Genomic DNA, 115,343 nt, shown 5'->3' with positions numbered 1-115,343 from the left:
ATAATTGGCGTTTATTTTGTTTTTGTACCTGGCATTTCAATTGAGAGTGATATTTTTGGTTTGTTTTTATTATTGCTGTCTGCCATTTCATGGGCTGTTTCGAATATACTTGTAAAAAAATATTTTGCTAAACATAATAAGTTTGTATTAACTACATGGCAAATGTTGTTTGGGTCAGTTGGCTTGGTAGCTCTTTCTTTCTGGTTTGAGAATCCGCTAGGGTTATCTTTAAATTATATAGAGTGGGGAATATTACTTTATACCAGTATATTTGCTTCTGTTGTGGCATTTACTCTTTGGTTTTCTATTCTGCCATCACTCAATGTAATGTCTTCGACCATGCCATCTCTGTTAATCCCATTTTTTGTTATTATGTTTGATTCTATATTTTTAGAACAATCAGTAACCGTGTCTGTGGCGATGGGGCTGATTCTTATCGCATTGAGTTGCATTTTAACCGCTCTTCGTAAATAGGGGTAGTGACCGGATAGCTGCCATAACCGCCTTTTAGCGTTTTCTTGCACCGGTCAGTGCAGTATGGATGATTTCAAACGATATTAATAGAGGTAAGGCATTATGTTCTCGATAGGCATTTTAGCGTTCTACAACGAGAATTTATTGAAAATTCTGAAAAACTCACTCTCACCAATATTACGTCGTTTATGAACAATCATGAGAGGATAAAAACAAAGTTAAATAGCCTAAGTCCGGCGTAATACCGAACTTAGGCCATGTTAACCACCGGGTAAACTGTCCAATAATTGGAGTTCACTTTAATTTGGCAGTCTTTAATTTCCTAATCATATCCTTCTTTATATTTTATTAAGTTGAAAGTTAAAATCTCTCTTAGGTATCAAGATGTTATTTGTCGCCAGGATAATACATATATTCAAGTCCTGTAAAATAGGACAAGAGTCTACTGAATAATCCAGGCATGGATTATTTATTATTATTTTAGACAAAGACTTTCCGGTTGATGCGATAGAAGATAATCGCCTCTCTCTTATTGAGTCTTTATTTTTTCAAAAAGAGGATCTCAATTATTTACCAAAAACAGATTCTACTCTTGATATGAAACAATATTGTAGTAAACCTTCTACTAATCGTTCATTCAAGTTGTTTAAGGTAAAGTGAAAGTCTCTTTATTGTGTACTACTAAAGAAATTGGTAGTACCTAATTTTATTTTTCCCTGGTGTTGGACATATTTTTTTGACGGGAATAGCCGTCGTTTCACTGGTGGTAAAGCTTGTGCAACCCGCAGTGCAGTTCGGAATAGTATTCGCTTGATTATCGAGCTATTAGTTGTATTTAGGGTGGCGCGTAACGAAATTTCAACGGCTTCATTAGCATATATGCGCATCTGTTGTTCATAATCTGAGATCGCCTTAATTAAGTCTTCATGCCCGGATGCGACACGAGTAAGCTCCTGCGTGAGTAAAAGTGAATCTCGAAGTGCTGTATTTGCCCCCATTCCCATCACTGGCGGCATATTATGAATGGCATCTCCAAGTAATGTGACAGAGCTGGATCGCCAGGGTAAGAGATGGACCATACTGCGTATGGGCAGCATAGATATGTTTTCCATATCACTCTGTTTAATCAGGGTATACAGAGTTTGATCCCATGAAGTAACACGGGAGCGTATCAGCGCACACAGAGATTCAGCAGAAAAATCAGTAATAGTATCTGGGTAGCTGTTTGTTGCCGCTGCGTAGGCCCATACGATAAAATTATCATTTTCTGTCGAAGTGGTCTTTACTCGGGAATTGACCGGAGCACACCATTGAGAGATAAACATCCCATCGGAGCTTTTAGGCACGATATTGTTGGGGGACCCATCCTGCATATATGAGGGCAACAAGGTTGCAAGAGTCGGGGTAAGGCGCGAACGACCAATGGTGAGAGTGGCACCAGTATCCAGCCTTTCTATGGCAGGTAGGTACTGCTTGCGTACTTTTGAATTGCTACCATCTGCACCGATAAGAACATCAACATCTTCGTGACTTCCATCTGTAAAAAAAAGCTTGATGCTATTGTTTTTAATGTGTTCATAGCGCTCGAAGGTTTTGTTCCATTGAATTGTATCTGAGAGTCCCTCGTGTAGTATTTCAATAAGATCAGATCTGTTGATTAACATTCGATTTTCGGAAGTGATCTGTCCATCCTTCTGACGGATATCGCTCTGGGCCGAGAGAAGAAGATGTAGATGCTCATCATAGAATCTTATCTGTCCACCAACAGATTTTGAGATTTTTTTAAATGCCTGCCAGTTGGTATCCGGGAGGCATTCCTGCATTGCTTGTTGGCCGAATGTGTCGATATAAATTCCATAGCCGGAAGGTATGGATAATGTGGAAGAGCTACGTTCATAGACCTTCACTTTTATGCCGTTTTTGCGCAGGCCATGAGCCAGGCATGCTCCACCAATTCCTGAACCAATTATTCCAACGTTCATTTATTTTTTCTCCGTAAGTAGTACGATGTGATTCTGAAAGAATCGTGGTGACTGTAGCTGGCTGGGACCGTCTGATCTCAGACATCAGTCGTGTTACTGCTATAGTTTTATGCTATAGTTTTAATAATAGTATACCGTACCGTTCGGTACCAATAAAAATCAGGTTTTTTTACATGACAAATACGCCTAAAGCCCAAACAGATCACAAAAGAACCCGTTCGTACTCTAGAATTTCAGGAGAACGCGTTAACGAGCTGTTGAAAGTCGCTGCTCAAGTATTTGCAGAACGGGGTTTTGATGGTGCCAGTGTCAATGAGATGGCAAAACGTGCTAATGCTTCGAAAGGGACTTATTATAGCCGATTCCCTTCTAAAGAAGAGCTGTTAGTGGCCGTTATCAGGCAGAGAATACAAGATGTTGAAGTTGGTCTGGATAAGGCCATGAATCCCGAACCGGATATTGGGAAAGCGTTAACAATTTTTGCAGAGGAAATGTCCACAGTAATCCTTTCTGAAACAATGATCGAAAACTATCGGGTGGTAACTTTGGAGTCCCAACGTTTTCCACAATTGGGCAAGATTTATTATGAAAAAGGGGTGAAACAAATCGTAGATTTTTTAGTCGAATATCTGGTTCGAAAGGTGCAAGAAGGGAAATTGAATATAGTAAACCCGGAAATCTCCGCAGAGGTGTTTATCGATAGCATCATTGGTACGCCAAGGCTTAAGGCTACTTTAGGCATTGGTTTACTCACTCAGGAGGAGAAATCTCAGCGAATTGCTATCGCTGTTCAGTCATTTCTCGCTGCATATAGTATTGCCTCATGATAGTTACATTACCGTAACCGGAAAGTTATTGCGGGAATGGAGTTAATTAAGGACCTGCCCGTTATCAGGCAGGTCTCTTTGCGGAATTGGGCCAGAATAACAGTAACGCGGTTTGAATGTCGTGAAATAGACGCTTCGGCGTCTTTTTCGTTCTTTTGTGCTTAGTTTACTTGCGATTATTTATTGTATTTCCTTTGTAGGTAAATAGTTTACAATGTATTAACTTATTGTTTTTCTTTGATTAGAGTCTGAATTTATCATAATCAAAATTGATTTTTGAAGATGTTCGGAATATGGGTATGTTGATATGGTAAAAAGAGCGATAAGGCTACTGCGCATTTCGGTTATTTGCAGTGCATTGATGGTAGCTGGATATGCTTTAGCTAATCATCAGAGTAGGCTGGTTGAAGATGATATTCAAAATCTGTCAAAAATACAGGCCGAAAAGATATCTGAGACGATAACCCCTGAACAAGCACCAATTCAAACTGCTGCAATTTCAGAAATAGAACGTCGTGAAATGCTTCGAAGCTGGTTACCAGCACAAGTTAAGCCTGTTTTCTTTGAGCGATTGGTTAGTTTGTACGCCGTTAACCAGATGCAACCTTTATGGCAGAATAAAGCCGCCGCTCAGCATCTTAAACAACAACTTTCAGAACTTGCATTGGCGGGCTTTCAACCGCAATTTGGTCAATGGCTGACTGAACTCAATGATTCCCAATTGAGTCATATGGGACGGGATATCATCTTATCGGATGCTATGCTAGGTTATTTACAGTTTGTTTCAAATGTCGGTCAGCAGGGGCAAAGCTGGCTCTATCGTACTACGCCATACAAAATTGTTTTACCTTCACCAGTAGTTATAGATCAGTGGCAGCAAGCTATTGCAGATCGCAATGTAGCAACTTATGTTGCAGCGTTAGCACCACAGCATCCACAATATGGAAATATGCGCAAGGAGATGATGAAACAATTGGCTGATAGTAAAATGTGGCCACAACTTTCTGACAAAAGCGTATTAAGGCCAGGGCAGAGTAGCCCTGATGTTACAGCTTTAAAAGAAATACTTATTCGCACCGGTATGTTGAGTGAACTGATAACCAAATCAGATAATACCTACAACCCTGAATTGGTCGCTGCGGTAAGAAGTTTTCAGCAATGGCAGGGATTGGCACCAGATGGTGTGATTGGTAAACGCACAAGGGATTGGCTGAATACTTCACCTCAAGATAGAGCTGGATTGGTGGCGCTTAATATCCAGCGTCTGCGGATTATCCCGGGTCATGTATCCACTGGGATTATGGTCAATATTCCTGATTATTCATTACAGTATTATCTTAATGATCAGGAAGTGCTGAACTCGAAAGTTATTGTTGGTCGCCCAAGCCGTAAAACACCCATTATGAGTAATGCACTGAATAATGTGGTGATTAATCCGCCCTGGAGTGTACCAACCAGTCTGGCAAGAAAAGATATTGCACCACGAGGGGTTAATGATCCCGGATATTTCCAGCGCCGTGGCTATGTTATCTTTTCAAGCTGGCGTGCTGATGCCAGTGTCATTGACCCGTACACAATTGATTGGAATGTGATTACACCGGCTAATTTTCCTTATCGCATATGGCAAGCCCCGGGGGCGGCTAACTCACTAGGCCGCTATAAGTTCAATATGCCAAATTCTGATGCTATCTATTTGCATGATACGCCAAATCATAGTTTATTTGACAAAGATATTAGGGCGATTAGTTCTGGTTGTGTCCGGGTTAATAAAGCTTCGGAATTGGCCAGCATGTTACTGGGAGATGCTGGTTGGAACCAAAATAGAGTGAGTAATACCCTGAAACAGGGCAATACGGCTTATGTTAATATCCCGCAGCGTATTCCGGTTTATTTGTATTATTTGACTGCCTGGGTAGATGAGCTGGGAGTAGCACAGTACCGCACAGATATTTATGATTACGACAACAGTGTGAGACAAGGTTCCCAGTTTTTGTCAAAGTTATTACCTTTACAAAACTAAATGCAACTAATTTTCACTATCATCGGTCATAGTAACCGGTGTTTGGCTGCTAGTTGGCTTATTTTTTTCCATAATCTGGGTAGATATTTCTTCATGGATATAATCGATTATAACCGCCGCAAGTGGCTTAGTGTGGGGGTGGCTGCTTTAGGCTTGAGTGTGTTGCCGGGGCCGGTTTTTGCTACTTTGACGACTCCCCGCCCACGAATTTTACGTTTTGACAACTTACATACTGGCGAAACGATCAAGGCTGAATTTTTCGATGGTCATCGTTATAACAAAGAAGAATTGGCTCGTCTGAATCATCTGTTTCGTGATTATCGCCAAAATAAAGTTAAGACTATCGATACTAAATTATTTGACCAAATTTATTTACTGCAAATGATGCTGGGTGTTAATAAGCCTGTACAGCTTATTTCTGGTTACCGCTCACTGGTGACCAATAATCAGTTGCGCAAGCAAAGCAAAGGTGTTGCTAAACAGAGTTACCATACCCGTGGGAGGGCGATGGATTTTCATATTGAAGGTATTGAGCTTAGTCGTATCCGTAAAGCTGCTTTGAAAATGAAAGCCGGAGGTGTGGGATACTATCCAAACAGTAATTTTGTTCATATTGATACAGGTCCCGTTAGGACGTGGTAATCTGGTGAGTAACTATTTTGTTTTGACTATGGAGTAAATGAAATAATGAAATACCAAGTTATTCCTGTTACTGCTTTTATGCAAAATTGTACCCTTATTTGGAATGAAGAGACTAAGGAAGCGGCAATTGTTGATCCGGGCGGTGAGGCAGCAAAGCTGATCGCTGAGATAGAGAATCTCGGTTTGAAATTGACCCAGATTTTACTGACTCATGGTCATTTTGACCATGTTGGTGCAACAGTAGAAGTCGCTAAGTATTTTAATGTACCAGTTTATGGGCCACAGCAGGAAGATGCTTTCTGGATCGAAGGCTTACAGGCTCAAAGCCGGATGTTTGGCATTGAAGAATGCCCATCATTTGAGCCTGATCGCTGGTTGAATGAAGGTGATGAATTACGAGTTGGTGGGGTCGATTTGTCCGTATTGCACTGTCCGGGGCATACACCTGGGCATGTGGTATTTGTGAATCATACCGATAAACTGATTTATATGGGAGATGTACTGTTCAAAGGCGGAGTTGGGCGTAGCGATTTTCCACGCGGTAATCACCAGCAGTTAATCAACTCAATTAAAGATAAACTTCTGCCACTTGGTGATGATTATAAATTTATTCCGGGGCACGGACCAATGTCTACATTAGGCTATGAACGGCAGACCAATCCGTTTTTACAAGACGAAGTACCAAGTTGGTGATGGAACAACGGTATCTATATTAAATAAGAGTTGGTTTGAATAGCTGTCTAGTGGTGACATTGCATCTTCTGAGTGATAAAAACCGCTGAATTTCAGCGGTTTTTATAGCAAGGCAAATATTGACTCAGAGGACCGCAACAATGGCTTCACATAGCGGAGCCATATTCTCTAGTGTCAGGCCAGCGACGTTAATACGGCCGGAACTGACCGCATATATACCAAATTCCTCACGCAGGCGCTCTACTTGTTCTTTTGTCAAACCACTGAATGAGAACATACCATTCTGGTTGATAATGAAGCTGAAATCTTGGTTTGCACCTTTTTCTTGTAAGGTGTTTACGAACAGTTGACGCATACGCTGGATACGTTCGCGCATGGTAGTCAGTTCTTGTTCCCAGACAGCTTTCAATTCTTCATTTGACAAAATAGTGGCGACAATAGACGCACCATGAGCTGGTGGGTTGGAATAGTTAGAACGGATAATCGCTTTAGCTTGGCTGAAAGCTTTTTCTGCCGTATCGCTGTCTTTGGCAACAATAGTACAAGCGCCAACACGCTCATTGTACAGGCCAAAGTTTTTGGAGTAGGAGCTGGCAACAATCAGTTCATTATGATTTCTGGTAAAAATGCGTAAACCTTCTGCATCTTCATTCAGGCCCTTGGCGAATCCCTGATAAGCGAAATCAAAAATAGGTAACCAGCCTTTTTCCGCAGATATTTCTGCCAGTTGAGTCCACTGTGCTGGGGTTGGATCAATACCTGTCGGGTTGTGGCAGCAGCCGTGGAACAGAACGATATCACCTGCCTGAACTTCAGACAGGCTTGCCAGCATGTCTTCGAAATTCAGGGCGTGCTTTTCAGCGTCATAGTATTGATATTCGTAAACTTCCAGGCCAGCGGCAGAAAAAACATTTTTATGGTTTGGCCAGGTTGGATTGCTAATCCAGACTCGTTTAGCATTAGTCTGTTTGGCAACAAAATCTGCGGCAATACGTAAAGCACCTGTACCGCCTGGGCTTTGTGCAGTACGGGCGCGTTTATCTGTTACGATAGGGCTATCTTTACCAAACAGCAATTCCTGAGTGACACGACCAAATTCAGCTAAGCCGCTAATCGGCAGGTAATTCTTGGTCGTCTCGTTTTCTAGCAGGTATTGCTCTGCTTTTTTGACACTGGTCAGAACAGGGGTTTCTCCTGTTTCATCTTTATAGACACCAATACCAAGGTTGATTTTATTTGTACGAGGATCAGAACGAAAACTATCGGCTAAGCCAAGAATAGGGTCGGCAGGCGCTGCGGTGATTTTCTCAAACATGTTTGTGATTCCAAAGCTCTGAGTTAAGCCTAAAAGGGTAGTCAGGTTAACGCCGCCGAAACAGTTTGCCAACTATTTGTAGCAAAAAGAAGATAATCTTGTGAAGCAGTTTGCGGAGTGAAAAAAAGTTTAAATAACAGTAACAAAAGATAGGTATAAAAAAAGCAGCACTTGAAGCGCTGCTTTATTTCAATTATGTCTAACTTGTTCAGTTAAACATATTCATCAATGGTAATTAGAACTGGTAAACCATACCTACACCAACAACGTTGTCAGTGCTGATACCAAATGATCTGGTGAAGTCATTTTTATCCAGCAGGTTGATTTTGTAATCAACATAGGTAGTCATGTTTTTGTTCAGGTTGTAGAAAGTGCCGACAGAGATATATTTAACGAGATCGTGGCTGCCGGATTCTTTCTCATAACCACGAACGTCGCCGAACAGGCTCTTACCTTTAGACTGGACGTATGCCAGAGATGGGCGCAGGCCGAAATCGAACTGATACTGAGCTGTTAATTCGATGTTCTGAGTTTTGTTGGCGATATTTTCCTGATTGTCTCCATCGGCATCTTTTCCACCAAAGCGAGTCATGTTACGGGTTTCACCGTACATGGCAGCCAGGTAGATATTATTGGCATCGTATTTAGCACCGATGTTCCATGCTTCAGCGCGTTCACCTAAAGCAGTAGATCCCTCAGGTTTGCCTGTATCTTGATCAATACTAAAGGCGGTTTTTTGTGCAGTAGTACGAGCAGAGTTAGAGTATGCACCACCTACGCTGATACCGTAACCTGCGTCATAAATTGCAGCGAAACCGTAGCCATCACCATTGTCTTTACGTTCGATACGATTATTACTGGTGTTTTCACTGTTCTCACCCTGATATTGCAGAGCGAAGTTTAGACCATCAACCAGACCGAAGAAATCAGTATTACGGTAAGTTAACAGACCAGTAGAACGGCCAGTCATGAAGTTGTCAGTCTGAGCCATGGAGTCACCACCAAATACTGGCAACACGTCGGTCCAGGAGTTGACATCATACACAACACCGTAGTTACGGCCATAGTTCAGTGAACCGTAGTCGGAGAACTTCAGGCCAGCGAAAGCCAGACGAGTTTTAGTTTCTTCGTCAACAGCTTCTGCACGGTTACCTTTGATATTGTATTCCCAACGACCAAAACCGGTCAGTTGGTCATTGACTTGAGTTTCACCTTTGAAACCCAGACGAGCAAAGGAGTTGTCGCCATCTTCACCGCTGTTATTGTTAGCGAATTGGTGACGAACATCAACTTTACCGTACAGGTCCAGTTTGTTACCGTCTTTGTTATAAATTTCAGCTGCATTTGCTGCGCCAGCAGCCAACAGAGCTGGGATTACCACTGCAAGAACATTGCGTTTCATCATTATTATTACCCTCATTGGTGTTATATTCGGACACCTGCCACTGCTATAAATAATTCTTTAAAAATCTATGGAACTATTTGTGAGAGTTTAGTGTCGTCTTTTTCGCTGTCAAGTGTTTCATTGGTTGTTATTTTTATCCACTCACAAAGTGCTATAAAAAAAAGAATTTAGTAATAATGTGAAACAAAGTGTTTCAAAATGTAAATGATGGGTTATTTTTTGAACGCTGGTTGGTCCAGCTGTTCAAAAGAGCAGAAAATGAATAGGAGTCAGTGAAGGGAAAAAGTATCTGTTGATCTTAGTAAAAAAGGTAAAACAAAGTGTTAATTTTTCATGAAATTTTTTATACGTAATTTGCTGATATTTTTATCTGCACATTGCCTCAGTCGCCGTACTATTTTTAATCAATGGTGTGATTATTATTATTCCTTGAAAAAAAGAATGGCGTTCACTTTAAATGAACGCCATAACGTATTAATTGGGTTTTCCGTAGGTCTGTTTGATTTTATTTCTGCTAATTAGAACTGATATACCAAGCCTACACCAACAGCATTTTGGGTATTAACTTCGAAATAGTTGGTATATTTGTTGTCTTTTACTAAATTGATCTTGTAATCAATGTAGGCAGACATATTTTTGTTAAAGTTGTAATAAGAACCAATGGAAATGTATTTTACCCAGTCCTGATTTGTAAAAAAATTTGTTCCCTTGGATTGAACATATGCTAGGGATGGACGCAGACCTGAATCAAACTGATATTGAGCGGTTAATTCGATGTTACGGGTTTTTGCAGAGACGATATCTTGGTAGCCGAAAGAGGTCATATTGTGGGTTTCACCGTACATAGCAGCCAGATAGATGTTGTTGGCATCGTATTTAGCACCAACGTTCCATGCTTCGGCTCTTTCACCGCGAGCGACAGACGTCACTAATCTTTCATGTATGATAGGACGGTCAGCGTTGGAATAGGCACCACCCACGCTGATACCATATCCCAGATCGTAAGTTACAGATAAGCCAAAACCGTCACCGTTACTACCACCATTAGGTTTGATGACATCACCTCGCTTGCGAAGTGAATTACGACCATTTTTGTTGTCTTCATCGTTCTTACCTTGATATTGCAGAGCGAAGTTCAGACCATCAACCAAGCCGAAGAAGTTAGTATTACGGTAAGTCAGAACACCAGTCGCACGATTAGTCATGTAAGTGTCGGCCTGAGACATGGAGTCACCACCGAATACTGGCAATACATCGGTCCAGGCGTTGACATCATAGAGAACACCGTAGTTACGACCGTAGTCCAAAGAACCGTATTCAGCAAACTTCAAACCAGCGAAGCCCAGGCGGGTTTTGTTACCTTTAGCTCCGTCTGCTTCTGAGTTGTTAGCTTGAATTTCGTATTCCCAGCGACCAAAACCTGTCAATTGGTTATTGATTTGGGTTTCACCTCTGAAACCCAGACGAACATAGCTTGCATCACCATCTTCACTCTGGCTAGGATCACTATCTGATTTTTGGAAGGCTTTAGAAAATTGATGACGTGCATCAGCTTTACCATACAAATCCAGTTTGTTTCCGTCTTTATTATAAATTTCAGTGGCATTTGTTGCGCCCGCAGTTAACAGTGCTGGGATTACCACTGCAAGAATACTACCCTTCATTAATTGTTACCTTCTATTAATTTCCGTCATTGGTGTGATTCGGACATTTGTTACTTCAAGAAATAATTCCTTTAAGAAAATCTTTGGAACTATTTATGAGAACATGGTGCTGTCCGTGTTGGGGCAGAGTTTTCCATTGGTAGAGGGCTTTATCCACTAATAAAGTGATACAAAGAGATGATTTTTGTAATAAAGTGAAAATAATATATGTGAAAATGTAAATATGGAGAGATTTATGATCGCCAACGGGATAAAAAAACAAAAAAGCCAGCAAAAGCTGGCTTTTTTATATAAGAATTTTTAATGTTATATTGGCGAGTTTATCAGAAGCTGGCACTTCTCGGTGTGCGTGGGAATGGGATGACATCACGTACATTTGGGACACCGGTCACATAAGCGACCAAACGTTCAAAGCCAAGACCAAACCCGGAGTGAGGTACGGTACCATAGCGACGTAGATCACGGTACCACCAATAATCTTCTTTATTCAGCTCCATCTCTTCCATGCGCTTATCCAGCATATCCAAACGTTCTTCACGTTGTGAACCGCCGATAATCTCGCCAATGCCCGGTGCAAGTACATCCATTGCCGCGACAGTTTTGCCGTCGTCGTTCATGCGCATATAGAAGGCTTTAATATCTTTTGGATAGTTTTTCACAACAACGGGAGCCTGGAAGTGTTTTTCTGCCAGATAACGCTCATGTTCTGAAGAAAGGTCAACCCCCCAGAATACAGGGTTCTCAAATTTTTGGTCGCAGTTTTGCAGAATTTCAACTGCGTCGGTGTAATCAATCTGAGCAAAATCGGCATTGATGAATTTTTCCAGACGGGTGATGACGTCTTTATCTACACGTTCAGCAAAGAATTGCAGATCATCGGCGCGTTCTTCTAATGCGGCTTTGAAAACATATTTCAGCATGTTTTCAGCTAGTGATGCCGCATCATTGAGATCAGCAAAAGCAACTTCTGGTTCAATCATCCAAAATTCTGCCAGATGGCGGCTGGTGTTTGAGTTTTCAGCCCGGAAAGTCGGACCGAATGTGTAGACTTTGCTTAATGCACAGGCATATGCTTCGCCGTTCAATTGGCCTGATACCGTCAAGAAAGCTTCGCGGCCAAAGAAATCTTCGTTGAAATCCACTTCACCTTTGTCAGTTAAAGGCAAATTTTGCAGATCCAGTGTGGAGACTCGGAACATTTCACCAGCGCCCTCTGTGTCAGCCGCCGTGATCAATGGAGTAGAAACCCAAAAATAACCGTTTTCATGGAAGAAACGGTGCAATGCTTGTGCAAGGGTATGACGCATACGGGCAACAGCACCAATCAGGTTGGTACGTGGGCGCAGGTGAGCCACTTCGCGCAGGTATTCAATGCTATGGCGTTTAGCTGCCATCGGATAAGTGTCAGGATCTTCAACCTTGCCAATAACCACAACTTTTGTCGCTTGTAGTTCAAAATTCTGCCCTTGACCCAGAGAAGCCACAACGGTCCCTGTCACTTCTACCGAACAGCCAGTAGTTAAATACAGAACTTCATCCTGATAATTGGGCAAATTATTATTAACGACGGCCTGTAATGGATTAAAGCAGGAACCGTCATAGACGGCGAGGAAAGAGATACCAGCTTTAGAATCTCTCCTTGTACGTATCCAGCCGCGAACGGTGACTTCACTATCAACCGCAACCCGACCTTGCAGTACGTCGACTACAGGCGCTACGTTCATAAATTTCTCTCTTCTTTATATATATACAATTCAGGTTTGTGAAAATGAATATACCCGTTAAGGGGCAACTTGTTCTATGTTACTTGCCATATTTCAGGAAACAAGAGGAAATCACTAATTTAAACGGTGAAATAGAGGGAAAAAGGTCTTTTTAAGATGTGCCGCTACTTTTCTGCTAGCGGCACGGATGTATTTTCAAATAAAAATTGTGTTAACAAGCTTGTTTGATCTGGGGTATATCAAAAGCAGCCCGTAGCCTGTTAACAAATTCATTATCCTCACAAATGGTTTTTCCGGGGCTGTCTGAAAGTTTTGCTACCGGTTTGCCATTACACTCGATAAGTTTGATGACGATATTCAGCGGATTAACCCCCGGAATATTGCAGGTCAGCCGTGTACCGATACCAAAAATCAGGTTGATTCGGTTGTGAAAATGACGATAGAGCGTCAGCGCTTTCTGGAAATCCAAGCTATCAGAAAATACCAAGGTTTTTGTTATCGGGTCGATACCTAGCTTTTGATAGTGAGCAATGGCTTTTTCACCCCATTGAACTGGATCTCCCGAATCATGGCGCAAACCCTGATAGCTGTTGGCAAGCTGGGCGTCAAAATCCCGCAGGAAAGCGTCCATGGTAATGCAATCCGTCAGGGCAATACCTAATTGGTTGGGATATTCATTTAGCCAATTTTGTAATGCTTCCCGCTGACTGTTTGCCAATTCAGGGCTGATTTGTTGATGAGCCTGAAACCACTCATGTGCTTGCGTACCAACCGGAGTGAGTCCAAGTTGTTGTGCAAGTTGATAGTTGCTAGTGCCAATCAGGTAAGGGAAATGCTGTTGCAGTTCACTGACAATGGCATGCTGAACACTGTGTGAAAAGCGGCGGCGTGTGCCGAAATCCATCAGTTTAAAACCGGAGAGATCGATTCCTTCCTCTTTGGCATCTTGATAGAACAATTTAATCAATTTGCGAAGCTGGTTGGTTGCATTTTCAGCAGCGTTATTCAGTGCGTGATGGCGGTGGACCAACTCACTGATCAATGCCAGTAAGGGGACTTCCCACATAATGACTTCATGCCATAATCCTGAAATACGGATGGCTAATTGACCGGCACCTGTAACAGAGATATTGACTTGTTGTGGATTAAACCGAAAAGTTTTTAACCAGTTTAGATAATCAGCTTTGAAAAAAGGCAGATTGGCAAGATAATTAAATTCAGCATCGGTTAATGCCAGATTAGCCATCATGTTAACCTGATGGCGTAATTCTTCGGCATATTCACCTAGCAGTTCATCACCACGACAGCGGAATTCTGCAACTACAGGAATGTCGTTGTAGCGGTGGTACACTGCTTGTTGCATATGAAGCTTATAAGCGTCAGTATCAAGCAGTGATTTAATAATCAGGGTAGCGTCTAGGGTCATGGCGCGTTATGCATCCTCACGGAGCGTATTCATATCAGCTAAATCGATAAAGTTGGAAGAGTATACCGAGATTATTTTGTTATTGAAGTCACATAACATCATAAAGTTCACCAAAAGATCGAAGCTAAAAGGGGCTGTTAGTTAAATGTTATCATGTTATTTGATCATTGCGTGATAACAAGCACCAAAGAGCAAACATATTCTTTACATAATATCATACTCGTGCTGAATGAATGTTTAACGCCAAAAGGTGCGTTATTTTGCTCTTGAAATTCAACCTATTTCTGTGGCAGCGTAAGATTTAGTATTGAATTAATTCCATAAATATGAACCAAAAGGTTTCTTATGACACAACAGCGACAAGCTAAGTATCGCCGGGATTACCGCGCTCCCGACTATACGATTACTGATATTGAACTCGATTTTAATCTTGATGCCGATAGCACAGAAGTTACCGCAATAAGCCAGGTAAAACGTCTGAGTTATGAAACAACGTCATTAGTGCTAGATGGAGAAGACTTAACACTGAAAAGTCTGCATGTAAATGGTCAACCGTGGGAACATTACCGTGAGCAGGAGAGTGTTCTGATCATTGAGCAGCTACCAGCTCAGTTCACGCTGAAAATTGTGAATACCATCCATCCGTCGAAAAATACGGCTCTTGAAGGCTTGTATGTTTCTGGTGATGCACTTTGTACCCAATGTGAAGCAGAGGGTTTCCGTCACATTACCTATTATCTTGATCGCCCTGATGTGTTGGCGCGTTTTACAACTCGTATCACCGCCGATAAATCTAAATATCCGTATCTGCTTTCAAATGGTAACCGGGTTGAGCAGGGAGAAACTGATGATGGGCGTCATTGGGTGAAGTGGCAGGACCCATTCCCAAAACCAGGTTATTTGTTTGCTTTGGTTGCTGGGGATTTTGATGTTCTGCGCGATACTTTTACGACCCGTAGCGATCGCGAAGTTGCATTGGAGCTGTTTGTTGATCGCGGTAACTTTGACCGGGCTGATTGGGCAATGACTTCCCTGAAAAATGCCATGAGATGGGATGAAACCCGCTTTGGTCTTGAGTATGATCTTGATATTTATATGATTGTTGCAGTGGATTTTTTCAATATGGGCGCAATGGAGAATAAAGGGCTAAATGTCTTTAACTCCAAATATGTATTGGCAAAATCTGAAACTGCGACTGATAAAGATTACCTTAACATAGAAGCAGTGATCGGCCATGAATATTTCCATAACTGGACAGGTAACCGTATTACTTGTCGTGATTGGTTTCAGCTTAGCCTGAAAGAAGGACTGACTGTCTTCCGTGATCAGGAATTCAGCTCTGATCTCGGCTCACGCTCTGTTAATCGTATCGATAATGTGCGCGTTATGCGTTCAGCGCAATTTGTTGAAGATGGTAGCCCAATGGCTCACCCCATTCGTCCCGATAAAGTGATTGAGATGAATAACTTCTATACGCTGACTGTGTATGAAAAGGGGGCAGAAGTTATTCGCATGATTCACACCTTGCTGGGTGAAGAACAATTTCAGGCAGGGATGCAGCTTTATATTCATCGTCATGACGGTAGTGCTGCAACATGTGATGATTTTGTTCAGGCAATGGAAGATGCATCAAATGTGGATCTGTCACTTTTCCGCCGCTGGTATAGCCAATCTGGTACACCAGTGCTGACAGTCCGTGATGAATACGATGCAGAAAAACAGCAGTACAAGTTGCATGTCAGTCAGATGACACCACCTACAGCTGATCAAAAAGAGAAACAACCTCTGCATATTCCGTTGGATATTGAACTCTATGACAGTAAAGGCCGTGTGCTTCCACTGTATTATAATGGTCAGCCAGTACACCATGTGCTGAATGTAACCAATGCAGAGCAGACGTTTGTATTTGATAATGTGCCGTCATTGCCAGTCCCTTCTTTATTACGTGAATTCTCAGCGCCGGTGAAGCTAGATTACCCATTTAGTGATGAGCAATTGGTATTCCTGATGAAGTATGCCCGTAATGAATTTTCGCGCTGGGATGCTGCTCAGTCGTTGATGGCAAACTATATCAAGCTGAATGTTATTCGTTACCAGCAGAAGCTGCCGATTGAACTGCCAATGCATGTGGTAGATGCTTTCCGTACAGTGTTATTAGATAAGGATATTGATCCTGCTTTGGCTGCTCTGATTCTGGTTTTGCCATCAGAAAGTGAGATAGCGGAATTGTTTACGATTATTGATCCAAAAGCAATTCATGAAGTTCTGGATGCAACTACCCGTACTTTGGCTCAGGAAATGGCTGATGAGTTTGCGGCAGTTTATAACGCCATCAATATTGGTGCATATCGTGTCGATCACCAAGATATAGCCAAGCGCTCTCTGCGTAATATTTGTTTATATTATCTGGCTTTTGGTCATCAAGCTCAGGCTGATAAGCTGGTATCAAATCAATATCACCAGTCTGACAATATGACTGATGCACTCGCTGCGTTATTTGCTGCGGTAGTAGCGGAATTGCCTTCCTGTGATCAACTGATGGCGGAATTTGATGAGCGCTGGCATCAAGATGGTTTGGTTATGGATAAATGGTTTGGCTTACAGGCAAGTAGCCCGTCAGCAGATGTTCTGGTTAATGTGCGCAATCTTCTGAATCATCGATCATTTAGCATAGGGAATCCAAACCGAGTGCGTGCGCTGGTTGGAACATTTATTCACAACCCGGTGGCATTCCATGCTGAAGATGGTAGTGGCTATCAATTCTTGTTGGAAATTTTGACTGATCTTAACAGTCGTAACCCGCAGGTTGCTTCCCGTTTAATTGAACCGTTGATGCGCTTGAAGCGTTATGACGATAAACGTAAAGATATGATGCGTAGTGTGTTGGAACAGTTAAAAGGGTTGGAAAATCTGTCTGGTGATTTGTTTGAGAAAATTACCAAGGCGTTAGAAAGCTGATCACTGTTTATCGGGCTAATGGTTATTTAGCCCGATATTCTTTCAGCTTTATTTTCTGGATAATAAGTTCCTTGCAATTATTTACTTTCGGATCAGCTTTTATTAAGGTGTTCAGCGCTTAATAAAAATTTTATCACCTTAGTGAAATCTAATTACCTACTAGGTTGCACAGTGATTTTCATACAGATATTCCCTATTTATCGGTGCAAAATAGATGTGATGCCAATTGAAGGTTGATGTGCAATTATTTGAAAATTCAATTTGGAATTGAAAACAGAGCTAAAGATAAGCAGAGGTTTGTTGCCCTCATAGAGAGAGGGCTATTGTAGTAAAAAAGGTAACAGTTATTCGTAATTTCTACCGCCCAATAGGCTTGTTTTGTATTTACACTCTTTATCGTCGTCATTCCAATTTCGATAGCCATTTTTACTTGATAGATCTTTAATGATTACATTCAATTCATGTGGATATATGTCATAATCGTGACCAACTTCAGGAATAAAAAAGCTTGACATGTATCCGCTCGGAGACCTGTAAGTGTGTTCTTGGGAAGTAATACTCATATGTTGATTTGCTTTAATAATATACTCAAGAGCGTCTGCACCTTGCATGTGCAGTGACGGAGGAGTCATACCTGGTATTTTTTTATTGTATGTTGATTTAATGCCAATAAAGTTAATACCAGCCGTTAGAGTCCTGAGGTCAACAAGCTTAAAACATTCCCCCGATTTTTCGTAAGTTTCCAATGTCAGTGGTGGGAGGTAATTTCTGACTCTAATTCTGGCATAATCAGTACCTGAATAATCTTCCATAGGCTTTGTTAAACTAATTGCACAGCCTGAAAGTAAAGAGATGGAGATAACAAGGATTAATTTTTTCATATGATTCAAAGTCACAGTTTATTTAAGATTTCCTTCTATTACAATAGAAGATAAAATAATCTCCATTTTTTTATCATTATATGAAGCATTATTCAATAGCGAAATGAATCTGTACTAATTTAAAATGATCTTACTTAACTCTTGTAGGGGGAAAGTTTTAAATATTGGATAATCATACCTTTATTAAAGGTGGAAAAACTCCGTATGTACTTTAGCAAGATGCTTTTGATACTTTGGGATTTTATAAAAATTTCGCAGGTTTTTTTAACCTTTCGATGCGTTTTTAATCTTGGGGAAGAAAGTAGGGTAACACACTGAAATAGCAGTTAATTTTTGTATCCTTAATGGTATGTTTTTACTATTTAAAGGCAGCTAAACGACAGTTTTAGTCACGGATGGAAAAAATTTGCTTCTGGTGAGCATATTTCTGTAGCCTCAACCCACGCTATTCGGTTAATCTCTTGACAGGATTTCTTGGAGATTAGCAATGAGCATTGTGTCGTTCAAGAATTTCTAAGTGTTACATGAATGTGTATAGAAACGTATTAGTTTTGTTTTTATAACTTAGTGTTTATGAATTAATTAACAGGTTGAGGATGATGTGCTACCCACTAATCAGGAAGGCGTTGTTTCAGTTTGATCCGGAACGAGCGCACGAGTTAACTTTCCGCCAGCTCAAACGTATTACCGGTACTCCTTTCGAATTTCTTATCCATCAGTCAGTTGCTACAAAACCTGTTACCTGCATGGGCCTGTCATTTAAAAATCCCCTTGGTCTGGCGGCAGGTCTTGATAAAGATGGCGATTGTATTGATGCATTTGGTGCAATGGGATTTGGCTTTATTGAAATTGGTACTGTGACTCCACGTGCTCAGGCAGGAAATGATAAACCAAGATTGTTTCGTATCGTTGAAGCAGAAGGGTTAATTAACCGTATGGGCTTCAATAACCTCGGTGTTGATAACCTAGTGGAAAATGTCAAAAAAACGAAATATGGTGGGGTTATTGGGATCAATATTGGCAAAAATAAGGATACGCCAGTAGATCATGGGAAAGATGATTATTTAATCTGTATGGATAAAGTTTATCCTTATGCTGGCTATGTTACGATTAATATCTCGTCACCGAACACGCCGGGTTTAAGAACATTACAATACGGCGAAGCGCTGGATGATTTACTCTCTGCGATTAAAGATAAACAAAGTGAGCTTCAACAAAAATATCAAAAATATGTCCCGGTTGCGGTAAAAATCGCACCGGATCTTTCTGAAGCGGAGTTGGTGCAAATTGCAGATAGTTTGATTCGTCATAATATCGATGGTGTTGTTGCAACGAATACAACATTAGACAAGAAATTAGTTGAAGGACTTAACTATTGCCAACAAGCTGGTGGATTAAGTGGGCGACCGGTTCAATTACGTAGTACAGAAATTATTCGTCGATTATCGCAAGAATTAAAAGGTGAGATTCCTATTATTGGTGTTGGCGGAATAGATTCACTGACTGCGGCTAGAGAAAAAATAGCAGCCGGGGCTTCTTTAATACAGATTTTCTCAGGGTTTATCTATCATGGGCCAAAATTAATCAAAGATATCGTCAATCATATCTGAATTTTTCTGGTAATTTATCATTGGGGGTTTATTTTTGCCCCCAACTCGTCTATATTCGCTCTGATTACCTAAATTTTATCTGTATCTTCGCATGTCTTTTAATTATGACAGGACTTATTTCACTGAATAGCAGGCAAGTTATTTACAATCTGTTTAGAGATGTAAGCTTTTTGGCATAAAAGGATAACCCATGAAAATTAAACCTGATGACCAATGGCGCTGGTATTTTGATGCTGACCATGACCGTGTAATGCTTGATCTGTCTAATGGTATGGTTTTTCGTTCCTGTTTTCCTGCAAAGATGCTGACACCCTATGCAATGGGAGAAGTGTCGTTTTCTGTAGAAGATGCGACGCTTTATTATTGTTTTGAAGAACAGGCACGCCGAATTAATATTTCAGATGAATTCAGGGCTGAATTAATTCTTAATGCGTTAGTGGCTTTTCGCTTTATTAAGCCACAAATGCCAAGAAGCTGGTATTTTTCTCGTTTTGCTATGATGGAAAAGCCTGTACACGGGGAGTTGATCCAGGTACGGCTTCTGGACTGTGGAACCGATGCTATATTTTTGGTAGCAGAAGCCGGGGATAGTGCGAGCCTTTGCTTGCTAGCTCAACCGCAATTAACGTTATCTGATCGGGTAATGAATTTTTGCGATCCAATTAAGATTATGAATGACAGATTGATGCCATTTGTGGAACCTGTTTGTATGCCAATTTATGGCGCTGCGGTATGATTGGAGTTTAAGATCTAGTTGTTCTATTCTCTTTCTAAGAGCAAAGTCGCTTTTTTCTTGTGTCCTAAAATCATCTGTTAGCTATCATCACAGAAACTTACCTGTTATACCCAATGGATTTCAAGATGGATCGCGACGGCAAGGGCGGCGAATCCCCGGGAGCATAGATAACTATGTCATAGATAACACTGTGACCGGGGTGAGAGAGTGCAGCCAACAAAGAGGCAACTTGAAAGATAACGGGTATATATGTAATAGCTACAGTTCACTCATTTGAAGCAGGCGTGGGAAATATATTAAGAATCATTTTAATAGCTCCCCCTCTGGATAACATGAGTCTCAAGATGAGGAGGAGAGATAATATATTAAGGAGTTAATTAGCGCGGTTTCGTTCGAGGATTAATTGTTCTGCGTGATTGGATATTGCTGCCAATGCGTCGTGACTGGCGTAATCGTCTTGGACGATTTGGGCGCGTTGTTTAAACAAATTTGTACTTAGCATATTTTCCACTGCTTGCTTAAGCTGAGATTCAGCAGGTTGTGCTGTATCCAGATTAATACCGCATCCAGCCCATACGACGCGAAACGCTGTCTCTTGTTTACCTTCTCCTGTATCGGCAATGAGCAATGGTGTACCGTGGTTGAGGGCGTAATTAATGGTTCCGTAACCCCCGTTGGATACTAGTAATGAAGCTTTCGGTAGCCAGTACTCAAATGAGATAAATTCTTCGATGCGTGCGTTGTCAGGTATGTTCTCTCGCAGTATTTCTGCCGATCTGCCACCGGTGGTCGCCAATACACGTACAGGTAATGTGGTCAGTGCTCGCAATGTAGGGAAAATTAACTGGTTTAGATCGGTATTGGACATGGTGCCTTGAGTGACTATAACTAGTGGACGTGGATCATCTTCTTCCCATAATTGAGGTGATTCTATTTTCGGTGCGGGGTTGGGGAGTGGGCCAATAAAATGGACTGTATCAGGCAATCCTTCTCGTGGGTATTCAAACGCCAGGGTTGAAAGTTGCAAAAAGCGATCAGAGCTGAAGATGACTTCATCGTTGAAAAATCTGGTTAACGTAGTGCATCCTGACTGAGCTAATGCGTCATTAAAGCGATCCTGTACTTCGGTTATTAGTTGTCGGGCTTCCTCATCCACGAGTTGTTCATGGGTCAATTCTGATGGTAATAATGCGGGTGGGATACGTGGTCCCCAGAAAATGGAGTCTTTCGAAGAGTAAGCCAGAGGCGTTATGCCAATGATGATCACTGGAAGGCGATGAGCTTTTCCTTTTTGCAGCAGTGGCAATATGCCATAAAAGCAGTTCTCGGCTATAAGTAATTCTGCTTGCTGTTCATGGATGATTTGTTGTAATTGTCGGTCGAGGAATGGGATTGGACTACAGAAGAAATCTTTAAACGCTAGCGCCATTTGCAGATTTCCTGGCGGAAGGTGCGCTCGGTCAGGAAAACGTTGCTTTAAGTGACGGTAATCAAAGTCTATTTTTTCATCAAAAGGGATAAATTCTGCGTTTAAATTTTCCACATGTTGGCGAAATAACGCGCCAGTGAATACAGTTACCTGATGTCCTTGTGCTATCAGTGATTGAGTTACCTTTAACATCGGATAGACATGCCCGGGTGTGGCGACCGCTGCAATGACAATACGTGCCATAACTTACTCCTTATACTGTTTTGATTTAATTACGTTAACTCCTGACTCAAAGTGTGATTATTTTATGACTACTGTCATAAATTCATTGTAGTTATAATAATTAATTATGACAATAATCACTTAGGTTTATTTTTTTATGAGGTTATTAAATATGTTGATTTCCCCGCCTTTTAGCCTGTGTTAGCGCCAAAATGGAGAGGAAGGATGAAGTATCTAGGGCTTAGTTAATGCGGCTTTGTTCAAGAATTAATTGTTCTACGTGATGGGATATTGCTGTTAATGCATCATGTCTTGTGTAATCTTTTTGGACAATTTGTGCACGTTGTTTAAACAAGTCTGTATTTAACATATTTTCCACTGTTTGCTTCAGTTGAGATTCAGTGGGGTGTGCTGTCTCTAGGTTAATTCCGCATCCAGCCCATACGACACGAAAGGCCGCTTCCTGCTTACCTTCTCCTGCATCTGCAATGAGTAATGGTGTACCATGGCTAAGAGCGTAATTAATGGTTCCGTAACCCCCGTTGGATATCAGTAGTGAAGCTTGTGGCAGCCAATGCTCAAATGAAATAAATTCTTCAACGCGTGCATTTTCAGGTATGTTCTTACTCAGTGTTTCTACAGATCTACCACCGGTGGTTGCCAATATACGCACTGGTAATGTAGCTAATGCGTGTAATGTGGGGAGAATCAACTGATTTAAATCAATATTAGAAATAGTACCCTGAGTGACTATAATCAATGGGCGTGGATCATCTTCTTCCCATAACTGAGGTGATGCTACTGTCGGTGCAGGGTTAGGAAGCGGCCCAATAAAATGGACTGTATCAGGCAATCCTTCTCGTGGGTATTCAAATGCCAGGGTTGAGAGTTGTAAAAAGCGATCAGCACCAAAAATTATTTCATCATTGAAAGGTCTGGTTAACGCAGAGCCGCCTGACTGAACTAATGCATCATTGAAACTATCCTGCACTTCGGCTATTAGCTGTTGATTGGTTTCATCTACGAGTTGTTCATGTGTCAATTCTGGTGGTAATACTGCGGGCGGGATACGTGGTCCCCAGAAAACCGAATCTTTCGAAGAGTAAGCCAAAGGCGTTATGCCAACAACTATTACTGGAAGACGATGGGCTTTTTCTTTTTGCAGCAGAGGTAATATGCCGTAAAAGCAGTTTTCGGCTATAAGCAATTCCGCTTGTTGTTCACGAATGATTTGTCGCAGTTGACGATCGAGAAGTGGGATTGGGGCGGAGAAAAAGTTCTTGAATGCGAGTGCCATTTGTACATTTCCCGGAGGAAGCTGAGCACGGTTAGGGAAATGTTGTTCTAAATGACGGTAGTCAAAGTCTATTTGTTCATCAAAAGGGGCAAATTGTGCGTTTAAAGCTTCGACTTGTTGGCGAAATAACGCACCGGTGAGCATTGTTACCTGATGTCCTTGTGCTATCAGTGATTCAGCAATCTTTAACATCGGATAGATATGCCCGGGTGTTGCGACCGCTGCAATGACAATACGTGCCATGATTTGCTCCTTAATATTGTTTTGATTGAATTGCGCTAGCTCCTGACTCAGAGTGTAATCATTTTATGACGACTGTCACAAATTCATTATAGTAATAAATAATTCATTATAGTGATAATCAATATTATTGACTTTTATGTGAAATTATTACATGTGCTGATTTCTTGATTTTCTCCACTTTTAGTTAGTTGTCTGTGTTAGTACCAAAATGGAGATGGAGGACAAAAATTGACGATTAAGAAATGGGATTGGGGTAGCGAATATGTTCTTTAGTGCCTGATTGCTTCTACTTGTTAACGAAGTATCACGCTGGTGAAGGTATGGTGTCCCTGTGAGATAAATTGGTTCGGCAACCTTTTAACATAGGATAGAGCGGCTCAAGGCTTGTGGTGGCTGCAATTCATGTAATTATCCGCGTGCCAATTCATGGCACTGCGGTTTTATTTGAATTTAAGATCTATTCTGTGTATTACTTTTAAGAATAAGATTATTCTTTGGGATACAGCAGCAAGCTAGAATATAACCATCATTTTTAATTGCGGTGGCTTTTAAAGGAGAAACCTCTCCTTTCACTAAAGAGATTTTACAGCATCCACATATACCCGCCCGACATGAGTAAGGCACTCTTATTCCTTGTTGTTCCAGTTGTTCTAAAATGATTTGTTGATTATTACCTGTAAAGGTTTGCCCATTATATTCAATAGTTACAATTTGATTATTTGTTTTTGGTGCATCGATGTTGTCAACTTTTTCACTATTGCCATATTTACGGGGATCTTTTTTAGCTAATATAGTTACATTATCCCCGACGCGAATAATACCACTTGAACGGGCAATGAGGTTCTGACCAAAATCGATATCACCGTTTTCTGCGGTACGGAATGATTGCAAGGTTGCTAAGGGTTCTCCGTTTGGATTTTTAATTCCTTTATCAATGCTGACAGTTGTTAGAATACAGCGGCTACATGGTTTAGGTAAGTCAAAAATAACATCCCCAATCTGGATTGATTGCCAACTGTCTTCTGCAAATGCCTCTGCACCGGTAATAACAATATTTGGGCGAAATTGTTCTAATCTAATACTAGCGGGGCAACGTTGTTGTAATAAATGAAATGAAGCTTCATTAATAAGCAAAAATGGATAACCATCAGCAAATGATAATGGAACTTCAGGGTGTTTTTTTACCCTGCGAGTTAATTCATGGCTTAACCAGCGTAATTGCACTGGAGTGTCAAAAAAACCACTTAGCCATTGGTTAATGGCTTCCGGGGCAATGAGTGCTGTAAAATGATTTCCCCATACTTCAGTAGGTTGCTGCTCTGGCTGGAAATCGCTATAGAGCACTGTGGCATTTTCGCCGTTAGGTGCATGCAGATAAATACCGTTGTTTAAAATAGCAGGAGTGAACAGCAGCATCTGGGGATACTTACGAGCAGTAATAAAAGTCCCGTCTGTAGTCGTGATCATAAAATTGCGGTCAAATATAAGGCCGCTTTCACGAACTAATGCATGGGAAAGTTGCAAACCACGCATAGACTTTACCGGGTGAGTGTACAGGCGAGACAAAGTTATCATCCATTAATCTCCATGAAACATTTTTTCAGCGTGAGCAACTTTATGACATGTCACCCGGATTAGCTATAATGCGTAACAATTTTCTTTTTGGTGATACACAATATGAACTCTCTGTTTGCCAGTACGGCGCGTGGATTAGAAGAACTTTTAAAGAACGAACTGGAAATGCTGGGTGCGCAATCATGCAAAATTGTGCAGGGAGGAGTTCATTTTCAAGGTGACGATAGAGTGATGTATAAAAGTCTGATGTGGAGCAGGCTGGCATCACGTATTTTGCTACCACTAAACGAATTTAATGTTTATAGCGACTTAGATCTCTATCTTGGGGTTCAGTCTGTTGATTGGAGCCAGATTTTCTCTGTAGACAGCACTTTCTCCGTGCATTTCAGTGGCACGAATGAAGAGATTCGGAATACTCAATATGGCGCACTCAAAGTTAAAGATGCCATTGTCGATAGCTTTATTCGTAAGTTGGATCAGCGTCCAAATGTGGCAAAGCAACAGCCTGATATTCGCATTAATGTTTTCTTGAATAAAGAGAAAGCCAGTGTTGCTCTAGATTTGAGTGGTGAAGGTTTGCATATTCGTGGTTATCGAGATCTTGCTGGTCAGGCTCCGTTGAAAGAAAACTTGGCCGCAGCGATTATCGTGCGTTCAGGTTGGCAGGTTGGTACTCCGATGGTCGATCCCATGTGTGGTTCGGGCACGTTATTGATTGAAGCCGCAATGATGGCGGCTGATCGTGCTCCGGGGTTATATCGCAATAACTGGGGTTTTGCGGCTTGGTTGAAGCATGATAAAGAAATTTGGACTGAGGTAACGGCAGAAGCACAAGTTCGTTTCCGTAAAGGTCTTCAGGAAACAACTGCTCGTTTCTTTGGTTCTGATATTGATCGCAGAGTGCTGGATATGGCGCGGTCAAATGCCCGCAGAGCAGGGGTTGCAGCATTGATAACTTTCCAGCAAGGTGATGCCAGCCGTTTGGAAAACCCGTTACCCGAAGGTTCTGCCGGAACCGTATTAAGTAATCCACCATATGGCGAACGTCTGGAAAGTGAGCCAGCATTGATTGCATTGCACAGTTTATTTGGACGGGTGATGAGAAGTCGTTTTCCTGGTTGGCGTCTGTCTCTGTTTAGTGCCTCACCTGAATTGTTAAGCTGTCTGCAATTACGGGCTGAACGTGAGTTTAAAGCCAAAAATGGTCCACTGGATTGTGTACAGAAAAACTATCAATTATCAGATAAACCGCACTCATCAGAGATAGATATAGCGGGAGATTATGCCAATCGCCTTCGCAAAAATGAAAAGAAATTAACTAAATGGGCAAAACAACAAGGGATTGATTGCTATCGTCTGTATGATGCCGATTTACCCGAATATAACGTTGCTGTTGACTATTATGCGGATAAAGTGGTGATTCAGGAATATGCTCCACCAAAAAGTGTTGATGCTAATAAGGCGCGTCAGCGTTTGTTTGATGTTATCAGTGCAACGATGCAGGTTCTTGGGCTTTCATCAAATCAATTAGTGCTCAAGACCCGTCAGCGTCAGAAAGGCAAGAGCCAGTATGAAAAGATGGCAGAAAAACAAGAATTCTTTCTGGTAAATGAGTATGACGCAAAATTTTGGGTCAACTTAATTGATTATTTGGACACCGGCCTGTTCCTTGACCATCGTATTGCCCGGAAAATGTTAGGTGAAATGAGTGAAGGGAAAGATTTTCTGAATCTATTTGCCTATACCGGATCAGCGACTGTGCATGCTGGGTTAGGAGGTGCTCGTTCAACAACAACGGTAGATATGTCCCGTACTTATCTTGAGTGGGCTGAACGGAATTTACAGGTTAATGAGTTGACAGGTCGTCAGCACCGTTTAATTCAGGCTGATTGTCTCGCATGGCTGGCTCAGACCTGCGAACAATTTGATTTGATTTTTATTGATCCGCCAACTTTCTCCAATTCTAAACGGATGGAAGATACGTTTGATGTACAACGCGACCATATCATGTTGATGAAGCAGCTTAAACGCCTGTTACGTCGTGGTGGAACGTTGATGTTTTCCAATAATAAACGCGGTTTTAAAATGGATTTTTCTGAGCTGGAAAAAATTGGCTTGGTGGCAGAAGAAATCACCAGCAAAACCCAGTCGCAGGATTTTGCCCGTAACCGTCAGATTCATAACTGCTGGCTATTACGTCATGCTGGTGAGGAAAAATAATTATTATGTCATTAATCAATTTATCTGGTGCTTGGTTGTCATTCAGTGATGCGCCATTACTTGATAATGCAGAATTGCATATAGAAAAAAATGAAAGGGTTTGTCTGGTTGGCCGTAATGGCGCAGGAAAATCCACTTTGTTGCGGGTATTAGCAAAAGAACAATCACTGGATGATGGTCAGGTTATTTATGAGCAGGATCTGGTTGTTGCCCGATTACAGCAAGACCCCCCTCGTGACGTGGAAGGGACGGTTTTTGATTTTGTCGCCGAAGGTGTTCAGGAGCAAGCCAAATATATTAAAGCGTTCCATCAGGTTTCCCACATAGTGGAGCAGGACCCAAGTGAGAAAAATCTCAGCCGTCTGGCAGAATTGCAGGAGGTGTTGGATATCCGTGGGTTATGGTCGTTGGACAGCCGTATTAATGACGTATTGAAACAGCTCTCCTTACCTGCGGAAGAGAAGCTCTCTTCTCTTTCTGGCGGCTGGTTGCGTAAAGCTGCATTGGGAAGGGCACTGGTCAGTTCACCAAAAGTTTTGTTTCTTGATGAACCAACTAACCATCTGGATATTGATACGATTGAGTGGCTGGAAAATTTCTTGAAAGATTTTCAGGGCAGTATTGTTTTCATTTCCCATGATCGTTCATTTATTCGCAGTATGGCAACCCGTATTGTTGATTTAGATCGCGGTAAATTGGTTTCATGGCCGGGTAATTACGATGAGTTTCTTGAGGGCAAAGAAGAAGCGCTGCGTGTGGAAGAAATGCAGAATGCTGAATTTGATCGCAAGCTAGCGCAGGAAGAAGTATGGATTCGCCAGGGGATTAAAGCGCGTCGTACCCGTAATGAAGGGCGCGTTAGAGCATTGAAAGCATTACGTGTTGAACGTTCTCAACGCCGTGAGGTGATGGGAACAGCCAAAATACAGATGGAAGAAGTAAGCCGTTCCGGCAAAATTGTGTTCGAGCTGGAAAATGTTAATTATCAGATTGGCAACAGGAAATTAGTCGATAATTTCAGTGCTCAGATTCAGCGTGGCGATAAAATTGCACTTGTGGGACCAAATGGTTGCGGTAAAACAACTTTATTGAAACTAATGTTAGGTGATCAGCAACCTGATAGTGGCCGAGTTCGTTGTGGTACTAAATTAGAGATTGCCTATTTTGATCAGCATCGTGCGGCGCTTGATCCTGAAAAAACGGTGATGGACAACTTGGCCGAAGGTAAACAGGAAGTGATGGTAAATGGCCGTCCCCGTCATGTTTTGGGTTATTTACAAGATTTTCTGTTCCATCCCAAACGGGCAATGACACCGGTTAAAGCGCTTTCTGGTGGTGAAAGGAACCGGTTGTTACTGGCGCGTCTATTTCTGAAACCCAGCAATTTGCTAGTGCTTGATGAGCCAACCAACGACCTGGATGTGGAAACACTGGAGTTGCTGGAGGAGCTGGTAGATAGTTATAACGGTACTGTATTACTGGTCAGCCATGATCGTCAATTTGTTGATAATTCAGTGACAGAATGTTGGATTTTTGAAGGTAATGGTGTGATTAATAACTATGTTGGTGGTTATTATGATGCTCAGCAACAGCGTGAGCAGACTGTATCGTTACGCCAACAAGGTGAAAAAAAACCGCGAACAGAAATCAAAATAGAGAAAGCTAAGGAGTCACTAAAGCGTTCAGGTAATAAAATGAGTTATCATTTGTTACGTGAACTAGAACAACTTCCGTCATTGCTGGAGAAATTGGAAGAAGAGATTGAGCAATTACAATCTCAAGTGAGTGATACTGAATTTTTTAATCAACCTCATGTAGTGACTCAAAAAGTACTAACTGAACTGTCTGAGAAAGAGCAAGCATTAGAAACTGCTTTTGAGCGCTGGCAGGAATTGGAAACATTGAAAAACGGTTGATAGTCATCATTATTTACAGAATCATGTCGTGGGATTCCTCTAAGTGTGATTCTGTGAATATTTCCGATTTCCCCTGATAGGAGAAAAACCTTGTGTTCCAATAACCATCATCATGAAATGGTATTGTGTCCTCAATGTGACTTGCTGGTGGCACTACCCGAATGGGAGCAAGGAACGAAGGCGGTTTGTCCTCGTTGTAAAACGATATTAATCGCATGGTGGAAGGAGCCTAAACACCAACCAACAGGTTATGCAATCAGCGCATTATTCATGCTATTAATTGCTTGTCTGTTTCCGCTTGTCAGCATGAGTGTGACAGGAATTGACAGCGAAATTACTTTATCTCAAATCCCACAGACGATGTTCAATGAAGATTATGCCAGCATAGGAATCTTCTTCCTGTTTTGTGTTCAACTGGTACCTACATTTTGTATGATAGCGATTATCTTGCTGTGCCAGGACGTTGCTATGTCTCAGAAAATAAGGATCTGGCTGGCCAGAATTCTGTTTCAGATGAAAAACTGGTGTATGGTTGAAATTTTTCTGGTAGGAGTATTAGTCAGCTTCGTCAAATTGATAGCTTATGGTGATATCGGGTTGGGTTTGAGTTTTTTGCCATATTGTCTGTTCTGTTTGCTTCAGGTAAGAGCGTTTCAGTGCTTGGATCGTCATTGGTTATGGAACCAGATTGGGGCTGCGCCTAAGGTAGATATATCGTTGCAGGCAGGGAAGTCAGGTTTGGTACAGGGGGTGCGGCTATGTCAGTGTTGTACAGCTATTTTACCGGTAGACCAGCTGATATGTTCACGTTGCCATACTCGTGGACATGCTCGTCGACGTAACAGCTTGCAATGGACAATGGCGCTGCTAGTTACTGCTTTAATGCTTTATATTCCCGCGAATGTCTTGCCAATGATGGTGACAGAATCGCTTGGAAATCAGAGTGATTCCACTATCATGGCTGGGGTGATATTACTGTGGAGTATAGGTTCATATCCTGTAGCTTTAGTCATTTTTATTGCCAGTATTATGGTGCCATCACTGAAAATGTTGGCAATTGGTTGGTTGTGTTGGGATGCTAAAGGCCACGGTAAGCGCGATTCCGCTCGAATGCATTTTATTTATGAAATTGTGGAATTTGTCGGACGCTGGTCAATGATTGATGTATTTGTTATCGCAATATTGTCATCATTGGTGCGTATGGGAAAACTGATGAGTATTTACCCTGCTATGGGGGCGATTATTTTTTCTTTAGTTGTGATCCTTACTATGTTTGCGGCAATGACATTTGATCCGCGTTTAATTTGGGATAGAGCCAACGTTAAACATTCGTTATAAGGCAATGAAGGAGTGTCAAGGTGACGGATAAAGTTGAAGACCAGAGTCAGGCTAAAATCGACAAAATTAAAAGTTGGTCACCAGTCTGGATTGTGCCGATTGTGACAGTGCTTATTGGTGCTTGGGTATTGTTTTACCATTTTAGCCACCAAGGACCGGAAGTAACGTTGATTACCTCCAACGCAGAAGGGATTGAAGCCGGCAAAACTAAAATTAAAAGCCGCAGCGTGGACATTGGTGTGGTTGAGAGGGTTATGCTAAGTGATAACCTTAGCCAGGTTATTATCAAGGCTCGTTTGCATGATGGAATGGAAAACCTATTGCGTAGTGACAGCGCTTTTTGGGTAGTGAAACCGCAGATTGGTCGTGATGGAATATCTGGTCTTGGTACTCTCCTCTCTGGAGCTTTTATTGAGCTTCAACCGGGCACACTTGGCGATGAAGAAGATAAATTTTATTTGCTGGCCTCACCTCCATTGGCCTCACCTGATGCAAAAGGTATCCGTGTAATCTTGAGCAGTGATAAAGCGGGTCAACTCAATCCGGGTGATCCGGTGCTGTTTCGTGGCTATCGAGTTGGCTCTGTTGAAACCGGTGAATTTGAACCGAAATCCCACTTGATGCGTTATCAATTGTTTATTAATGCACCTTATGATGGCTTATTGACAACTAATGTTCGTTTCTGGAAAGACAGTGGTATCACTGTTGATCTGTCTTCTCAGGGGGTGCGCGTTGAAATGGCTTCATTATCAACACTGTTTGGTGGTGGTGTCAGTTTTGATGTACCTAAAGGCTGGGAATTGGGCGAGCCAGTTAAAGAAAAAATTACTTACAAACTCTTCGATAACCAAAAAAGTATTCAGGATTCTTTATATACCGAACATAAAGATTATCTGTTGCTCTTTTCTGATTCAGTTCGTGGATTACAGCCGGGGGCGCCAGTAGAGTTCCGTGGCATTCGCATGGGGACTGTGGCAAAAGTGCCATTCTATTCAGAGGAGATGAAACAGCGATTAGATAATGATTTTCGCATTCCGGTCCTTATCTCTATTGAACCAGGACGCTTTGAAAAAGAGCTGGGTGAAGGATTTGATGTTGAGAAAGAGCTAAATAGTATAACTAAACGTGGCCTGCGTGCTTCGCTTAAATCAGGAAACTTGCTGACTGGAGCGTTATTTATTGATTTGGATTTCTACCCGAATGAAAAAGGGTGGACTGGTCCGCATGAAATTTCCGGTTATCAATTATTACCAACAATCAGTGGTGGTCTTGCTCAAATTCAACATAAGGTCATTTCAGCGCTGGACAAAATTAATAGCATGCCAGTTGAGCCAATGTTTAATCAGGCTACCCGAACGCTGGAAGAAAGTCAGAAAGCAATTAGAAAAGCGCAGCAAGCCCTTGATGAATTAAATAAGGTACTGGCTAATTCTGAAACCAAAGATCTGCCAAAAGATATACAGAAAACATTGCAGGAATTTAACCGCAGTATGCAAGGTTTTCAGCCGGGTTCACCCGTTTATAACAAGATGTTAGATAATATGCAGCGACTGGATCAAGTATTGAGTGAGTTGCGGCCTGTTTTGAGAACACTAAATAATAAGAGCAACGCGTTAGTTTTTGAAGCTAAGCCAATTGACGATCCTGAACCGAAGAAGGCTAAAAAATGATGAAAAGATGGGCGTTAATTTTAGTGATTTTTATTTCGGCTTGTAGCAATCAGCCGGAAAAAACTTATTACCAATTGCCGGTAGTAGCAATCGCACCACAGAATAGTGCTGTTATACAGCATGATCACCAGTTGTGGGTACAACGGATTATACTGTCCGATTATCTGGCATCCTCCGGTGTGGTATATCAAAGCAGTGATGTTAGTTATGTCAGTGCGGTGAATCATTTGTGGGCAGGCCCGCTGGAGCAGCAGCTACAGCAAGTGCTGGTAGCTGAATTAACTATGGCATTACCCCAGCGTTTGGTTTCTGCCCAACCATTGGTTAGTAAACCGGAGACTTTAGATGTGAGAATCACTGGTTTTCATGGCCGTTATGACGGTAAGGTGATTTTACAAGGTTATTGGACTTTAACCCGTCAGGGGCGTGTCGTTAAATGGCCTTTTAATCTAGAGCTGAAACAGGAAGAAGATGGTTACGATGATTTAGTTCGCACACTGGCAAAAGGATGGAGTCGGTTGGCACAAGCTATTGCCAGTCAATTAGCTTCCCAGACATAACCTTTGTCATTCTCCGATCGTAAAGCCCTTTATGCTCGGAGAAGATAAATATTATCAGCAATATAAAAATTTCTCTTTATTATTAGCCTGTTATCGATTCTTTTGTGCGGATTATAACAAATATTACATTAATATGAATTTCTTGACTTGATTTTCAAAACTTATAGGGGTATTTCTAAATTGTGGTTGGATGAAGGACAACCACTGTTTTCTTTCTACTGATATAGCTTATGAGGTAAGTAAAGCATGAAGAGACAGAAACGGGATCGTTTAGCACGTGCGTTATCGAAAGGGTATCATGCAGGCATTTTAGGACGTCCAAGGGAGCATTGCCCCTATTATTCATTAGATGCCCGTTCTCATTGGTTAGGAGGATGGCGACAGGCGATGGAAGATAGAGCGACAATGGCTTAGTCTGGCAAACTGAGGCCACAGTTAAGTAAGCAAAACCTCTTCTTTTTATCAATGTTATACTAGCCTAAATTTGATCTGACAGTGACTGATTGTTTATACATAATACAGATATCTGTCAGATTAAATCTTATTGATATTCTTTCTGCTTAGATTTCTCTTTGGCTGTGACTAAAATAAAAATGCCCATATCGCATAAAATAAATTTTTCCCGGCGCTAATGGGTTTGCCAATATCTATTTATTAAAGCATCGTGTATTGAAGGTCTTGATTGCACTGTGTAATAAACCAGTAAGCATGAGCAATGTCAGGGTTCAGATTTTTTAATGTTATTGTGTGCCTTATGAGATTTTATTTGCGAATTCGATAAGATGTGAATCAATGGCCGCCAGTGATACATCCTATTTAACCATATTCTATGGCGGCCATTAAGTAATCTATTTACGAGGGGTGACGTAATTCAGTAATGGCAGTAAGCTGGGTTTGATAAACATTCATGATGTAATTCAACCCAAAAGAGGCGGCTATATTCCTCAATCCCAGCGATTGATATGGTTACAACTTCATGACTTGTATAGGCGGTTTGAAGCAATGATAATAACGTCGACCCACCATTAATAGTACATACCCACCTAAATCCTTGTGAGTGAGTAGGTGTCGCTATTTTTCCATAGCAATCTCCATTAGTATTAGGTGCTTTTAGCATTTCGACGGTACCGTCAACCCTATCTAGTTTTGCGATAGCAGTTGGTGTAAGAGTCAACGCTACGATTATAAGCGCTATTTTTCTGATGTTCATATAAATTACCCTTGGTTGTGTTTGTTAATAATAATTATAAATCGTAAATTTTATTAATATTTATACCTGTTATCAGTATGCTCTTGTGAGCTTATCTGATATGCCAAGTCAATTTGAGCATAGCACAATTTGTCAATTGCATGCTAATTAGCCAGCGATAAACCAAGTGCTTACTATTGCAGGCTGCTCAGGTGTGGTTTTGTGTTATTTCTAGCCGAGGTGGGCTTGATTTGATTTTTTTGTTCTATGTGGATCTCAGAGTTTCATGCTCTGAAATATAGCCGGAATTGCCTTTGAGTGAGCAAAAATAACACCAAGTATTTTTTCAAGATTACTGTGTCACGTGACGTCGAGCTTTTACTGTTTTACTGAAGTAGGTGAAAAGCAATTAGCTAGTCACCTTTCTTTTTGATATCACTGATTATGTGTCAGAAAGTACTGGTATCTTTAAACAAGCCTACTTTTAGATCTGTTGCGGTATAGATAACTTTGCCATCTACCAACACTTCACCATCGGCCATACCCATAATTAATTTGCGGTTAATAACACGTTTAAAATTGATACGGTAAGTAACTTTTTTAGCTGTTGGTAATACCTGACCGGTGAATTTAACTTCACCAACACCAAGCGCACGGCCTTTGCCTTCGCCACCTAACCATCCAAGGAAGAATCCAACTAATTGCCACATGGCATCAAGACCAAGACAGCCTGGCATCACCGGGTCGTTAATAAAATGGCAGTCGAAAAACCATAAATCAGGGTTAATGTCTAGTTCAGCTTCCACATACCCTTTACCGTAGGTTCCACCGTTTTCTGTCATTTCAATGATGCGATCCATCATTAACATATTGCCAGATGGTAATGGTGGCCCATTTTCTCCGAATAACTCACTTAGCCCAGATGCGATAAGATCTTCTTTTGTGTAGGATTTACGTTGATCAATCATATTCTTAGATAGCCTTATATTTAATGTAAGGTAAATAATAGAGTACACTTGTACGCTGGACAACTCCGATCAGACATTTTGGATTAATCCAGCCAGCGAAGAAACCACGGGGATTTAGGCCGTTCCTGATTATTCGCTTGTGTTATACGCTCCTGTATCATAGCTAACAAGTGTGTTTCTTGTTGATCATAATAAGGGATACCTGTCAGTAAAGGCAGCGCTTCAGAAACATGTTTTACTGACCACACGTGAAATTTTTGCGCTTTTACTGCGTCTACGACTGCTTGGTTAAGACATAAGTGGCGGACATTCGCCGCTGGCAGAATGACACCTTGATGACCAGTTAGCCCACTGCGGTGGCATACTTCAAAGAAACCTTCGATTTTTTCGTTAATACCACCAATTGGCTGAACATAACCAAATTGATCCACCGCACCGGTGACGGCCAGTTGTTGATCGATGGGTTGCTGGGAAAGAGCACTTATCAGTGCACATAATTCAGCAAGTGAAGCACTGTCACCGTCAACTTCGCTATAGGATTGTTCAAATACAATAGACGCGGAGAAGGGTTGAGGTTGATCAAGCTTTAATTCGGAAATTAGGAAGGCTTGCATAATCATCATGCCTTTCGCATGGATATTGCCGCCTAATTCTACTTTGCGTTCGACATCAATAAATTCTCCATCTCCCACATGGGCCACACAAGTGATACGAGATGGTTCTCCTATTGGATCAGGGTGACCAGGATACTCCAGCACGGATAATCCGTTAATCTGACCAATGACCATTCCCTGAGTACGGATCAGAATTTGACCTTGCTGAATCTCATCTAAGCTACGTTCAGACAAATAGTTATGACGCCAGAGGCGATTTTCCACCGCTTGTTTGATCGATTGAGCTGTAATTTGGTTTTTTTGCTGATAGAGTGCCGCAGCTGTCAGTTGTTGTTGTAGCCAGAGAATATCCAAAGGCAGGCGGTGTTTATCTTCTGCATAACGGGTTGCTTGTTGGATAAACTCAGGCCAGGCATCATGACTCAGTGGTGGCAATTGCCACTGTTGAATAAGCCCATTGATATAGCTGCACCACAGGCTTAGATCCTGTTCATTATGCAATGGCATATCCAGCTCAAATTCACCATACAGAGCGCTTTTTGCTAATTCAGGCTCTGTAACCTGAAACTCTTCAAGGCTGAGGCGATCTCCAACCAAAATCAAACGTAGATTTAGTGGAATGGAGGGGATGGGTAATGGTAAGGATTTGTTATTATCCTGAGATAACCATTCAAAGTGTTGCTGAATAATCATCTGTTTCAGGCGAACCCACATTAATGGTTGGGTCAACAAGGTGCGTAACGGAAGGATAAGTACGCCACCATTTACTTGATGAACTAAACCGGGTTGTAGATGGATTTCTCCATGGTGAGAGTGGACGCAGCCAAATAATTGTTCTGCCTCTATCCATTCACGATAGGCTACTCGCAATTTAGGTGTGAAATGGCCTTCTGTTGATGATTGCCAGCTAATTTTTTGTTGTTCTATCTGATAGTCGCCGCCAATTTGGGGAATTTCTTTGGGGAGTAATAGATGGATAGATCCAGCTAATTCTGACAAATAAGTATCACATTCCTCAGCTTTCAACAGCATAAAAGGCTGGCGGGAATTCATCCGGCAGAAAAGCTTCAAGCCACTATGCAGCCGTGACTGAACGACTTCCATACTGGCAGGAGCCTGTTGGGACGCAGAATGAAAAAACGCATTATAGGGAGTGTTATCCGGCAGTAATGCCTGCCAGTCTAGTTTGTTATTGGTCAAAGTGATCGCTATATATTGTAAAGTAGGAAAGCGCCGATTATACAAGATTAAGATATATACCCAATAGATTTCAATATGCATCGAGACGGCAAGGGAGCGAATTCCCGGGAGCATAGATAGCTATGTCATAGATAACTATGTCATAGATAACTCAGTGACCGGGGTGAGTGAGTGCAGCCAACAAAGAGGCAACTTGAAAGATAACAGGTATAAACCAACATGTTTGAATGTTTGCTATTACAGGCGTTTTATGTAAAGCATCATTGTGAACAAAAAACAGGCAATGATCAATTTAGCCATAAGCAATTTACTAGAATAGTTGCTATGCTTATTTTTAAGTTACGCCGTCACTGAGAAATAAGATGAAATATCAACAATTGGAAAATCTGGAATGTGGCTGGAAATGGGCTTATCTGATAAAGAAACATCAGGAAGGTGAGCTAATTACCAAATATATTGAAAACAGCGCAGTTTGTGAAGCAGTTGATATGCTAATCAAGCTTGAGAGTGAACCGGTAAAGGTACTTACATGGATTGAACAGCATATGAATCCTGATTTATTCAACCGTATGAAACAAACAATCCGCGCTCGGCGTAAACGGCATTTTAATGCAGAACATCAGCATACTCGCAAGAAATCTATCGATTTAGATTTTCCTGTATGGCATCGCTTATCTGCACTTTCTCAACGGCGGGGTAATACACTGTCCGAAACTATCATACAACTCATAGAAGATGCTGAACGTAAGGAAAAATATGAAAATCAGATGTCTAGTCTGAAGCACGATTTAGAGGCTATTTTGGGTAAGAGTGAGTAATCTCAGCTATTGTGGATTGGTATCACAATAAAACTCGTAATATAAGTTGATATAAGATTTCAATGGATGGAAAAGAAAACCCCATTTTCAACGGGGTTTCCCTATCTTTTGATTACATTAGTAATCAATAAAGACTGTTACTGAGCAGCTTGTGCTTGAGTAACAACTTCTTTAGTGCCTTGGATTTCGATCTCTACGCGACGATCTGGAGCCAAGCAACTGATTAAGTTAGGTTTGCGAATTTTATCACAAGTAGAACCCGTTACTGGATTTGCTTTACCGTGGCCTTCTGCACTGATACTGCCCGCAGGGATGCCTTGAGTTACCAGATAGTTAACTACGCTCTGAGCACGTTCTTGCGATAGTTTCTGGTTGTATGCGTCTTTACCAATACGGTCAGTATAGCCAAGAACTAGCACCTTACCCTGAGTTGGGTCGATGTTCGCTAATTCAGTATATAGCTGGTTCAGAGTCTGTTTGCCTTCCGCTTTCAGCTCAGAGCTGGCGAATTCGAACAGAACGTCAGAGCGCAGAGTAAAACGTTTGTTTTCAACAACCGGAGCTGGAGCAGGGGTTGGAGCAACAACCGGAGCTGGAGCAATAATTGGAGCAGCTGCTTCATCTTGGCCGAAGCGGTAAGAAACACCTACGCTCAACAAGCCGTTGTCAGGACGTGCACCTACTGTACCTGCATCACCGATATTGTTAACCCACTGGTAGTCCAGGCGAGTAGCCCAGTTTTTGGTCAGAGCATACTCAACACCAATTGCTACCAATGGAGAAACACCGGTATCATGGTTTTTCAGATGAGTGTTGGTAGCGCCGTAGGTTGCTTTGGAATCTGCACGCCAAACCATACCACCCAAACGAGTATAGACATCCAGATCATCCATAATTGGATAACTTAGTTTAGTCGCTAGTTGGAAACCATGAGCTTTGAAGGCACCATTGTTTACGCTACCTTTGTAAGGCATGCGGCCTAACCAATCATAACCTATTTCGAAGCCGAGATATGGATTGGTTTGATAGCCCAAATAAGCACCTGCGCCTAGCTGGTTTTTGTGCGTAGGGCCATTACCGATTGCATTGGTATAATCGTTACCGTAGAAGTTTACGTCATGGTATTGAGACCAGCCCAATTTACCACCAGTATACCAAGTGTTGTCTTTTGGAGCTGCTTGCGCTGCAGTTGTGAAAGCGGCCACTGCCACTGCTACCGCGATAGCTGTCTTTTTCATTTTAACGCCTCGTTATTATCATCACCCAATAGGCAATTGGCTTTGGGAGCCTTTTTACTTACTGCCTATCCCAATTGGCTATTTATACCTGTTATCTTTCAAGTTGCCTCTTTGTTGGCTGCACTCACTCATCCCGGTCACAGAGTTATCTATGACATAGTTATCTATGCTCCCGGGGATTTGTTCCCTTGCCGTCGCGATACATCTTGAAATCTATTGGGTATACATTTGCCATTCTTTGTAATTATTCAGGAACGAACTTGAGTAGTACTCGAACTTCAACTTCTCGTACTGCATGTACGCCCTGATATTCTGCGTGCTGTACATGTTCACTATTTATCCATACATTCACAAAAACGGCACGCATTAATTACTTATTACTTACATCTACTGAGATAGGCTATTAGCCATATTGATTAAAAAACTCAGTTTAAGAATACTGCACTTTCGTCAAACCAGTTAACCAAACAATACAAGGGTACTAAGCACAGTAATCTTTAATGGTGTAAAGTCTACAACGAAGTTAAAAAGTTACAAGTGGGTATTGATTAATAGCGCAAAAAAATTAAAAGGTAATGTATAATTTAAAAAAAACTTTACTATTCTTTACAACTAATCCTATATTAATTAATTGATTTTAATTGTGATCAGTGTTTTTTGGTCAAAATTGGTTATTTTGTGCTATGGATATTGAGATAATTCTTGGTTTTGGTCAATGATAGTAAATGGAATGAATTTTTAGTAAATTTGATTGTAGTTCAGTACAGTTGGTTCCTTTATTCACATTTTGTGGGCGCATAATAAAGCCCAATGCGTTACCTTTTCGCGCCGCAGACTGCAATTTTACCGTATCTCTTTCTGATAACTTAGGTAACCAGCCAAGTACTACGCTGTAATTACCACTCGCTAGTGCTCTTTCCATTGCATCTACAGTTGTAATGGAGTTGATGTGATTTAATTGAACAATTTTATCTAAAGGTAATCCAGAGTTAATTAACCATTGGCGGCTTAGTTTCTTGTGTGGACTCACCCATAGCAGCCAGCGAGACTCATTCCCTGATTCACGTAATAGAGGTAGCAATATATGGTTAATGACAGATTGGTTATCACTATAAATCAATTCACTCACTATACCACCACCTCCCACTGAATTATCTTGTGTAGGGGAAGAGCGTGATGGCTGCCTTTCTGTTGACAGATGTTTAGAAGAGTAAACCCAAGATGATTGAATGCCCATAATGAACCTCGCCACAAGATGCTGTATGAACATACAGTATCTTTATGTTAGTCTAAGATCAAGTCTATTTTTTCAAAGGGCTTCGCAAATATTGATTATAAATCGCTTTAAGTTCATTTAATCATTGGCAGAAAAAATTGGATTGCGTATGTTTTTAATTACTTGTTCCTCTTATCTATTTTACTGATAGCTGGGACAAATCTATGGATAAGAGACTTATTTGCACTAAACTCATGGAGCGATCTGTATGTTTTTGTCTGAGGTACGTTTTACTCAACTCAAAAATGGTTTTTCTTCGTTTGGAAGATTGACAAGGAAACCGCAGTTTGGCGGCTACAGCCTGCTGGCTGACGGGGTTATGTTCGCTATTATTGCTGATGGAGAATTATATTTACGGGGAAATAGTCATGCTGAAGTATTGTTCAAAGCCAGAGGAATGAAAAACTATATTTATTCGAAAAGAGGAATACCTGTAACTTTGCGTTATTACCAGGTTGGTGAATCACTTTGGCAAGATCAAGCATTGTTGTCTCAATATACACATTTAGCCTATCACTACTCATTGATTGAAGTGGTGGGTAAAAAGAAAATACCAGCGCGCTTAAAGGATTTACCTAATCTTGGAATGTCTCTTGAGCGTCAGTTATGGAAAGTAGGAATATGTAAAGTTGAAGATTTACGGTTGTTAGGTGCGAAAGCCAGTTATTTAAAACTGCATCAATATAAAAGAAAATTTAATGTTAGTTTGTTACTTGCTCTGGCTGGTGCAATTGAAGGATGTCATTCAGCCGTTTTACCGGTACAAATTCGTAATGACTTATTACGCTGGCACAAGGAGTTGTCCTGTTAGATTTTTATCGTGAACAGTTAAATGAACGGGGCAGCTAACTGCCCCAGTATATTAATGGGGTTCTAACTGGTTAATTTGTTTAATATGGTTAACAATTTCAGGTAGCAACTCTATTAATAAACTTGTTTGTTGCAATACTAATTGCTCTTTACTGTTTCCTTCTACCAAGGCTTGTTCAATTTTTTTCACTATATTGACAGGTATTTGTTTAATTCTTTCATCATCTATTGATGCTAGTTTTAATGCTGTATCAACATAACAAATAACGTCGTTAAGAATATCTAGAATAACTTTGTTATCCAATTTATCCCGGTGCGCTCCCAGCGTGGAGATATAACTCAACATTGTGTGATTTAGGCACAGTAGTCGGAATGCTTCTTCTTGGGAGGTTTGATAACTTTTCGGCTCGGCAGACATGTTTGAAATAACTGATGCTAGTTCTGCATCACTATTGTGGGCATCACGGCGGGCAATTCGATAGCTCAATCCATTGTCTTTTCCCTGATTATATTGGACTAAAATGGCATCAAGATAGCGGCAATTAGTACTCATTGTCCGGCTGATTACTTGTGATAATTGGCGGAATTTCCAGTCTGGCCAGATGAAACTCACTGCTAACCAGGCGATACCACAACCAATAAATGTATCAAAAATTCTTGGTAATGCGACGTCAAAACCTTCACCTAACAAATTAAAACACAATAATACCAGCAGCGTGATAAATAAGGTTGCGTGTGCATACTGGATATTACGAAAGGCAAAGAACAGTACACCAGAGATGATCATCAGTACCAATTGCCCTTCAATAGATGGTACGAAGTAGAGGATTGGTAAGCCGATTAATACCCCGGCAACAGTTCCTATTATTCTCAGAGCCAAACGGCGGCGGGTAGCGCTGTAATTAGGTTGGCAAACGAACAAACTGGTTAGTAAAATCCAATATCCACGTTGTAAATCCAGCAACTGAATCATAGCGTAGCTACTGCACAGTAAAACAGACATACGGATTGCATGACGGAATAGGGCTGATTGTGGAGTCAGGTGACGGCTGATCCTTAGACAGATATCGCGCACACCAGTTAGTGGTTCATCAGATAGTTGAGTTTCATCTTTTCTTTCTTTAGTCAGATTGTCCTGCCCGGATCTAATACCGGCTAGTTGTGCATCGATCGCACGCAAGTTTTTCAGTAGATTGTATAACGCGGTGATCTTGAGGCTATGTTTTTGTTGTTCCCCCAATTGTTGCAGCGAACTTTCCAGATAGTTGAAAGCACGTTCAACACGTGGATTGTGCTGATATTGCCTGTGCCAAAGAATTGACTGAGCAACGTGTTCACATGCACGGGCTTGCATGGAAAGAAGACGTTGAAACCGGAACAGGACATCACTGTAACGGAAAGCATTCCGTAGGCTCTGGTACCTTACATGAGCTGAACTCGCTCGTTCATGAATGTCCTGTGCGACAAAATAATAATGTAGCGTGTGACGAGTTCCACGTTGACTACGCTCTCCCTTCAGACGGGTTAATAAAGAGGCTTTGGTTTGATTTAGCGTATTTACCAAAGTACTGTTTGCCATTGCTACGTTAACGACAGATTGCTGGTATCCCTCTTCTATATCGGGATCAAACAAGTTGGCTTTGGCATTAAGATAAGCTGAAAGTTGCTGATAACAACGCGCTAGGTTGTCTTGTAACGGGCGAATAGGAAACAGTAAGTAGTCGGCGAGTGTTAGTAGGTGATACCAGATTGCTCCTGTCAGGAGTAATAGTGGTTGTTGATACCATAGTGGAAAAATAGATGTACCCAACATGGTATAAATGGCAATCAGTAACGCACCAAATGCAATGGTTGCGTAGCGTTGCCCGAGCGCACCCAGTAAGATAAAACTACAAGTAGATAACGCCAGTCCGACGGTGAAAAGCCAAGGGTAAGGAAATAGCAATTCGATAGAGATTGACGCGATAAAGAAAGAAATTAGCGTGATCATTAGATTGCGTAAACGGCCAATCAGACGATCATCGAGGTCGGCCAGTGCTGCGGCAACAACACCTAAAGTCAGTGGTATGGTTATCTTAGGTTCTTTATCTAGAAACCAAGGTACTAGCGTTGTTCCAGTTAGGGCTATTAGGATACGGGTATAATAAAGAAGATGACTGTTATAAAGAAAACGGCGCAGACCGGAGAAAACAGTTAGCACAAAATACCTCTGAGGTAATGATAACGGCCATAAATGACCATTAGGATATAAGGTTTATTAGTGATAAAAAACCCTTATAAGGCATAGTTCAACTATTTTTCAGGTATAGCGTTACGATCATGGAACTTAAAGCAACACAAATTGGCCGGCGTCTTGCTCAGCATCCCTATAACCGGGTGCGATTGCTGAATGCAGGTATTGAAGTCAGTGGAGAAAAGCATCAATACCTTATCCCATTTAATCAGTTAATTGATATTCAGTGCAAACGGGGTATTGTCTGGGGTGAGCTGGAATTTGAATTGCTTGATGGACAAGCGGTTCGCCTTCATGGCACTGAATGGCAGCAAACACAGCGTTTTTATCATTATCTACTCGGTGAATGGCAAAAATGGAGCCAGGAAATGAGTGTTGTTAGTGCTAATGTACTGGCAGATCAGGTTAATGAAGTTAATAAAATTGGTCAGCTGGATCGCTGGTTTAAAAAAGCTGATTTGTCCCAATTGCAACAGCGGATTCAGGCCGCATTTCAGGCTTTACCACTGCCATTACAACGTCTGGAACAATTTGATAATTGCCGAGAAAATTATCAAATTTGTCTACATTGGGTTGAGAATGGCGAAAAATCTGTTGAAAAGATTAACCAGCAATGGACAGAGCGTATGCTGGAGCAATATCGTGATTTTTTTCAGCGGGTAGAAACCTCTTCTTTAAGCCTTCCTCAGAGCTTAGCTGTTGTTAATGGTGAAAATTCAGTGCTGGTGCTTGCTGGTGCTGGTAGCGGAAAAACAGCTGTGTTAGTGGCGAGGGTAGGATGGTTATTACTTCGCCAACAGGCGATTCCCGAACAGATATTACTGTTAGCGTTTGATAACCAGGGAGTTGATGAGATGAATGAACGAATTCATACTCGTCTTGGTGTGAAAGATATCGAAGCGAAAACATTTTATGCTTTGGCACTGCATATTATTCAGCAGGGAAGTAATAAAGTGCTTAAAATTAGCACATTGGAAACTGACGGGCAAAAGAGAAGAGATTTTCTGGTTAAACACTGGCAGCAACAATGCAGAGAGAAGAAAGCACAAGCTAAAGGTTGGCGGGAATGGCTGACAGAGGAGCTGAAATGGGAAATACCGGAAGGTGAATTTTGGTGTGATGAACAGCTTGTTAGCCGATTGTCAGGCAGGCTTGAATGTTGGCTGGAATTAATGCGTATGCACGGTGGTAGTCAAAAGGCGATGATAGAACAGGCTCAGGGAGAGTATCTGGAACTGTTTCAAAAATGTGTTCGCTTGATGGGGCCTTTATTAAAAGCGTGGAAATCTGAATTAAAAACAGAATGTGCTGTTGATTACTCAGGGTTGATTCATCAGGCAGTTCATATTTTGGAGAAAGGACGATTTATTAGCCCGTGGAAGCATATTCTGGTCGATGAGTTTCAGGATATTTCGCCATTAAAGGCGAAATTGCTTACCGCATTGCGGGCGCAAAATAGCCAAAGTTATTTGTTTGCTGTAGGGGATGACTGGCAGGCAATTTACCGTTTCAGTGGGGTGAAGTTGATATTACCCACTGCTTTTGCTGATTATTTTGGTAAAGGGGCTGAATGTGTATTGGATACTTCTTATCGGTTTAATGATCGGATTGGTGAGATTGCTAACACCTTTGTACAACAAAACCCAAATCAGTTAAACAAGCCACTAAATAGTTTGACTAAAGGTAACAAAAAATCAGTTGTAATCCTGCCAGAAGATCAACTTGAACCTTTGCTGAATAAAATGAGTTGCTATGTCACAGAGCAGGAAACGGTTTTGTTGTTAGCCCGCTATCACCACTTGAAACCTGAATTGCTGAAAAAATCAACGACCCGCTGGCCTAAGCTTAAAATAGAATTTATGACTATTCATGCTTCGAAAGGGAAACAAGCGGATTATGTGATTATTCTTGGGTTACATCAGGGGAATGACGGTTTTCCTGCACTTGAAAGGGAATCGGTGGTGGAACGGGTTTTATTGCCACAGTTGGAAAATTTTCCTGATGCAGAGGAGCGACGTCTTTTATATGTTGCATTAACACGGGCGAAGAAGCAGGTGTGGTTGATGCAGGATAAGAAAAATCCATCTGTGTTTGTGCGTCAATTAGAACGGTTGGGGGGGCTTGCTCAGCGTAAGCCTTAAGGTATCTTTTGAAGAGAACATATTGCTCAACCATAAATATTATAAAGATTTATTTCAGACGTTCATTCAGATAGTGTTGATAATCAGGGACCTGAATATCTACTGACTGAGAAAACAATGGGGAATTAACAATAAAATCCGCAGTTGTCAGATTTGTTGCTACTGGGATATTCCATACTGTAGCAAGGCGCAGCAGTGCTTTTACATCAGGATCATGAGGAACGGCATTAAGTGGGTCCCAGAAAAATATTAGTACATCAATTTTTCCTTCTGAAATTAGGGAGCCAATTTGTTGATCTCCGCCCATTGGTCCGCTAAGCATACTGGTGACTGACAATCCCGTTTCATTCTGGATCAGATTACCGGTTGTGCCGGTAGCATATAAATTATGTTTCTGAAGTAAATGCTGATGATTTTTGGACCAGACCAGCAGAGACGTTTTGCAGTGGTCGTGTGCAACAAGCGCTATATTTTTAGAGGCTGCTAGTGTACGGGTTGCCAATTTCATGTTGGTACCTTTGATAATCGTTATTTTCGATCATAGTAAATTGATAACAATGTTTATCATATACACTGTAATAAATAAACAAAGTAAAAATACTGAATTTGTAAGGAATGATACGATGAATGATCAACGAATTGTGGACATATTAAAACAAGTGAAAACTATCGCACTGGTAGGTGCTAGTGAAAAAACTGATCGTCCGAGCTATAAAGTTATGGCTTATTTATTGGAGCAAGGATACGAAGTTATTCCTGTTAGCCCGAAACTTGCTGGGCAGACACTGCTTGGGCAACACGTTTATGGACAGTTGGCAGATATTGCTCGACCTATTGATATGGTAGATGTATTCCGTAATGCTGAAGCTGCTTATGGTGTAGTTCAGGAAGCGATAGATATCAAAGCAAAAGTGCTCTGGTTGCAATTGGGTGTTATTAACGAACAAGCGAAAGAATTGGCAGAAAAAGCAGGTATGGATATTGTGATGGATCGCTGCCCGAAAATTGAAATCCCAAGATTGGGGCTGGAAAAGTAATATTCTCCAGTTTGCTACTGTTTAGTTTCCCATCAATGAGTGAACGGAGCTTGGCGCTAATGTCTAAGTTGCCCAAACTTAAGAGGTTGGGTGGGAAACATCACTAGGTTCCAAGTATATATGACTTATTCCTGACAAATATTTACAGGGTCCCGGAATCATCCGTCTCTGGATATCTTATATACCCAATAGATTTCAAGATGCATCGCGACGGCAAGGGAGCGAATCCCCGGGAGCATAGATAACTATGTGACCGGGGTGAGTGAGTGCAGCCAACAAAGAAGCAACTTGAAAGATAACAGGTATAAACTCCATTTTTCACATTATATTACAATATATTAAGGAAAATTTAGCTATTTCTGCGACAGCTAAAAGCTACCAAATATTGCTATAAGATATGGTGTTTCTACTGCACCCTAATTTTGACCCTTTTTTATCGCCAAATAATAACCTATTGATTTTTAATTAAAATAAAGTATCTCTTATAAAAAGGGTTTTTTCACTTTTTATGATTATACTCTTTAACAGTCAATGGATTAGAGTTAATATGCAACAAGTTCACTGCCGTACAGGCAGCTTAGAAATTAAATTGACTGAATTTGCCGCCGGGATTAAAGTTCACTGCCGTACAGGCAGCTTAGAAACAGATACGGCGCGATTTGATTGACTTGGGGATGTTCACTGCCGTACAGGCAGCTTAGAAAGCCCCCGGATATTGAAGCGAGATAAACACTTAGTTCACTGCCGTACAGGCAGCTTAGAAAAACAGCAACATCATCACGCAAAGTATCGATTTGTTCACTGCCGTACAGGCAGCTTAGAAAGTATTGGAACGCTGGTGTATCGCGTATGAGTTGTTCACTGCCGTACAGGCAGCTTAGAAATATGCACTCAGAACAACACGAAAAGCAACAACGTTCACTGCCGTACAGGCAGCTTAGAAAAACGCCACCGTCTCCACCAAACCGAGGTTTTTGTTCACTGCCGTACAGGCAGCTTAGAAATTTTGAGGCAAGCTAAGGACCTGGCATAACTTGTTCACTGCCGTACAGGCAGCTTAGAAACCCAAAATTAGTGTTGCGGTTCCCATATCAACGTTCACTGCCGTACAGGCAGCTTAGAAAAACCGGACTGGATCGCTAAGCCGTCTTCACCTGTTCACTGCCGTACAGGCAGCTTAGAAAGACAAATAAAAAATTGTCACTCGCTTACAACGGTTCACTGCCGTACAGGCAGCTTAGAAAGCCGGACTGGTTTGCCGAAAACAATTTGAATTGTTCACTGCCGTACAGGCAGCTTAGAAAGTTTCATCGTGTTCAAATTTCACCGGATACCGGTTCACTGCCGTACAGGCAGCTTAGAAAATTGCTAAATCATTAGCACCTTGTTCCCATGCGTTCACTGCCGTACAGGCAGCTTAGAAAGCAAGCACAAGCGGGAAATGGGATGGTTGCCGGTTCACTGCCGTACAGGCAGCTTAGAAACGGATGAGCCATAACACTCTCACGCATAATTTGTTCACTGCCGTACAGGCAGCTTAGAAATCCGTGCTGACGACTGCTGATGAATTACAGCGGTTCACTGCCGTACAGGCAGCTTAGAAAGTACCAAGTAATTGATAAGATTGAATCAATGCGTTCACTGCCGTACAGGCAGCTTAGAAAAGTTAGGATGGTCCGTATAGATGGAGAGTCTTGTTCACTGCCGTACAGGCAGCTTAGAAAAAACCCACACTGAATGAAACGGCACTGTCTTTGTTCACTGCCGTACAGGCAGCTTAGAAACATATGCATCATAATTAAATTTATCCATTGCTGTTCACTGCCGTACAGGCAGCTTAGAAAATCCGGTCGTGCCGTCTGCTACCCCTCCCCAAGTTCACTGCCGTACAGGCAGCTTAGAAGATGGTGAAACACGACGAATATTAGAGATGGAAATCCGTAAGACATTATGGATATGCATCATATTTTTGTGGCAATGGCAACATCTATTACTGAAGTTGGTAGGGATCATGATTATGATTGGAACATTGCTGAACTGGGTTCAACGCGCTCGTTGATACAACTTGTCGAATGTATTTAAAGCAATAGGCAAAAAGAGGCACAGATGCTTAGGTGGTACAAGTAGTTTAAAAACACAATAAAGGTTAGTTAATTGCGTAGTCGTGGAGCCAGTAACTGATTGCGGATGGATTCTGCTAGCTCGTCCAGAGAAGGTTGTTCTGGATGGTCATCTGATGTTTCGTAGGCTAATTGCGCTTCGGCTAAATAAGTATGTACGGGTTGGCCGTCGTCATCTTCCATCACAACATGATACCAAGGAGCAGAACGCAAAGCAGCATTGGATGCAATGTCATCCTCTTGAGGTTGTTCCAGAGAATATTCCACATCAATGTCTACGATCACTCCCAAATACCCCAGAAGCTTGTGACGTACTTGTTGGCCGATACCGAATTTGCTGGCGATAATCATAGTCACCTCCAAAGAGATTTTGTTTTGACACTGATATAGGGGCAATAAGGTGAATTACAAGAGCATACCCGGTAGTTGAAGTCATTTTTTGCTTTAATTGCGAGTGTGGCTCTATCTATTATTTCAGGTTAGCTGTAGTAAATATAAAACACAACCAAGAATAGTGTGCTTAACTACATATGTGAGCGATACCGCAAGGTGACAGGGTAGATAGGAACTAATTATGATTAAATATGGGTTAATAATTTATGTTTATGGTCGGGTTCAAGGGGTTGGATTTCGCTATCAGACTTTTCGTTGGGCGAAATCTAATAAACTGACCGGCTATGTCTGTAATTTGCATGATGGTAGTGTCAAAATTGTAGCTTATGGTGATGTTGAACAACTGAATAAATTAACCCACTGGTTGGAACAAGGGGGACCACCAGGAGCGCGAATAGATAGTTTTTCGTCTCAGCCCTGTGCAGTGGAGGATATTGCAGATTTTAGCGTCCACCACTGAATTAGGTTATTAATCAGATGCATTTTACCGGTTTTGGCAGCCCTGCAATTTTAGTTGCCTGCTTTGCCGGACCTTTGGGAAATAAGTGGTAAAGATAGCGGCTGTTGCCTTTTTCTTCACCATACTTTTGTGCGATTGCTTTTACCAGCATACGGATAGCTGGGGATGTATTAAATTCATCATAAAATTCCCTAACAAAACGAATGACTTCCCAGTGTTGTTCAGTCAAAGCGATTGCTTCCTGCTCGGCGAGAAGTAAAGCTATTGCTTCCTGCCAGTCACTGCTATTTTTCAGATAACCCTGCGCATCGGTTTCGATCTCACGACCGTCGAATACCAACATAATTATTTCACCATCAAAGAAAGACAGTAGTAATCTAGCAAAAATCACCTTTATGCCCAAGAATGGCATGCACATATGCGGATAAAATAAGCCAACAGCAGTGGAAAAGAATAAATTTACGGCAATCGAACAGGAGGAGGCTTTACATCGGTCTCGGTGGTGTTTATAGTGCACGCCATTGCGGAGGGGTGGCCGAGCGGCTTAAGGCAGCGGTCTTGAAAACCGCCGATGGGAAACCATCCGAGAGTTCGAATCTCTCCTCCTCCGCCAATCACACTCCTAACAACATCTACTAAAGTTTCCCAAACCCAGTTGAATCAAGTCTTAGCGCAAAATCTCAATATCCCAAAGTCTACTACTGTCTTCCTAAATCTCTACAATTTTTCTATACAACATTGGTGATTTATGAAGCTGACGGATCTGGCTATCAAATGAGCCAAACTCTACCGAAAAAATGAAAATGCGCCGTACTCATATAGTGCCATTATCAAAGCAAGTTATCGATTTATTGAAGCAAATTCAGCCTATCAGCGGCAGTTATCAGTATGTTTTCCCAAACCGGACAGATTACAGAAAGCATATAGCTGATATGGCAATCAATACCATGATCTGCCGTATGGGATATTCAGGGTGAGCGACAGGCCACGGCTTCCGACACACCATGAATACCATCTTGCACAATCAAGACTACAACACAGCGTGGGTTGAGAAACAACTTGCTCACGTCGATAAAAACAGCATTCGAGGTACTTACAACCACGTTCAATATCTGGATGGTCGTCGGGAAATGCTGCAATGATATGCGGATTATATGGAAATACTGGAACAAGGCGAAAATGTGTTGACCGGAAAATTTGGCAAAAGAGCGTAAAGATATCGTGATTTTTTAAGAAAAGTAACATAAAAAGCAACGCCCCAGTGTGCTGTAACACATCTGAGGCGTCTAACCAACAACCGTTATATGAGGTAACGATGTTGGCTGATATACAGCATACCCGAACTCACCCTAAATTTACATCTTCAGATAAAACAGACGAACAAAAGCCGCTCGATTTGATCCAGTCTGTGAAAAAATCTGCCATGTATCACTGGGAAAATTTGTTGCCTGCTTGTGGCATCGATATCCCAGAAAAGGGTAAACATGGCTCTTGTCCTGTCTGTGGTGGTACTGACTGTTTCCACTTTATCGACGATCACCACCACGGCAATTGGCATTGTCGCCAATGTAATGCTCCGAACTATGGCGATGGACTGGATTTAGTGGCAAAGAAAAAAGGGATTACGATTTTTGACGCTGCGAAAGTTGTTGCAGATGCGCTGGCATTACCTTTGCCAGAATCCAAGCCAGCCAAAACGCCGACTAAGAGCGCTAAACCGATTGCTGAAAGCATTGCGGCACTGGTTGCCACTGCTGTTACGGGTGAATCTCAATATCTGGTGAAAAAGGGGCTGCAATGCTCCAATCAGCGGTTGTTAAAAGACGGTTCGTTATTGCTGGTGACTCAAACGCTGGGCGGCACAATTACGGGCGCACAGATCATCAAACCGAACGGTGAAAAACACCTTGTTTCCGGCTCGCAGAAAAAAGGCAGTTTTATCCCGATCACTGAGATTACCGGAACGCCAGATACAATAATTATTACCGAAGGTTACGCTACAGCTTTAACTGTCAGTCAACTACATAAAGGCGTGGTACTGGCAGCGATTGATGAAAGTAACCTATTGATTGTTGCCGAGCAGGTTAGAGCGCAGTATCCAAACTCCAGAATCATCATTGCCGCCGATAACGACTGGCACGAACCGGAAGAACAAGACAAAAACGGCAGGCTGAAAAAGAATATCAGCAAGGTTGCAGCAGAGAAGACCGCCAAAGCGATTAACGGATGGGTAACGCTACCGCCTACGGAATCAAAAGCTGACTGGGATGATTATCGCCAGCAACACGGCGTGGAAATAACACAACAAGCCTTTACTCAGGGGCTTTATCAACCGACATCAATCAAGAAAAAAGCAGCCATTCAGCTTAATAGTGATGCCGAGTCTGCAAAATTGACGCTATGCCAGATGGGAGCCAGCCAGCGCGGGGAAGTATTGCTGGCACGTTATAACGGTGATCTGGCACTAGATAGTGCTTCGGAAACGGTTCATCACTATGACGGTATTATCTGGCGTCCGGTCAGTGACCGTGATTTAAGGCGGGAAATGGTCGCCGCCTTTATGGAAGAGAAACTACCGTATTCGCCACATGGTATCAGCTCTGCCGTGGATGCCCTGAAATTACAGCTTCCCATGATGCAGCCACCCAAACACCACTTAATCGGATTTAGTAACGGGGTATTTGATCTGAAAGTTTGCCAGTTCCGGCCTCACCGTAAAAATGATTGGCTATTGCTTGTCAATGACGTTGAATTCAATTCCCCTGTTTCGGGGGAAACCCTGCAAGATCACGCGCCACAATTCTGGCGCTGGCTCAATCAGGCAACAGCCAACTGTGAAAACAAAGCATATAGAGTACTAGCGGCGCTGTTTATGGTGCTGGCGAACCGTTATGACTGGCAACTTTTTCTGGGAGTCACTGGTGCCGGAGGCAGTGGCAAAAGTATCTTTGCCGAAATCTGTTCAATGCTGGCAGGTAAAGGCAATACCGTTTCCGCAAGTATGGCAGCACTGGAAAACCCACGGGAACGGGCATTGATTGTCGGCTATTCGCTGATCATCTTGCCAGACCAAACTCGTTATGTGGGCGATGGCTCAGGCATCAAGGCGATTACAGGCGGCGATGAAGTTGCTATCGATCCGAAGCACAAACAACCCTATTCAACCCGCATTCCTGCGGTGGTGCTGGCAGTGAACAATAATGCTATGAGTTTCAGTGATCGCAGTGGTGGAGTATCGCGGCGTCGCGTGATTTTTAATTTTTCTGAAGTTGTACCGGAAAATGAGCGTGATCCGCTCCTGAGGGATAAAATCGCAGTAGAATTGCCTGTGATTATCCGGCATCTGCTGCATCGGTTTGCTGATCCACAATCAGCAAGACGTTTACTGACAGAGCAACAGAAATCTGCGGAGGCGCTGGATATCAAACGCGGCACAGATCCACTGGTCGATTTTTGCGGTTATCTTATTGCTTCCCATGAAGCTGACGGCCTATTAATTGGCAATGCGGAAATTATGCCGTTCAATCCCCATAAGTACCTTTATCATACCTATCTTGCTTATATGAAAGGCAATAATCTGAATAAGCCTGTTTCTGTGACTCGCTTCGGCATGGATATGCCAGGCGCACTGGCAGAGTACAGCCAGCAATATTTACGCAAGAAAAGCAAACAGGGCATTCGCAGCAATCTGAGCCTGAATCTTGATATTGTTATCGAATGGATGCCGAAACTGACAAGGAATAGCCAGCCAGAAGAATAATTTTTTAAAGAAATATAAAAAGTGTTCACCACTGTTCCCCTTTTTTCTGGTTGGAGGTGAACGGTTGGGTGAAGAGTTTAATTTCAACTCATCACCCTCTAACAATATGAATTTAAATAAAATTATTCAAAAGTGAACAGGGTGAACAGTTTTATCCATAATTCTTTAATAGGGAGGGGGTAGGTAAAAATGATTTCTTTGGCAGGTGCTCTTTCAGCTCTCCGTGTTACTGGGTTAATTTATTAGCCCGGTAACTCGGAGAAGACAAACGTAGCGCGTCAGTGTGGGTTTGAGCTACTACATCTAAATCATTGGTAATTACCTTTACTGATTCTGGATAAAAACGAGCTAGTTGTACCAATGTGATTACCAAATAAGACTCGATCTGACACTATTGATGAGCTAAATGAAATCTAGCCAGATAGGCAGCTTTGGGCTAAATATAGTCATTCACATCCTGGTGTTAATCAATGGAGTGCAGGGCTTACTTCTTTGAGCACTGAGCTTCTAATTTAATTAGTTATTCGTAGATAAGTATCTGTTGTTGTGCGACACTTTTCATCTTTAGATTTACTCATGTCTAATCAGGCTGGCTATGAGATGAAAGAATGACAAAAATTGAACAGTTACAACGGTTGGTTGACCGCTACGAAGGAGACCTAGCTCTACATCGCTCTCCAACTTACAATGAAACTCAACTTAGAACTGATTTTCTCGATCAGTTATTCGTCATTCTTGGTTGGGACATTACAAACTCTAGTGGCAAACCCACGAATGAGCGGGAAGTTTTGGTAGAAGAAGGACTAAAAGTAAAAGCAGGTGAAAACACTAAAAAACCTGATTACACTTTCCGTCTTTTCTCTGAACGAAAATTCTTTGTAGAAGCTAAAAAACCAAGTGTTCATGTAGAAACAGATCCAGAACCAGCGAAGCAATTAAGGCGTTATGGCTTTACCGCTAAATTGAAGATTTCCGTATTATCTAACTTTGAATATACCGCTATCTATGACTGCTCAAATCAAGTGAAAGAGGCTGACACTGCCACAAATTCACGGATTAAGCTTTATCACTACACTGAGCTTGTAGACAACTTAGAAGAGATTCTTTTCCTTATCGGCCGGGAAAGTGTATATACAGGGCAATTTGATGATGAGTGGTCTGACATTGAAAGCAAAATTTTACGATTTAGTGTTGATGATCTGTTCTTGGGACAAATTAACCAGTGGCGTTTGATGCTGGCTGATGAGTTTTTGAAGATAAAGCCAAAGTTAAATGAAGAAGAGCTTAACGACCTTACTCAGAGCTACATAAACAGTATTGTATTTCTAAGAGTCTGTGAAGACCGTGATTTAGAAGAGTATGAAACTCTTTACCATTATGCAGAAGAAAAAGACTTTCAATCATTAACTACAAAGCTGAAACAATCAGATAAAAAGTATAACTCTGGTTTATTCTATTTGAGCCATATTGATGAACTGATTCATAATGAAGAATCTTGTATTTGGACGATTATCGAACAGCTATACTTTCCACAGAGCACCTATTCATTCTCTGTTTTTTCATCTGATATCTTAGGCAACATCTATGAGATATTTCTGAGTGAACGAATCAAAATAAACTCTGATGGTGAAGTAGATATTCAACCAAAAGAAGAGTATCTCAATAGAGATGTCGTTACCACACCGAACCACATTGTAAAAGAAATTGCTCGCAATACTGTTGTTGAATATTGTAAAGGCAAGACTGATGAACAGATCTTAAATTCCAAATTTGCTGATATAGCTTGTGGCTCTGGAGCATTCCTTCTAGAAGTATTTCAAACGATTCAAGATATTCTAATAGATTACTATCTTGACAATGATCAGTCTAAGTTGCAGCAGCTTGCGCCGCATAGCTATAAGCTAACGTTAGAAACTAAAAAGGAGATATTAACCCGTTGTATCTATGGTGTAGATAAGGATTTTAATGCGATTAATGCGTGTTCTTTCGGGCTTCTTCTTAAGCTTCTTGAAAGTGAATCAAAAGACACAATCGGAATCAAGAAACCTATCTTACCAAGAACGGATAGAAATATTCTTTTTGGTAATAGTCTGATTGATCTATCAGACAACGTTAAGCAAACTGATTTGTTAAAAGTGAATCCGTTTGATGTAGAGCATAGATTTGATGTGATTGTTGGAAATCCACCTTATATGGCTACTGAGCACATGAAACAGCTCACCCCAGCAGAACTGATAATCTACAAGAAGAAATTCAAATCAGCATATAAGCAATTTGATAAATATTTTTTGTTTGTTGAACGTTCTATGCAGCTACTGAAAGAAGGTGGTCATCTTGGCTACATACTACCTTCAAAATTCATCAAGGTTGGGGCTGGTCAGAACCTTAGAAAATTTTTAGCAGATAATAAGTATCTTTGTAAGCTGATCTCATTCGGTTCAAATCAAGTTTTCAAAGATAAGACAACCTATACATGCCTGTTATTTTTAACTAAATCACAGCAAGATAAATTTTCATTTTACGAAGTTAAGGATTTCAAAAAGTGGTTAACTCGTGAAGACAAGTCATTACTTTCAAACACCTATGAAGTTGATAAGCTTGATTCTGACACTTGGATTCTTGAAAAAGAAACAAATGATATTTTGTCCAAAATGTATAGTAGATCTAAGACATTAGAAGAGATTTTAGGTAGAAAGACCATTGAGAATGGTATTCAGACAAGTGCAAACGCTCATTACATTCATAATGAGATAAAGACTGAGAACGGTTATATATTCTTTGAGTATGATGGCAATCAGTATCAGGTGGAGAAAGAGCTTACACGTCCTTACTTTGAAACTGTTCGCAATGGTGAAGATCACTTCTACACATACAAAGACGTTGAACCAAACGCTTTTGTTATCTACCCATACAAGAAGGTAGGAGAAAAAGTTTTTTTCATTGAATATGAGGAGTTGCAGCAAGATTTCCCTAAAATGTTTGAGTTCTTACAGATTGTAAAAGAGCACTTAAACAACGAAAAGCGTTCTATCATGCCTGTACCTACTACACCTAATGAATGGTATAGATACGGTCGAGCGCAAGCACTGGAAAATTGCGACGTAGCACAGAAAATAATTGTTGGTGTTTTATCTAATGGCTTTAAGTATTCAATAGATAATCATAGGACTTTTGTTTCATCTGGAGGAACGGCCGGTTATAGCATCATAAACGTGCCTGATACATGTATGTATTCCATTTATTACATACAAGCAATTCTAACTTCAAGACATTTGGAATGGTTCGCCTCTGTATATGGTGAAGTGTTTAGAGGTGGTTTTATTGCTCGCGGGACTAAGATCCAGAAACGAATGCCAATTCCTACTATCGATTTCTCTAAATCAGAAGAGGTTAAAAAGCACAAAGCGATTACTGATCTTCAGAAGAACTTGAACAAGCTCTATACTGATATTTCAAAAGCTGATGCACGTTCAAAAATAACTTTGGAGCGAAAATTCGGTAATGATTTTAAGAAAATGGATGGACTGATTAAGGACTTGTTCGGGCTTGGTGACTTGGACTGTAAGATCCCTTCGGTTGAAGATTTATATAAATCTCTATGATAGAAAGGTGGAGATTTTAACCCTCCACCTACTACTCTTGACCTACAAAATAGTTCGATACATTCAGATAACTACTTACGTAACCGCCTATCTCTTAATTTACGCCAAATACTCATTAGATCTTCTGTATCTTGTTCAGTTAGTCCCAATTTTGAAAAAATTGAAACGCCTTGCAATTTCATAGCTTCTTCAACTTTTCCATCTTTTACAAGTTGGTTAAGGGTTGCTAGATCGTGCTCATACCCTTCAATCACAGGGATGTAGATTTTTTCGATTTCAGATGGGACAAGTTCTAATACCCCACCACCATAATAGCGTCCTTCTAACTCAGCAGTTATTGCAGTCAGTGGATTCAAGAAACTACAAACAAGGTTTTCTGCGCTCGTAAAGGTCGATCTGACACGGTAAGCTGTGTCAGTAGTATAAGCTTCAATTTCATTTAAAATTAGGCGTGGAGCTTCATGGCAGCGTTTTAGCATACCTATTTCAGTGCTATAAACAGAAGGAACTTTATACCATGGCTTACGAATACGGCACTTATAACGCTCATGATACTTTTCAGCTTCTCCCAATTGGATATAGTCTTTTACCGTTGTTGATAGCTGTTCAAATTCATCTGCTATGTATAAGAAGTTTGTTGGCAAACCTTGTTCTTGATTCGTTTGGTGTTGCTGAATGTCATACAAAATACCAGGGCAGTGCTGGCTGCGCCCAAACATAGGGTGAGAGTATTTCTCTAACTTGAAATGATTAACCGTTTTATTATCAACTAAGAAGAACTTGTTGGCTCCCGTTACTATACCAACATCGACCTCTGCAATGTCTTTGAATTTGTGAACAGCATCATGGCTAATCAGTTTTTGGATAAGTGCTAACTCGCTTTTTTGTAAAGTCGCTCGTGTCCACTTGCCTTTTACAGTTTCGCCATTAATGCCTAATGTATTTATAAATAGCTCTTCTGGACTATCTTCAAGAAAATCGAGACCATTTACACCTACGATCCCTACACCTTCTGATGGTGTTGACGGATCTTCTTTTTTTTCAGCTAATATAATTACCGCACCTTGAAGTGTATCTTCGAACCAAATTTCTTTGGGATCGATAATGACAATTTTTGAACAAATTCTTCCCATGTAGCTACGCAAAGACTGAGCGTGCATCACATGAATTATTTCTGATGGAATGACCATAGCCATTCGTCCACCTGCTTTGAGCATGGCAAGTGATGAAAGTAGGAACGGAACCCATGCGTTAGTGTGCTTAGTAAATTTCTGCTCCAACTGTTTAAAAACAAGCTCTGCTTGTTCTTGAAAAGATTTTTCTAAAAATTGATATCTGATAAACGGAGGATTACCAATTACAGCATCAAATTGAACTTTTCCTTCTTTGATTTGCTTATTAGCCCAAACAAGAAAATCCCCTTCGGCAACAGTTGCATTCTGAAATTTAAGCGATTCACAACGTTCTAAAGCTTTTTGCGCTTCGATATCAAAAAGCTCAAAACATGAAAGGGTTAAGGCTTTATCACAGTCATTATTATGTAACGCCTGAACAAACACACCATCACCGCAACTTGGTTCTAAAACTGCTTCTGGCTGTTTTCCTAATGCCCATTTAGCTACGTAATCCGCCAAGTGTTGAGGAGTGTAGTATCCCCCTCGAAGTTTTTGTGTTGTTTGATCTGCTTTAAATTTCATTATCTGCCTTTGAAAAAATTTTAATCAATTCAGTCTTTTTTTCTTCGATATGTTGTTGAGCTTTATCTATAAACCAGTCTTTAAGTGTTTGTTGATCAAGTGCAAGTATCGAGTAAAGCGATTTCTTTAGCTCAGGATCGACTTCAAGAACGATACGACCTGATTCACCTTTTGCCATGAGTAAGTCACTTAACTTATGTAATATTGGTTATTTATATTATATAAGTAGCATAAAGAGTTAAAGATGAATTGTCCGTTTTAGTGGGGATAACTACACAAACTGCCAAAACTAGTAATATAATGAAATTATATTTAATATATTAAATTCCAATTAACCCGTAACATAAGCTGTTGACCCTTCTCACCACAGCCGCTAATATCCCACTTACACTAATGATCCATCGTCTGTCAGGATCGCCTTCGGGTGGCGAAACAAAACTCTCGTAGCCTGAAAGAGAGAGCAAGAATTGCGGTACATCTGCCCACCTTTGGAAGCAGATATTGCCAAGACACCTAAACCCTCGTCTGGCAATGAAGGTCTCTTAAACTAATAGGTAACCCAAAAGGATATCTTTTATCTTGTTACCGAAGTGTATTGAACGTGGGTTCATACACTGGCATTTCAAATCAACATAACTCCTATTTATCTTCAATGAATAACAGGATAGCTTTTGCGCATCCGTTCATACTTTTATCTATCTCTGTTTGAATTATTCAACAGACCATTTTTCTACAGCTAACCCATTAACATGACTACCGTTTGACATTTAACCTTACGGAGTTTTGCTGTGCCTGATGGCACTTCAACGCTTGCACAGCTTTTGTTGACCGTTCGCGGAACTCAAGGCGTCACTTTTGGCGGGTTACCGCTGAAAGTGACGCCGCAGCAAAAGAGCAACTCAACCCTGACAGGCTCTGGCCTGCTTCACCATGCAGTGAATCTGACACTGCATTTTATAGATTGAAAAAGGAGAATTTGACGATATCGAGGCTGGCTTTTAGCCGGTGGGGATGACCTGTTCGTACAGGCGGCAGTACTGAGTACTCAACCGATACTCCGCAATACCTCAACTTGCGTTCACTCTGGCGCACAGATATCGATCAAGGATAGGGCAGGTATTTTCTGTTTTGTCCAAACTGTCGCGCGCCAGAGATCGCATGTTGTTAGGTATAAGTAAGGAAATTGATGAATTGGCTGATTGAAGAATTAAGCATTCGGATCGCTGTCTGTTATGTCGCGCGGGTTTATAGCTGTTAAACTTAGTCGTCCAGTTATTGATTCAGATAAAGCAATCAGTTAAAGTTCCCCCGCCATTGGCACAATCCAATGGTAAGGTTTAGCAGCCTTAAAGAGTAACCCCGCTGGTAGGAATTTCTACCAGTGGTGCTTGCTATCACCTTTTCAATGGTGATTCAGGCAGGGGAGGCTTCGGCCTCGCCGGTTGAGTGTTTCCGGTAATGTGAACCTTGCTTGAATCGCCACCATCAATGTTAATTAGTGGAAGGGGTAGCAGGAATGAATAACAACGTTCGAAATGACTGGCATCAAGCCGACATTTATTGCTGCATTGCGTAAACGTGGTACAACCTTAGCGGCTCTCTCTCGTGAAGCAGGACTTAGTTCATCAACATTATCAAATGCGCTCAGCAGGCAGTGGCCTAAAGGCGAATGGATAATTGCTAACTATCTTGAAATCCATCCTTCTGAAATTTGGCCTAGCCGCTATTTTGATAACCATGGTCGATTAATTGAGCGAAAAGTTCACAATAAACCACAAGAATAATCCGCTTTAATTTGTGATCTAGTTCGTAAAAATGATAAATGTTTATATGAAGTCCTGAGCATGAAATGGAAGTCAAATTTGACCATTTCCAAATCTCATGGTTTTTTTGTTTTAACACGATGATTAAACAGTTATAAACCTCATTTCCACGTAAAAACTACCATGGGTGATGTAACAAAATAATGTGGGGGTACTATTGGGGGGATGTGACTTTTTTAATAAAATTAACTTATTAAATATTAATATGTTAGCATGCCAGTATTGCGCTCTCCGCGCCTTAGCAGCTTCAATTTTGAATTGAAGCTGCCTAGTTGTTTCCGTGGCTTCTGTATCTGCCTTTTGAGTGCATATTTCTATATCTATCTCTTTTGAATAGAATTTATATACACACTTAAAATTGTCATTTGTGTTTGTATCATCTTAATGAAGGACTTGCCTATTAATCCCAATAAGGATCAGATGTTAACACAATAAATTCAATTTCTGCGTGTTCATTATTGCTGAGATTGATAGCATCAACTTTATAATAGTAAATAAGGTTTGGAGGTGCTGGAAGCTTTCTGGTTTCTCCAGGCGGGATATCTATAGAAATATATTGATTATAATTTCCAGATGGAGGTGCCCAGTAATTTACAAGTCTAACTGGTGCCGGGCCATTGTTTTTTATAATTGCATCATTGTGTATAAAAGGGACTAATATATTACCTTTATTATAAATCTCAAATATCTGATTAGGGTTTATGTATATCATTGCCATTTTATTGTTTCCTTATTGTTACGGTTACTTAACTGCCTATATAGCAGGTGATTTATTGATGAGATTCAACTTAACACTTATCTCAAACGGTTAAATATTGAATTTTATCAGTGATGTAAAAGGAATAAGGTAAGCATAACGTTGGTAAGCAGAATTTCTGCTTTATAGAAAAAATGGTAAATAAAACAGCTCTAATTGGGATGTAAAATTAAGATGGAGATATTAAATGATATTTGTAATCAGGGTGTAAATTTGGTCATAAAAAGATTGTATAATTGAATGTAAAAAATGTGGAATAGTAAAAATCGTAATAAATTATTTAAAGGAATTCGAGTTTTATTTGTAGGGCAATAATATTACATCCATTACTTTCATCCAGAGTTATTTAATTCTATTTTTATATGGTAATTATACAAGAAGAGAATGAAATATGATGTATTCAGTTAAAAGTGGCTAATATCATACGTTGGTAAATATACTTAAAAATATTAGGTCAGCATATTCTAAATAGAGTGAGAATAAAATTTATCTTATTTGATGGTTCTATCATGGCTGAACGTTTTGCGATCAATTCTTTCACTTACTGCATAGACATTAGAACGGGCGATTTAAGTGAGTGATGGTATTTTTACTAAACCCTATTTTTACCCTTTTTTTGAGGTGAATTATAACTAATTGATTTTATAGTAAAATTAATTATCTCTTATAAAAAGGGTTTTTCACTTTTTAACAGTTATGCTCTTTGAAAATTAGCAGGTTAAAGTTAATATGTAACAGGTGCACTGCCGTACAGGCAGCTTAGAAAGAACAGTTTTATCCATAATTCTTTAATAGGGAGGTGCACTGCCGTACAGGCAGCTTAGAAACGGTGGGCTATTTCAGATCGTGTATGGCAATGGATGCACTGCCGTACAGGCAGCTTAGAAATGACTCCAATTGTTTAGATAAGAAGCTCCGAAGTGCACTGCCGTACAGGCAGCTTAGAAAAAATACCATTTTGAATATTTCCGTCTTCTAAGGTGCACTGCCGTACAGGCAGCTGAGAGTATAATCACTCTCGTTCGGTAAAAGCCTTATATTGTAGGTTGGTAAAGAATTGTAAATTATTATGATTTGCATGTGCGATATTTTACCTTGTATAAAATTTATGCATAATGTTTTCCATAAGTTAAATTAACTATTCAGGTAATTCTTAATTATGGATAACAGCTTTTCTCCAAGTGACCTCAAAACGATTTTGCATTCCAAACGCTCTAATATTTATTACCTGCAATATTGCAGAATATTAGTTAATGGTGGCCGTGTTGAATATGTCACTGATGAGGGAAAACAATCACTATATTGGAATATTCCAATTGCAAATACCACGGTAATTATGTTGGGAACGGGGACTTCTATTACTCAGGCGGCAATGCGTGAATTTGCTAAGGCAGGGGTTTTGGTCGGTTTTTGTGGTGGTGGAGGTTCACCACTGTTTGCGGCTAATGAGGTTGAAGTTGATGTATCTTGGCTGACACCACAAAGTGAATATCGTCCTACTGAATATTTGCAAGATTGGGTGAGTTTTTGGTTCGATGACGAAAAACGATTAGCGGCAGCGATTGCTTTTCAAAAAATTCGCATTGCACAAATCCGTGAACATTGGCTAAGTAGTCGAATGTTGCGAGACAACTCTTTTATGTTTAATCGTGAGAGTTTATTGTCATTACTTACACGTTATGAGCAGAATCTTGCAAATTGTCGTGATAATAAAGACTTAATGGCACAAGAAGCTGTGATGACTAAAGCGTTATACAAACTGGCGGCAAATGCAGTGAGTTATGGAGATTTTGTCCGAGCAAAACGCGGCGGCGGTGTCGATTTGGCAAACCGTTTTCTCGATCATGGGAATTATCTGGCTTACGGATTGGCAGCGGTTGCAACTTGGGTCATTGGTTTACCACATGGTCTGGCGGTGTTACATGGTAAAACCCGTCGTGGTGGTTTGGTTTTTGATGTTGCTGATCTGATTAAAGATGCGTTGGTATTGCCACAAGCATTTATTGCGGCAATGGCTGGAGAAGATGAACAGGAATTTCGTCAACGCTGCATCAGTGGATTTCAAAAAGCTGATGCTTTGGACACCATGATTGAGGCACTACAAACAACTGCACAACAATTGAGTCAGGTGGCACGATGAATATTCTTTTAGTCTCTCAATGCAACAAACGTGCGCTAACAGAAACCCGCCGAATTTTGGATCAATTTGCTGAACGTAAAGGTGATCGCACCTGGCAAACGGCTATCACACTGGAAGGTTTAAATACTTTACGTAAGCTATTGCGTAAAACGGCACGTCGTAATACTGCGGTTGCTTGCCATTGGATAAAAAGTGGTGGTCAAACTGAGCTGTTATGGATAGTCGGGAATTTGCGACGCTTTAACTCACAGGGGGTTGTACCCACTAATATGACACAACGTGATGTGCTGAAAAGTCAGGATGAAAATCATTGGCATTGTGTAGAAGCTATCAGCTTATTGGCAGCGATTGCCGGGTTATTTCATGATTTTGGTAAAGCTAATACGTTATTCCAGCAAGGTTTACAGGGTAATGGGCGGTTTCAACCATACCGACATGAATGGGTGTCTTTGCGGCTGTTTCAGGCATTTGTTGCGGAACAAGATGATAGGGAGTGGATGACTTCGTTGAGTCAGATTGAGCCTAGTGATGAGGATAAGATTCTTTCCCGTTTGGTTAAGGATGATATCGATAAAAAATATACAAACCCTTTTACTAATTTACCGCCATTGGCAACCACTGTCGCTTGGCTAATTCTCTCTCATCATCGTCTTCCTGTTTATCCTAGTTATGACGATCGATATGTACTCAGACCACAATTAAAAGATATTGATAGTTGGCTGATTAACCATTTAGAACCGTCATGGAACTCAGTCAATATGGATAATGAGGACTGGAGTGATCAGGATAAGTGTGATGTCTGGACATTCCCAAATGGTACACCTATCCGTAGTCAGACTTGGCGTCAGAAAGCACAAAAATTTGCGCAAAGAGCGCTGCAATCAACGTCATTATTGCAATATGGCAATCTGAATCAGCGTTTCACCAGTCATATGTCTCGACTGGTTTTAATGCTGGCCGATCATCATTATTCATCGTTACCTGCAACTTTGGGTTGGCAGGATGTTAACTATGGGGTATTTGCCAATACTGATAGAACCACCGGTAAGTGCAAGCAGCGATTAGATGAACATAACATTGGTGTTGGGCAAAATGCTTTATTACTAGGGAGAAGTTTGCCACATATTCGTAAAACGCTACCTGCGATTACCCGGCATAAAGGATTTAAACAACGCAGCAAAGATGAAAAATATCGTTGGCAGGATCAGGCGTTCGATGTTGCGTGTGCTTTACGTGAGCGTTCAGCAGAACAGGGCTTTTTTGGCATTAATATGGCTTCTACTGGTTGTGGTAAAACTTTCGCTAATGCGCGCATCATGTATGGATTAGCTGATGAAAAACAAGGATGCCGTTTTTCTATCGCTTTAGGGTTAAGAACGTTAACGTTACAAACCGGTGATGCATTACGTAAAAGACTGCATTTAGAAGAAGATGATTTAGCGGTACTGATTGGTTCGCAGGCAGTGAAGGAGTTACATCAATTTCGTCAAAAGGCGCTTGAGCCTGATGTGGGTAGTATATCTGCGGAAGAGTTATTTGCGGAGCATCAATATGTCAGTTATGACGGTAGTTTAGATGATGGGCGTCTGAGTCATTGGCTACGTAAAGATAATAAACTTAATAAGCTGCTTAGCGCACCTGTACTGGTGGCGACCATCGACCATTTAATTCCCGCTACTGAAGGAATTCGTGGTGGAAAGCAAATTGCACCCATGCTGAGGTTACTCACTTCTGATTTGGTGTTGGATGAGCCAGATGATTTTGATATTAACGATTTGTCGGCTTTATGTAGGTTAGTTAATTGGGCAGGGTTATTAGGTTCGCGGGTATTGCTTTCATCTGCCACATTACCGCCTGCGTTGATTCAGGCATTGTTCAATGCTTATCGTGCTGGACGTCAAGATTATCAATTAGCATGTGGTCAACCAAATGCCCTGATGAATATCTGTTGTGCTTGGTTTGATGAATATAATGTGGCGCAATTGGATGTTACTAATGCGCAACAGTTTAAAGATCAGCATGATACCTTTGTCGTCAAGCGCGTGGGTTGCTTGGAAAAAAAGGTGCCATTACGTAAAGCAGAGTTGGTGCCTGTAACGGCTGAAAAGCATAAAGCTGAGGTTGTAATCCAGGCTATAGCAAAGGTAATGCATCGTTCTATGTTGAAACTACGTAGGGGGCATCATCAAATTCATCCGTCGGGCAAAACTGTTTCTATTGGCTTAATCCGTATGGCAAATATTGCTCCATTGGTTGCTGTAGCACAGCGGTTATTACAAATGCCATCCCCTGAAAATGTGCGCATCCATCATTGTGTCTATCACAGCCAGCATCCTTTGGCGATACGTTCTCATCTTGAACATCGGCTGGATTCTACATTAACGCGTTACGATGAAAAGGCGTTGTGGCAGGTGGCAGAAATCCGTAAGGCGTTGGAGGAGATGCCGGAAAAGCATCATATTTTCGTAGTGGTGGCAACGTCCGTTGCAGAGGTTGGTAGGGATCACGATTATGATTGGAGCATTGCTGAACCGAGTTCAATGCGCTCGCTGATACAACTTGCCGGACGTATTCAACGCCATCGGCAAAAAGAGTCAAAGATACCTAATCTGCATATTCTGATGAAAAACTATAAAGCACTTAAAGCGACTGATTTAGAACATCCAGTTTATTGTCGGCCAGGATTTGAGTCGAAAGATTACCTCCTTGCCAGTCATGATTTACATGAATTATTGGAGCCTGATCAATATGAACTAATTAATGCATTACCTAGGATTAGGGAACGAGATGACGCAGGGGAACGTTCACCTTTTCAGAACTTAGTTGATCTTGAACATCAACGTTTGTGGGATGAACTTCAAGGTGATTCTGATAATGAACATGGTTATTGCTCAGCACTTTGGTGGCGTAAACAAGCCTCATGGTGTGCGGAACTCCAACGTCATAAACCGTTTCGTCAATCAGAGCCTGACGAATTACATTATTTGTGGCTTGAGGAAGAGGGTGAAGAAGCGCAGTTTATGGCGCTGGACAGCGGCCAGGCAGGAATAAAAGAAAGTGGGGCGTTTGACTATGTGCCAGAATTAGAGTTCGCACCAGGTGTGAGTATCTGGATTGAACTTGATACTGAGACGATTTACCAGAATTTGTCTGATACTTATGAAATGGAGTTAAAAAATGTAAGCCAGCATTTTGGTGAGATTCGTCTTAGGAAAAAAGATGACGGAGAAGCATGGTGTTACCACCCATTTTTAGGGGTGTTTAGAGAAGTTAGCTGAACAATATGCGGTGTTTTTAGGTAAAGACCGTAGTGATTGTCGTTCGATTCGTTTGCACTAAGCGAATCGAACGATATTTACGAGACTACAAATATGTATGCACTTTCTGCCAATGAAGCTAAAACTCACTTTGGTGATATGCTGCTAAGAGCGCAGCGAGATTAACAAGAACGGCAAACCGGTTGCTGTTGTTCTATCGATGGATGAATATGAAAACATTGAAGCGCTTAAGATTCAGCTTTTGAAATCCAGAGCAATCCAAGCCAAAGCTGATATTGAAGCAGGTAACCTAGTTGATGGTAAATCGTTTTTTGATGAACTAGAGCAGGTAAGTACGACTAATGCCGATCCTTTATCGTTTAACACCGGATGCCCAAAGAGATCTGATCGAAATCCACCAATTTACCATGAAACAATGGGGGACAGCTCAATCACAAAAATATCTGTTGGAACTACGGAGAATCATTCGTCTGCTCGCTAATACTCCTTCCTTGGGCAAGTTTAGGACTGATATTAGACTGGATATTTTGAGCTTTCCCTATGTCAGCCATGTCATTTATTACGTAGTGCATGAGCAGCAATTAGTTGTGTTCGGTGTGTTGCACAAACGTATGGTGTCGTTGAACCTCCTAGCCGAGTGAGAAGTGATTTAATGTAATTGATTTTTTTGAATAGAAATTAAAGATGGAAAACACTAATTTCATTCTTCAATTGGACTCTTCCAAAGGTAAGCATCAATTCTTCAACTTATGCTATTGAAAAATGCGGTACATTATTATGTCTATATTGCTGGGCAAAATGGAGTCCTTGTTCCTTGGTTCGTAAAGTAATAATTCACCTAGACGACATTGGAGTAGAGCCAATAATCGTGCGGTAATGAGAATCATCTTTTTTATGTTAAGAACGGACTGACAGTGGAATGCACTCAATGTAGCAGATATTGCTTCTTCTTCAAGTTCTACTCATCGGTATTTTGATTTAAATTAACCCTATTTCTATGTTTATTAAATAGTATTTTTTTTGTAAAAAATTGTAAATATGGTTGATTTTATAACCTTATATTTCTGTATAGTACAAAAAGAGATCAATTTGGCTTTGGTCCATCATGAAAGAGAAGATGTATCAGGGGGGAAAGGCTTTTGGTATGTGTAATGTTTTTTGTAATTTGGTTAAGTTGTGCAAATGTTTTTGATAATGAGTTGAATATGATACGTACTCAGAAAGTATATATATCTTGTAGTTATAAGGGGGGGACTTATAAGAATACTGGTAGTTTGTAATGGGTGTATATTGGCAGTGCACTGAAATGCACTGCCTGTGCTGCCTGTGCGGCAGTTGGTTTTTGCCTTAGGGTAATAGACATAGAAATATTTCTAAGCTGCCTGTATGGCAGTGCCTACGCCTAGAATCATAAATGTTTAAAGGATTAAATTCCATATAAAATTGCGGGTTACCCTTCAAAAGTACTTAAAAGAGGGAGACTTTTTTAAAATAAATTGAACATTTAAAGAGATAAACTATCTAATGGATGTGTCATTGATGGTGAGATGTTTTATAGGCGTATTCGTTCATCTTGAATTTACAGAAGAAACAAGTTTAATTCTATGACTTGATTGATACCCTATTTTTTCATTACTACAGCAATAATTTTGAGTGAAAATAGGATGTTTTTTTGTGGAATATAGGAGATAAAATCCTAGTAAGGGGAATGGATGAAATAAATTTAAATACGTCGATTGGGGAGATTGAGTATTTATTAGTTGATGATGTACAAAATCATGCTTTCGCGCTAAATTTAGCGAGCACCCAGATTATCATTTTGGTAAGGTAGGTAAAAGCCTATGAATGAAAATGGATTGAGTCGATTTATTGTCGATTATATTGAAAGTTGTAAACAGTCAAAGCTACAGTCAAAGCTGGCGACCTTTGATAAAAAGGCGGAAAAGAAACTGGCGAAGCTAACCACTATGGAGGATATTACGCTAGTTAAGCAAGAGCTAGCTGAACAGCGCAAGGAACAGGAAGAGCGGTATAGAGTTAGAAATTGGTTGGACGATGCCGCAAACCGGGCAAAAAAAATCAGTCGAGCGACACATGCTCCGAAATATACTCATAGTGATGTAAAAGGAAGCAGTGTTTTTTCAGTATTGCCAAATGCAAGAGAAAATACTAAGTATCTTTCTACTTCTGCCTTGCATAAACCAGCAATCGACATAGTAGCGAATGCGCAAGATCTTGATGTCGCAAAATTGCTGCAAACAGAATACCAAGAAGATTCATTGATGGAGTGCTTGAATAGGGAAGATTATTCGGCATTGGCTGAACTGGCGGAAAATGAACAGCAACTTGAACAGTGGGTAAGTGGATTTCGGCAAGCTCTGTCAGATGAAATGCTTTCCTCACATAAACTAGCAAAACAGCTTTATTTCCCGGTAAATAGTGAGTGTGACGAATATCATTTATTAAGTCCGCTATTTTCTTCATCTTTGGCAGACGCTATGCATCAGCGTATTATTGAAGCCCGCTTTGGTGAATTATCTAAAGAAATTAATAAGGCAAAGAAAGAAGAACGTTGGCATCCTGAAACTAGAGTAATTTATCCTAATACGGCTGTATGGAATATTGGTGGTACAAAGCCACAAAATATTTCTTACCTTAATAACGTACGAGGTGGACGAGTTTGGCTTTTATCTTGTGCTTCACCCAATTGGCTAAGTATTACCAAACCTCCTATGGGGCATAGATCCATTTTTGAACGGCGTAGTGAGTTTGTCTCATTAGTTCGTGAAATTATCGGAAAGATGCAGCAATATTTATTTGTTGTTCAACACATTGAAAATAATGAAAAAATCAGAGAGCATCGCCAGGGATTTGTCGATCAAATTATTGATATTTTATTTAACTATATTGCTGGTATACAAAATTTGTTTGAAATTAAAGGCTGGAGTGCCAGTGATGATTGTGAGTTAAAACGAGCTCAACAGCTTTGGCTTGATCCTTATCGCTGTCAACTGGATAAAGAATTCCGATCTGAACGTGAAAGAGGTGACTGGAAAAAAGAAATAGCTGCAGATTTTAGTTACTGGTTGAACCAGAGTTTAAAGCATGAGCGGTTAGAAATGGAATTATCTGAACGTAATGAGTGGGCCTCTGTGTTTAAAAAACGCCTACGTGAATTTGAGGATGAATTGCCAGAGGTACCGTTATGAGCTATTTAATTGTTTTACGTCACATTCGAGTAGAGAATGCTAATGCGATTACTGGCTTAACCTATGGTTTTCCGGCAATTACCCATTTTCTTGGCTTTACTCATGCACTTTCACGTAAGTTGCAACAAAGTCATAATTTAAAATTGGAAAATTGTGGCGTTATTTGTCATAACCACCAACTGCATGCGTATCAATCTGATCCGATTAGGGATAAAGTCTTTGCTTTAACCCGCAATCCATTAACCAGAGAAGAAAAGACCGCTTCTTTTAATGAAGAAGGCCGAATGCATATGACGGTTTCTTTATTAATAGAATGTTCTGGTGAAATTGCTGGTGATACAGAGGCTAAAGAATTGGAACAATATTTACTAGAAATATGTCCAACTCAGCGACTAGCAGGCGGTACTATCACTGAAATTGCTAAAGTGGATGTTATTGCTTTTCCGCAAGAAGAACAAGAAACCCGTAAGTTAATGCGGCGTTTATTGCCGGGGTTTGCCTTGTTAGATCGCTCTGAATTGTTAGCTAAACACTACAAAGAATTAAAACGGGATAATCCTCAGGTAGAAATGATTGATGCCTGGCTTGATTTCTCTACTATTAAAATGCGGGCTATTCCTACGCAAGAGGATAAGCAACCTGAAATTGGAGATCCGGCATATTGGGAATATGTTCCAAAACCGGATTCTGGATATTTAGTTCCTCTAATGACAGGTTATCAGGCAATATCGCCGCTATATCCCGCCGGGAAAGTAGATAAAACCCGTGATCCTAATACGCCATTTTGTTTTGTTGAAGCAATCTACGGGGTAGGTGAATGGAAAAGCCCGCACCGTATTAACGATATTCGCCAGTTACTCTGGTGTTATGACTATCAAGAGGGTGTCTACAGGTGTGGTAATCAACAGACTGTTGCCCGTCAATCCAAACCTAATAAGAAAGTAAGAATAATCGACTGATTAATTTAAAGAAGGATATCTACATGTCTAAATCAACTATTAAAACAGCTTCTGTACTGGCGTTTGAACGTAAACTGTCTAATTCTGATGCTTTAATGTTTGCTGGAAACTGGAAACAAATTGACGGTGAATGGCAACCTATTGCTATTCAGGAAAAAGCTGTCCGAGGGACGATTTCTAACCGCTTGAAAAACGCTTTAACTAGCGATCCGGCCAAATTGGATGCGGAGATTCAAAAAGCAAACCTACAACGTGTTGATGTTGCTGCATTGCCTTTTGATTTTGATACCTTAAAAGTCAGTTTCACATTACGGGTCTTAGGCAATCTTTCCACACCATCAGTATGTAATGATCAGGATTATCAGGTTGCACTAGCAAACATAATCAACCGCTATATCGCTGAACATGGCTTCAAAACTCTCGCAGCACGTTATGCAGAAAACCTGGCTAATGGCCGGTTTTTATGGCGTAACCGGGTTGGTGCCGAAGAAATTAAAGTTCGTGTAAAGGGTAAGGGTAGCAAATGGTGGGAGTTTAACAGCGAAGATTACAGTTTACGTGAATTTAGTCAGGTAGAAAGTGATTTAGCTGAACTGGCTGCTGAAATTGAGGAAGGGTTATCCGGTAACGGATCGACATTCTTCAACGTTGAGGCTTTTGTTCGTTTGGGTCATGGGCAGGAAATTTTCCCTTCTCAAGAGTTGGTTCTCGACAGTAACAGTAAAAAAAGCAAAGTGCTGTATCAGGTGAATGGAATTGCTGCATTACATTCGCAGAAAGTGGGTAATGCGCTTCGCACTATTGATACTTGGTATCCAGATGCATTTGAACTAGGGCTTGGCCCAATTGCTGTTGAACCCTATGGTTCTGTAACCAGTCGCGGTAAAGCTTATCGTCAGCCTAAAGCAAAAATGGATTTTTATACGTTGTTGGATAACTGGGTTGTCAAAGGAAAAGCACCAGAAGAAGTAGAGCAACAACACTATGTTATGGCGATTTTAATCCGAGGTGGTGTTTTCGGTGAAAAAGGTGAATAAGGGGATCAAATGGATTATTACTTTGAAATCCGTGTTCTTCCTGATCCTGAATTTAGCCAGCAAGACCTTATGGAAGCGTTATTTGCTAAACTGCATCGGGCTTTGGGGCAAGTAGGTAACGGGCGTATTGGGGTCAGTTTTCCTTGTGCGAGAAAAACACTGGGGGATACGCTAAGGATTCACGGTTCAAGCGAAGCATTGAATGATTTGCAGTCTTTATCTTGGTTAAAAGGACTCCGGGATTATGCTGAGGTGATTGATATCAAGCTGGTACCTAAGGATGCTCGATATCGTCGTGTTAGCCGAGTGCAGGTAAAAAGCAATGTTGATAGGATTCGCCGTCGTTCGATTAAAAAAGGGTGGTTAACGGAGGAACAAGCTCGGCAGTGTATTCCAATAAGCAAAGAGCAACGTACTCATTTACCTTTTTTGCGTCTTAAGAGTTTGTCATCAAGACAAACCTTTTCATTGTTTATCGAACAAGGACCAATAGAAGATAAACCGACACTGGGAGTTTTTAGCTCTTATGGATTAAGTGCATCAGCTACTATTCCTTGGTTTTGACCCTTTTTTAGCGGTTAATCATAATTTATTTAAGGGATTAGCCGCTACCAATAAGAAGGGTTTTTTCCACTTTTTGTAACTATGCTATTTAATAATCAGTCGGTAAGAATTAATTATTAATGTTCACTGCTGCATAGGCAGCCAGAAGAAAAGAGTTTTGCTTTAATGGCAGAACTCTTTTTTCTCTCTTATAACCTTCAATATCAATAATGAGTGTTGAGGTTATTATCTTAGGAAATAATTGAAGTATTGAGGATGATATGCCCGTAGGAAAATAATGTAGCTTTTCCTAATAAATGTACTCGATCTCCATGCAATTCACACACAATGTTTCCACTGCGTTTTGACAATTGGCGTGCATACAATCTCTGTTTATTTAAACGGTCGCTCCAAAATGGGGCTAATACACAATGTGATGAGCCGGTTACTGGATCTTCTGATACGCCTTTAGCGGGTGCAAAATATCGGGAAACAAAGTCAATTTGTTGTTCACCTGGTGCTGTTATAGCAACTCCCGGTAGAGGCAGAGTCGCTATTTTGTTAAAATCAGGTTTTGTATTTAGAACTTGTTCTGCGGTTTCGAGTAAACAAATATAACGATTATGAGAGACAAAAAGCTCAGATATTTTCTGGCCTAGGGCATTTTCTATATTTGTTTGTAGAGTGGATTCTTTTTTGTATGTTGCTTTGGGTAAATCAAGTGTATAAGTACCGTTGTCATGATAAACGGCAATATCACCTGAGCGAGTCTGAAATACGATGGGATTATCAGTAATGGATAAATGTTCAATCATGACGAAAGCTGTCGCTAATGTTGCGTGCCCACATAAATCAACTTCAACTTTTGGTGTAAACCAACGTAAATGATTACCAACAAGAAAAGCAGTTTCGGAGAGATTGACTTCCATGGCAATAGATAATAGTGCCTCATTTGAAAGCCAATTATCCAATATAACAACAGCGGCTGGATTGCCGGAAAATAGGTGATCTGTGAATGCATCAACATGATAGATGGGTAGTGAAGTCATTTAATTCTCTCTTAAAATAGAATTATCTATAGGGTCATGAAAAGGGATCAATGTTTTTAATTTTTATTCAAAAATTACCCGCTATTTTATACAACTATATGTAATTGGAAAGAGAGTAAGCTGCACAGTTTTAAAATATTTAGTTGGTTTACCGAAACATTGGGTATCGTTGTGTTAACCAGATATGGGACCCTATTTTGACCCTTTTTTTGTGGTTTGTTATAACTTGTTGATTTATCTATAATATTATTTGGTGCTTATAAAAAGGGTTTTTCTGCTTTTTGTCATTATGTTCTTTAATAATCAGTAAATTAAAGTTAGTATCTAACAGTTCACTGCCGCACAGGCAGCTTAGAAACAATCGTGGCACCGACAATTAAAACCGCCAGGGTTCACTGCCGCACAGGCAGCTTAGAAATGGTATAGTCATTGGACTCCTGTGAGTTCTGGGTTCACTGCCGCACAGGCAGCTTAGAAAGATTCGCCCAATCTGATTAATTATCATTACATGTTCACTGCCGCACAGGCAGCTTAGAAATGTAAAATTCGTAACGAAAAGCTTTTTCATAAAGTTCACTGCCGCACAGGCAGCTTAGAAAATACGCTGGAAATCTCTGACGCATTGATAGCCGTTCACTGCCGCACAGGCAGCTTAGAAAACACTAAAAGAGCTAGCATCTAACGTATAAAAGTTCACTGCCGCACAGGCAGCTTAGAAATAATCTATTACGATAGAAGAAGATATCATTAATGTTCACTGCCGCACAGGCAGCTTAGAAAACAATTAAATTCTCTCTGCAATTAACTCACTAGTTCACTGCCGCACAGGCAGCTTAGAAACTGTTTAAGCTGCCACAACGCATACAAGCAGAGTTCACTGCCGCACAGGCAGCTTAGAAATACAGCAGAGGAAGATGATTGGGATAAAAGGCGTTCACTGCCGCACAGGCAGCTTAGAAAATTAAGGTTTTCGCTATTTGAACGGTCTTCCTGTTCACTGCCGCACAGGCAGCTTAGAAATAGAATCTTTGTTGCTGGCGTCTTTGCAATAGGTTCACTGCCGCACAGGCAGCTTAGAAACTCGCTAAACCAAAAACAGCTGTAATCAGAACGTTCACTGCCGCACAGGCAGCTTAGAAAGTTTTCGGGAAGCTGGATGCTGTTTGTTGTTTGTTCACTGCCGCACAGGCAGCTTAGAAAGTGCGTAGTACCACCTAAACCTTGGGTCTCTAGTTCACTGCCGCACAGGCAGCTTAGAAATGACTCTCAAGCGTGGCGAACTGACGACATGAGTTCACTGCCGCACAGGCAGCTTAGAAAAAAAGCAAATACTTTACCTTTATACTCTAATAGTTCACTGCCGCACAGGCAGCTTAGAAAATGCCATTAATATACATATCAACCCTCACTGACGTTCACTGCCGCACAGGCAGCTTAGAAAGTTTCTTTGCAGCGCGGGTGAATGATGATTTTGTTCACTGCCGCACAGGCAGCTTAGAAATTACGCCAAAGTAATTGGTGTTACAGCGACACGTTCACTGCCGCACAGGCAGCTTAGAAAAGTAACAATCGCATACCTGAAAACTTCTCCGCGTTCACTGCCGCACAGGCAGCTTAGAAAAGAGAATTCCCTCCGCAAAGGATGGTGTAACTGTTCACTGCCGTACAGGCAGCAGCGCACTCGATTGAATGCGCTAAATGCTTCCGTCTAAATATGCATCATTTCTTGTGCTTCTGAGCATATTCTTCACTATTAACCCATTGATGATCCTTTTCCCAAGTAAATAACCAATTACGGGTTGGTCCTGCCATGACATTGAGATAGTAGTTGTCGTAACCGGCAATGGTTGCTACCGGATGATAGCCTTTGGGAACCATGACCACATCTTTGTTGTAAACAGCCATTGATTCATCCAGTGAACGGTCGTCGGTATAGATGCGTTGTATACAGAATCCCTGAGGTGGGTTTAAACGATGATAATAGGTTTCTTCCAGATAGGTTTCCTGTGGTTGATTATCCGTATCGTGTTTATGGCTGGGATAGGAGCTGGTACAACCTTCATCGGTAAAGACTTCAACCACCAACAAGCTATCAGCCGGTTTGTTATCCGGTAGGATGTTGTGAACATAGCGCTGGTTATAGCCATTTCCACGTTGTTCTGCATCAATATCCTGTGGTGTAATCAGGCGAGTTGGATAGCTTCCTTTTCCCGGTGCTTGGCATACAGCCAGTTCGAGAGCGGTATCAGCAATAATTTCAACAGATTCCCCCGCAGTGATGTAAACGGCATAAGGTTTTGTGCGTTCAAATGGTTCCATGCGATCGCCAATATGCTCAAATTGCTGATGTGGCGTAGTCACTGTGGCTTTGCCTGCCACTAAAACCAGACAGGTTTCATTTTCTGATGCAGGTAATGTGATTTTTTCATTTAAGGCTAATTCATAAACATCAAAGTGGACATATTGCCAGTTTGCCGATTCTGGCGTGATATGTTGAGTTCGTTTATTCTGATCCGGTGCATGATATTTCGATAATAATCTGGACATGTTACTTACCTCAGCATTGCTTTTGCATGAATCAAATAAGTGACTAATTAAAGTAACCCTGCGTTTCTGGCAAGTTGATGTAAATTGTTGTAACCCATCGTTGCGTAGGTTAATGGGGGAGCCACCGCAGGATCTTGTTCTGCTTCAACCACTAGCCAGCCGTGATAATAATGCTTTTTCAGTACCTGAAAAATTGCGGCATAATCAATGCAACCATCCCCCGGTACGGTGAATACACCACTCAGCACAGCATCAAGGAAACTGGTTTTACGGTTTTTTACATCGTTAAGTACATCAGGTCGGATGTCTTTACAGTGAACATGATTAATGCGTTTTGCACAGCGTTCTGCGATAGCCAGAGGGTCAGCGCCAGCAAATGTCAGATGACCCGTATCCAGTAACAATCCAACTTCATCACCGGTATTTTTCATCAGATGATCAATATCTTCCGCAGTTTCAATGACGGTTCCCATGTGGTGGTGATAGGCAATCCGAATGCCTTGTTCTTGAGTATAACGAGCGAATTCAGTCAATTTTTCACCGTATTCTTGCCAGCGATCAGCCGGAAATTGAGGACGAAGATGAACAGGTTTGTTCTGATCGCCGTGAATACAATTTGTCACTTCAGCCAATACCATGATGTTGGCTCCGAGTTCACGCAGCAGGGTCAGGTGAGATTGTACCGCTTTAATCTCTTCTGCGACTGAACGGGTAAGTAATTCGCTGGAGTACCAGCCAGATACCAGTTTTAGATCGTGTGCGGCAAGAATTGGACCTAATATGCTGGCTTGGCGAGGGAATTTATTGCCCAGTTCAAAACCAGTAAACCCAGCCTGACGGCCTTCAGTTAAGCAGGTTTCCAGTGGGGTTTCTGCGCCAAGAGTAGGCAAGTCATCATTGGTCCAGGTTAGAGGGTTGATACCAAGTTGAACAGTCATTATGAATCTCCAGTAAGATGAAATAATTTTGCTATATTTTTATCTACGCTGACGCCACAGGCTAATCAGGTTGTGATAGTTAATTTTTATTTTTTGGATCAAACTGTCATCATCAATCTCGTTTTTTAGCCACTGGAGGGATGGTTGACCGAACAAGGTTCTTCCAACGGCAAAACCTTTGACGATAGATTTCCCGGCGGCGGCATTAAAGCCAGTTTCCAATTCTTCTTGTGGGGCATCAAGACCAAGAATAACTACCCCACGGCAATATGGGTCCCGTTGTTGGATTAGATAGTTAATACTGTCCCAGCTATCGGCACTAAGGGGAGGAAGTTTCCACCAATCCGGTTTAACACCGAGGTTATAAAAGCGTTTCAGTGCACGGATATAGTATTCATCTGAATGTTCCATTTTTGCCGGTAAGATAATTTCCAGTAAGAGTTCATGACCCGATTTACAGCATGCAGCATAAATTTTTTGAACTTTTTTCTCTTGTTTCAGACGAAGGGTGTGAGCGTCTTCCGGGTGAAAAATAACCAGGCATTTGACGATATGCTCTAGCGGCCAGTCAATAAGTTGGGAACCGATGTTGCCATGTTCCAGACAGAGCGGGCGGGAGCCTGGTAGCTCAATTGGGCGGCCTATCCACCAACCCTGACCTGTGATTTCATTCAAAACATCTTGACCAAAAGTGCTGTCACATAACAGACCTGCTTTCCCTTGTAATCCAGCTTCTATGGCAACTTCCTGACTGGCATGCAGTAAAAGTTGTTTTAATAATGAAATACGCTTGATACTGGCATTTGCTTGACGAGCCATTTCGATAAATTGGATTCGGTGATCAAATGCCATCACGCACAATTCATCCCATTGCTTTTTACGGGCGCCAATACGGTGAAGGTGATTAAGTATTTCATCTAAATCAGGGCGTAGTAGCTGATTGGCTCGTGACAAATAGTTATCAAGCTCTGTTTTATCTGGCATTGCTGGGGCACACCCATGACGGGAGACGACTAATGCACCACAGGCATTGGCGTAGGTACAAGCTTTTTCCCAACCTTCGTTATTAAGATAGCCGCGCAACAGGCCAGACATAAAAGCATCTCCGGCACCGAGGACATTAAATACATCGACACGAACTCCTTGTATGGTAATGCCATCATCCAAATCATCAGGGATTTTAGCGGTAAACACAGAGCATCCCAGAGGTCCACGTTTACAAACTAATGTAGCTGCAGTCAGTTTACGGATATTGCGTAGTGCTTCGATGGTATTTGTTGAGCCACCCGCAATGTGAAATTCTTCTTCTGTTCCAACAATCAGGTCAAACAGAGATAACACTTCCTGTAACTGAGCTGTCACCGGTTCCGATTCGATATAACGGGTTTCACCATCTCCCAGAGCAGTCAGCCCCCAAAGGACAGGACGATAATCAATATCAATAACTGTTTTGACATCATTACGGCGAGCGTAATTAAGGGCGGTCAATACGGCATCACGGGTATTTGGGTGAGAAAGATGTGTGCCGGTGATTGCTAAACAACGGGCTGATGCAATGTATTTTTCACTGAAATCATCACGGGTAATTGCCATATCGGCGCAATTATCACGATAGAAGATCAGTGGAAAAGTTGTTTTATCTTTGATTCCCAGTAGTACTAATGCGGTAAGACGTGCTTTATCAGTGATTAGATGGCTGGTATCACAGCCAACACTTTGTAACTCTTCCCTAAGAAAACGTCCCATATGTTCATCACCGACTCTGGCTAGCATGGAAGATTTAAGCCCCTGACGGGCAGTACCATAGGCAACGTTACCGGAAGAGCCACCAAGATATTTTGCAAAACTTCCCATGTCTTCCAGACGTGCTCCAATTTGCTGACCATAAAGGTCAACGGCGATTCGCCCCATGCAGATGACATCAAATTTTTTTGGCTGCTCCATTGAACAATTCCTTATTAAGTACAATATCAAGTGTTGCTATGATGAGCTTCGATAGTGGAGGGTTGATAAAAATAATTAATTTATTTCAGTGACATTCACCCAACGTTGTTCTTTATAAGAACGAGCAATGGCGTCCAGAATGCGTGAAACTTTCCAGCCTTCGGTGAAATCCGGCCAGATCTCTTTATTGCTGGCGATACCATTAAGCAAATCTCTGATTTCCACCGTTTTTTGATCATTGAAACCGATGCCGTGACCGGTACCGTTACAAAATGGTGCGTAGTCAGGATGTTCTGGGCCAATAAGAATAGTTTTAAATCCTTGACGGTTTGCTGGTTCATCGTGGCGGTAAAGTTTTAATTCAGCCATTCTTTCTTGGGTGAAACTTAAAGTGCCTTTTGTGCCTGTGATGATGTAGCTCAAGCCCATTTTGCGGCCACAGGCAACACGTGAAGTCTCAATAATACCCATTGCTCCGCCGCCGAAACGTACCATGGCATGCGCTTGATCTTCGTTTTCTACGGCAACCATGACGCTGGAGCCTATTTTTTCCGGGCGCTCTTTGATGACAATTTCCATGTCTGCGCAAACAGTTTGAATATCACCAACCAGATATTGCGCCATGTTAATGATATGTGCAGCAAGATCACCCAATGCACCTAATCCCGCTTTATCTTTGAAACAGTGCCAGTGAATAGGGCTGAGTGGATCAGCCATATAGTCTTCGTTATGAGTGCCATAGAAGTGAATGATTTCACCAATTTCACCATTTGAAATGATCTCTTTAGCCAGTTGTGACGTGGGGTTTTTCACATAGTTAAACCCTACCAGGGTCTTTACTCCGGCTTTTTGGGCTGCTTCAACCATAAGTTTTGCGTCAGTTGAATTTAGTGCCAGTGGTTTTTCGCAATAAACGTGCTTACCGTGTTTGATTGCTTCGAGGGCCATCTCTTTGTGAAGAAAATTTGGTGAACAGATGTCAACAACATCAATATTAGGATCTGCGACTAGTTCACGCCAATTATCGGTAAAACGTCGGAAGCCTAATGCTTTAGACTGTTTTGCTGCCAGTTCAGCAGAAACTTCTGCTACCATGTCACGAACTAACTTGCCTTTCATTGGGAAAACAGTGGCAGCTTGTGCATATGCAATTGCATGCGTTCGCCCGATGTAACCAGTACCGATTAAGCCGATATGAATCTCTTTCATAGCTGTGTTTCTCCGAATGAAAGCTGGCAAGCTGTCTATTGTTTACTGTAAGTTTGTGTGTGTTGTCAGTTGACCCTGGTTGTTGTCATATTCCCGTTATACGAAACATTTATTTCATTTTCAATTTAATTTGGATTTTTAATTTCGCATTGTGATCTGGTAAGGATTTTTGGGTTAACATGATGTTAAATAGAGATAATGTTCTCATGGTATATTCATTATTTAGTAGTAAAGGTAAATTAAATGGGATATTGAAACTTTTGTTCCATTCATGTTCTGGTATATAGTGTGGGCCTTAATGGTGGGAATAAATCACATAATTAATCTCTTCCCTATTGTTGTAGGGAAGAGATTTTTCTATTGCTTTACTTCCTGAGCAAGGATTTACCCATTTTATAGAACACATAAAACAACACTAATGCGGCAAACAAATAATAAATAATCATGATTACTTGGGGGACATGATGTGCGAGAAATACATACATAGAAATTGAACTCAATATAATTAACCATGCAACAGGTTTCACTATAGACCACGGTGTAATATCCACCTGCTCGGTATAAACATCTTCAAATGGTTTGGCTGGAAAGAAGTAGCCAATAGCCAGCATGAAAATAATATTGAGAACAAACAGAATACCGACCAGATGAAAGAAATGCAGATCAATTTTTAAAATGAAGTTGCAGATAATATAAGCGGACATACCGAATAGTAGGCCGAGTTTAGCGGCGATAGGGGGCACACGTTTAGTCATCAGACCAACTAATACTACACTGAGAATCGGTGCATTAAAAATCCCCTGTAATTGTTGAATGAGATAGAACAGGCCATCTGGCGCATTAGCGACTAATGGAGCAACAATCATGGTTGTTAAAGTTAACCCAATCCCCAGATATTTACCAACAGTCACTGTTTGAGCTTCAGTTGCGTTTTTATTAATTCGTTGTCTGTAGATATTGACGGTAAAAAGTGTCATAGATGAATTAAGTCCTCCACTGAATGTAGAGAATACTGCACCGACAACGACAGCCGCAAAGAAACCAACTAATATTTCAGGCAGAACCAGATGTACCAGTTCGGGATAGGCGTTATCGGGGTTATCTATTTGCCCTTTGAAAATATGGAAGGCAATAATGCCTGGCAGAATAATAATAGAGGGAATGATTAACTTAAAGAAAGCACACAGCATGACACCTTTTTGTCCTTCTGCCAGGTTTTTTGCACCAAGGGCTTTTTGAACAATAGATTGATTGGTACACCAGAAAAACATATTGGAAATAATCAAGCCAGTAAATAATGTGGAGAAAGGAACCAGCGAATCTTCACTGCCGATAGAGTTAAATTTATCGGGATTAGCTTGATAAACCTCAACTAATCCTTGCCAGGCATTGCCACTGCCGACGTAGAGCAGAGCAAAAATTGTCACCATTAATCCACCAACGATTAAACCAACTCCGTTAATGGTATCTGCCACTGCAATGGCTTTGATACCACCAAATATGGCATAAATAGCGCCTAATCCACCGACACCCCAAACCATAATCCACAAAGCTGTGGCTTTATTGACACTAAATACCTCAGAAACCTGGAACAGACTTTCCAGCGCAATCGCGCCGGTATACAGCACAATGGGTAGTAATGAAATAACATACATTGCCAGAAATAGAATTGAGGTAATAAATAAGGTATTTTTGTCAAACCGACGTTCAAGATATTCCGGTATGGTTGAAATGCCAAGTTTGAGGTACTTCGGTAGGAAATAAATAGCAAATAAGACGATTGTCATGGCTGCAATAACTTCCCAAGCCATGACGATAAACCCGGTTCGGAATGCCAAGCCATTTAAACCGACTAAATGTTCTGTCGATAGGTTCATCAGCAGCATAGAGCTACCAATATAAACTCCTGTCAGGGAACGGCCACCAAGAAAATAACCTTCAGCAGATTCTGTCAGGCGGGCATTATGTGTTTTGTAATAAGCAAAACCTGCTACTAATAAGGTGAAACCGGTAAATGAGAGAAAAGCTAACATATTATCCTCCATGCCTGATTGACTGTTTTTAGGCAGTAATATGCTGACGGGAAAAAAGGTTTTTCCCGTTTTTATGGTGAAAATAAATGTGAGTCAGTTATTCAGGTGTGGTCCTGTTTTATAATCTGACTTCTTGGCCGGAGTGCAGGGATTCGAGCGCTTTATCTGCCAGATAAAGTGCTTGTTTGCCATCAGAGCCATTGCATTCTGGTATAGCCCGGTCAGCCATGACATCGACAAAATGATCCCATTCAGCAATATATGCTTCTCGATAACGTTGCAGGAAGAAATGCTCTGGCTTGGCCGTTAAACAACCCGTGTTTTCCCAAAGTTCAACACTGTTTTCTTTGATGTTACCAGCACGGAGTAAGCCTTTTTCACCATGCAGTTCAATCCGCTGATCATAGCCATAACCGGAACGTCGACTATTGGTAATGGCTGCTATTACGCCTGATGGAAATTTCATAACAATAAAGGCGGTATCGATATCATCGGCCTGCCCAATTGCGGGGTCAATTAAGTTACTGCCTTGTGCATAGATCGAATATGGCTCTTCACCGATAATAAAACGTGCCATATCGAAATCATGGATTGTCATATCTCGGAACATACCACCAGAGACTTTGACATATTCAACAGATGGAGGAGAAGGATCACGGGAAGTAATCAGCAGAGATTCAGCTTTTCCTATCGTGCCAGCATCAAATAGGGTTTTTATTCGACGAAATTGAGGATCGTAACGGCGGTTAAAGCCAACAAATAGCGGGACCTGATATTGTTTAATCGTCTCAAGGCAATGATGAACACGTTCAATATCCAGGTGAATGGGTTTTTCACAGAAAATTTTTTTGTGATGCTTTGCTGCGATTTCAATTAGGTTTGCATGAGTGTCTGTTGCTGAAGCAATAAGAACACCCTCTATTTTGGGGTCAGACATGGCCTGTTCAATAGTCTGTATTTTTGTCTGATATTTCTGTGCTAAAAGTTCTGCACTTTTCTTATGCGGATCGATAACGGAATAAAGGCAGGTTTCTTTATGGTTAGCGATATTTGCCGCATGTACTTGTCCAATCCGTCCGGCGCCAAATAATGCAATGTTGAACATAAATGCTCCTTGATACCTGGGTAATCTGCTTTGGGTATACTTAAAAATATATCAATTAGAATATTTATTTCAATTTTACAATGATTGGAAATTATATTTTTGCGTGACGGATAGCATTTTATTAATGATAATATTAAATTTGTGTTAAATAGATCACGTAAAGTGAGGGGGGTAGTAGATGGATTGATAAAAATTTCCTTTTAAAACAAATTATAACGTGTATTTTGTTAAGTAATTGCTATGTTTGGCGATAGGGGGTAAAGGAAAAGAAAAGGTGATTTTTTTCGAAATAAAAATTTCAAAATGACATTAGGCATGTGATTAGATAAGGAAAAATAACCTGCCACGCATCTGGGTGAAAGAAGGCGGTTTATTCTGACACAATTTAACGTGTTGGCAGGATTTGTTTGCGGTCTGTAGCCTGTCAAATGACAGGCTACCAACTTTTAGTATTGACGTATTTTGGTTGAAACCATCTCCTTTATCTTCTCTGAAGCGGATTCTATAGTGGGATTTTTGGCTACTTGCGCTGTTCCTATTCGCCACCATGATTCATAGTCATGTGTCATGGTCTTAGGTAGAACTTTGATATCTATTAACACTGGTACAGTTTGTTTTCTGGCTTCCTGTAATGCATAAAGCAATTGCTGTTCATCGTGAACTCGGTAACTTTTGCAGCCGTAGCTTTCTGCATTTTTGGCAAAATCAACTTTAATCAGTTTTCCATCCATGCACCCATTTTTGGGGTTTCGATAACGGTTTTCTGTTGCAAAACTGCCCATTCCTTGACTCATTTGTAAGTTATTGATACAGCCGAATCCAGCATTATCAAATAGCAATACCGTGATCTTAATGTTTTCCTGTACTGCGGTTTGCAGCTCTGAATGAAGCATCATATAAGAACCATCACCTACCATGGCATAAACGGGTTGGTCTGGGCCTGCTATTTTGGCGCCAACAGCTGCCGCTATCTCATAGCCCATGCAGGAATAGCCATACTCAAGATGATAGGTGTCTGGTTGTTTGGGCTGCCATACTCGCTGTAAATCACCGGGAAGGGAACCTGCTGAGCCGACAATAATAGCTTCCGGTTCAAGATGTCTGTCCAGCAATCCTAGTACTCTGGTTTGTGTCAACTGGGTTTGTAATGTCTGGCTGTATTCTTCCAATTTATCATCAAGATGGCCGGAAATTTCTGGAATGAAGCCTTGCTGATACTGAATTTCGAACAAGCGGTTTAATTCTTTTCGCCATGCTTCCCGTACCTGAGAAATTTCATTCTGATAACCACTGCGATAACTCAGCTGAGTAAGTTTCTCTGCAATGGCGTTTAATCCTTCACGGGCATCTGCTACGACGGGGACAGCATCTAGTTTATAGGCGTCGAATTCCGTTACGTTGATGGTGAGGAATTCTACATCCGGGTTTTGAAATAGGGATTTGGATGCAGTAGTGAAATCAGTAAACCGGGTACCGATGCCAATAATCAAATCGGCTTCTTTGGCTATCAGGTTTGCCGCAAGACAGCCTGTTGTGCCTAAACCACCGCAATTGAGTGGATGATCGGCAACTACAGCACTTTTTCCTGCTTGTGTTTCAGCAAAAGGGATATTGAAGTTTTCGGCGAACTGACGGAAAGCCTTGTGTGCTTCTGAATAGCGCACACCACCACCGCAGATTAACAGTGGTTTTTTCTTACGGCTAATGAGTGCTACGGCATTGTTGATCATGGCAGAGGAAGCAGGGCGGCGTTCAATGCGATGAATCCGTTTTTGAAAGAAGTAGTCAGGAAAATCCCAAATCTCACCTTGAACATCTTGTGGTAGACAAATTGTGACAGCGCCTGTATCGGCAGGATTTGTCAGAACCCGTATCGCATTAATCATAGCGCTCATTAACTGCTCTGGCCTGGAGATGCGGTCCCAGTAACGGGAAACCGGACGGAAACAGTCATTAGTGCTGATAGTGTAGTCATAGAACTGTTCAACCTGTTGTAAAACCGGATCAGGCTGGCGACAGGCGAATGTATCGCCGGGTAGTAATAATAGAGGAATACGATTGGCGGTTGCGGTTGCCGCGGCTGTTACCATGTTGGCGGAACCAGGGCCAACCGATGAGGTAACAGCAAAAATCTGTTTACGTTTTTTCTGCTTGGCAAAACCTGTTGCAATATGGGCCATGCCTTGCTCATTACATCCCTGATAAACGGTTAAATGGCCGGGATCTTGTTCCAGTGCCTGCCCCAATCCGACAACATTACCGTGACCGAAAATGGTAAAAACGCCTCTGATGAATGGATATTGTCCATCATCTGTTTCCACATATTGCTGATTCAGGAATTTCACCAATGCCTGAGCGGTTGTCATTGTTAACTTGCTCATTTACAGAACTCCAATTTATTCCATAGTTGGCATCACAAAACTGCTGGAATGATGTTCTAATCGGATACTTGCCGGCCAGCGGCTGGTGACTGTTTTCATGCGGGTGTAGAAGCGAACACCATCATTGCCGTGAACGTTAAGTGGACCAAAAATCGAGCGTTTCCAGCCACCAAAACTGTGGAATGCCATGGGTACTGGAATGGGGATATTGATGCCTACCATACCCGCTTGTACGTCTTCGCTGAACTGGCGAGCGGTTTCTCCATCGCGGGTGAATATAGCGGTACCATTACCATATTGATGTCCGTTAATTAATGTTAACGCGGTGGCATAATCGGGTACACGAACAATTGCCAGTACTGGGCCGAAGATCTCTTCTTGATAGATTTTCATATCTGGTGTGACGTTATCAAACAGCGTCGGGCCAATAAAATAGCCGTTTTCATAGCCGGGAATGTTGAGTTGACGGCCATCAATTAACAAGTTAGCCCCTTGTTGTTCGCCATTAGCGATATAGTCACAGATTTTAGTTCTATGCTGGGCGGAGATAACGGGTCCCATATCATGTTCTTTGCTTGCCACAATACCGGGACCGACAGACATTTTGTTGATCTGTTGACGTAATTTTTCAATTAGCGCATCAGCCGTTTCATCCCCAACCGCCAATACAACAGACAATGCCATGCAACGTTCACCAGCGGCTCCAAAAGCGGCACCTGTAATAGCGTTACTCGCCATATCAAGATCGGCATCTGGCATCAGAATACAGTGGTTTTTTGCACCACCTAGCGCCTGGCAGCGTTTCCCATGAGCAGAGGCGGTTGTATAGATATATTCAGCGACAGGAGTCGAACCAACAAAGCTGACGGCTTGTACTCTTGGGTCCGTAAGTAATACATCGACGGCTTCTTTATCGCCGTTGACAACATTAAATACGCCGTTGGGTAAACCGGCTTGTTGAAGCAGTAGCGCTAATTCAATAGCAAGAGAAGGATTTTTTTCTGATGGTTTTAGTACAAAAGTGTTTCCTGTAGCCAGTGCGATAGGAAACATCCACATAGGAACCATGGCTGGAAAGTTAAAAGGGGTAATTCCGGCGCAAACACCTAAAGGCTGCATTAATGAATGGCTATCCACACCCGTTCCGGTATTAGCGGAATGCTCACCTTTTTGCAAATGAGGAATGCCACAGGCAAATTCAACAACCTCCAAACCACGTGTTAATTCACCGATAGCATCTGAATAGATTTTTCCGTGCTCTTCTGTAATCAAGCGTGCCAGTTTGCCTATATTAGCTTCCAGTAATGTTTTGAACTGGAACATCACACGAGCCCGTTTGAGAGGTGAAACTTTAAACCATTCGCTGTAAGCCCGATGGGCAATTTCAATCGCTTGTTCAACCTCAGAGGCGGTACTAAGTGCTACCTGGCGAATTTGTTCACCTGTAGCTGGATTAAAAATAGGAGAAAAACGGGAACTATGACTGGGAATGAGTTGCCCGTTAACGTAATTCTTTATTTGTTCCATGCTGAGTCTCTCTCGTGAATTTTGATGTTTGTACTGAATCGAAAACGTTAGTCATAGATATATGAAATATTTGTTTCGCTTTCAATTTAATTTAGAATAAAAGGTGATTAATGTGATCGGGGTAAAGTTCTTATGAATTACAGGTAATTGAATGAATAATTAGGTACTAATCAATAAGGTAATAATAATAATTCGTTACATTTAATGGATTATTTATTTCATTTTTAACTATGAAAATGCAATACAATTCAACTTATAATGTAAAACTATTACAATTGCTGACAATAAATTTTATGGGGGATTTATGTCTGTAGCATCGAATCTGAATGAATTTCAAGAGCAAGTCCGTTCCCGCTATGGTGAATTAAGTAAACGCTTACAACAAGTGGCTCGATATGTGCTGGATAATACCAATAGTGTGGCTTTTGATACTGTTGCTGTGATAGCCAGAGAAGCTGATGTTCCTCCATCAACATTAATTCGTTTTGCTAATGCGTTTGATTTCAGTGGCTTTAATGAAATGAAACAGCTATTTCGTATGCATATGGTGGAAGAGACGGCTAGTTATGCAGACAGAGCCAGACTATTCAGAGAACTGGATGGCGAACAGGAGCCGCCAGAAGATCCTCAACATATTTTGCAGGAGTTTGCTCGTTCTAATGTACAGGCTATGCAACAGCTGGCTGCCAGAACTGCCCCCGAAGATTTAAAGCACGCAGTAGATTTATTGGCTCAGGCTAAGAGTATCTACATCATTGGGCTGCGTCGCTCTTTCAGTGTGGCGGCTTATCTTACTTATGCTCTAAGTCATCTGGAATGCCGTCCCTTGCTGGTGGATGGCTTGGGAGGAATGTTCAGGGAACAGATTAACTTAATTGGGGAAGAGGATGTTGTCGTTTCAATCAGTTTCACTCCTTATGCAGAAGAGACACTGATGATCAGTGAGAGAGCGGCGAAAGCAGGGGCAAAACAGATTGTGATTACTGATAGCCAGATTAGTCCTCTTGCCAGTTTCAGTGATGTCTGTTTTGTGGTTAAAGAAGCGCAGGTGGACGCATTTCGTTCTCAGTCAGCTACTCTGTGTTTGGTGCAATCTTTGGCGGTTGCTCTGGCTTATCGGCAAGGAAGTGCTATTTAATCGTGAGATAACTCTCTTGTATTCCTGATAAACAAATAACCCGCGGATTCAGCGGGTTAGTTTTTTATTAAACTAACGGAAAGTGCACAATTTAAATAGAGTTTAAACCTGATATTGATAACTGATTTGTTATGTGTAAATGTTATTGATTCCTATTGACAATAATTATTTAATAGTTATTCGAAGTTATGGTTTTAAAGAGGGATCATATGATGATTAAAGGATCGCGTTACATTTTTGTCATTTTATCTGCAATTTCTTTCCAGGTATTTGCCTTAAATTTTGACTACAAAAGTGATATTCCGGCTGACAATAAGCCATCAGCAGACTATTTGAAGAAACGGGAAAATCTCCAATCCAAGCATTGGAATGTCAATGAACTCATTGCGGATAATGAAGCCGCAGAAAAGCTAGAGCAGGAAAAACAAGAAGGATATGAAAAGAAATATACTGCAAATTGGCAAGAGAGCTGGAGATTTAATGATGAAGCTAATAAGAGAATTAATCGGGAAATTGAACGGGAGATTAAAATCAAAGAGAATGGTGGCATGACGAGAAGTAACTTTTTTGATAGAGAATGAGCACTACCCAAAGAGATCTCATAGTAAATTGAGTGATCTGTCGGAAGAAACCGGCAGTTTGTCGATAATTGTTGGCAGCCTTTCGAAAGAATTTCCTCTGCTGTTATGTGAATATATACCCAATGGATTTCAAGATGGATCGCGACGGCAAGGGAGCGAATCCCCAGGAGCATAGCTAACTATGTGACTGGGGTGAGTGCAGCCAACAAAGAGGCAACTTGAAAGATAATGGGTATAGTGATTTCACATTGAGGAGAGGAGTATATGGAACAGATCGAATGGGCTGACTTTGAGAAAGTTGATATGCGAGTTGGCACAATTGTTTCGGTAGAATTGAATCCTAAAGCCAGCAAACCTGCCTATAAATTACACATTGATCTTGGTGAGTTAGGTGTTAAAAGTTCAAGCGCCCAGATAACGGTGCATTACACGCCTGAGCAATTGATTGGCCGTCAAGTTCTTTGTGTATGTAATTTTCCGCCAAAGCGGATCGCAGGTGTCAAATCAGAGGTATTGTTAACAGGCGGTATGGATGAAAATGGTGCAGTGGTGATCGCAGAATTTACTCTTCCTGTCCCAAATGGTCATAAGTTATTGTAACCTGTGCTATTTTATTGCCGAATAAATAGAGTGTATTTTAATTATCGGCGATAAACATGGCTCCTCAATTACCTTCATTACATTTGCGTCAGTATTCAACTGAAACTATCAGCCATAGCCATCACGGACTATGGCAGTTTGTTTTTGGTTATAACGGGCAATTGGAATTAAATATAGGAGGGGAGCAAGGAGTTGTTAACTCCCGGAATGTTGTTGTAATCCCCCCTGATACTAAGCATAGTTTTTTCGCCAGCGGTGAAAATCAGCAATTAGTACTGGAATTACCTTCGGCGCAGTTTGGACCATTACAGCATGGTGATTCTTTTTGGCAACCGTTACCTGAGTCTGCATTGGCTCTTATTAAATGGTTGCATGATTACCCACAACCTTCAGCCAGCCATGCCGATGTTGCCCGTTTGCTATTGGCTCAGTTACCGCAAATAAGTTCATCTTCAGCGCTGATAGTAAAACTGAATCAGGGGCTTTCTGGGCGTTTACATGAGAAAATGACCGTGATGGATATGGCCGATATTTGCACGGTATCTGTCAGCACTTTGCATCGAAAACTTTTTATCGCAACGGGAATGAGTCCAATGGCTTATTTGAAAACATGCCGGATGAAACTCGCTTATAATTTATTGGTCAACAGTTATAATTCTTTGGCTGATATCGCATTTTTGTCCGGCTATGCTTCCCAGTCTGCTTTTACCTTTGCATTTAATCAGCATTATGGTTGTACGCCTGCTCGATTACGCAAGACAAAATGATATTTCCAGATATTGAAATATATAAAGCCATCTTATGAGCAGATGGCTTTATTGTAAGTTTAATATTTACTGGGCTTTTGCCTCTGATTTGTCAGCATTATTAAGCAGGCGACGTATTGGCACGATTAATACCATCAGCACAACTGCACAGATGACCAGAGCCAGAGATACGCGGGAGAATAGATCGGGCAGGTTGTCCAGTTGGTCAGCGCGGACCTGTCCACCAATTAGACCCGCAGCCAGATTACCCAGTGCACTTGCACAGAACCACAGGCCCATCACTTGACCACGCATACGGGATGGTGCCAGCAGAGTCATAGTTGCAAGCCCAATAGGGCTGAGGCACAGTTCTCCGAGTGTCATCAATAAAATACTTGCGACCAGCCAGAGTGGAGAAACGGTTTCACCTGTTGCTAGTACATTCTGTGCAGCCAGAATCATTAGACCAAAACCACCGGCACCAAACAAAATACCAATAATAAATTTACTGATGCTACTCAGGTTGACATTATTTTTGGCTAACATAGGCCAGAACCAACTGAATACTGGGGCTAGCAGAATAATAAATAGTGAGTTAATTGACTGGAACCATACTGTTGGGATCTCAAATCCCATCACAATCCGGTCTGTATAATCATTGGCAAACAGGTTGAATGAAGTCGGCTTCTGTTCAAATGCAGACCAGAAGAATGCAGCAGATACCAGTAGAATAAAACAAACCAGTAAACGGGAACGATCACTACTGCTCAAACCGGCAAACAGGAACAGATAGATAAAGTAAAGCGTTACACAGGATGAGATCATATAGACCATCGTACTGGCTACAGCTACCGGATTGAATGGAATTACACCAAGGATTAGCAAAGTAATAATAGCAATCATAGCGATAACAGCAGTAAAGACCCATTTACCAACGTTTTTGCGTTTAACCGTGGGGTAATCCCAGCTTGAGTCCAAACCACTCTCTTTATCATAGCTGCGCATTGAGGGAATTGCGTAGAAACGGAATATCAACAGAGCAACCAACATGCCCAGTCCACCGATACCAAAACCCCAGTGCCAGCCATAGTCACGAATCAGCCAGCCTGTAATCAGTGGAGAGATAAACGAACCTATATTAATCCCCATATAGAATAAGGAAAAACCGCCATCACGACGCGGGTCATCTTTTTTGTACAGAGTCCCGACCATGACTGTGATACAGGTCTTAAACAGCCCGGTACCTAATACGATCAGCAGTAGACCAATAAAAAACAGGTGATGGTTTAGGAAGGCGGAAAGGGCGATAGATAAGTGTCCTAATGCAATAATAATAGAACCGTACCAGACTGCCCGACGTTGACCTAACCAGTTGTCCGCCAGCCAACCGCCGGGCAGTGAAGTTAGATAAACACTCCCGGCAAAAATACCGACGATAGCAGATGCCTGTTCACGGGGAATACCCATCCCACCATCATAAATGGTTGCTGCCATAAACAAGATCAAAAGTGGGCGAATGCCGTAGAAAGAGAAACGTTCCCACATTTCGGTAAAGAACAAGGAACTTAATGGATAAGGATGCCCGAAGAAGGTTCGGTTTTTTGTATTGTTAATAGAGGATTGCATCTAAGTTTTCCTAATAATACTACACTCCAGGAGTGTGGTGTATGAGACAAATAAAGCTTTTAAAAAGCTCTTTCAGATTTAGGTCTGGAGCAAAAAAAAGCCGCATTCTTATTAAATGACGTCCTGTCTTATTAATATATATTTAACATATTTTCCGGCCAATTTTATTGGTAGACAGGATGTCTCGTACTTTATATTTCATTTTTCAGAGAAAAATCCGATAGAAATCTCATTTTTTACCATTGGTTGATTAAAACAAGGGGCGGACTATTGACTTGCCTATATTTATATCTGGGGGATTTTTATCAATAAGAATAAGTTAAAGTGAAAATCACATAATATTTATAATATATAAATATTAGTTTTAGTAGCCAATTATTGAAGGTAATTATAAAAAGTAAGAAAGTAAAGATGTTTAATTATCAGCTTTGTTTTTATTTGTCAGTTTTATATTAGTTTTGATTTCTTATATAAAACTCAGAGATAAACCAAATTAAAATACATAACATCAATATTGAAAAAAATAAGGATTATTGGATTGTACACAAAAGTTATCGCGGCTGTTTCTTGAGTGAAGAAACAGCCGTTGAGGGTATTTAATGGGTTCTATCAGCTTGACCGTACAGAGAAGGCATACCTTCAGGCCGAGTTTTAAAGCGACGATGTAACCACATATATTGTTCAGGAGCCTGTAAGATTTCCTGTTCTACGACTTTGTTCATAAAAGTAGCGGCTTTCACTTCATCACTTTTTGGAAATCCATCTACTGCTGGCTGAATAATGAGTTCATAGCCTTTTCCGTCAGGCAAACGGCGGGGAGTGAATGGGATCATTGCCGGATCGGCAAGACGTACAAGTATTGAGGTACCTGTGGTAGTAGCTGCATGTTCTACCGCAAATAATGGTGCAAATACGCTTTTTCGTGGACCGTAATCATGATCTGGTGCGTACCAGACAATTTCACCATTTTTAAGGCAGCGGATCATGCCCTTAAGATCTTTCCGGTCCAACATATATTTGTTGGAGCGCAATCTTCCCCATGTTTGCAGCCAGTCCATAACTGGATTGTCATTTGGGCGATAGACACCAATGCCCGGATTTAGCGTGCCGAGAATTCGGGCGCCCAGTTCCAACGTGAGGAAGTGGATACCAATAACGATAATTCCTTGCCCGGTAGACTGAATTTTCTGAATATTTTCCCGTCCGGTTACTTTAAACCAGTGTTCTATTCGCCAGTCCGGCCAAAACCAGGCCATACCCGTTTCAAATATTCCCATGCCGACAGATTCGAAGTTTTTGACTAGCATCTCGTTACGTTTTTCTTGTGGAATGTCAGGAAAACATAACTCAAGATTTCTTTCGGCGATTTTTGCACGCCTTTTTAGAAAACGCATGGAGAATCTGCCCAGACGGGTACCTAGCCAGTAAATAACTGGATAGGGGAGCAGAACCAATAAGTAAAGTAGGCCGATACCAAACCAGGTAGGCCAATAACGAGGATGAAGCAGTGAACGTTGAAAAGAAGGTGCTTGTATCATGGATTCTCTGGTTATTTAATTCCAACAATATGGATAAAACAATATATCTATTGTGACATCTTTTGGTTAGATGTCGAAGTTTTCAGACTTAAAATATTTATGAGATCGATGGTGGATAATATTCTGACCAATTCCGTCAAACTGCTGGCTACCTTCTTTGGGTAGATAATGGTGTACTCATTGATCATTCAGTTTTGATGTCTGCGAAAATAATATTTATAAATTATTGATAAATAATCATTAAAATAGTTTTTCAGAAGCTATTTACAATTCTCATGGACAATATTACTGTATGCTTAAACAGTGATGTTTGTTGAGGGAAAAATTATGCATGTAGAAGTAACTATCAATAAATCTAAGAAGTTGCCAAAAGGTGCTGTCCCTGCCCTAGCTGTAGAACTGGATAAACGCCTTAAGTATCTTTGGCCTGATATTAAGACTAATGTGAAATTAGCAAGTAGTGATGGGCTGTCTATTCGCGGTGGTACTTCCAATGATAGGGAACTCATTGAAGAGATTCTACAAGAAACATGGGAAAGCGCTGATGACTGGTTTCAACCTTGAGGATTAGGATTAGGATTAGGATTAGGCTGCTGGCAGTTTGTTGCCAATAAATTCGCAATCAATTGAAGGGAGGATGGATTCCTCCCTGATTTCAATTACCATGCTATAAATTGCTACTCGTTGAAAATCATTTTCGTTATCATATACCTTTGATGGCGGAGGCCATCACTTATACATCCACTCTTATGACTTATCATTTAGGAAAGTACACCATGCCAGTGTTACATAACCGCATTTCTAATAAAGAGCTGAAAGCACGTATGCTAGCGGAGACTCAGCCTCGTACTACCATCTCTTTTTATAAATATTTTAATATATTAGATCCTTGGGCTTTTCGTAATAATCTTTATCAACAATTTACCGAGCTTGCAGTATTTGGCCGGGTTTATATTGCCAAAGAAGGGATCAATGCGCAGATAAGTGTGCCAACCCATAATATGGAAGCGTTGAAAGCTTTATTGTATTCCATTGATCCTGCTTTAGATAATCTGAGATTGAATATTGCACTTGATGATGATGGGAAATCTTTCTGGGTTTTGCGTATGAAAGTACGTGATCGTGTCGTCGCTGATGGAATTGAAGATGAAACTTTTGATCCATCAAAAACGGGTGAATATCTTAAGGTAGAGCAGGTTAACCAGATGCTGGATGATCCTGATACGCTATTTGTTGATATGCGTAATCACTATGAATACGAAGTAGGGCATTTTGAAAAGGCAATTGAAATTCCGTCCGATACTTTCCGCGATCAATTGCCAATGGCAGTAGAAATGTTGCAGGATAATAAAGATAAGAATATTGTGATGTATTGTACAGGTGGTATTCGTTGTGAAAAGGCCAGTGCTTATATGTTGCATAATGGTTTTAAAAAAGTGTATCACGTAGAAGGCGGTATTATTGAATATGCCCGTAAAGCCAAGGAACAGGGATTGCCGGTACGTTTTATTGGTAAGAACTTTGTATTTGATGAGCGGATGGGAGAACGTATCTCAGATGATGTGATTGCTCATTGCCATCAATGTGGTGCGCCTTGCGATAGCCATACTAATTGCAAAAACGATGGTTGCCACTTGTTATTTATTCAGTGTTCGGAATGTGCAGATAAATTTGAAGGCTGTTGCAGTGAAACATGTAGGGAAGAAGTTAGATTACCAGAAACAGAACAACGTACTCGTCGGGCTGGTCGTGAAAATGGAGCTAAAATATTTAATAAATCTCGGTATCGTCTACAGGATGGAATGAGTTTAACTAAGTAAGAATATTAATAACTGGCACAGAAATTCATGTGCCAGTTTATTTTTAGGTAATGGATTTTTTAATAGAGATATTTAAATACGTTGTAGATAAAACAGAGTTCAATTCTATTACGTACATTGATTTTCTCTGCAATATGCCTTTTATGAGAATATACTGTACTATTACTAATCCTTAACTTTTGGGATATCTGATAATTTGGAACTTCTTTCATCCAGTAGTTAATTATTTTATGTTCTTGTGGACTGAAAATAGAACAACATTCATCAATTTTTTCACGGTATTTCTGAATTTCCTGTAATGTTGTTTGACCCAGTTTGTTAAGTAAATAGGGAAGATTTCTCTTTGTTAGAAGAAAAACATTACTTTTCAATATAATATAGTTATCACAGTAAGGGTATGGATTATTAAGGTATATATAAATACGAGTATTATCTAAAAGGGTAATAAATTTATGTAAATTGGAGCAGTAACTGGTATGGTGACAATAATGAGTCAGGTTAGCTAAAACAATGTCAGGAGAAAAATGATTTATAATATCTATAGCTTCATTAATTGAAGAACAGCTAGCGGTTTCAATATCCTCAATGTTGTCATTTTTCTTTAAAAACTCACTAATACCTGAACGGGTATAATAGCATTCTTCAACTACTAAGATTTTCATTATTGTACATCCCTGTTCCTGTTGGGCGGAGTTCACAATAAACGCCTTATCTGTTAAGAGTCAACTCGGCAATTGCGATAATAAAGTCAGATTAATCCGAAGTTATTATATAATGGTATGGTATTCCAGATAAAATCGTTGAGATGAATCAATGTACCTCCAAGCTGGACACCCATTTGTTTGGGTGTCCGAATTTAAGATTAGTGCTTAATATGGTTCAGATCGCTGTATTCAGAGGATTCGATCTTTTCTATTCCTGCTTGGAGGATGTATATCAATTGCTTTGCAATGTCAGTTGTCAACCATAAGGTTCGGTCTACCATGACATGTTCTGGTGTTTGATCTTGGGAGGACAAGTAGTGAAGGCGTAACATCACTGCATCATACGTATCAACCGTACTGACATCCCAACCTACAACAGGATGCGTTTGAATAACTTCATCTTTACTGCCCATAAAACCTCCTAATCAGATCGCCGCATTAATTATTAATATCATTGACTAAGAGCAAACTACCTCATTCCTGAATGAGTTATTATTAGTATATGCTTTTTAATAAAAGTAAGAAGGTTTTTTGTTAGGAATTATTATCCGGCTTGTTGGTAGGTTGATAACTATACCCAATGGATTTCAAGATGAATCGCAACGGCAAGGGAGCGAATCCCCAGGAGCGTAGGTAACTCTGTGACCGGGGGGAGTGAGTGTAGCCAACAAAGAAGCAACTTGAAAGATAACGGGTATATACGAATTAATGGGGATGATGACCATCCCCACATATATCAATCTGCTGTTTTTACTTCCCAACGGGCATCTTCGCCAGCCAGGAACGGAATAAGCCTTTCATTGCCACAATCAATGTGTTCAATGATCGTAGAAGATTTGCGAGTCAGTTCGACAAATCCTTCGTTAACGGGTAATCCGTAGAATTTAGGGCCATTAAGGGAACAGAAAGCTTCAAAATGCTGTAATGCATTTATCTCTTCGAATACTGTTGCGTAAGCAGGTAATGCTGATGGGGCATTAAATACGCCAGCACAACCACAAGATGATTCTTTTTTATGTTGTGCATGTGGTGCAGAGTCTGTACCTAGGAAGAAGCGATCACATCCACTGGCGACGGCTGTGCGTAAAGCATTTTGGTGAACATTGCGTTTCAGAATGGGCAGGCAATACAGGTTTGGACGGATACCACCAACCAGCATATGGTTGCGGTTGAACATTAAGTGCTGTGGCGTTAACGTTGCTGCTAGATTGTCATCACCCTCAAGTACATATTGCGCTGCTTCTTTGGTTGTTATGTGTTCAAACACGACTTTCAGTGTGGGAAACTGGTTACGTAATGGCTCCATGACTTGTTCGATAAAACGGGCTTCACGGTCAAAAATATCAATATGAGGAGCAGTAACTTCACCGTGGACGAGCAGAGGCATCCCCAGTTTTTCCATAACGTTTAGTAGTGGATAAATGTTCTTAATATCAGAGACACCGTGGCTTGAATTGGTTGTGGCGTTGGCAGGGTAGAGCTTACAGGCAGTGAAAATTCCTTCTTTATAACCGACCTCTATTTGGGAACTGTTGGTAGAATCAGTGAGGTAACAAGTCATAAGAGGCTGAAAATTGTGCCCTTTAGGGATAGCTGCCAATATTCTGTTTCTATAGGCTTTGGCACGACCAACCTCTGTTATCGGAGAAAGCAGATTAGGCATGACGATAGCTCGGCCAAAAAAGTGACTAGTATAAGGAACGACAGTTTTTAGCGTTTCACCATCACGGAAATGAATGTGCCAGTCATCAGGGCGGCGGATTTTTATTGTATATGATTCAGTGGTCATGAAACCGGCTCCAGTATATATAATAGAAAAGACAAGTGCTGAATTCAGCATGTTCAAGCCGGGAATGGATAATAAAGTGAAAAAGATTAAATAGCTATTGATGAATGTAACTTTCAACGAAAATTCCATCCAAATCAATTAGATTAGGGTAGTGTAGGGTAACCAGAGGTAGATTTTCTTATAAACAGGGAAAAATGAAACATGAGGGTAAAATGATATGAAGTTGGCTCCTCCAACTGGACTCGAACCAGTGACATACGGATTAACAGTCCGCCGTTCTACCGACTGAACTATGGAGGAACTCCTTCACAACGGGGTGCATATTAGCGATACATTTTTGCTTTGTCAAAGCAGAAAACAACAAATAGGGTTTGTTTGCTGGCAAACTGAACTTGTTGATCTGTTTTTGTGCTAAACAATGGCTGGTTGCAGGAATTGTATGCTAGGAATGTAGGTTGAATAGCATTATTACATTGAATGTTGGGTCGTAAGAGCGGTAGTGTAAATCAGAAAAGCAAAAAGCCCGCACTAAGCGGGCTCTTCATAATTTGGCTCCTCCAACTGGACTCGAACCAGTGACATACGGATTAACAGTCCGCCGTTCTACCGACTGAACTATGGAGGAATCGTTCCTGAGAACGAGGCGAATAATAGCTGGGTATTTTAGGCTTGTCAAAGGGGAAAACTGCAAATTGAGTTTGATTGATTAACTGGTGTTCAAAATGGCGTTTGTTTGCTATTTTTTAGTCAATTAAGTCTCTTAGGACAGGTAATACCAATACTAATTAATATTTATCTATGATAGTTAGGTAGGGGGAATATTATCTATTTTTTTATTTAAAATATAATTAACTGGGGATATTAAAAATATAATGAAATATATTTTTAATTGTTTTTTAATGTTATTTATAGGTGATTTGTATTTCTTGCTAATCTTCCTATTTTATTTTTTTAATAGATCGTGTATTGTCTTTTGATATTTATTAGTGGATTTTTTCGTCTACAATTCTTAATTGAAAGAGTAATTAATTATTTCAACCATAAATTGGAAAGCATAGTATCAGTCTAGGAAAAATAGTTCTCCGTTGATAATGAGGTTTTATCTGGTGTTAATGGATTAATATGTTATTAAATTAATAATTATTTTATATTTGTATATAATATGCAATAAAGTAAATAATATTTTACCAGAAAAGAGTGGCTAATTTTTCTGTATTTTTTATATAAAATGAGGAAAAGTCATGAAGTTCTTAATTAATACTGATGTAACTAACTGGGTTTCACATAAAGATTGGTTCAACGTTCCATTACGATTGTTTATAGTTCTAAAAGATGATGATTATTCTGTATCATTAGATAATTACAAAAGTAAAATTTCAGTACATGGTTTGAGTGAAGGAGAATATGAAATTGTAAATAACAATAAAATATTCGACTCTATTAGCAGGGCATCTGAAGTTTTAGTAAAAATTAAAACAGATCAAAAAGCTAATGCCACAATTAAGTTTGTTGCGGAAGTAACTGATGCTAGTGGTAATGTGGTTGCTGAAGCTGTTCTGGATCGATTCAAACTGAAGTCAGTGGGATTATCAGCACCTATATATCCGGCAAATTATGATAATATAATTGATAGCAATGATATAAATTCAGGAGTTAAAGTACTTTTTGTTGATTCTAATATTCTGAAAAATCATGAAGTAAAATTCATTTTTGATGATACTATTGTCTCTGTTCCAAACACTCAGGATAGCAATGATATCCGCAGCTTGTCTGTGAAAAGCGATCTTCTTACTAGCGGTAAACACGACAGTGTTTATTACACTATTAGTGAAAGTGGTAGCGCTAAATTTTCTACTGTTCAATATATAATTGTAGAACTAGATGAAGACCCTGGAACAATTCAGGTTCGCCGTGATTTGGAAATGCCTTATATTGATGAATATGATGAAACGAGAGGCCGACCAATTGGTGAGAGTATTATTGAATATGACATCAATATTATGGTCAGCGATGTTAAACTTCAAAATAAGGAGTTTAAAAAAGGTACAGTTCATATAAGAGGTTATTCTGATGATAATCAGGATGTAGGCGAGCTAGTATTAAAAATAGAATCTTTAGTAGCCAATGAAGATAATGTTGTCCGGTTGGGGATAATTAATCCTGAAGCAAATGCCGATGACCAGCCAGGTGGAATTGATTTCTTTAATTATATCGGTAATGGTCGGGTAATAATTCATTACGAAATAGAACTTGTTGACGAAGTAAATATACTACACAAATCTAAAGAGAGAATTTATAAAGTGGTTTTGGATTAATCACCCCAGTACCCCTAAATGTGCTATTTTATAAACAAAAAAAAGCCCAAATTTTATTGGGCTTTCTTGCAGACTATCTGTCTGATAGTACCAGAGATTCCTTTTAGCATCTCCAGACTTGAATTTGGCTCCTCCAACTGGACTCGAACCAGTGACATACGGATTAACAGTCCGCCGTTCTACCGACTGAACTATGGAGGAATCATTCCTGAGAACGAGGCGAATATTAGCGATGAACTGAAACACTGTCAACGCAAAAAGTCTTACAATTTTATTGTTTGCTCGTCATATGAGCATGTTGTGTTATAACTATGCTATTTTATTGAAATTGAGTACTTTTATTCATCATCGGTGGTGATGGTGTTTTGTCTGGTTGTTCAGAAAATGCCATTATGTAAACGTCATAAAAATATATTTCACCTTTCAGTTTCATAACACGTTTGATTTCATCTTTCATTGTTAACGGAACATGAGGATGAGAAAAGATCTCTTCGAGAGCATGGTCTGATATTTTTTCGCTGGCGAACCACTCACCGTTGTAGCATACCCGTAGATCAAGTACACCAATATCATCAAACCGATATACAGGTTTGATTTCAAATAGCAGAATAGTAGCCATAACAATGAAGAGTACAGTAAAGGCTAGCAGTGAAAATAAACCAAAGTATGGGGCGTACCAGATAAGCACAGCGAGAGACAGATAAGAGATGAGCATAGCCAGGAAAAGGTAAGGGTGGTTGCTGAGAAACTGGCTGTTAAAACGAGGTTTGCCATCACGCTGTTCTTCAATGTTAATTCGTTCAAGGTCCCGAATCAGTATCTGTTTAATGATATTCATATATTAACCTGAGTAGATGAAGGAAAAGTGGTATGTTTTCATAGTTATCGGTTCTTAAGGTTAGCATGAGGTAGATGATCTTACGTAGATCAGTTGTTTTACTTTAATCTATGATCTGTTATTGGCTAAGATTAATTCTAACGCTTTCATTAAGATAATGGTTGAATAAATCAAAAAAATTTATAACTAATTTGTTTTACTTGTTGTATTATTGTTCTAATAGTGAGCTTAAACGTGTTTTTTAAAACACGGATGCATAAAAAGGTTGCTATTCCTTTTCTATCATGCGTTAATGCTGCCGGCCTGATAAACAGACCTACTTTATGTACGACATCTTGAGTTAATGAGTTATGTGTAAGTGTTATCCTCAGATAGCCTTTGTTGACGCGTTTCCTTCTTAGTGCCTCCATAAGTAATAGCTGATAACTGGCCAATACATGCCCATGGTGGCAAAATTTTTTTGATATATAGGAAAGTCACAATGTCTGACAAAATGAAAGGTCAAGTGAAGTGGTTCAACGAGTCTAAAGGCTTCGGTTTCATCACCCCAGCTGACGGTAGCAAAGACGTATTCGTTCACTTCTCTGCCATTCAGGGTAACGGTTTCAAAACTTTGGCAGAAGGCCAGAACGTAGAATTCACCATTGAAAATGGTGCTAAAGGCCCAGCAGCTGCAAACGTAACTGCTATCTGATTGCCTGAATGATTTTCAAGTCCGTCACTATTTTAGTAGTGGCGGACTTTTTCTTTGTTGTTTTTCTTTGTTATAGTAATATTCCCTTTACTTATTAACTACCCCTGATTATACTTCATCCAAATTTCATTGGAGAAATTATCATTGGACAGTCAAAGTTTTCGATTAAATAAAAAATAACACGGCAAGCTGTTCATTTCCTCCCGATTTGCTGCTTGCCAAACAAGGCGGGCGGTACCACTCAAAATATCTGAGCTGTACTTACCTAAAAAGCATTGTTATTTGGTACTCGGTAGAGTAGCGAAGAATATTATATTGAGTTTTTATTATGCTGTTATACATTTACACCTTATTACCTCCAGGTATGTACAGAAAATAATGCTGAATTAAACATTCGGCACAAATTTCTGTGTGCAAAATAAATGCACATGATTATTTATCCATTTAATTATACCCAATGGATTTCAAGATGCATCGCGATGGCAAAGGAGCGAATCCCCGGGAGCATAGATAACACATAGATAACTATGTGACCGGGGTGAGTGAGTGCAGCCAACAAAGAGGCAACTTGAAAGATAACGGGTATATATGGAGAATGTCGTGTTAATAACTCCTTTTGTCTTCCATTTATTATCAGCTATGTGCTTTGGTGCATTAATTGGCGCAGAACGTCAATGGCGTCAGCGTATGGCAGGTTTAAGAACGAATGCATTAGTTGCGACTGGTGCTGCCGTTTTTATTCTTAGTTCGATAACAACTTCACCAGATAGTGCTGGTCGTATTGCTGCTCAGGTTGTTTCAGGTATTGGTTTCCTGGGCGCGGGTGTCATTATGCGAGAAGGTATGAATATCCGTGGGTTAAATACTGCTGCAACTTTATGGTGTTCTGCCGGAATTGGTGTGTTATGTGGTCTTGGGCAATATTGGCTGGCTGCAATAGCAACGGTTATTATTCTTTGCGCAAATATATTATTACGTGAAGCTGCTCAGCGTATTAATTTACAACCTAAACAACAGGTCACTGATTTGGCACGGTGTTATAGAATTCACGTGGTATGCGATAGTCATGACGGAATTCTGGTTAGAACTTTAGTGTTGCAAGCTCTAAATGGAGTGGCAGTGAGATTACAATCACTGAGTTTCATTGATATGATTCAACCTGAAAAACTCGAAGTGTGTATTGAAATATTAGCAACATCGACTGAGCAAAAAGAGATAGAAGCGATTGTTTGTCGCATGAGTCTGGAAAAGAGTGTTAGCTCAATAAACTGGAAAATTGCTTCTGAACTATAGGTCTGAAAATTATTGATATAAGGTAATAATAATTTAGTCTAAAAAAAGTGTCATTGTTGATGAATTGCCTTTTGTTATATGAAACAAATGGAGCGTTGCCTACTAAGTCTTTTCTCTGTTAGGCAACGCGTAATTAAGAAACTATTTGGAGCTTTTTCTCTAATAATAAGATGAATACCTCATCAGTAGGTTTTATTAAAATGTTGGTGATATTGGTAACAATCAAAGAAAGCAAATTTTATAGATGTCATCATCAGAGCGATTGTGGTTAGGTAATTTGTTAAAGTCTTGATAAGAATACCTTTCGAGCAAGCGGTGAAACCTGTGATCAAGCCAATAGTGGTTAAGTCATAGTATTGCAAATCCCAAGCCCAAGCCCAACCCCAACCCCAACCCCAACCCTAAATACCTATCAAATATATTGTGTCAGGCAATATTATGTTCTTGCTACTTCTTGGGTGAAATATGAACAGTGATGCTGTCCAGTGGTTATTATTTTTATGGCTAAGTCTATTGATTGTTAGTGGTAGATTTCAGGCTAATTTTATCGTGGCGGTCGTTGATTATCAATTCGCTTTATACTGGAAATAATTTCGTATTGGTATTATTGATTGATGGTTTTACAAGAAAAGTGGGTAACGATGCAGTATTATTATGCACGGGTACAGAAAAATTGATGAGTTGACATTTTATTTTGTTCGGTATTGGTTATCTATTCCAGTGCGGGATCTTTAGAGGAAATATCAATTAAGCTGCAAAGGTATAGTAGAGGAAATGATCTAAGTTTGTTCTTATATAAGAGTAAAATAGATAATAATTCTGCTTGATGGAGAACGCCGTGAAAAAATAATGGTACTAGCTAATGGTTACTATCAGACAAGATTTCAGAGTATTAATTTTTATCAGCTCGATATTTATCCTATGATAAAGTGGAAACATTTGTTGCTTTCTGATGAGAAAGATTGGCGATATTACAAGGGGAACGGATTTTTTTTGATCTGATAGAGAATAGAGTAGCCTCTGCTATTTCTGCATTAAGAGAGAATGGCGTAATAGCAAAAGTTCTTACCGAAGATAATTCTGCTATTACTGTCATAATTTGTCATGATCTAGGATTAGATGCCAAAGCTATTTTAACAACCTAACAAACTGAGCCGATGTGCGCTGAAACCCTGAAAAGTGAAATGGAATAAGATCGATATTTAACAAACTGCGTATTGTAAGAACCCTATGTTATAAAATAACAGGCATATAGTTAGTTTTTCTGGTGATGACGTTAATGACACTGAGGTATTGAGATACCCTGATGTTGGAGTTTTTGTTAGTACAAGTACAGATATATCAGAAAAAGCGATAGATATTACCTGATTTGATAAAAATTTGAGAGGATTAGATGAGCTGGATAGTTAAGGGAAGATAGACGAATAGAAATATCATCAACTACTTGAATATAACGGTAAGTTCAGACTTGGTAATGTTTTTTGCTGGTACCTTTATTCCATTTTTGTCAATGGGGAACATTCATTTACTAGTACAAGATCTAATGTATGATATTTCGTAGCCTTCTTTACCATTGAGATAAAATGCACTTGATAAAATTTTATAAATGAGATTCTAAAAATATTAGATGTTTGTGGTATTGATAAAAAGATTTTGTTTGATTTTCGTGATATAGATATATATGTTGATTTTATGCATTATTTAAGTAAAAAATGTTGTTTTTTGAGTTGCGATTCTACCAATCTAGTGTATTAAATGGTGATTTTTTCAAGAATTTACTGTTTATATATTGTGCATGAGAGGCGTGTCTTTTATCCAAACTGCAATGGAATTTCCAGTGTTATTGGTTACATAACTGATAATGATTCTCGATATCTATATTTCTTGCATCCTGTTTGTTGAACTAATGAGTATGGAGTTTTTGCCCTGAGAATATTTTCTGTGATGAGATGAGGCTGTAATCAGTTGCTGCATTATTTTCTATGTTTGATGAGCAGTTATAATTGTTTGAAAAATTATCATTACTATTTATATGGGAAAATAAATTTTTACTCAAAATCATATTTTTTCTCATCTTTTTTATAAAAATATCATGGTATTTTTATTAATAATGATTATTAACATTATTTCTCTGGTAAAGAATGGTATTGGGGTTTCTTATCATTCTATTACTGTTGGCTATTTTTGCAATAAATCTCAATTAACTATGTTATCCGTAATTATGATTTTAAAAAATGAAATCTATGATATCCATTAATAGCAACCTTATTTGTGTTTTTTACACGTATAAAAAATATTTTTGGGATGAGAGTCGTAAATATTATATGAAATAATGAAAAGTAGGAAAAATATCTTTTAGTATTTTATTTAATTTGTATCATAAGGACATGAATTCTGAAATGACTTATATTATTTATATGAAAATTAATGTATGAATTATATTTTTATTGAATTTTATAAAGAATGGTGATGCCATTTATGATTTTCATTTGATGAGGTTATATATTTATGTGGCTTGAAAATTTTTATTTCTATTATTATGTGTTTTAATAGCATTTTAAAATGGGCCATAGGCTAATAAATAATCGAAATTTATTTAAAATACCTAATGTTTTTAAAATATATATATAGATAATGTGTAAATTTAACTAATGAGTTATAATGAAAAATGAAAATTAAAGGTGAAAAGGGTAAAGTAATTAACAAAAGTATTTTGCATATAATGACATTAAAAAATATGATTTTTGATAAGTTTTTTTAATGATTTTTTCTGGTGATTGGACTGTAATGAAACAAAATGGATTGATTTTTGGGATTATCTCTATGCTAGATATTGGTTACTATGTCAGCAATGAAATGCTACTGTAGTTGTTTTTTTATTCATTATCTTACTGTATTTTATGCTATTTTTGTATGGTTAGTGTTATCTGTGAATGGTGGTACGCATTTTTAGTTAAGCCTTGAGGTTGAAAAAAGTACAAATCTAAACTAAAAGTGATCATACCAGCATCTTTTTTGTAACGAAATTTTACATAAATTTAATCAGTTTTATCGTGTAAATGGAGATGTCAGATCCCAGAATAAGATTATTGTTTACACTTGTTACCTGGAGATAAAACTGGCTTTTTTATCGATTGTTTGACTAAGGGTAGGATTTTTTATCGTTATTTTAAATTTATAAGTTTAATAGATCGTATAAAATCAAAAAATATATCTAATATTTTTATTTAGATAATTTAACTTATTAAAATTGGGATTTCGGATTTTATTTAATTGTTTGAATAGTTAATGAGCAATTCATCGATTAAATACATATTAAAAGACTTTATTTTTGTGAGTCATGTCACATAGTATTTAAAATGGCGGCCTCTTTCCGTTGTATAAGTTGATGATTCAGGAGTAAAGTTGTCTTGCATTAAGAATATTCTTAATCGACAGTAAAAAATGTTATATCAGGTAACGCAATAATACTTTTGCAACTCACTACCGTAATATTTTTGAAGTTGGACGAATCAAAAGTAATACAAAGGATGGTTACTACTCTGACTAAGCCTGTATATTTTAGTTATGTGAGAGATTATTAATCCCTAAGCTATTTTAGGAATTTTGTCACGAGTGGTTTTTCGAACACTAAACTGATTTTTTAATGTAATCGGACGGGATAGAGAAATGAGTACGGTTGAATTGCTCAAACATATTTATGACATAAATTTATCGTATCTGCTTTTAGCTCAGCGATTAATTAACCATGAAAAAGCATCAGCGATGTTCCGTTTAGGTATTAGCGATTCTATGGCTGATACGTTGTCTGAATTGACATTACCTCAGTTGGTAAAGCTCGCCGAGACTAATCAATTAGTCTGTAATTTCCGGTTCGAAAACAGTGAAACTATTCAGCAGCTTACCAGGGAATCTCGGGTAGATGATTTGCAACAAATACATACAGGCATTTTGTTATCTACTCATTTATTTCAGCAGTTATCTTCGAAAGACGATACTTCAGTGAAGAAAAGAGCATAGAGATGGCCGGGAAAAGTATAGTTCAAGAAGCGAAGGATATACAGCTTGCAATGGAACTCATCACTTTGGGCGCGCGGTTACAAATGCTTGAAAGTGAAACACAACTGAGCAGAGGGCGATTAATTAAGCTTTATAAAGAATTGAGAGGAAGTCCCCCGCCCAAAGGGATGCTGCCTTTTTCAACAGATTGGTTTATGACTTGGGAACAGAATATTCACTCATCAATGTTCTACAATGCTTATCGCTTTTTACTCAAGAGTGGTTATTGTGATGGTGTAGAGGCAGTTGTTAAAGCTTATCGGCTCTATCTTGAACAATGTCCTCCTATAGCAGGGGACGCACCTGTTTTGGCACTGACTCGTGCTTGGACTTTGGTACGTTTTGTGGACAGTGGTATGTTGCAACCTTCACAATGCCGTACTTGCGGAGGAACTTTTATTACCCATGCTCATCAACCTGTAAATAGCTTTGTTTGTAGCCTTTGCCAACCACCATCACGTGCAGTAAAAAAACGTAAACTTTCCTCTCAATCTGCCGATACTAATTCACAACTGCTGGATGGACTTGCTCAGCGCGCAATGTGAATTTAAATGGGAAATCATTCCTACAGGTTACGGATTTATACTTTTCTTCCTGTAACCTGGATTGAAATTGTCGCCATTCTGGATTCAAACTGTTCAACTTCCCATCCGCTCACCAACTTAGCTAAAGGATATCGCGTGTTAGTACTTTTAGGATATATCGTAGTTTTTGGTGCGGTAATCGGTGGTTACCTGATTGTAGGTGGTCATTTGGGCGCACTTTATCAACCCGCTGAATTTTTAATTATCACTGGTGCTGGTATCGGTGCTTTCATTGTTGGTAACAACGGAAAAGCGATTAAGGCAACATTGCGTGTTTTGCCAAAGATAATGCGTAGATCCAAATATAATAAAGCGATGTATATGGATCTGATGGCTTTGCTTTTCCGGTTGCTAGCAAAATCCCGCCAGCATGGTGTCTTGGCGTTAGAACGAGATATTGAACACCCTCAGCAGAGTGATATTTTCACCCAGTATCCGCGTTTGCTTAAGGATAAGCATTTGATGGATTTTATCACTGACTACATGCGGTTGATTGTAAGTGGCAATATGAATCCTCATGAAATTGAAGCTTTGATGGATGAAGAAATTGAAACTTATGAGCAGGAAAGTGAGATCCCAGCAACCAGTCTTATGATGGTTGGTGATTCACTTCCTGCTTTTGGTATTGTTGCTGCTGTTATGGGGGTTGTTAATGCTTTGGGTTCGGCAGATCGTCCGGCAGGAGAACTTGGTGCACTGATTGCCCATGCAATGGTTGGAACATTCCTTGGTATTTTGCTGGCATATGGCTTTATTTCTCCACTTGCAACACTGTTACGCCAGCGTAGTGGTGAGCACCTCAAAATGATGCAGTGCATTAAAGTAACGTTGTTATCAAGCCTGAATGGTTATGCTCCTCAAATTGCTGTTGAGTTCGGTCGTAAGACCTTATACCTCACAGATCGTCCTTCTTTCACTGAGTTGGAGGAACATGTTCGCCGGGTGAAAGTACCTGTCCAGCAAGAAGCTGAAGAACAAATATGAGGGCACGAAACGTCTCTGTCATTAGGGTAAAAAGACGTAAAAGAAATGACACCAAGCATCATGGTGGTTCATGGAAAATTGCATATGCTGACTTTATGACTGCCATGATGGCATTTTTTTTGGTTATGTGGCTGTTGGCAATTTCCAGTCCGCAGGAATTGACCCGCATTGCAGAATATTTCCGTACTCCATTGCAAGTTGCAATAAATAAAGGGGAACGTAGCAGCGATAGTTCTAATCCTATTCCTGGGGGAGGGCAGGATGTGCTTTATCAGGAAGGAGATATTCTTCGTCAGATTGAAGTTGTTGAAGCTAATGATGAAGCACGTAAGTTAAACAGACTGCGTGAGCAACTCGATCAGTTAATTATTACTGACCCCCGCCTTAAAGCATTACGTCCACACTTGTTAATCGACATGATGGATGAAGGATTACGTATCCAGATTATTGACCGGGAAAATCGGCCAATGTTTATGGTTGGTAGTGCAAAAGTTGAAAGTTATATGAGAGATATTTTGCGGGCTATCGCGCCAATCCTGAACGAGATTCCAAATAAAATCAGCCTGTCCGGTCATACGGATGACTTGAAGTATGCTAATGGTGAGCGTGGCTACAGTAACTGGGAACTGTCCGTAGATCGTGCGAATGCCTCCCGAAGAGAATTGTTGATAGGTGGATTGGATGAAGGAAAGATACTGCGAGTGGTCGGTATGGCTTCAACTGTTCGTCTGAAACAGGAAGATGCTAGCTCACCAGTTAACCGTCGCATAAGTATTTTGGTGCTCAATAAGCAAGAGGAAGAGCGGATTGAACAGCAAAACACTGGTAGCAACTCGTTGATTATTAATGATAGTAAGGAAGTTCACGAGGCGATTGGAAAGGATTTAGCTGAGAGTGAGTCATCACAACAATCCAAAGAAATCACAATATCAGCTCAACCAGTATCACCGAATGCTGAGCCTAACCGTGATACTGACTAAGGTGACAAAGTAACAATGGATATTACCGAGTTTTATCAGACCTTTTTTGATGAAGCAGACGAATTGCTTGAGGATATGGAGCAGCATTTATTGCAGCTCGATCCAGATGCGCCAGATCAAGAACAGTTGAATGCTATTTTTCGTAGTGCGCACTCAATAAAAGGCGGGGCTGCGACTTTTGGTTTTATCAAGCTACAGCAAACTACGCATGTTCTGGAAAATTTGTTAGACAGTGCCAGACGAGATGAAATGAGTCTGACAACTGACATTATCAACTTATTTTTGGAAGCGAAAGATATTATGCAGCAACAGTTGGATGCCTATAAAAGTTCTCAGGAACCGGATGAAAGTGCTTTTACCTACATCTGTGAGACATTGCGCCAGCTTGCATTAGAAGTACAAAAAGGCAATGAAGGTGAGGTTGAGTCCGCTGTACCGGTGGCGCCATCACAGCTACCTGGACCCAAACCAGAATTAAAACCAGAATCTGATGCGACCAAAAACCAACAAGGTAGAGTCCGGGTTCATCTTTCTGGTCTAAAAGAGCGCGAAGTCTCTTTAATGCTCGATGAACTGGGTAATCTGGGTGAGGTTTATGATGCGGAACAGACTACAGATAGCGTTGAAGCGTCGTTGGTAACATCAGCCACAGAGGACGACATTACGGCAGTGCTCTGTTTTGTGATTGAGCCGGAGCAGATAACTTTCTTGCCGGTAATTGAATCAAAAGATGAAGCTAGAAACAAAGATACAGCTAAAATCAAATCCACTGTGCCGGAAAAAAGCTCCACACCACCTGTCGGACGTCCGGCACCCATGCCACAGGCCGGCTCACCACGTCAACGAGCTGAATCTTCTAGCATCCGGGTTGCGGTTGAGAAAGTTGATCAGCTTATAAATTTGGTCGGTGAATTAGTTATTACACAATCTATGCTGGCACAGCATTGCAACGATCTTGAACCGACTTCATATGGCGATTTACTAAATTGTATGATTCAGTTACAGCGAAACTCCAGAGACTTGCAAGAATCTGTTATGTCTATTCGTATGATGCCAATGGAATATGTGTTCAGCCGTTACCCGCGTTTAGTCAGGGATCTTGCTGGCAAACTGAATAAAAAAGTGGATTTGACTTTGGTTGGTAGTTCTACTGAACTGGATAAGAGTTTAATCGAGCGTATTATTGATCCGCTGACTCACTTGGTCCGTAACAGCCTTGATCATGGTATTGAAGAACCTGAAATTCGACTCGCTTCAGGCAAGCCTGAAACGGGTAAGTTGACCCTCTCAGCTGAGCATCAAGGCGGAAATATCTGTATCGAAGTTGTTGATGATGGTGCAGGTTTGAATCGTGAAAAGATTTTGGCTAAAGCAATGTCACAAGGGTTGTCAGTCAGTGAAAACATGAGTAACGAAGAGGTTGCTATGTTGATTTTCGCTCCCGGTTTCTCCACTGCTGAAGTGGTGACAGATGTGTCTGGTCGCGGCGTGGGCATGGACGTAGTTAAGCGAAATATTCAGGAAATGGGAGGACAAATCCAGATTAGTTTCCAAGCCGGTAAAGGGACAGTTACACGGATTTTGTTACCTCTGACATTGGCAATCCTTGACGGTATGTCAGTGAAAGTTAATGAAGAAGTGTTTATTTTGCCATTAAGTGCAGTAGTGAGTTCTCTCCAGCCACAGGAAGAAGATATTTATCCATTGGCTGGTGATGAAAAATTACTGCATGTTAGAGGCGAATATTTGCCACTGATCAAGTTATACCGAGTCTTTGATATTCCTGATGCAAAAATAGATCCGACTAAAGGGATTGTTGTGATTGTACAAAGTGCTGGCCGGCGTTATGCCTTACTGGTTGACCAGTTAGTTGGACAGCATCAGGTAGTTGTGAAAAATATCGAAAGTAACTACCGCAAAATACCGGGGATCTCCGCTGCCACAATTATGGGAGATGGCAGTGTAGCACTGATTATTGATGTTGCTGCATTGCAGCAACTCAACCATGACCAATTGGCAATCAGCAAAGCTGAATTATCAGAAAAAAATAAGCACTGAGTGGGGCTTGTCTCCATAGAAAAATAGTCAATCTCACAGTAAAAGGTAAGATCATGTCGGCCATAGAAGCTTTTAATAAATTGTCAGGAGAAACTGCTGGAGAAGGATATCTGGTTTTTACCTTGGGTGATGAAGAGTACGGTATTGAAATACTCAAAGTGCAGGAGATCCGTGGTTATGATCAGGTCACTCGTATCGCGAATACGCCTGCGTTCATTAAAGGAATAACCAATCTGCGCGGTGTTATCGTTCCTATTATTGATCTGAGAATTAAATTTGCTCAGGAAACGGTTACCTATAATGATAATACCGTTGTGATTGTTTTGAATCTGTTAAACCGCGTAGTTGGCATTGTTGTTGATGGTGTTTCAGATGTCTTATCGCTCAAAGCTGAACAAATATGTCCGGCTCCAGAATTTGCCGTGACATTGTCTACTGAGTATTTGACTGGATTGGGTTCACTTGATGATCGCATGCTGATTCTGGTGGATATTGAGAAGTTGCTTAACAGTGAAGAGATGGCTCTGGTAGATTCAGTGGCTAAAAATTAGTTGTCAAACTTATACCCAATAGATTTCAAGATGCATTGCGACGGCAAGGGAGCGAATCCCCGGGAGCATATACCCAATAGATTTCAAGTTGCAGTGCGGCGGCAAGAGAACGCATCCCCAGGAGCATAGATAACTATGTGACTGGGGTAAGTGAACGCAGCCAACAAAGCAGCAGCTTGAAAGATGAAGGGTATAGATAATTATGTGACTGGGGTGAGTGAGAGCAGCCAACAAAGAGGCAACTTGAAAGATAACGGGTATATAGCTGCCACCATAGATAGATGGCAGCTATTTTTCTTTTTATCCTCCTCCAATGACTGCCATAAAAAATATTCAAATTTCTTTTATTCAATCAGTAAAGTTCCGTTTAGTTATGCCGATAACAGAGCCATGCCGATCTATTGTTAAAAAGGGAAAACATGTTTAACCGAATGAAAATAGTGACTGGATTGATGACGGTCATCATATTGTTTGGTGCTTTACAATTTATATCCGGAGGGCTTTTCTTCCATGAGTTGAAAGGTAACAAAGAAAATCTAGAAACACTGGATAAGATGCGTGAGCAGCAGACATTTTTGAATGAGACTTGGGTTAATTTATTACAGGCTCGTAACAGTCTGAACCGTGCTGGCATTCGGTACATGATGAAGGGTGAAGGTGTTGATAACTATTACACGTTGGAACAGTTGCTGACTGATGCCAGAAGTAATCTTTCTATCGCAGAACAGCGCTTTGAGCAGTATGAACAAACTGCTAAATTGCCTATTCATGAATCAGAAAGCCTTAATCGTCTAAAAAAAGCTTATGATGTTTATATTTCGGCACTTCATGAGCTCATTGTCCTGATTGAACATGATCGGGCTGTCGAATTTTTCAATCAGCCAACTGGCAAATATCAGAGTGCTTTTGAGGAAGAATATAATTTCTATTTAACTCAAAACGACCATCTCTATTCCGATGTTGTATTTGATGCGGGCATATCCTACAGAAATGCAATGATTATGTTGGGTATTATCATGCTGATTCTGGTATCGGCCATGATTTTCAGTTGGGTGAGCATCAAGCATAGTTTGCTGAATCCATTAAATAAATTGCTGGAGAATATCAAGGCGCTTTCTACTGGTGATTTGACACAGAATATTACGGTTTCAGGCAGAAATGAGATGAGTATGTTATCTGTTGGCCTGAAGCATATGCAGAAAGAGTTCATCAATACTGTTAGTAGTGTTCGTCAGAGCAGTGAAAATATTTATGATGGGACCAGCGAAATTGCTGCCGGAAATAATGATCTTTCTTCACGCACTGAAGAGCAGGTTGCTTCTTTGGAAGAAACGGCGGCAAGTATGGAACAACTGACAGCCACAGTAAAACAGAATGCTGAAAATGCTCGTCAGGCAAGTAACCTAGCTGATAGTGCTTCTGAGATTGCCCGTCAGGGCGGGAAAGTCGTAGCGAATGTTGTGCAGACAATGCATGAAATTGCGGGTAGTTCACAGAAAATTTCTGATATTACCAGCGTTATTGATGCCATTGCGTTCCAGACTAACATTCTGGCGCTTAATGCTGCGGTAGAAGCAGCGCGTGCGGGTGAACATGGACGAGGTTTTGCGGTTGTTGCGGGGGAAGTTCGTAACCTCGCACAACGTAGCGCTGAAGCAGCAAAAGAGATTAAGGCATTAATAGAAGATTCAGTTAGCCGTGCGGATACGGGGTCTGTTCTGGTTGAGAGCGCCGGTGAAACAATGAACAATATTGTCAGCTCAGTAACCCGCGTAACTGACATTATGGGTGAAATTGCCTCTGCTTCAGATGAACAAAGCAGAGGGATAACTCAGGTTGGTTTGGCTATTTCTGAAATGGATCGTGTAACACAGCAAAATGCTTCTTTAGTTGAGCAGTCAGCAGCAGCAGCAGCAGCACTGGAAGATCAAGCCGCTGGATTGAAGAAGCTGGTTTCTCTATTCCAATTACCGAATCTTGACGGTAAACCTCAGCCTGAAACAAAAACTGAACATTTACCTGTGGTTAAAACTCTTCCTGTTAAATCGAATTCACCTGTATTGAAGAAAGTTAGTAACGTGGAAGAACAGTCCAATTGGGAAACATTTTAAAACACTAAGCGATAACCACGGCTGCATATGCAGCCGTTAACAGAGGTGATTACATGTTAGGGCTAGGCAGGCTTCGTATATCAACCAGTTTATATCTGTTACTGATGATGTTTTGTTTAATGCAGATAATCTCAAGTGGTTTATCTCTTAGAATAATTCACACAGATCAGTCTTATATCGAACGGATTGATCTGGGAACACAAAAAAGAGATTCGTTAGGGTTGAGCTGGGCAGCTTTGCTGCAATCGCGTAATACACTTAATAGAATCGCCGTAGGAAAAACGCTACAGCAATCTGAGGATCATATTAGCGGTATGGTCGCTAATGTCAGAGAAACGCTGGATAAGGCTGAGATGCATTTTGCAGCGTTTATCTCTTTGCCTAAATTAAGTGAGGAAGATGGCAGCAGTGTCTTACTGGCATCAGTGGAAACCAGTTACAAGGAATATATAAAAGCACTTAGAGAGCTCTCGGTTTTCTTAGAAGAGGGTAATTATGATGCTTTTTTAGACCAGCCGACTGAAAAATATCAGCAGCAACTGGAATCTGATTTCAACCATTATATGCAGTACATTGGCGAGGAGATTACCACTGCCGTTCAAGATGGTCGATTTTATTATCAGATTGCAACTGCCATGTTCGCAGGCGCGATCCTGATGGTATTGGTAGTTGCCTGGGCTGCTCATTGGTGGCTAAAAAGAAATCTTCTCAGACCATTCGCTAATATGCGTAGTCACTTCCAGCTTGTTGCAGAAGGGAAGTTAAACAAAGAAGTTGCTGTTTTCACTAATGATGAAATTGGTGAAGTGTTTCTCAAGTTGCGTGATATGCAGCGTTCACTGGTTAATTCTATTACCTTGATTAAAGAGAATACTAACCTGATGTATAGCGGTATTCAGGAAATTACTCAGGGTAATACGGATCTCTCTTCCCGCACTGAAGAACAAGCTGCATCTCTGGAAGAAACAGCGGCCAGTATGGAACAATTGACTGCAACAGTAAAACAAAATGCTGAAAATGCGCGTCAGGCTAGTGAATTGGCAGTATCTGCATCGAAAACAGCCTCTAAAGGTGGTGAACTGACAACGGGGGTTGTAGAAACGATGGATGCAATTGCTAACAGTTCACAGAAAATCAGTGCAATTATCAGCGTTATTGATGGCATTGCATTCCAAACCAACATCCTGGCACTTAATGCGGCAGTAGAAGCTGCGCGGGCGGGTGAACAAGGCCGTGGTTTCTCCGTTGTTGCTGGCGAAGTTAGGGATCTTGCGCAGCGAAGTGCTGAAGCAGCAAAAGAGATCAAGACATTAATTAGTGAATCAGTTCAGCGGGTAAGCCAAGGTTCCGAATTGGTTAGCCACGCAGGGAAGACCATGAATGAATTGGTGACTTCTGTAAATCAGGTTACAGATCTCATGGCCGAAATTGCTGCGGCCTCCGATGAACAAAGTCGGGGTATTCATCAAGTG

General features: G+C 40.6%; 85 protein-coding genes, 4 tRNA genes, 4 pseudogenes and 3 CRISPR repeat arrays (2 of these 96 cut by a window edge). Of the genes and pseudogenes, 52 read left to right on the top strand and 41 right to left on the bottom strand.

Annotated elements, in window-relative coordinates; genetic code table 11:
- On the top strand, positions 1-474 hold the 3' portion of the coding sequence (locus tag AM629_RS02470; RefSeq protein ID WP_054475824.1) for a DMT family transporter. Its footprint begins 396 nt before the window's first position; the window shows 474 of its 870 coding nt (coding positions 397-870); the start codon falls outside the window, past its left edge; its stop codon occupies positions 472-474.
- Between the two features lie 668 nt (positions 475-1,142).
- Here AM629_RS02470 and AM629_RS02465 read toward each other — a convergent pair.
- Complete coding sequence (locus AM629_RS02465; RefSeq protein WP_054475823.1) at positions 1,143-2,456, bottom strand: FAD-dependent oxidoreductase; 1,314 nt, start codon at positions 2,454-2,456, stop codon at positions 1,143-1,145.
- Positions 2,457-2,629: 173 nt separating this feature from the next.
- Here AM629_RS02465 and AM629_RS02460 point away from each other — a divergent pair, with 173 nt between their 5' ends.
- From AM629_RS02460 to AM629_RS02445, 4 genes are all read left to right on the top strand, one after another.
- Positions 2,630-3,283: a TetR/AcrR family transcriptional regulator gene (locus tag AM629_RS02460; RefSeq protein ID WP_054475821.1), complete on the top strand. Its 654-nt coding sequence runs from the start codon at positions 2,630-2,632 to the stop codon at positions 3,281-3,283.
- A 307-nt stretch (positions 3,284-3,590) separates the two neighbouring features.
- On the top strand, positions 3,591-5,303 hold the full coding sequence (gene ldtD / locus AM629_RS02455; protein WP_054475819.1) for a L,D-transpeptidase: 1,713 nt from the start codon (positions 3,591-3,593) through the stop codon (positions 5,301-5,303).
- 93 nt (positions 5,304-5,396) lie between these two features.
- Positions 5,397-5,945 (top strand): peptidoglycan L,D-endopeptidase MepK, encoded by a 549-nt coding sequence (mepK, locus tag AM629_RS02450; RefSeq protein WP_054475817.1) that lies wholly within the window; start codon positions 5,397-5,399, stop codon positions 5,943-5,945.
- Positions 5,946-5,990: 45 nt separating this feature from the next.
- Positions 5,991-6,638, top strand: a complete 648-nt coding sequence (locus tag AM629_RS02445) for an MBL fold metallo-hydrolase (RefSeq protein ID WP_054475816.1) — start codon at positions 5,991-5,993, stop codon at positions 6,636-6,638.
- A gap of 124 nt (positions 6,639-6,762) precedes the next feature.
- Here the strand turns inward: AM629_RS02445 and AM629_RS02440 are convergent, their stop codons facing one another.
- The 5 genes from AM629_RS02440 to pncB all read right to left on the bottom strand — a co-directional run bounded on the left by AM629_RS02440 (position 6,763) and on the right by pncB (position 14,172).
- Positions 6,763-7,953, bottom strand: coding sequence for an amino acid aminotransferase (locus tag AM629_RS02440; protein ID WP_054475814.1), 1,191 nt, complete (start codon positions 7,951-7,953; stop codon positions 6,763-6,765).
- Positions 7,954-8,188: 235 nt separating this feature from the next.
- Positions 8,189-9,358 carry a porin OmpC gene (gene ompC / locus AM629_RS02435; protein ID WP_054475813.1) on the bottom strand — a complete coding sequence of 390 codons (1,170 nt, stop codon included), beginning with the start codon at positions 9,356-9,358 and terminating at the stop codon, positions 8,189-8,191.
- Between the two features lie 518 nt (positions 9,359-9,876).
- The gene (locus AM629_RS02425; protein ID WP_054475810.1) at positions 9,877-11,022 is read right to left on the bottom strand and encodes a porin; all 1,146 of its coding nucleotides are present in this window, start codon (positions 11,020-11,022) and stop codon (positions 9,877-9,879) included.
- A 323-nt stretch (positions 11,023-11,345) separates the two neighbouring features.
- The gene (gene asnS, locus AM629_RS02420) at positions 11,346-12,746 is read right to left on the bottom strand and encodes an asparagine--tRNA ligase (RefSeq protein ID WP_054475808.1); all 1,401 of its coding nucleotides are present in this window, start codon (positions 12,744-12,746) and stop codon (positions 11,346-11,348) included.
- Positions 12,747-12,957: 211 nt separating this feature from the next.
- Positions 12,958-14,172, bottom strand: coding sequence for a nicotinate phosphoribosyltransferase (gene pncB, locus AM629_RS02415; RefSeq protein ID WP_054475807.1), 1,215 nt, complete (start codon positions 14,170-14,172; stop codon positions 12,958-12,960).
- Between the two features lie 345 nt (positions 14,173-14,517).
- Between pncB and pepN the strand changes: the two genes are divergently transcribed.
- A complete protein-coding gene (pepN, locus tag AM629_RS02410; RefSeq protein WP_054475805.1) occupies positions 14,518-17,130 on the top strand; it encodes an aminopeptidase N in 2,613 nt (870 codons plus the stop codon).
- 344 nt (positions 17,131-17,474) lie between these two features.
- On the opposite strand, the gene AM629_RS02405 is transcribed toward pepN, so the two are convergent.
- On the bottom strand, positions 17,475-18,011 hold the full coding sequence (locus AM629_RS02405; protein WP_054475803.1) for a hypothetical protein: 537 nt from the start codon (positions 18,009-18,011) through the stop codon (positions 17,475-17,477).
- Positions 18,012-18,610: 599 nt separating this feature from the next.
- Between AM629_RS02405 and pyrD the strand changes: the two genes are divergently transcribed.
- Positions 18,611-19,621, top strand: coding sequence for a quinone-dependent dihydroorotate dehydrogenase (gene pyrD / locus AM629_RS02400; RefSeq protein ID WP_054475801.1), 1,011 nt, complete (start codon positions 18,611-18,613; stop codon positions 19,619-19,621).
- 190 nt (positions 19,622-19,811) lie between these two features.
- Positions 19,812-20,357 (top strand): cell division protein ZapC, encoded by a 546-nt coding sequence (locus AM629_RS02395; protein ID WP_054475798.1) that lies wholly within the window; start codon positions 19,812-19,814, stop codon positions 20,355-20,357.
- 373 nt (positions 20,358-20,730) lie between these two features.
- Here AM629_RS02395 and AM629_RS02390 read toward each other — a convergent pair whose 3' ends face one another.
- The 3 genes from AM629_RS02390 to AM629_RS02380 all read right to left on the bottom strand — a co-directional run bounded on the left by AM629_RS02390 (position 20,731) and on the right by AM629_RS02380 (position 25,123).
- Complete coding sequence (locus AM629_RS02390) at positions 20,731-22,029, bottom strand: glycosyltransferase (RefSeq protein ID WP_083451854.1); 1,299 nt, start codon at positions 22,027-22,029, stop codon at positions 20,731-20,733.
- Positions 22,030-22,249: 220 nt separating this feature from the next.
- Positions 22,250-23,548 (bottom strand): glycosyltransferase, encoded by a 1,299-nt coding sequence (locus AM629_RS02385; protein ID WP_083451853.1) that lies wholly within the window; start codon positions 23,546-23,548, stop codon positions 22,250-22,252.
- Between the two features lie 450 nt (positions 23,549-23,998).
- Positions 23,999-25,123, bottom strand: coding sequence for a YcbX family protein (locus AM629_RS02380; protein ID WP_054475797.1), 1,125 nt, complete (start codon positions 25,121-25,123; stop codon positions 23,999-24,001).
- A gap of 102 nt (positions 25,124-25,225) precedes the next feature.
- On the opposite strand from AM629_RS02380, the gene rlmKL reads away from it, so the two are divergent.
- The 6 genes from rlmKL (at position 25,226) to rmf (ending at position 33,241) form a co-directional block, all read left to right on the top strand.
- Positions 25,226-27,343 carry a bifunctional 23S rRNA (guanine(2069)-N(7))-methyltransferase RlmK/23S rRNA (guanine(2445)-N(2))-methyltransferase RlmL gene (gene rlmKL / locus AM629_RS02375; RefSeq protein WP_054475795.1) on the top strand — a complete coding sequence of 706 codons (2,118 nt, stop codon included), beginning with the start codon at positions 25,226-25,228 and terminating at the stop codon, positions 27,341-27,343.
- Between the two features lie 5 nt (positions 27,344-27,348).
- Positions 27,349-29,259 carry an ABC transporter ATP-binding protein gene (locus AM629_RS02370; RefSeq protein WP_054475793.1) on the top strand — a complete coding sequence of 637 codons (1,911 nt, stop codon included), beginning with the start codon at positions 27,349-27,351 and terminating at the stop codon, positions 29,257-29,259.
- 90 nt (positions 29,260-29,349) lie between these two features.
- Positions 29,350-30,597, top strand: coding sequence for a membrane integrity-associated transporter subunit PqiA (pqiA, locus tag AM629_RS02365; protein ID WP_054475791.1), 1,248 nt, complete (start codon positions 29,350-29,352; stop codon positions 30,595-30,597).
- A 20-nt stretch (positions 30,598-30,617) separates the two neighbouring features.
- Positions 30,618-32,267: an intermembrane transport protein PqiB gene (pqiB, locus tag AM629_RS02360; RefSeq protein WP_054475790.1), complete on the top strand. Its 1,650-nt coding sequence runs from the start codon at positions 30,618-30,620 to the stop codon at positions 32,265-32,267.
- A complete protein-coding gene (pqiC, locus tag AM629_RS02355; RefSeq protein WP_083451852.1) occupies positions 32,264-32,827 on the top strand; it encodes a membrane integrity-associated transporter subunit PqiC in 564 nt (187 codons plus the stop codon). The genes pqiB and pqiC overlap by 4 nt, the downstream gene beginning before the upstream one ends.
- A gap of 246 nt (positions 32,828-33,073) precedes the next feature.
- Positions 33,074-33,241, top strand: coding sequence for a ribosome modulation factor (rmf, locus tag AM629_RS21740; protein WP_071881064.1), 168 nt, complete (start codon positions 33,074-33,076; stop codon positions 33,239-33,241).
- A 457-nt stretch (positions 33,242-33,698) separates the two neighbouring features.
- Here the strand turns inward: rmf and AM629_RS02350 are convergent, their stop codons facing one another.
- The 3 genes from AM629_RS02350 to AM629_RS02340 form a co-directional block, all read right to left on the bottom strand.
- Positions 33,699-34,037: a hypothetical protein gene (locus AM629_RS02350; protein ID WP_054475788.1), complete on the bottom strand. Its 339-nt coding sequence runs from the start codon at positions 34,035-34,037 to the stop codon at positions 33,699-33,701.
- A gap of 428 nt (positions 34,038-34,465) precedes the next feature.
- Positions 34,466-34,984, bottom strand: a complete 519-nt coding sequence (gene fabA, locus AM629_RS02345) for a bifunctional 3-hydroxydecanoyl-ACP dehydratase/trans-2-decenoyl-ACP isomerase (protein WP_054475787.1) — start codon at positions 34,982-34,984, stop codon at positions 34,466-34,468.
- Between the two features lie 83 nt (positions 34,985-35,067).
- Positions 35,068-36,798: an AAA family ATPase gene (locus AM629_RS02340; RefSeq protein WP_054475852.1), complete on the bottom strand. Its 1,731-nt coding sequence runs from the start codon at positions 36,796-36,798 to the stop codon at positions 35,068-35,070.
- Between the two features lie 362 nt (positions 36,799-37,160).
- Here AM629_RS02340 and matP point away from each other — a divergent pair, with 362 nt between their 5' ends.
- Positions 37,161-37,616 (top strand): macrodomain Ter protein MatP, encoded by a 456-nt coding sequence (gene matP, locus AM629_RS02335; RefSeq protein ID WP_054475784.1) that lies wholly within the window; start codon positions 37,161-37,163, stop codon positions 37,614-37,616.
- A 137-nt stretch (positions 37,617-37,753) separates the two neighbouring features.
- Here matP and ompA read toward each other — a convergent pair whose 3' ends face one another.
- The 3 genes from ompA to sulA form a co-directional block, all read right to left on the bottom strand.
- Positions 37,754-38,854: a porin OmpA gene (gene ompA, locus AM629_RS02330; RefSeq protein WP_054475782.1), complete on the bottom strand. Its 1,101-nt coding sequence runs from the start codon at positions 38,852-38,854 to the stop codon at positions 37,754-37,756.
- Between the two features lie 244 nt (positions 38,855-39,098).
- On the bottom strand, positions 39,099-39,221 hold the full coding sequence (locus tag AM629_RS24950) for a hypothetical protein (protein ID WP_262499990.1): 123 nt from the start codon (positions 39,219-39,221) through the stop codon (positions 39,099-39,101).
- 345 nt (positions 39,222-39,566) lie between these two features.
- Entirely contained in the window at positions 39,567-40,091 is a 525-nt protein-coding gene (gene sulA / locus AM629_RS02325) for an SOS-induced cell division inhibitor SulA (protein WP_054475780.1), read from the bottom strand.
- A 247-nt stretch (positions 40,092-40,338) separates the two neighbouring features.
- On the opposite strand from sulA, the gene AM629_RS02320 reads away from it, so the two are divergent.
- Positions 40,339-40,941 (top strand): TfoX/Sxy family DNA transformation protein, encoded by a 603-nt coding sequence (locus AM629_RS02320; RefSeq protein ID WP_054475779.1) that lies wholly within the window; start codon positions 40,339-40,341, stop codon positions 40,939-40,941.
- 51 nt (positions 40,942-40,992) lie between these two features.
- Here the strand turns inward: AM629_RS02320 and yccS are convergent, their stop codons facing one another.
- Positions 40,993-43,140 carry a YccS family putative transporter gene (gene yccS, locus AM629_RS02315; RefSeq protein ID WP_054475777.1) on the bottom strand — a complete coding sequence of 716 codons (2,148 nt, stop codon included), beginning with the start codon at positions 43,138-43,140 and terminating at the stop codon, positions 40,993-40,995.
- Between the two features lie 119 nt (positions 43,141-43,259).
- Between yccS and helD the strand changes: the two genes are divergently transcribed.
- Positions 43,260-45,314 carry a DNA helicase IV gene (gene helD / locus AM629_RS02310; protein ID WP_054475775.1) on the top strand — a complete coding sequence of 685 codons (2,055 nt, stop codon included), beginning with the start codon at positions 43,260-43,262 and terminating at the stop codon, positions 45,312-45,314.
- Positions 45,315-45,363: 49 nt separating this feature from the next.
- Here the strand turns inward: helD and mgsA are convergent, their stop codons facing one another.
- Positions 45,364-45,822: a methylglyoxal synthase gene (gene mgsA, locus AM629_RS02305; protein WP_054475773.1), complete on the bottom strand. Its 459-nt coding sequence runs from the start codon at positions 45,820-45,822 to the stop codon at positions 45,364-45,366.
- A 115-nt stretch (positions 45,823-45,937) separates the two neighbouring features.
- On the opposite strand from mgsA, the gene AM629_RS02300 reads away from it, so the two are divergent.
- Both AM629_RS02300 and AM629_RS24945 read left to right on the top strand, forming a co-directional pair.
- A complete protein-coding gene (locus AM629_RS02300; RefSeq protein WP_054475770.1) occupies positions 45,938-46,351 on the top strand; it encodes a CoA-binding protein in 414 nt (137 codons plus the stop codon).
- Between the two features lie 556 nt (positions 46,352-46,907).
- A CRISPR array of direct repeats spans positions 46,908-48,255; the repeat unit is 28 nt; unit sequence GTTCACTGCCGTACAGGCAGCTTAGAAA.
- A 55-nt stretch (positions 48,256-48,310) separates the two neighbouring features.
- A pseudogene (locus tag AM629_RS24945) lies at positions 48,311-48,418 on the top strand (hypothetical protein); the annotation flags it as partial.
- Positions 48,419-48,501: 83 nt separating this feature from the next.
- On the opposite strand, the gene hspQ reads toward AM629_RS24945, so the two are convergent.
- Positions 48,502-48,819, bottom strand: a complete 318-nt coding sequence (gene hspQ, locus AM629_RS02295) for a heat shock protein HspQ (RefSeq protein ID WP_083451855.1) — start codon at positions 48,817-48,819, stop codon at positions 48,502-48,504.
- A gap of 226 nt (positions 48,820-49,045) precedes the next feature.
- Between hspQ and yccX the strand changes: the two genes are divergently transcribed.
- Positions 49,046-49,324, top strand: coding sequence for an acylphosphatase (gene yccX, locus AM629_RS02290; RefSeq protein ID WP_054475766.1), 279 nt, complete (start codon positions 49,046-49,048; stop codon positions 49,322-49,324).
- A 13-nt stretch (positions 49,325-49,337) separates the two neighbouring features.
- Here yccX and tusE read toward each other — a convergent pair whose 3' ends face one another.
- Positions 49,338-49,667, bottom strand: coding sequence for a sulfurtransferase TusE (gene tusE / locus AM629_RS02285; RefSeq protein ID WP_054475764.1), 330 nt, complete (start codon positions 49,665-49,667; stop codon positions 49,338-49,340).
- A gap of 182 nt (positions 49,668-49,849) precedes the next feature.
- Between tusE and AM629_RS02280 the strand changes: the two genes are divergently transcribed.
- From AM629_RS02280 to AM629_RS02265, 4 genes and pseudogenes are all read left to right on the top strand, one after another.
- Positions 49,850-49,937, top strand: a tRNA-Ser gene (locus tag AM629_RS02280).
- 178 nt (positions 49,938-50,115) lie between these two features.
- Positions 50,116-50,538: pseudogene (locus tag AM629_RS02275) on the top strand (tyrosine-type recombinase/integrase); the annotation flags it as partial.
- 209 nt (positions 50,539-50,747) lie between these two features.
- Positions 50,748-53,084: a toprim domain-containing protein gene (locus tag AM629_RS02270; protein WP_054475850.1), complete on the top strand. Its 2,337-nt coding sequence runs from the start codon at positions 50,748-50,750 to the stop codon at positions 53,082-53,084.
- Between the two features lie 608 nt (positions 53,085-53,692).
- Positions 53,693-56,686 carry an Eco57I restriction-modification methylase domain-containing protein gene (locus tag AM629_RS02265; RefSeq protein ID WP_054475762.1) on the top strand — a complete coding sequence of 998 codons (2,994 nt, stop codon included), beginning with the start codon at positions 53,693-53,695 and terminating at the stop codon, positions 56,684-56,686.
- Between the two features lie 71 nt (positions 56,687-56,757).
- On the opposite strand, the gene AM629_RS02260 is transcribed toward AM629_RS02265, so the two are convergent.
- Together AM629_RS02260 and AM629_RS02255 are read right to left on the bottom strand one after the other, a co-directional pair.
- Positions 56,758-58,383, bottom strand: a complete 1,626-nt coding sequence (locus AM629_RS02260) for an Eco57I restriction-modification methylase domain-containing protein (RefSeq protein WP_054475760.1) — start codon at positions 58,381-58,383, stop codon at positions 56,758-56,760.
- Entirely contained in the window at positions 58,373-58,561 is a 189-nt protein-coding gene (locus tag AM629_RS02255) for a hypothetical protein (protein ID WP_054475758.1), read from the bottom strand. Before AM629_RS02255 ends, AM629_RS02260 begins: the two co-directional genes overlap by 11 nt.
- Positions 58,562-59,171: 610 nt before the next feature.
- Here AM629_RS02255 and AM629_RS23860 point away from each other — a divergent pair.
- The gene (locus AM629_RS23860; RefSeq protein ID WP_161804204.1) at positions 59,172-59,348 is read left to right on the top strand and encodes a hypothetical protein; all 177 of its coding nucleotides are present in this window, start codon (positions 59,172-59,174) and stop codon (positions 59,346-59,348) included.
- 551 nt (positions 59,349-59,899) lie between these two features.
- Positions 59,900-60,167: pseudogene (locus AM629_RS02250) on the top strand (helix-turn-helix domain-containing protein).
- Positions 60,168-60,606: 439 nt separating this feature from the next.
- Here the strand turns inward: AM629_RS02250 and AM629_RS02245 are convergent.
- Entirely contained in the window at positions 60,607-60,924 is a 318-nt protein-coding gene (locus tag AM629_RS02245) for a hypothetical protein (protein WP_054475756.1), read from the bottom strand.
- A 778-nt stretch (positions 60,925-61,702) separates the two neighbouring features.
- Positions 61,703-61,971: a CRISPR direct-repeat array (repeat unit 27 nt; unit sequence TGCACTGCCGTACAGGCAGCTTAGAAA).
- A gap of 151 nt (positions 61,972-62,122) precedes the next feature.
- Here AM629_RS02245 and cas1f point away from each other — a divergent pair.
- From cas1f to cas6f, 8 genes and pseudogenes are all read left to right on the top strand, one after another.
- Complete coding sequence (gene cas1f, locus AM629_RS02240; protein ID WP_054475754.1) at positions 62,123-63,103, top strand: type I-F CRISPR-associated endonuclease Cas1f; 981 nt, start codon at positions 62,123-62,125, stop codon at positions 63,101-63,103.
- Entirely contained in the window at positions 63,100-66,381 is a 3,282-nt protein-coding gene (cas3f, locus tag AM629_RS02235; RefSeq protein ID WP_054475752.1) for a type I-F CRISPR-associated helicase Cas3f, read from the top strand. Before cas1f ends, cas3f begins: the two co-directional genes overlap by 4 nt.
- A 93-nt stretch (positions 66,382-66,474) precedes the next feature.
- Positions 66,475-66,723 (top strand): annotated as a pseudogene (locus AM629_RS02230) (type II toxin-antitoxin system Phd/YefM family antitoxin).
- A complete protein-coding gene (locus AM629_RS02225; RefSeq protein ID WP_054475750.1) occupies positions 66,723-67,022 on the top strand; it encodes a type II toxin-antitoxin system RelE/ParE family toxin in 300 nt (99 codons plus the stop codon). Before AM629_RS02230 ends, AM629_RS02225 begins: the two are co-directional and overlap by 1 nt.
- A gap of 1,200 nt (positions 67,023-68,222) precedes the next feature.
- Positions 68,223-69,590 (top strand): type I-F CRISPR-associated protein Csy1, encoded by a 1,368-nt coding sequence (csy1, locus tag AM629_RS02220; protein ID WP_054475749.1) that lies wholly within the window; start codon positions 68,223-68,225, stop codon positions 69,588-69,590.
- Complete coding sequence (csy2, locus tag AM629_RS02215) at positions 69,587-70,549, top strand: type I-F CRISPR-associated protein Csy2 (protein ID WP_054475747.1); 963 nt, start codon at positions 69,587-69,589, stop codon at positions 70,547-70,549. The genes csy1 and csy2 overlap by 4 nt, the downstream gene beginning before the upstream one ends.
- A gap of 23 nt (positions 70,550-70,572) precedes the next feature.
- A complete protein-coding gene (gene csy3 / locus AM629_RS02210) occupies positions 70,573-71,586 on the top strand; it encodes a type I-F CRISPR-associated protein Csy3 (protein ID WP_054475745.1) in 1,014 nt (337 codons plus the stop codon).
- A 9-nt stretch (positions 71,587-71,595) separates the two neighbouring features.
- Entirely contained in the window at positions 71,596-72,150 is a 555-nt protein-coding gene (gene cas6f, locus AM629_RS02205) for a type I-F CRISPR-associated endoribonuclease Cas6/Csy4 (protein ID WP_054475744.1), read from the top strand.
- A 230-nt stretch (positions 72,151-72,380) separates the two neighbouring features.
- On the opposite strand, the gene AM629_RS02200 is transcribed toward cas6f, so the two are convergent.
- From AM629_RS02200 to AM629_RS02160, 9 genes are all read right to left on the bottom strand, one after another.
- The gene (locus tag AM629_RS02200; RefSeq protein ID WP_054475742.1) at positions 72,381-73,178 is read right to left on the bottom strand and encodes a PhzF family phenazine biosynthesis protein; all 798 of its coding nucleotides are present in this window, start codon (positions 73,176-73,178) and stop codon (positions 72,381-72,383) included.
- Positions 73,179-73,508: 330 nt separating this feature from the next.
- A CRISPR array of direct repeats spans positions 73,509-74,799; the repeat unit is 28 nt; unit sequence GTTCACTGCCGCACAGGCAGCTTAGAAA.
- Between the two features lie 98 nt (positions 74,800-74,897).
- The gene (iolB, locus tag AM629_RS02195) at positions 74,898-75,725 is read right to left on the bottom strand and encodes a 5-deoxy-glucuronate isomerase (protein WP_054475740.1); all 828 of its coding nucleotides are present in this window, start codon (positions 75,723-75,725) and stop codon (positions 74,898-74,900) included.
- Between the two features lie 47 nt (positions 75,726-75,772).
- The gene (gene iolE, locus AM629_RS02190; protein ID WP_054475738.1) at positions 75,773-76,663 is read right to left on the bottom strand and encodes a myo-inosose-2 dehydratase; all 891 of its coding nucleotides are present in this window, start codon (positions 76,661-76,663) and stop codon (positions 75,773-75,775) included.
- Between the two features lie 39 nt (positions 76,664-76,702).
- Positions 76,703-78,607 carry a bifunctional 5-dehydro-2-deoxygluconokinase/5-dehydro-2-deoxyphosphogluconate aldolase gene (locus AM629_RS02185; protein ID WP_054475736.1) on the bottom strand — a complete coding sequence of 635 codons (1,905 nt, stop codon included), beginning with the start codon at positions 78,605-78,607 and terminating at the stop codon, positions 76,703-76,705.
- A gap of 75 nt (positions 78,608-78,682) precedes the next feature.
- The gene (locus AM629_RS02180) at positions 78,683-79,816 is read right to left on the bottom strand and encodes a Gfo/Idh/MocA family protein (RefSeq protein ID WP_054475734.1); all 1,134 of its coding nucleotides are present in this window, start codon (positions 79,814-79,816) and stop codon (positions 78,683-78,685) included.
- 365 nt (positions 79,817-80,181) lie between these two features.
- Positions 80,182-81,849, bottom strand: a complete 1,668-nt coding sequence (locus tag AM629_RS02175; protein WP_054475732.1) for a solute:sodium symporter family transporter — start codon at positions 81,847-81,849, stop codon at positions 80,182-80,184.
- 118 nt (positions 81,850-81,967) lie between these two features.
- Positions 81,968-82,954 (bottom strand): inositol 2-dehydrogenase, encoded by a 987-nt coding sequence (gene iolG / locus AM629_RS02170; RefSeq protein ID WP_054475730.1) that lies wholly within the window; start codon positions 82,952-82,954, stop codon positions 81,968-81,970.
- A gap of 446 nt (positions 82,955-83,400) precedes the next feature.
- Positions 83,401-85,335, bottom strand: coding sequence for a 3D-(3,5/4)-trihydroxycyclohexane-1,2-dione acylhydrolase (decyclizing) (gene iolD / locus AM629_RS02165; RefSeq protein ID WP_054475728.1), 1,935 nt, complete (start codon positions 85,333-85,335; stop codon positions 83,401-83,403).
- Between the two features lie 15 nt (positions 85,336-85,350).
- On the bottom strand, positions 85,351-86,862 hold the full coding sequence (locus tag AM629_RS02160) for a CoA-acylating methylmalonate-semialdehyde dehydrogenase (RefSeq protein WP_054475726.1): 1,512 nt from the start codon (positions 86,860-86,862) through the stop codon (positions 85,351-85,353).
- A 304-nt stretch (positions 86,863-87,166) separates the two neighbouring features.
- Between AM629_RS02160 and AM629_RS02155 the strand changes: the two genes are divergently transcribed.
- From AM629_RS02155 to AM629_RS02140, 4 genes are all read left to right on the top strand, one after another.
- Complete coding sequence (locus AM629_RS02155) at positions 87,167-88,000, top strand: MurR/RpiR family transcriptional regulator (protein WP_054475725.1); 834 nt, start codon at positions 87,167-87,169, stop codon at positions 87,998-88,000.
- A 209-nt stretch (positions 88,001-88,209) separates the two neighbouring features.
- Positions 88,210-88,581 carry a hypothetical protein gene (locus AM629_RS02150; RefSeq protein WP_054475723.1) on the top strand — a complete coding sequence of 124 codons (372 nt, stop codon included), beginning with the start codon at positions 88,210-88,212 and terminating at the stop codon, positions 88,579-88,581.
- A gap of 264 nt (positions 88,582-88,845) precedes the next feature.
- On the top strand, positions 88,846-89,181 hold the full coding sequence (locus AM629_RS02145; RefSeq protein WP_054475721.1) for a tRNA-binding protein: 336 nt from the start codon (positions 88,846-88,848) through the stop codon (positions 89,179-89,181).
- A 56-nt stretch (positions 89,182-89,237) separates the two neighbouring features.
- Positions 89,238-89,948: a helix-turn-helix domain-containing protein gene (locus tag AM629_RS02140; RefSeq protein WP_054475719.1), complete on the top strand. Its 711-nt coding sequence runs from the start codon at positions 89,238-89,240 to the stop codon at positions 89,946-89,948.
- 66 nt (positions 89,949-90,014) lie between these two features.
- Here AM629_RS02140 and AM629_RS02135 read toward each other — a convergent pair whose 3' ends face one another.
- Positions 90,015-91,553, bottom strand: coding sequence for a peptide MFS transporter (locus tag AM629_RS02135; RefSeq protein ID WP_054475717.1), 1,539 nt, complete (start codon positions 91,551-91,553; stop codon positions 90,015-90,017).
- A 596-nt stretch (positions 91,554-92,149) separates the two neighbouring features.
- Entirely contained in the window at positions 92,150-93,091 is a 942-nt protein-coding gene (locus tag AM629_RS02130; RefSeq protein ID WP_054475715.1) for a Kdo(2)-lipid IV(A) acyltransferase, read from the bottom strand.
- Positions 93,092-93,418: 327 nt separating this feature from the next.
- Here AM629_RS02130 and AM629_RS02125 point away from each other — a divergent pair, with 327 nt between their 5' ends.
- Together AM629_RS02125 and trhO are read left to right on the top strand one after the other, a co-directional pair.
- Positions 93,419-93,655, top strand: coding sequence for a DinI family protein (locus AM629_RS02125; RefSeq protein WP_054475713.1), 237 nt, complete (start codon positions 93,419-93,421; stop codon positions 93,653-93,655).
- A gap of 212 nt (positions 93,656-93,867) precedes the next feature.
- A complete protein-coding gene (gene trhO / locus AM629_RS02120) occupies positions 93,868-94,911 on the top strand; it encodes an oxygen-dependent tRNA uridine(34) hydroxylase TrhO (protein WP_054475711.1) in 1,044 nt (347 codons plus the stop codon).
- Positions 94,912-94,970: 59 nt separating this feature from the next.
- Here trhO and AM629_RS02115 read toward each other — a convergent pair whose 3' ends face one another.
- The 5 genes from AM629_RS02115 to AM629_RS02095 all read right to left on the bottom strand — a co-directional run bounded on the left by AM629_RS02115 (position 94,971) and on the right by AM629_RS02095 (position 98,029).
- Positions 94,971-95,573: a response regulator transcription factor gene (locus AM629_RS02115; RefSeq protein ID WP_054475708.1), complete on the bottom strand. Its 603-nt coding sequence runs from the start codon at positions 95,571-95,573 to the stop codon at positions 94,971-94,973.
- Positions 95,574-95,773: 200 nt separating this feature from the next.
- Entirely contained in the window at positions 95,774-96,028 is a 255-nt protein-coding gene (gene bssS, locus AM629_RS02110; RefSeq protein WP_036768721.1) for a biofilm formation regulator BssS, read from the bottom strand.
- A gap of 323 nt (positions 96,029-96,351) precedes the next feature.
- Complete coding sequence (pyrC, locus tag AM629_RS02105) at positions 96,352-97,404, bottom strand: dihydroorotase (RefSeq protein WP_054475707.1); 1,053 nt, start codon at positions 97,402-97,404, stop codon at positions 96,352-96,354.
- A gap of 224 nt (positions 97,405-97,628) precedes the next feature.
- A tRNA-Asn gene (locus tag AM629_RS02100) sits at positions 97,629-97,704 on the bottom strand.
- A gap of 249 nt (positions 97,705-97,953) precedes the next feature.
- Positions 97,954-98,029 (bottom strand) — tRNA-Asn (locus AM629_RS02095).
- A gap of 616 nt (positions 98,030-98,645) precedes the next feature.
- On the opposite strand from AM629_RS02095, the gene AM629_RS02090 reads away from it, so the two are divergent.
- On the top strand, positions 98,646-99,719 hold the full coding sequence (locus AM629_RS02090; protein WP_054475705.1) for a hypothetical protein: 1,074 nt from the start codon (positions 98,646-98,648) through the stop codon (positions 99,717-99,719).
- A 125-nt stretch (positions 99,720-99,844) separates the two neighbouring features.
- Here the strand turns inward: AM629_RS02090 and AM629_RS02085 are convergent.
- Together AM629_RS02085 and AM629_RS02080 are read right to left on the bottom strand one after the other, a co-directional pair.
- Positions 99,845-99,920, bottom strand: a tRNA-Asn gene (locus AM629_RS02085).
- A gap of 118 nt (positions 99,921-100,038) precedes the next feature.
- Complete coding sequence (locus AM629_RS02080) at positions 100,039-100,557, bottom strand: YlaC family protein (RefSeq protein ID WP_054475703.1); 519 nt, start codon at positions 100,555-100,557, stop codon at positions 100,039-100,041.
- Positions 100,558-101,038: 481 nt separating this feature from the next.
- On the opposite strand from AM629_RS02080, the gene cspE reads away from it, so the two are divergent.
- From cspE to AM629_RS02030, 11 genes are all read left to right on the top strand, one after another.
- Entirely contained in the window at positions 101,039-101,251 is a 213-nt protein-coding gene (gene cspE / locus AM629_RS02075) for a transcription antiterminator/RNA stability regulator CspE (RefSeq protein WP_010847246.1), read from the top strand.
- 600 nt (positions 101,252-101,851) lie between these two features.
- On the top strand, positions 101,852-102,544 hold the full coding sequence (locus AM629_RS02070) for an MgtC family protein (protein ID WP_054475702.1): 693 nt from the start codon (positions 101,852-101,854) through the stop codon (positions 102,542-102,544).
- 962 nt (positions 102,545-103,506) lie between these two features.
- Positions 103,507-103,689, top strand: a complete 183-nt coding sequence (locus tag AM629_RS23185; RefSeq protein ID WP_152911958.1) for a hypothetical protein — start codon at positions 103,507-103,509, stop codon at positions 103,687-103,689.
- Between the two features lie 2,524 nt (positions 103,690-106,213).
- Positions 106,214-106,564, top strand: a complete 351-nt coding sequence (flhD, locus tag AM629_RS02065) for a flagellar transcriptional regulator FlhD (protein WP_054475700.1) — start codon at positions 106,214-106,216, stop codon at positions 106,562-106,564.
- A 2-nt stretch (positions 106,565-106,566) separates the two neighbouring features.
- Positions 106,567-107,148 (top strand): flagellar transcriptional regulator FlhC, encoded by a 582-nt coding sequence (flhC, locus tag AM629_RS02060; RefSeq protein ID WP_054475697.1) that lies wholly within the window; start codon positions 106,567-106,569, stop codon positions 107,146-107,148.
- Between the two features lie 135 nt (positions 107,149-107,283).
- A complete protein-coding gene (motA, locus tag AM629_RS02055) occupies positions 107,284-108,171 on the top strand; it encodes a flagellar motor stator protein MotA (RefSeq protein WP_054475848.1) in 888 nt (295 codons plus the stop codon).
- Positions 108,168-109,151: a flagellar motor protein MotB gene (gene motB, locus AM629_RS02050; protein WP_054475695.1), complete on the top strand. Its 984-nt coding sequence runs from the start codon at positions 108,168-108,170 to the stop codon at positions 109,149-109,151. The genes motA and motB overlap by 4 nt, the downstream gene beginning before the upstream one ends.
- A gap of 15 nt (positions 109,152-109,166) precedes the next feature.
- Positions 109,167-111,209 carry a chemotaxis protein CheA gene (gene cheA / locus AM629_RS02045; protein WP_054475694.1) on the top strand — a complete coding sequence of 681 codons (2,043 nt, stop codon included), beginning with the start codon at positions 109,167-109,169 and terminating at the stop codon, positions 111,207-111,209.
- Between the two features lie 53 nt (positions 111,210-111,262).
- Positions 111,263-111,760, top strand: a complete 498-nt coding sequence (cheW, locus tag AM629_RS02040; RefSeq protein ID WP_015834820.1) for a chemotaxis protein CheW — start codon at positions 111,263-111,265, stop codon at positions 111,758-111,760.
- 419 nt (positions 111,761-112,179) lie between these two features.
- Positions 112,180-113,871 carry a methyl-accepting chemotaxis protein gene (locus tag AM629_RS02035; protein ID WP_054475692.1) on the top strand — a complete coding sequence of 564 codons (1,692 nt, stop codon included), beginning with the start codon at positions 112,180-112,182 and terminating at the stop codon, positions 113,869-113,871.
- A 53-nt stretch (positions 113,872-113,924) separates the two neighbouring features.
- Positions 113,925-115,343 carry the 5' portion of a methyl-accepting chemotaxis protein gene (locus AM629_RS02030; RefSeq protein WP_054475690.1) on the top strand. 222 nt of this gene lie beyond the right edge of the window, so the window shows 1,419 of its 1,641 coding nt (coding positions 1-1,419); it begins with the start codon at positions 113,925-113,927; its stop codon lies off the right edge, out of view.

This window comes from Photorhabdus heterorhabditis, assembly GCF_001280945.1.
GTDB classification, from domain to species: domain Bacteria; phylum Pseudomonadota; class Gammaproteobacteria; order Enterobacterales; family Enterobacteriaceae; genus Photorhabdus; species Photorhabdus heterorhabditis.
Note: the sequence above shows the minus strand (reverse complement) of the source record. Positions and strands in the feature narration are given on the sequence as shown.

Excerpts from the sequence above, each read along its gene's own strand:
- AM629_RS02465 (WP_054475823.1), bottom strand. The coding sequence starts at position 2,456 with ATGAACGTTGGAATAATTGGTTCAGGAATTGGTGGAGCATGCCTGGCT.
- AM629_RS02460 (WP_054475821.1), top strand. The coding sequence starts at position 2,630 with ATGACAAATACGCCTAAAGCCCAAACAGATCACAAAAGAACCCGTTCG.
- ldtD (WP_054475819.1), top strand. The coding sequence starts at position 3,591 with ATGGTAAAAAGAGCGATAAGGCTACTGCGCATTTCGGTTATTTGCAGT.
- mepK (WP_054475817.1), top strand. The coding sequence starts at position 5,397 with ATGGATATAATCGATTATAACCGCCGCAAGTGGCTTAGTGTGGGGGTG.
- AM629_RS02445 (WP_054475816.1), top strand. The coding sequence starts at position 5,991 with ATGAAATACCAAGTTATTCCTGTTACTGCTTTTATGCAAAATTGTACC.
- AM629_RS02440 (WP_054475814.1), bottom strand. The coding sequence starts at position 7,953 with ATGTTTGAGAAAATCACCGCAGCGCCTGCCGACCCTATTCTTGGCTTA.
- ompC (WP_054475813.1), bottom strand. The coding sequence starts at position 9,358 with ATGATGAAACGCAATGTTCTTGCAGTGGTAATCCCAGCTCTGTTGGCT.
- AM629_RS02425 (WP_054475810.1), bottom strand. The coding sequence starts at position 11,022 with ATGAAGGGTAGTATTCTTGCAGTGGTAATCCCAGCACTGTTAACTGCG.
- asnS (WP_054475808.1), bottom strand. The coding sequence starts at position 12,746 with ATGAACGTAGCGCCTGTAGTCGACGTACTGCAAGGTCGGGTTGCGGTT.
- pncB (WP_054475807.1), bottom strand. The coding sequence starts at position 14,172 with ATGACCCTAGACGCTACCCTGATTATTAAATCACTGCTTGATACTGAC.
- pepN (WP_054475805.1), top strand. The coding sequence starts at position 14,518 with ATGACACAACAGCGACAAGCTAAGTATCGCCGGGATTACCGCGCTCCC.
- AM629_RS02405 (WP_054475803.1), bottom strand. The coding sequence starts at position 18,011 with ATGAAAAAATTAATCCTTGTTATCTCCATCTCTTTACTTTCAGGCTGT.
- pyrD (WP_054475801.1), top strand. The coding sequence starts at position 18,611 with ATGTGCTACCCACTAATCAGGAAGGCGTTGTTTCAGTTTGATCCGGAA.
- AM629_RS02395 (WP_054475798.1), top strand. The coding sequence starts at position 19,812 with ATGAAAATTAAACCTGATGACCAATGGCGCTGGTATTTTGATGCTGAC.
- AM629_RS02390 (WP_083451854.1), bottom strand. The coding sequence starts at position 22,029 with ATGGCACGTATTGTCATTGCAGCGGTCGCCACACCCGGGCATGTCTAT.
- AM629_RS02385 (WP_083451853.1), bottom strand. The coding sequence starts at position 23,548 with ATGGCACGTATTGTCATTGCAGCGGTCGCAACACCCGGGCATATCTAT.
- AM629_RS02380 (WP_054475797.1), bottom strand. The coding sequence starts at position 25,123 with ATGATAACTTTGTCTCGCCTGTACACTCACCCGGTAAAGTCTATGCGT.
- rlmKL (WP_054475795.1), top strand. The coding sequence starts at position 25,226 with ATGAACTCTCTGTTTGCCAGTACGGCGCGTGGATTAGAAGAACTTTTA.
- AM629_RS02370 (WP_054475793.1), top strand. The coding sequence starts at position 27,349 with ATGTCATTAATCAATTTATCTGGTGCTTGGTTGTCATTCAGTGATGCG.
- pqiC (WP_083451852.1), top strand. The coding sequence starts at position 32,264 with ATGATGAAAAGATGGGCGTTAATTTTAGTGATTTTTATTTCGGCTTGT.
- rmf (WP_071881064.1), top strand. The coding sequence starts at position 33,074 with ATGAAGAGACAGAAACGGGATCGTTTAGCACGTGCGTTATCGAAAGGG.
- AM629_RS02350 (WP_054475788.1), bottom strand. The coding sequence starts at position 34,037 with ATGAACATCAGAAAAATAGCGCTTATAATCGTAGCGTTGACTCTTACA.
- fabA (WP_054475787.1), bottom strand. The coding sequence starts at position 34,984 with ATGATTGATCAACGTAAATCCTACACAAAAGAAGATCTTATCGCATCT.
- matP (WP_054475784.1), top strand. The coding sequence starts at position 37,161 with ATGAAATATCAACAATTGGAAAATCTGGAATGTGGCTGGAAATGGGCT.
- ompA (WP_054475782.1), bottom strand. The coding sequence starts at position 38,854 with ATGAAAAAGACAGCTATCGCGGTAGCAGTGGCAGTGGCCGCTTTCACA.
- AM629_RS24950 (WP_262499990.1), bottom strand. The coding sequence starts at position 39,221 with ATGCGTGCCGTTTTTGTGAATGTATGGATAAATAGTGAACATGTACAG.
- sulA (WP_054475780.1), bottom strand. The coding sequence starts at position 40,091 with ATGGGCATTCAATCATCTTGGGTTTACTCTTCTAAACATCTGTCAACA.
- AM629_RS02320 (WP_054475779.1), top strand. The coding sequence starts at position 40,339 with ATGTTTTTGTCTGAGGTACGTTTTACTCAACTCAAAAATGGTTTTTCT.
- helD (WP_054475775.1), top strand. The coding sequence starts at position 43,260 with ATGGAACTTAAAGCAACACAAATTGGCCGGCGTCTTGCTCAGCATCCC.
- mgsA (WP_054475773.1), bottom strand. The coding sequence starts at position 45,822 with ATGAAATTGGCAACCCGTACACTAGCAGCCTCTAAAAATATAGCGCTT.
- AM629_RS02300 (WP_054475770.1), top strand. The coding sequence starts at position 45,938 with ATGAATGATCAACGAATTGTGGACATATTAAAACAAGTGAAAACTATC.
- yccX (WP_054475766.1), top strand. The coding sequence starts at position 49,046 with ATGATTAAATATGGGTTAATAATTTATGTTTATGGTCGGGTTCAAGGG.
- tusE (WP_054475764.1), bottom strand. The coding sequence starts at position 49,667 with ATGTTGGTATTCGACGGTCGTGAGATCGAAACCGATGCGCAGGGTTAT.
- AM629_RS02270 (WP_054475850.1), top strand. The coding sequence starts at position 50,748 with ATGTATCACTGGGAAAATTTGTTGCCTGCTTGTGGCATCGATATCCCA.
- AM629_RS02265 (WP_054475762.1), top strand. The coding sequence starts at position 53,693 with ATGACAAAAATTGAACAGTTACAACGGTTGGTTGACCGCTACGAAGGA.
- AM629_RS02260 (WP_054475760.1), bottom strand. The coding sequence starts at position 58,383 with ATGAAATTTAAAGCAGATCAAACAACACAAAAACTTCGAGGGGGATAC.
- AM629_RS02255 (WP_054475758.1), bottom strand. The coding sequence starts at position 58,561 with ATGGCAAAAGGTGAATCAGGTCGTATCGTTCTTGAAGTCGATCCTGAG.
- AM629_RS02245 (WP_054475756.1), bottom strand. The coding sequence starts at position 60,924 with ATGGCAATGATATACATAAACCCTAATCAGATATTTGAGATTTATAAT.
- cas1f (WP_054475754.1), top strand. The coding sequence starts at position 62,123 with ATGGATAACAGCTTTTCTCCAAGTGACCTCAAAACGATTTTGCATTCC.
- cas3f (WP_054475752.1), top strand. The coding sequence starts at position 63,100 with ATGAATATTCTTTTAGTCTCTCAATGCAACAAACGTGCGCTAACAGAA.
- AM629_RS02225 (WP_054475750.1), top strand. The coding sequence starts at position 66,723 with ATGCCGATCCTTTATCGTTTAACACCGGATGCCCAAAGAGATCTGATC.
- csy1 (WP_054475749.1), top strand. The coding sequence starts at position 68,223 with ATGAATGAAAATGGATTGAGTCGATTTATTGTCGATTATATTGAAAGT.
- csy2 (WP_054475747.1), top strand. The coding sequence starts at position 69,587 with ATGAGCTATTTAATTGTTTTACGTCACATTCGAGTAGAGAATGCTAAT.
- csy3 (WP_054475745.1), top strand. The coding sequence starts at position 70,573 with ATGTCTAAATCAACTATTAAAACAGCTTCTGTACTGGCGTTTGAACGT.
- cas6f (WP_054475744.1), top strand. The coding sequence starts at position 71,596 with ATGGATTATTACTTTGAAATCCGTGTTCTTCCTGATCCTGAATTTAGC.
- AM629_RS02200 (WP_054475742.1), bottom strand. The coding sequence starts at position 73,178 with ATGACTTCACTACCCATCTATCATGTTGATGCATTCACAGATCACCTA.
- iolB (WP_054475740.1), bottom strand. The coding sequence starts at position 75,725 with ATGTCCAGATTATTATCGAAATATCATGCACCGGATCAGAATAAACGA.
- iolE (WP_054475738.1), bottom strand. The coding sequence starts at position 76,663 with ATGACTGTTCAACTTGGTATCAACCCTCTAACCTGGACCAATGATGAC.
- AM629_RS02185 (WP_054475736.1), bottom strand. The coding sequence starts at position 78,607 with ATGGAGCAGCCAAAAAAATTTGATGTCATCTGCATGGGGCGAATCGCC.
- AM629_RS02180 (WP_054475734.1), bottom strand. The coding sequence starts at position 79,816 with ATGAAAGAGATTCATATCGGCTTAATCGGTACTGGTTACATCGGGCGA.
- AM629_RS02175 (WP_054475732.1), bottom strand. The coding sequence starts at position 81,849 with ATGTTAGCTTTTCTCTCATTTACCGGTTTCACCTTATTAGTAGCAGGT.
- iolG (WP_054475730.1), bottom strand. The coding sequence starts at position 82,954 with ATGTTCAACATTGCATTATTTGGCGCCGGACGGATTGGACAAGTACAT.
- iolD (WP_054475728.1), bottom strand. The coding sequence starts at position 85,335 with ATGAGCAAGTTAACAATGACAACCGCTCAGGCATTGGTGAAATTCCTG.
- AM629_RS02160 (WP_054475726.1), bottom strand. The coding sequence starts at position 86,862 with ATGGAACAAATAAAGAATTACGTTAACGGGCAACTCATTCCCAGTCAT.
- AM629_RS02155 (WP_054475725.1), top strand. The coding sequence starts at position 87,167 with ATGTCTGTAGCATCGAATCTGAATGAATTTCAAGAGCAAGTCCGTTCC.
- AM629_RS02150 (WP_054475723.1), top strand. The coding sequence starts at position 88,210 with ATGATGATTAAAGGATCGCGTTACATTTTTGTCATTTTATCTGCAATT.
- AM629_RS02145 (WP_054475721.1), top strand. The coding sequence starts at position 88,846 with ATGGAACAGATCGAATGGGCTGACTTTGAGAAAGTTGATATGCGAGTT.
- AM629_RS02140 (WP_054475719.1), top strand. The coding sequence starts at position 89,238 with ATGGCTCCTCAATTACCTTCATTACATTTGCGTCAGTATTCAACTGAA.
- AM629_RS02135 (WP_054475717.1), bottom strand. The coding sequence starts at position 91,553 with ATGCAATCCTCTATTAACAATACAAAAAACCGAACCTTCTTCGGGCAT.
- AM629_RS02130 (WP_054475715.1), bottom strand. The coding sequence starts at position 93,091 with ATGATACAAGCACCTTCTTTTCAACGTTCACTGCTTCATCCTCGTTAT.
- AM629_RS02125 (WP_054475713.1), top strand. The coding sequence starts at position 93,419 with ATGCATGTAGAAGTAACTATCAATAAATCTAAGAAGTTGCCAAAAGGT.
- trhO (WP_054475711.1), top strand. The coding sequence starts at position 93,868 with ATGCCAGTGTTACATAACCGCATTTCTAATAAAGAGCTGAAAGCACGT.
- AM629_RS02115 (WP_054475708.1), bottom strand. The coding sequence starts at position 95,573 with ATGAAAATCTTAGTAGTTGAAGAATGCTATTATACCCGTTCAGGTATT.
- bssS (WP_036768721.1), bottom strand. The coding sequence starts at position 96,028 with ATGGGCAGTAAAGATGAAGTTATTCAAACGCATCCTGTTGTAGGTTGG.
- pyrC (WP_054475707.1), bottom strand. The coding sequence starts at position 97,404 with ATGACCACTGAATCATATACAATAAAAATCCGCCGCCCTGATGACTGG.
- AM629_RS02090 (WP_054475705.1), top strand. The coding sequence starts at position 98,646 with ATGAAGTTCTTAATTAATACTGATGTAACTAACTGGGTTTCACATAAA.
- AM629_RS02080 (WP_054475703.1), bottom strand. The coding sequence starts at position 100,557 with ATGAATATCATTAAACAGATACTGATTCGGGACCTTGAACGAATTAAC.
- cspE (WP_010847246.1), top strand. The coding sequence starts at position 101,039 with ATGTCTGACAAAATGAAAGGTCAAGTGAAGTGGTTCAACGAGTCTAAA.
- flhD (WP_054475700.1), top strand. The coding sequence starts at position 106,214 with ATGAGTACGGTTGAATTGCTCAAACATATTTATGACATAAATTTATCG.
- flhC (WP_054475697.1), top strand. The coding sequence starts at position 106,567 with ATGGCCGGGAAAAGTATAGTTCAAGAAGCGAAGGATATACAGCTTGCA.
- motB (WP_054475695.1), top strand. The coding sequence starts at position 108,168 with ATGAGGGCACGAAACGTCTCTGTCATTAGGGTAAAAAGACGTAAAAGA.
- cheA (WP_054475694.1), top strand. The coding sequence starts at position 109,167 with ATGGATATTACCGAGTTTTATCAGACCTTTTTTGATGAAGCAGACGAA.
- cheW (WP_015834820.1), top strand. The coding sequence starts at position 111,263 with ATGTCGGCCATAGAAGCTTTTAATAAATTGTCAGGAGAAACTGCTGGA.
- AM629_RS02035 (WP_054475692.1), top strand. The coding sequence starts at position 112,180 with ATGTTTAACCGAATGAAAATAGTGACTGGATTGATGACGGTCATCATA.